The 111,799-nt window shown below is 72.9% G+C and carries 107 protein-coding genes and 1 pseudogene (1 of these 108 cut by a window edge); 44 read left to right on the top strand and 64 right to left on the bottom strand.

Annotated elements, in window-relative coordinates; genetic code table 11:
• A protein-coding gene (locus Asi03nite_RS06965; RefSeq protein ID WP_239102498.1) for an acyl-CoA dehydrogenase family protein crosses the window boundary here: on the bottom strand, window positions 1-552 show its 5' portion. Its footprint begins 351 nt before the window's first position; the window shows 552 of its 903 coding nt (coding positions 1-552); the start codon lies at window positions 550-552; its stop codon lies off the left edge, out of view.
• Between the two features lie 252 nt (window positions 553-804).
• On the opposite strand from Asi03nite_RS06965, the gene Asi03nite_RS06960 reads away from it, so the two are divergent.
• The 3 genes from Asi03nite_RS06960 (at window position 805) to Asi03nite_RS06950 (ending at window position 3,719) form a co-directional block, all read left to right on the top strand.
• Window positions 805-1,290 (top strand): hypothetical protein, encoded by a 486-nt coding sequence (locus tag Asi03nite_RS06960; RefSeq protein ID WP_203677583.1) that lies wholly within the window; start codon window positions 805-807, stop codon window positions 1,288-1,290.
• 204 nt (window positions 1,291-1,494) lie between these two features.
• Window positions 1,495-2,976, top strand: coding sequence for a gamma-glutamyltransferase (locus Asi03nite_RS06955; protein WP_203677582.1), 1,482 nt, complete (start codon window positions 1,495-1,497; stop codon window positions 2,974-2,976).
• A gap of 197 nt (window positions 2,977-3,173) precedes the next feature.
• The gene (locus Asi03nite_RS06950) at window positions 3,174-3,719 is read left to right on the top strand and encodes a type 1 glutamine amidotransferase domain-containing protein (RefSeq protein ID WP_203677581.1); all 546 of its coding nucleotides are present in this window, start codon (window positions 3,174-3,176) and stop codon (window positions 3,717-3,719) included.
• A 39-nt stretch (window positions 3,720-3,758) separates the two neighbouring features.
• On the opposite strand, the gene Asi03nite_RS06945 is transcribed toward Asi03nite_RS06950, so the two are convergent.
• Window positions 3,759-5,456: a methyl-accepting chemotaxis protein gene (locus Asi03nite_RS06945; protein WP_203677580.1), complete on the bottom strand. Its 1,698-nt coding sequence runs from the start codon at window positions 5,454-5,456 to the stop codon at window positions 3,759-3,761.
• A gap of 98 nt (window positions 5,457-5,554) precedes the next feature.
• Window positions 5,555-6,016 (bottom strand): hypothetical protein, encoded by a 462-nt coding sequence (locus Asi03nite_RS06940; protein ID WP_203677579.1) that lies wholly within the window; start codon window positions 6,014-6,016, stop codon window positions 5,555-5,557.
• 47 nt (window positions 6,017-6,063) lie between these two features.
• Here Asi03nite_RS06940 and Asi03nite_RS06935 point away from each other — a divergent pair, with 47 nt between their 5' ends.
• Together Asi03nite_RS06935 and Asi03nite_RS06930 are read left to right on the top strand one after the other, a co-directional pair.
• Window positions 6,064-6,837, top strand: coding sequence for a (2Fe-2S)-binding protein (locus Asi03nite_RS06935; protein ID WP_239102497.1), 774 nt, complete (start codon window positions 6,064-6,066; stop codon window positions 6,835-6,837).
• Between the two features lie 213 nt (window positions 6,838-7,050).
• Window positions 7,051-7,719: a hypothetical protein gene (locus tag Asi03nite_RS06930; protein WP_203677578.1), complete on the top strand. Its 669-nt coding sequence runs from the start codon at window positions 7,051-7,053 to the stop codon at window positions 7,717-7,719.
• A 232-nt stretch (window positions 7,720-7,951) separates the two neighbouring features.
• Here Asi03nite_RS06930 and Asi03nite_RS06925 read toward each other — a convergent pair whose 3' ends face one another.
• The 4 genes from Asi03nite_RS06925 to Asi03nite_RS06910 form a co-directional block, all read right to left on the bottom strand.
• Window positions 7,952-9,550 (bottom strand): methyl-accepting chemotaxis protein, encoded by a 1,599-nt coding sequence (locus Asi03nite_RS06925; protein WP_203677577.1) that lies wholly within the window; start codon window positions 9,548-9,550, stop codon window positions 7,952-7,954.
• 74 nt (window positions 9,551-9,624) lie between these two features.
• Window positions 9,625-10,212, bottom strand: coding sequence for a DivIVA domain-containing protein (locus tag Asi03nite_RS06920; protein WP_203677576.1), 588 nt, complete (start codon window positions 10,210-10,212; stop codon window positions 9,625-9,627).
• Window positions 10,213-10,345: 133 nt separating this feature from the next.
• A complete protein-coding gene (locus Asi03nite_RS06915; RefSeq protein ID WP_239102496.1) occupies window positions 10,346-12,172 on the bottom strand; it encodes a hybrid sensor histidine kinase/response regulator in 1,827 nt (608 codons plus the stop codon).
• 46 nt (window positions 12,173-12,218) lie between these two features.
• Window positions 12,219-12,512 carry a hypothetical protein gene (locus tag Asi03nite_RS06910; protein ID WP_203677575.1) on the bottom strand — a complete coding sequence of 98 codons (294 nt, stop codon included), beginning with the start codon at window positions 12,510-12,512 and terminating at the stop codon, window positions 12,219-12,221.
• Window positions 12,513-13,094: 582 nt separating this feature from the next.
• Between Asi03nite_RS06910 and Asi03nite_RS06905 the strand changes: the two genes are divergently transcribed.
• Genes Asi03nite_RS06905 through Asi03nite_RS06890 form a run of 4 tightly spaced genes read left to right on the top strand, consistent with a single transcriptional unit; the run spans window position 13,095 to window position 17,277 of the window.
• A complete protein-coding gene (locus Asi03nite_RS06905) occupies window positions 13,095-13,583 on the top strand; it encodes a 2Fe-2S iron-sulfur cluster-binding protein (RefSeq protein ID WP_203677574.1) in 489 nt (162 codons plus the stop codon).
• Window positions 13,580-14,554 (top strand): FAD binding domain-containing protein, encoded by a 975-nt coding sequence (locus Asi03nite_RS06900; RefSeq protein WP_203677573.1) that lies wholly within the window; start codon window positions 13,580-13,582, stop codon window positions 14,552-14,554. The genes Asi03nite_RS06905 and Asi03nite_RS06900 overlap by 4 nt, the downstream gene beginning before the upstream one ends.
• Entirely contained in the window at window positions 14,551-16,560 is a 2,010-nt protein-coding gene (locus tag Asi03nite_RS06895) for a xanthine dehydrogenase family protein molybdopterin-binding subunit (RefSeq protein ID WP_203677572.1), read from the top strand. Before Asi03nite_RS06900 ends, Asi03nite_RS06895 begins: the two co-directional genes overlap by 4 nt.
• 42 nt (window positions 16,561-16,602) lie before the next feature.
• On the top strand, window positions 16,603-17,277 hold the full coding sequence (locus tag Asi03nite_RS06890) for a SprT-like domain-containing protein (protein WP_239102495.1): 675 nt from the start codon (window positions 16,603-16,605) through the stop codon (window positions 17,275-17,277).
• Between the two features lie 77 nt (window positions 17,278-17,354).
• Here Asi03nite_RS06890 and Asi03nite_RS06885 read toward each other — a convergent pair whose 3' ends face one another.
• From Asi03nite_RS06885 to mmsA, 3 genes are read right to left on the bottom strand one after another with little or no spacing between them, the layout of a single operon-like run.
• Window positions 17,355-18,467: a substrate-binding domain-containing protein gene (locus Asi03nite_RS06885; RefSeq protein WP_203677571.1), complete on the bottom strand. Its 1,113-nt coding sequence runs from the start codon at window positions 18,465-18,467 to the stop codon at window positions 17,355-17,357.
• Window positions 18,468-18,484: 17 nt separating this feature from the next.
• The gene (mmsB, locus tag Asi03nite_RS06880) at window positions 18,485-19,774 is read right to left on the bottom strand and encodes a multiple monosaccharide ABC transporter permease (RefSeq protein ID WP_239102494.1); all 1,290 of its coding nucleotides are present in this window, start codon (window positions 19,772-19,774) and stop codon (window positions 18,485-18,487) included.
• A gap of 5 nt (window positions 19,775-19,779) precedes the next feature.
• Window positions 19,780-21,327, bottom strand: a complete 1,548-nt coding sequence (mmsA, locus tag Asi03nite_RS06875) for a multiple monosaccharide ABC transporter ATP-binding protein (protein ID WP_203677569.1) — start codon at window positions 21,325-21,327, stop codon at window positions 19,780-19,782.
• A gap of 199 nt (window positions 21,328-21,526) precedes the next feature.
• Here mmsA and Asi03nite_RS06870 point away from each other — a divergent pair, with 199 nt between their 5' ends.
• Window positions 21,527-22,648: an ROK family transcriptional regulator gene (locus tag Asi03nite_RS06870; RefSeq protein ID WP_239102493.1), complete on the top strand. Its 1,122-nt coding sequence runs from the start codon at window positions 21,527-21,529 to the stop codon at window positions 22,646-22,648.
• 231 nt (window positions 22,649-22,879) lie between these two features.
• Here Asi03nite_RS06870 and Asi03nite_RS06865 read toward each other — a convergent pair whose 3' ends face one another.
• The 3 genes from Asi03nite_RS06865 to Asi03nite_RS06855 form a co-directional block, all read right to left on the bottom strand.
• Window positions 22,880-23,248, bottom strand: coding sequence for a response regulator (locus Asi03nite_RS06865; protein WP_203677567.1), 369 nt, complete (start codon window positions 23,246-23,248; stop codon window positions 22,880-22,882).
• Window positions 23,249-23,367: 119 nt separating this feature from the next.
• Entirely contained in the window at window positions 23,368-24,495 is a 1,128-nt protein-coding gene (locus Asi03nite_RS06860; protein ID WP_203677566.1) for a serine hydrolase domain-containing protein, read from the bottom strand.
• Window positions 24,425-25,333: an LLM class oxidoreductase gene (locus tag Asi03nite_RS06855; RefSeq protein WP_203677565.1), complete on the bottom strand. Its 909-nt coding sequence runs from the start codon at window positions 25,331-25,333 to the stop codon at window positions 24,425-24,427. The genes Asi03nite_RS06860 and Asi03nite_RS06855 overlap by 71 nt, the downstream gene beginning before the upstream one ends.
• 113 nt (window positions 25,334-25,446) lie before the next feature.
• Between Asi03nite_RS06855 and Asi03nite_RS06850 the strand changes: the two genes are divergently transcribed.
• The gene (locus tag Asi03nite_RS06850) at window positions 25,447-27,060 is read left to right on the top strand and encodes a methyl-accepting chemotaxis protein (protein WP_203677564.1); all 1,614 of its coding nucleotides are present in this window, start codon (window positions 25,447-25,449) and stop codon (window positions 27,058-27,060) included.
• Here the strand turns inward: Asi03nite_RS06850 and Asi03nite_RS06845 are convergent.
• Complete coding sequence (locus Asi03nite_RS06845; protein ID WP_239102492.1) at window positions 27,050-28,099, bottom strand: LLM class flavin-dependent oxidoreductase; 1,050 nt, start codon at window positions 28,097-28,099, stop codon at window positions 27,050-27,052. The two genes, Asi03nite_RS06850 and Asi03nite_RS06845, sit on opposite strands and share 11 nt — an antisense overlap.
• 33 nt (window positions 28,100-28,132) lie before the next feature.
• Here Asi03nite_RS06845 and Asi03nite_RS06840 point away from each other — a divergent pair, with 33 nt between their 5' ends.
• Window positions 28,133-28,936 carry a nitroreductase family protein gene (locus Asi03nite_RS06840; RefSeq protein WP_203677562.1) on the top strand — a complete coding sequence of 268 codons (804 nt, stop codon included), beginning with the start codon at window positions 28,133-28,135 and terminating at the stop codon, window positions 28,934-28,936.
• A gap of 113 nt (window positions 28,937-29,049) precedes the next feature.
• Here Asi03nite_RS06840 and Asi03nite_RS06835 read toward each other — a convergent pair whose 3' ends face one another.
• From Asi03nite_RS06835 to Asi03nite_RS06825, 3 genes are all read right to left on the bottom strand, one after another.
• Window positions 29,050-29,496 carry a VOC family protein gene (locus Asi03nite_RS06835; RefSeq protein ID WP_203677561.1) on the bottom strand — a complete coding sequence of 149 codons (447 nt, stop codon included), beginning with the start codon at window positions 29,494-29,496 and terminating at the stop codon, window positions 29,050-29,052.
• 227 nt (window positions 29,497-29,723) lie between these two features.
• The gene (locus tag Asi03nite_RS06830; RefSeq protein WP_203677560.1) at window positions 29,724-30,359 is read right to left on the bottom strand and encodes a DUF2461 domain-containing protein; all 636 of its coding nucleotides are present in this window, start codon (window positions 30,357-30,359) and stop codon (window positions 29,724-29,726) included.
• A 109-nt stretch (window positions 30,360-30,468) separates the two neighbouring features.
• Window positions 30,469-30,636 carry a hypothetical protein gene (locus Asi03nite_RS06825; protein WP_203677559.1) on the bottom strand — a complete coding sequence of 56 codons (168 nt, stop codon included), beginning with the start codon at window positions 30,634-30,636 and terminating at the stop codon, window positions 30,469-30,471.
• A 1,033-nt stretch (window positions 30,637-31,669) separates the two neighbouring features.
• Here Asi03nite_RS06825 and Asi03nite_RS06820 point away from each other — a divergent pair.
• The 3 genes from Asi03nite_RS06820 (at window position 31,670) to Asi03nite_RS06810 (ending at window position 33,976) form a co-directional block, all read left to right on the top strand.
• Entirely contained in the window at window positions 31,670-31,828 is a 159-nt protein-coding gene (locus Asi03nite_RS06820) for a hypothetical protein (protein WP_203677558.1), read from the top strand.
• Between the two features lie 204 nt (window positions 31,829-32,032).
• Window positions 32,033-33,325 (top strand): coiled-coil domain-containing protein, encoded by a 1,293-nt coding sequence (locus tag Asi03nite_RS06815; RefSeq protein WP_239102491.1) that lies wholly within the window; start codon window positions 32,033-32,035, stop codon window positions 33,323-33,325.
• Window positions 33,326-33,637: 312 nt separating this feature from the next.
• Window positions 33,638-33,976: an RNA polymerase-binding protein RbpA gene (locus Asi03nite_RS06810; protein WP_014689763.1), complete on the top strand. Its 339-nt coding sequence runs from the start codon at window positions 33,638-33,640 to the stop codon at window positions 33,974-33,976.
• Between the two features lie 284 nt (window positions 33,977-34,260).
• Here Asi03nite_RS06810 and Asi03nite_RS06805 read toward each other — a convergent pair whose 3' ends face one another.
• The 9 genes from Asi03nite_RS06805 to kdd form a co-directional block, all read right to left on the bottom strand.
• Window positions 34,261-34,785: an FxsA family protein gene (locus tag Asi03nite_RS06805; protein ID WP_203677557.1), complete on the bottom strand. Its 525-nt coding sequence runs from the start codon at window positions 34,783-34,785 to the stop codon at window positions 34,261-34,263.
• An 81-nt stretch (window positions 34,786-34,866) separates the two neighbouring features.
• The gene (locus tag Asi03nite_RS06800; RefSeq protein ID WP_203677556.1) at window positions 34,867-35,655 is read right to left on the bottom strand and encodes a polyprenol monophosphomannose synthase; all 789 of its coding nucleotides are present in this window, start codon (window positions 35,653-35,655) and stop codon (window positions 34,867-34,869) included.
• Window positions 35,652-37,268, bottom strand: a complete 1,617-nt coding sequence (lnt, locus tag Asi03nite_RS06795; RefSeq protein WP_239102512.1) for an apolipoprotein N-acyltransferase — start codon at window positions 37,266-37,268, stop codon at window positions 35,652-35,654. The genes Asi03nite_RS06800 and lnt overlap by 4 nt, the downstream gene beginning before the upstream one ends.
• A 513-nt stretch (window positions 37,269-37,781) precedes the next feature.
• Entirely contained in the window at window positions 37,782-39,029 is a 1,248-nt protein-coding gene (locus Asi03nite_RS06790) for a glutamate mutase L (protein ID WP_203677555.1), read from the bottom strand.
• Window positions 39,026-39,391 (bottom strand): 3-aminobutyryl-CoA ammonia lyase, encoded by a 366-nt coding sequence (kal, locus tag Asi03nite_RS06785; RefSeq protein ID WP_203677554.1) that lies wholly within the window; start codon window positions 39,389-39,391, stop codon window positions 39,026-39,028. Before kal ends, Asi03nite_RS06790 begins: the two co-directional genes overlap by 4 nt.
• Window positions 39,388-40,125 carry a lysine 5,6-aminomutase subunit beta gene (kamE, locus tag Asi03nite_RS06780; protein WP_203677553.1) on the bottom strand — a complete coding sequence of 246 codons (738 nt, stop codon included), beginning with the start codon at window positions 40,123-40,125 and terminating at the stop codon, window positions 39,388-39,390. The genes kal and kamE overlap by 4 nt, the downstream gene beginning before the upstream one ends.
• A complete protein-coding gene (kamD, locus tag Asi03nite_RS06775) occupies window positions 40,122-41,666 on the bottom strand; it encodes a lysine 5,6-aminomutase subunit alpha (RefSeq protein WP_203677552.1) in 1,545 nt (514 codons plus the stop codon). The genes kamE and kamD overlap by 4 nt, the downstream gene beginning before the upstream one ends.
• A 13-nt stretch (window positions 41,667-41,679) precedes the next feature.
• Complete coding sequence (locus tag Asi03nite_RS06770; RefSeq protein ID WP_203677551.1) at window positions 41,680-43,215, bottom strand: amidohydrolase; 1,536 nt, start codon at window positions 43,213-43,215, stop codon at window positions 41,680-41,682.
• A gap of 4 nt (window positions 43,216-43,219) precedes the next feature.
• Window positions 43,220-44,233: an L-erythro-3,5-diaminohexanoate dehydrogenase gene (gene kdd, locus Asi03nite_RS06765; RefSeq protein WP_203677550.1), complete on the bottom strand. Its 1,014-nt coding sequence runs from the start codon at window positions 44,231-44,233 to the stop codon at window positions 43,220-43,222.
• 181 nt (window positions 44,234-44,414) lie between these two features.
• Here kdd and Asi03nite_RS06760 point away from each other — a divergent pair, with 181 nt between their 5' ends.
• Window positions 44,415-45,800 (top strand): KamA family radical SAM protein, encoded by a 1,386-nt coding sequence (locus Asi03nite_RS06760; RefSeq protein WP_203677549.1) that lies wholly within the window; start codon window positions 44,415-44,417, stop codon window positions 45,798-45,800.
• Window positions 45,801-45,894: 94 nt separating this feature from the next.
• On the opposite strand, the gene Asi03nite_RS06755 is transcribed toward Asi03nite_RS06760, so the two are convergent.
• From Asi03nite_RS06755 to Asi03nite_RS06730, 6 genes are all read right to left on the bottom strand, one after another.
• The gene (locus Asi03nite_RS06755) at window positions 45,895-46,086 is read right to left on the bottom strand and encodes a CsbD family protein (RefSeq protein ID WP_203677548.1); all 192 of its coding nucleotides are present in this window, start codon (window positions 46,084-46,086) and stop codon (window positions 45,895-45,897) included.
• 727 nt (window positions 46,087-46,813) lie between these two features.
• The gene (locus tag Asi03nite_RS06750) at window positions 46,814-47,380 is read right to left on the bottom strand and encodes a maleylpyruvate isomerase N-terminal domain-containing protein (RefSeq protein WP_203677547.1); all 567 of its coding nucleotides are present in this window, start codon (window positions 47,378-47,380) and stop codon (window positions 46,814-46,816) included.
• A gap of 29 nt (window positions 47,381-47,409) precedes the next feature.
• Window positions 47,410-47,874 (bottom strand): Lrp/AsnC family transcriptional regulator, encoded by a 465-nt coding sequence (locus Asi03nite_RS06745; protein WP_203677546.1) that lies wholly within the window; start codon window positions 47,872-47,874, stop codon window positions 47,410-47,412.
• A gap of 34 nt (window positions 47,875-47,908) precedes the next feature.
• The gene (locus tag Asi03nite_RS06740) at window positions 47,909-49,048 is read right to left on the bottom strand and encodes an acyl-CoA dehydrogenase family protein (RefSeq protein WP_203677545.1); all 1,140 of its coding nucleotides are present in this window, start codon (window positions 49,046-49,048) and stop codon (window positions 47,909-47,911) included.
• A 46-nt stretch (window positions 49,049-49,094) separates the two neighbouring features.
• Window positions 49,095-49,745 (bottom strand): response regulator, encoded by a 651-nt coding sequence (locus Asi03nite_RS06735; protein ID WP_203677544.1) that lies wholly within the window; start codon window positions 49,743-49,745, stop codon window positions 49,095-49,097.
• Between the two features lie 206 nt (window positions 49,746-49,951).
• Entirely contained in the window at window positions 49,952-50,902 is a 951-nt protein-coding gene (locus Asi03nite_RS06730; protein ID WP_203677666.1) for a sensor histidine kinase, read from the bottom strand.
• A 147-nt stretch (window positions 50,903-51,049) separates the two neighbouring features.
• Between Asi03nite_RS06730 and Asi03nite_RS06725 the strand changes: the two genes are divergently transcribed.
• From Asi03nite_RS06725 to Asi03nite_RS06710, 4 genes are all read left to right on the top strand, one after another.
• Window positions 51,050-51,739 carry an ABC transporter ATP-binding protein gene (locus tag Asi03nite_RS06725; RefSeq protein WP_203677543.1) on the top strand — a complete coding sequence of 230 codons (690 nt, stop codon included), beginning with the start codon at window positions 51,050-51,052 and terminating at the stop codon, window positions 51,737-51,739.
• Window positions 51,736-54,072, top strand: a complete 2,337-nt coding sequence (locus Asi03nite_RS06720) for an ABC transporter permease (protein WP_239102488.1) — start codon at window positions 51,736-51,738, stop codon at window positions 54,070-54,072. The genes Asi03nite_RS06725 and Asi03nite_RS06720 overlap by 4 nt, the downstream gene beginning before the upstream one ends.
• A gap of 293 nt (window positions 54,073-54,365) precedes the next feature.
• The gene (locus Asi03nite_RS06715; protein WP_203677542.1) at window positions 54,366-55,274 is read left to right on the top strand and encodes a 5'-3' exonuclease; all 909 of its coding nucleotides are present in this window, start codon (window positions 54,366-54,368) and stop codon (window positions 55,272-55,274) included.
• A 503-nt stretch (window positions 55,275-55,777) separates the two neighbouring features.
• Window positions 55,778-56,716: a DUF2382 domain-containing protein gene (locus tag Asi03nite_RS06710; RefSeq protein WP_203677541.1), complete on the top strand. Its 939-nt coding sequence runs from the start codon at window positions 55,778-55,780 to the stop codon at window positions 56,714-56,716.
• A 115-nt stretch (window positions 56,717-56,831) separates the two neighbouring features.
• On the opposite strand, the gene Asi03nite_RS06705 is transcribed toward Asi03nite_RS06710, so the two are convergent.
• From Asi03nite_RS06705 to Asi03nite_RS37690, 6 genes are all read right to left on the bottom strand, one after another.
• Window positions 56,832-57,149 carry a DUF6401 family natural product biosynthesis protein gene (locus Asi03nite_RS06705; RefSeq protein ID WP_203677540.1) on the bottom strand — a complete coding sequence of 106 codons (318 nt, stop codon included), beginning with the start codon at window positions 57,147-57,149 and terminating at the stop codon, window positions 56,832-56,834.
• Window positions 57,150-57,247: 98 nt separating this feature from the next.
• On the bottom strand, window positions 57,248-57,604 hold the full coding sequence (locus Asi03nite_RS06700) for a PRC-barrel domain-containing protein (RefSeq protein WP_203677539.1): 357 nt from the start codon (window positions 57,602-57,604) through the stop codon (window positions 57,248-57,250).
• A gap of 90 nt (window positions 57,605-57,694) precedes the next feature.
• A complete protein-coding gene (locus Asi03nite_RS06695) occupies window positions 57,695-58,558 on the bottom strand; it encodes a TolB-like translocation protein (protein WP_239102487.1) in 864 nt (287 codons plus the stop codon).
• Complete coding sequence (locus tag Asi03nite_RS06690) at window positions 58,483-58,803, bottom strand: hypothetical protein (protein ID WP_373872093.1); 321 nt, start codon at window positions 58,801-58,803, stop codon at window positions 58,483-58,485. Before Asi03nite_RS06690 ends, Asi03nite_RS06695 begins: the two co-directional genes overlap by 76 nt.
• Before the next feature lie 3 nt (window positions 58,804-58,806).
• A complete protein-coding gene (locus tag Asi03nite_RS37695; protein WP_239102486.1) occupies window positions 58,807-59,001 on the bottom strand; it encodes a hypothetical protein in 195 nt (64 codons plus the stop codon).
• Window positions 59,002-59,003: 2 nt separating this feature from the next.
• The gene (locus tag Asi03nite_RS37690; protein ID WP_239102510.1) at window positions 59,004-59,390 is read right to left on the bottom strand and encodes an alkaline phosphatase family protein; all 387 of its coding nucleotides are present in this window, start codon (window positions 59,388-59,390) and stop codon (window positions 59,004-59,006) included.
• Between the two features lie 197 nt (window positions 59,391-59,587).
• On the opposite strand from Asi03nite_RS37690, the gene Asi03nite_RS06680 reads away from it, so the two are divergent.
• Together Asi03nite_RS06680 and Asi03nite_RS06675 are read left to right on the top strand one after the other, a co-directional pair.
• Window positions 59,588-62,638: a putative bifunctional diguanylate cyclase/phosphodiesterase gene (locus tag Asi03nite_RS06680; protein ID WP_203677538.1), complete on the top strand. Its 3,051-nt coding sequence runs from the start codon at window positions 59,588-59,590 to the stop codon at window positions 62,636-62,638.
• Window positions 62,639-62,731: 93 nt separating this feature from the next.
• The gene (locus Asi03nite_RS06675) at window positions 62,732-63,394 is read left to right on the top strand and encodes a GNAT family N-acetyltransferase (RefSeq protein ID WP_203677537.1); all 663 of its coding nucleotides are present in this window, start codon (window positions 62,732-62,734) and stop codon (window positions 63,392-63,394) included.
• A 111-nt stretch (window positions 63,395-63,505) separates the two neighbouring features.
• Here the strand turns inward: Asi03nite_RS06675 and Asi03nite_RS06670 are convergent, their stop codons facing one another.
• Complete coding sequence (locus Asi03nite_RS06670) at window positions 63,506-64,687, bottom strand: acyl-CoA dehydrogenase family protein (protein ID WP_203677536.1); 1,182 nt, start codon at window positions 64,685-64,687, stop codon at window positions 63,506-63,508.
• A gap of 116 nt (window positions 64,688-64,803) precedes the next feature.
• Here Asi03nite_RS06670 and Asi03nite_RS06665 point away from each other — a divergent pair, with 116 nt between their 5' ends.
• Window positions 64,804-66,246, top strand: a complete 1,443-nt coding sequence (locus Asi03nite_RS06665) for a GGDEF domain-containing protein (protein WP_239102485.1) — start codon at window positions 64,804-64,806, stop codon at window positions 66,244-66,246.
• 82 nt (window positions 66,247-66,328) lie between these two features.
• On the opposite strand, the gene Asi03nite_RS06660 is transcribed toward Asi03nite_RS06665, so the two are convergent.
• The 3 genes from Asi03nite_RS06660 to Asi03nite_RS06650 all read right to left on the bottom strand — a co-directional run bounded on the left by Asi03nite_RS06660 (window position 66,329) and on the right by Asi03nite_RS06650 (window position 68,363).
• Entirely contained in the window at window positions 66,329-67,054 is a 726-nt protein-coding gene (locus tag Asi03nite_RS06660) for a copper homeostasis protein CutC (protein ID WP_203677534.1), read from the bottom strand.
• A 146-nt stretch (window positions 67,055-67,200) separates the two neighbouring features.
• Entirely contained in the window at window positions 67,201-67,764 is a 564-nt protein-coding gene (locus Asi03nite_RS06655) for a TetR/AcrR family transcriptional regulator (RefSeq protein ID WP_239102484.1), read from the bottom strand.
• Between the two features lie 20 nt (window positions 67,765-67,784).
• On the bottom strand, window positions 67,785-68,363 hold the full coding sequence (locus Asi03nite_RS06650; RefSeq protein WP_239102483.1) for a sugar O-acetyltransferase: 579 nt from the start codon (window positions 68,361-68,363) through the stop codon (window positions 67,785-67,787).
• Window positions 68,364-68,670: 307 nt separating this feature from the next.
• On the opposite strand from Asi03nite_RS06650, the gene Asi03nite_RS06645 reads away from it, so the two are divergent.
• Window positions 68,671-70,317 carry a discoidin domain-containing protein gene (locus Asi03nite_RS06645; RefSeq protein WP_239102482.1) on the top strand — a complete coding sequence of 549 codons (1,647 nt, stop codon included), beginning with the start codon at window positions 68,671-68,673 and terminating at the stop codon, window positions 70,315-70,317.
• Between the two features lie 40 nt (window positions 70,318-70,357).
• Here Asi03nite_RS06645 and Asi03nite_RS06640 read toward each other — a convergent pair whose 3' ends face one another.
• From Asi03nite_RS06640 to Asi03nite_RS06630, 3 genes are all read right to left on the bottom strand, one after another.
• Complete coding sequence (locus tag Asi03nite_RS06640; RefSeq protein WP_203677532.1) at window positions 70,358-70,852, bottom strand: pyridoxamine 5'-phosphate oxidase family protein; 495 nt, start codon at window positions 70,850-70,852, stop codon at window positions 70,358-70,360.
• 1 nt (window position 70,853) lies between these two features.
• On the bottom strand, window positions 70,854-71,150 hold the full coding sequence (locus Asi03nite_RS06635) for a hypothetical protein (protein WP_203677531.1): 297 nt from the start codon (window positions 71,148-71,150) through the stop codon (window positions 70,854-70,856).
• A gap of 191 nt (window positions 71,151-71,341) precedes the next feature.
• Window positions 71,342-72,271, bottom strand: coding sequence for a CPBP family intramembrane glutamic endopeptidase (locus tag Asi03nite_RS06630; protein WP_239102481.1), 930 nt, complete (start codon window positions 72,269-72,271; stop codon window positions 71,342-71,344).
• 265 nt (window positions 72,272-72,536) lie between these two features.
• Here Asi03nite_RS06630 and Asi03nite_RS06625 point away from each other — a divergent pair, with 265 nt between their 5' ends.
• Together Asi03nite_RS06625 and Asi03nite_RS06620 are read left to right on the top strand one after the other, a co-directional pair.
• Complete coding sequence (locus Asi03nite_RS06625; RefSeq protein WP_203677530.1) at window positions 72,537-74,057, top strand: alkaline phosphatase D family protein; 1,521 nt, start codon at window positions 72,537-72,539, stop codon at window positions 74,055-74,057.
• Window positions 74,054-74,788: a discoidin domain-containing protein gene (locus tag Asi03nite_RS06620; RefSeq protein ID WP_203677529.1), complete on the top strand. Its 735-nt coding sequence runs from the start codon at window positions 74,054-74,056 to the stop codon at window positions 74,786-74,788. Before Asi03nite_RS06625 ends, Asi03nite_RS06620 begins: the two co-directional genes overlap by 4 nt.
• On the opposite strand, the gene cutA is transcribed toward Asi03nite_RS06620, so the two are convergent.
• Window positions 74,778-75,107, bottom strand: a complete 330-nt coding sequence (gene cutA / locus Asi03nite_RS06615; RefSeq protein WP_203677528.1) for a divalent-cation tolerance protein CutA — start codon at window positions 75,105-75,107, stop codon at window positions 74,778-74,780. The two genes, Asi03nite_RS06620 and cutA, sit on opposite strands and share 11 nt — an antisense overlap.
• Before the next feature lie 23 nt (window positions 75,108-75,130).
• Between cutA and Asi03nite_RS06610 the strand changes: the two genes are divergently transcribed.
• Window positions 75,131-75,499 (top strand): MmcQ/YjbR family DNA-binding protein, encoded by a 369-nt coding sequence (locus tag Asi03nite_RS06610; protein WP_203677527.1) that lies wholly within the window; start codon window positions 75,131-75,133, stop codon window positions 75,497-75,499.
• A 179-nt stretch (window positions 75,500-75,678) separates the two neighbouring features.
• On the opposite strand, the gene Asi03nite_RS06605 is transcribed toward Asi03nite_RS06610, so the two are convergent.
• Window positions 75,679-76,341, bottom strand: coding sequence for an aggregation-promoting factor C-terminal-like domain-containing protein (locus Asi03nite_RS06605; RefSeq protein ID WP_203677526.1), 663 nt, complete (start codon window positions 76,339-76,341; stop codon window positions 75,679-75,681).
• The gene (locus Asi03nite_RS06600) at window positions 76,338-76,715 is read right to left on the bottom strand and encodes a MerR family transcriptional regulator (RefSeq protein ID WP_203677525.1); all 378 of its coding nucleotides are present in this window, start codon (window positions 76,713-76,715) and stop codon (window positions 76,338-76,340) included. Before Asi03nite_RS06600 ends, Asi03nite_RS06605 begins: the two co-directional genes overlap by 4 nt.
• Window positions 76,716-76,768: 53 nt before the next feature.
• On the opposite strand from Asi03nite_RS06600, the gene Asi03nite_RS06595 reads away from it, so the two are divergent.
• The 3 genes from Asi03nite_RS06595 to Asi03nite_RS06585 all read left to right on the top strand — a co-directional run bounded on the left by Asi03nite_RS06595 (window position 76,769) and on the right by Asi03nite_RS06585 (window position 78,512).
• Window positions 76,769-77,623, top strand: coding sequence for a DUF72 domain-containing protein (locus tag Asi03nite_RS06595; protein ID WP_507762557.1), 855 nt, complete (start codon window positions 76,769-76,771; stop codon window positions 77,621-77,623).
• A gap of 103 nt (window positions 77,624-77,726) precedes the next feature.
• Window positions 77,727-77,948, top strand: coding sequence for a DUF397 domain-containing protein (locus Asi03nite_RS06590; RefSeq protein ID WP_203677524.1), 222 nt, complete (start codon window positions 77,727-77,729; stop codon window positions 77,946-77,948).
• Window positions 77,949-78,083: 135 nt separating this feature from the next.
• Window positions 78,084-78,512 carry a DUF1810 domain-containing protein gene (locus Asi03nite_RS06585; protein ID WP_203677523.1) on the top strand — a complete coding sequence of 143 codons (429 nt, stop codon included), beginning with the start codon at window positions 78,084-78,086 and terminating at the stop codon, window positions 78,510-78,512.
• A 235-nt stretch (window positions 78,513-78,747) separates the two neighbouring features.
• Here Asi03nite_RS06585 and glgX read toward each other — a convergent pair whose 3' ends face one another.
• A complete protein-coding gene (gene glgX, locus Asi03nite_RS06580; RefSeq protein ID WP_203677522.1) occupies window positions 78,748-80,856 on the bottom strand; it encodes a glycogen debranching protein GlgX in 2,109 nt (702 codons plus the stop codon).
• Window positions 80,857-80,924: 68 nt separating this feature from the next.
• A pseudogene (locus Asi03nite_RS06575) lies at window positions 80,925-81,962 on the bottom strand (polysaccharide biosynthesis protein); the annotation flags it as partial.
• Window positions 81,963-82,075: 113 nt separating this feature from the next.
• Here Asi03nite_RS06575 and Asi03nite_RS06570 point away from each other — a divergent pair.
• Window positions 82,076-83,515 carry a tyrosine-protein kinase domain-containing protein gene (locus Asi03nite_RS06570; protein ID WP_239102480.1) on the top strand — a complete coding sequence of 480 codons (1,440 nt, stop codon included), beginning with the start codon at window positions 82,076-82,078 and terminating at the stop codon, window positions 83,513-83,515.
• Here the strand turns inward: Asi03nite_RS06570 and Asi03nite_RS06565 are convergent.
• The gene (locus tag Asi03nite_RS06565; RefSeq protein ID WP_239102479.1) at window positions 83,469-84,071 is read right to left on the bottom strand and encodes an arsenate reductase/protein-tyrosine-phosphatase family protein; all 603 of its coding nucleotides are present in this window, start codon (window positions 84,069-84,071) and stop codon (window positions 83,469-83,471) included. The genes Asi03nite_RS06570 and Asi03nite_RS06565 overlap by 47 nt on opposite strands.
• Before the next feature lie 39 nt (window positions 84,072-84,110).
• On the opposite strand from Asi03nite_RS06565, the gene Asi03nite_RS06560 reads away from it, so the two are divergent.
• Window positions 84,111-84,773, top strand: a complete 663-nt coding sequence (locus tag Asi03nite_RS06560; RefSeq protein ID WP_203677519.1) for a NeuD/PglB/VioB family sugar acetyltransferase — start codon at window positions 84,111-84,113, stop codon at window positions 84,771-84,773.
• Window positions 84,770-86,056 (top strand): O-antigen ligase family protein, encoded by a 1,287-nt coding sequence (locus tag Asi03nite_RS06555; protein ID WP_203677518.1) that lies wholly within the window; start codon window positions 84,770-84,772, stop codon window positions 86,054-86,056. The genes Asi03nite_RS06560 and Asi03nite_RS06555 overlap by 4 nt, the downstream gene beginning before the upstream one ends.
• Here the strand turns inward: Asi03nite_RS06555 and murJ are convergent.
• From murJ to Asi03nite_RS06525, 6 genes are read right to left on the bottom strand one after another with little or no spacing between them, the layout of a single operon-like run.
• Window positions 85,981-87,570, bottom strand: coding sequence for a murein biosynthesis integral membrane protein MurJ (gene murJ, locus Asi03nite_RS06550; RefSeq protein ID WP_203677517.1), 1,590 nt, complete (start codon window positions 87,568-87,570; stop codon window positions 85,981-85,983). The two genes, Asi03nite_RS06555 and murJ, sit on opposite strands and share 76 nt — an antisense overlap.
• Window positions 87,567-88,700 (bottom strand): glycosyltransferase, encoded by a 1,134-nt coding sequence (locus tag Asi03nite_RS06545; RefSeq protein WP_203677516.1) that lies wholly within the window; start codon window positions 88,698-88,700, stop codon window positions 87,567-87,569. Before Asi03nite_RS06545 ends, murJ begins: the two co-directional genes overlap by 4 nt.
• Window positions 88,697-89,797, bottom strand: coding sequence for a non-hydrolyzing UDP-N-acetylglucosamine 2-epimerase (gene wecB, locus Asi03nite_RS06540; RefSeq protein WP_203677515.1), 1,101 nt, complete (start codon window positions 89,795-89,797; stop codon window positions 88,697-88,699). The genes Asi03nite_RS06545 and wecB overlap by 4 nt, the downstream gene beginning before the upstream one ends.
• Complete coding sequence (locus tag Asi03nite_RS06535) at window positions 89,794-91,017, bottom strand: glycosyltransferase family 4 protein (RefSeq protein WP_203677514.1); 1,224 nt, start codon at window positions 91,015-91,017, stop codon at window positions 89,794-89,796. Before Asi03nite_RS06535 ends, wecB begins: the two co-directional genes overlap by 4 nt.
• The gene (locus tag Asi03nite_RS06530; RefSeq protein ID WP_203677513.1) at window positions 91,014-92,078 is read right to left on the bottom strand and encodes a polysaccharide biosynthesis C-terminal domain-containing protein; all 1,065 of its coding nucleotides are present in this window, start codon (window positions 92,076-92,078) and stop codon (window positions 91,014-91,016) included. Before Asi03nite_RS06530 ends, Asi03nite_RS06535 begins: the two co-directional genes overlap by 4 nt.
• The gene (locus tag Asi03nite_RS06525) at window positions 92,078-93,103 is read right to left on the bottom strand and encodes a polysaccharide biosynthesis protein (RefSeq protein WP_275409334.1); all 1,026 of its coding nucleotides are present in this window, start codon (window positions 93,101-93,103) and stop codon (window positions 92,078-92,080) included. Before Asi03nite_RS06525 ends, Asi03nite_RS06530 begins: the two co-directional genes overlap by 1 nt.
• 79 nt (window positions 93,104-93,182) lie before the next feature.
• Between Asi03nite_RS06525 and Asi03nite_RS06520 the strand changes: the two genes are divergently transcribed.
• Genes Asi03nite_RS06520 through Asi03nite_RS06510 form a run of 3 tightly spaced genes read left to right on the top strand, consistent with a single transcriptional unit; the run spans window position 93,183 to window position 96,925 of the window.
• Window positions 93,183-94,931: a DUF4012 domain-containing protein gene (locus Asi03nite_RS06520; protein WP_203677512.1), complete on the top strand. Its 1,749-nt coding sequence runs from the start codon at window positions 93,183-93,185 to the stop codon at window positions 94,929-94,931.
• A gap of 28 nt (window positions 94,932-94,959) precedes the next feature.
• Complete coding sequence (locus Asi03nite_RS06515) at window positions 94,960-95,514, top strand: hypothetical protein (protein WP_203677511.1); 555 nt, start codon at window positions 94,960-94,962, stop codon at window positions 95,512-95,514.
• Between the two features lie 46 nt (window positions 95,515-95,560).
• On the top strand, window positions 95,561-96,925 hold the full coding sequence (locus tag Asi03nite_RS06510; protein ID WP_203677510.1) for an MFS transporter: 1,365 nt from the start codon (window positions 95,561-95,563) through the stop codon (window positions 96,923-96,925).
• A 120-nt stretch (window positions 96,926-97,045) separates the two neighbouring features.
• Here Asi03nite_RS06510 and Asi03nite_RS06505 read toward each other — a convergent pair whose 3' ends face one another.
• The 3 genes from Asi03nite_RS06505 to Asi03nite_RS06495 form a co-directional block, all read right to left on the bottom strand.
• On the bottom strand, window positions 97,046-98,149 hold the full coding sequence (locus Asi03nite_RS06505) for an alpha/beta fold hydrolase (protein WP_203677509.1): 1,104 nt from the start codon (window positions 98,147-98,149) through the stop codon (window positions 97,046-97,048).
• Window positions 98,150-98,341: 192 nt separating this feature from the next.
• Window positions 98,342-99,607 carry an erythromycin esterase family protein gene (locus Asi03nite_RS06500; RefSeq protein ID WP_203677508.1) on the bottom strand — a complete coding sequence of 422 codons (1,266 nt, stop codon included), beginning with the start codon at window positions 99,605-99,607 and terminating at the stop codon, window positions 98,342-98,344.
• Between the two features lie 107 nt (window positions 99,608-99,714).
• Entirely contained in the window at window positions 99,715-100,524 is an 810-nt protein-coding gene (locus Asi03nite_RS06495) for a hypothetical protein (RefSeq protein ID WP_203677507.1), read from the bottom strand.
• Window positions 100,525-100,710: 186 nt separating this feature from the next.
• Here Asi03nite_RS06495 and Asi03nite_RS06490 point away from each other — a divergent pair, with 186 nt between their 5' ends.
• From Asi03nite_RS06490 to Asi03nite_RS06470, 5 genes are read left to right on the top strand one after another with little or no spacing between them, the layout of a single operon-like run.
• The gene (locus Asi03nite_RS06490) at window positions 100,711-102,291 is read left to right on the top strand and encodes a Ycf46 family AAA ATPase (RefSeq protein ID WP_203677506.1); all 1,581 of its coding nucleotides are present in this window, start codon (window positions 100,711-100,713) and stop codon (window positions 102,289-102,291) included.
• Entirely contained in the window at window positions 102,288-102,728 is a 441-nt protein-coding gene (locus Asi03nite_RS06485) for a hypothetical protein (protein WP_203677505.1), read from the top strand. The genes Asi03nite_RS06490 and Asi03nite_RS06485 overlap by 4 nt, the downstream gene beginning before the upstream one ends.
• Window positions 102,725-102,952, top strand: coding sequence for a DUF2997 domain-containing protein (locus Asi03nite_RS06480; RefSeq protein ID WP_203677504.1), 228 nt, complete (start codon window positions 102,725-102,727; stop codon window positions 102,950-102,952). The genes Asi03nite_RS06485 and Asi03nite_RS06480 overlap by 4 nt, the downstream gene beginning before the upstream one ends.
• Window positions 102,933-103,775 carry a ComEA family DNA-binding protein gene (locus Asi03nite_RS06475; protein WP_203677503.1) on the top strand — a complete coding sequence of 281 codons (843 nt, stop codon included), beginning with the start codon at window positions 102,933-102,935 and terminating at the stop codon, window positions 103,773-103,775. Before Asi03nite_RS06480 ends, Asi03nite_RS06475 begins: the two co-directional genes overlap by 20 nt.
• Window positions 103,768-104,376: a 4Fe-4S single cluster domain-containing protein gene (locus tag Asi03nite_RS06470; protein ID WP_203677502.1), complete on the top strand. Its 609-nt coding sequence runs from the start codon at window positions 103,768-103,770 to the stop codon at window positions 104,374-104,376. The genes Asi03nite_RS06475 and Asi03nite_RS06470 overlap by 8 nt, the downstream gene beginning before the upstream one ends.
• Before the next feature lie 165 nt (window positions 104,377-104,541).
• On the opposite strand, the gene Asi03nite_RS06465 is transcribed toward Asi03nite_RS06470, so the two are convergent.
• The gene (locus tag Asi03nite_RS06465; protein WP_203677501.1) at window positions 104,542-104,937 is read right to left on the bottom strand and encodes an NUDIX hydrolase; all 396 of its coding nucleotides are present in this window, start codon (window positions 104,935-104,937) and stop codon (window positions 104,542-104,544) included.
• A gap of 46 nt (window positions 104,938-104,983) precedes the next feature.
• On the opposite strand from Asi03nite_RS06465, the gene Asi03nite_RS06460 reads away from it, so the two are divergent.
• The gene (locus tag Asi03nite_RS06460; protein ID WP_203677500.1) at window positions 104,984-105,448 is read left to right on the top strand and encodes a GNAT family N-acetyltransferase; all 465 of its coding nucleotides are present in this window, start codon (window positions 104,984-104,986) and stop codon (window positions 105,446-105,448) included.
• A gap of 110 nt (window positions 105,449-105,558) precedes the next feature.
• Here the strand turns inward: Asi03nite_RS06460 and Asi03nite_RS06455 are convergent, their stop codons facing one another.
• Complete coding sequence (locus tag Asi03nite_RS06455; protein ID WP_239102477.1) at window positions 105,559-106,977, bottom strand: PP2C family protein-serine/threonine phosphatase; 1,419 nt, start codon at window positions 106,975-106,977, stop codon at window positions 105,559-105,561.
• Between the two features lie 161 nt (window positions 106,978-107,138).
• On the bottom strand, window positions 107,139-107,453 hold the full coding sequence (locus Asi03nite_RS06450; protein ID WP_203677498.1) for a type II toxin-antitoxin system PemK/MazF family toxin: 315 nt from the start codon (window positions 107,451-107,453) through the stop codon (window positions 107,139-107,141).
• Between the two features lie 188 nt (window positions 107,454-107,641).
• Between Asi03nite_RS06450 and gnd the strand changes: the two genes are divergently transcribed.
• Window positions 107,642-109,081 (top strand): NADP-dependent phosphogluconate dehydrogenase, encoded by a 1,440-nt coding sequence (gnd, locus tag Asi03nite_RS06445; RefSeq protein ID WP_203677497.1) that lies wholly within the window; start codon window positions 107,642-107,644, stop codon window positions 109,079-109,081.
• A 122-nt stretch (window positions 109,082-109,203) separates the two neighbouring features.
• Window positions 109,204-110,220, top strand: coding sequence for a toast rack family protein (locus Asi03nite_RS06440; protein WP_203677496.1), 1,017 nt, complete (start codon window positions 109,204-109,206; stop codon window positions 110,218-110,220).
• On the opposite strand, the gene Asi03nite_RS06435 is transcribed toward Asi03nite_RS06440, so the two are convergent.
• Window positions 110,204-111,799 (bottom strand): putative bifunctional diguanylate cyclase/phosphodiesterase (locus tag Asi03nite_RS06435; RefSeq protein ID WP_203677495.1); only part of this gene is annotated, 1,596 nt, incomplete at its 5' end. The two genes, Asi03nite_RS06440 and Asi03nite_RS06435, sit on opposite strands and share 17 nt — an antisense overlap.

Here is a 111,799-nt window from a genome sequence, read left to right as displayed (position 1 = left end):
GAGCAGCGTGTCCGCGACCCCCAGGGCGCCACCGAACCAGCAGGCGGCGACCCCGATCCCGGCGTGCCAGAAGCCGGGGCGGCCGGCGTACTCGCCGGGACCGCCGACCGGACGGGCCGGGGCGCCGGTGAACCGGACCGTGCGGCTGTCGCTGCCGGCCATGCCGATCGCCGGCCAGGTGCCGTCCAGCGGCTGCACGAACGGCCCCTCGTTGCGCACCGCGAAGAGCCGGATGCCGTCCTCGGCGACGGCGGTCACCAGCGCGTCGGTGCACCAGGCCGCTCCCGGGCACCACGGGCGGTCGCCGGAGAGCCGCCACCCCTCGGGGCCGCGCTCGGCCCGTACCGACGAGGGAACCTCGGCCCAGACACCCCAGCGGCCCCCGCTCTGCCCGGCGTCGCCCAGCTCGGCCCGGATCGCGACCGCGTCGGCATGCCCCTCAGCGATTCGGCAGGCGACCAGATCGGCCCGGCCCAACGCGGTCAGGCTGCGGAAACGTTCAGCGGTGGCGCCGTGCCCGGGCAGGGGCAGGTCGGGCGGTTCGATCAGCACGGCCGAGCTTGTACCCGGAAGATCACCCACCAATCAGGCCGCTCCGCCGAGATCCGAAAAAGACTGGGACCACCACTCGCCCGCGGCGGGCAGCGGCACGGCGCCGAAGGTGTACCGGGCCGAATTCCAGACCACTCAGGACAGCGCCTTCCTTTGACTGACGTGTCAACCAGGCCAAGACGTAGTTGACATGTCAATCGACGACGGTGTGGTGCGGCTCTCCTAGAGTGGGGGCTCCGCGCAGGAGGTGTCGTGAACGATCGCAGGCGGTGGACGCGATACCTGGACGCCCGGGCGGAGATGCTGGCCGCACGCGACGAGTTCCACAGGCATCCGGCGGCGCGCCGGGAGATCCTGGCCGGGGCGCTGGACCAGGCGCGCGACGCGGACCCTTCCGAGGTCGGCGCGGCTCTCGAGTTCCTGCGGGAGCATCCCGAGGACGTTCCGGACCTGCTCCCGCTGCTCGTCGACCGGGCCATGTCGCTGCGCTTCGCCGGCCGCGCGCGCAAGGCGGTCGCGGCGGGCCGGCGCGACCAGGTCACCGTGCGGCTCCGGCGGATCGTGGCGGATCGCCTGGCGGACCCGGCGTGCGGCGCGTCCGAGTGCCGCCGCCTCGCCGAACTGCTCGACCACCTCGGGGACCACAGCTCGCGGGCCATGCTGGCACGGCTGACCAGCTGGGCCGGGGACAGCGGCGACCCGGACCTCCGCCGGGTCGCCGCGGACTACGCCACCTGACCGCAGGCGTCGTCACGACCATCGCCGGCGGTCGCTGGACCGGCATACCGGAACAGTCGTCGCCCGAAGGCACGGCACCCTGCCTGATCATGCGACGAGCATTGTCGGCAAGGCCCCCATGACGGCGCCCGCCCGGCAGATCGTGGGTGGCGTGACCCCGCCGGTACAGTTCCGATCCGTGCGCCCCACACCCGGAACCGACAGATGACGGCGGTCGCGCTCGCCGCTCCGCATCCGGCCGCCGCCGAGGCCGCGCGGGCCGTGGTGGCCGCCGGCGGCAACGCGCTGGACGCGGCGCTGGCGGCCGCGGCGGCGCTCACCGTGGTCTATCCGCACCAGTGCTCGGTCGGCGGCGACCTGGTCGCCGTCGTCCGGCCGGCCGGGCAGGCGCCACGGGCGGTGCTGTCCATCGGGGCGGCCGCCGCGGCGGCCGACATCGAGGCGCTGCGCGCCGCCGGCCCGCGCATGCCGTCCGGCGGGCCGCAGACGGTGACCGTGCCGGGCGTGGTCGCCGGGTGGGCCGCGATCGCCGGGCTCGGCGCCCGGCTGCCGCTGGCCGGCCTGTTCGCCCCGGCCCGGGAGGCCGCGGCGGGTGGGGCGCCGGTCAGCCGCGGCCTGCGGCGGGCCGTTCTCCGCCGGCTCGACGACATCCGCGCCGATCCGGGCCTGTCCGCCCTGCTGCTCGGCCGCGACGGCGAACCGGTCGGCACGCTGGTGCAGCCGGCGCTGGCGGCGACCTTCGACGCGCTGGCCGCCGACTGGCGGTCGTTCTACTCCGGACAGCTGGCGGACCGCCTGGTCGCCGGTCTCGCCGCGCTGGGCAGCCCGCTGTCCGCCGCGGACTTCGCGGCGCACCGGGCCGAGGTGGCCGAACCGCTGAGCCGGGTGGCCGGCGGGGTGACCTGGTACGCCGCACCGCCGCCGGTGCAGGGCGCGACGTTCCTGGCGATCGCCGGCTCGCCGGCCCTGCTGGCCGACGCGCACCGCGCCCGGCTGGTCCGGGACCGGCTGCTCGGCGACCCGCGAACCGGGCCGGTCGACCTGGACGGCCTGCTGCTGCGCGGCCCGGCCACCGGCCGGCCCGCCGGCGACGTCGCGACCGGGCCACGGCCGGCCGGTGACACCGTGGCGGTCGCCGCCGTGGACTCCGACGGCACCGCGGTCACGCTGATCCAGAGCGTCTTCCAGAGCTTCGGGTCCGGGCTGCTGGAGCCGCAAACCGGCATCGTCCTGCACAACCGGGGGTCCTCGTTCCGCCTCGACCCGGCGCACCCGGCCCGGCTGGCGCCGGGCGCGCGGCCCCCGCACACGCTCTGCCCCACTCTCGCGGTGGACGGCGGCACCGTGGTGGCGCTGGGCTGTCAGGGCGGGCGGTCGCAGCCGTGGATCCTCGCCCAGGTCGCCACCGACGTGCTCGCCGCGACGGATCTGGACGGGCTGCTGGCCAGGCCCCGGTGGGTGATCGGGGCCGAGGAGATCGACCGGGCGGCCCCGACGCTGCTGCTGGAGCCGGGCACGCCGGGCGCGGCCGGGTTGCGGTCCGTGGCGGGCGAGCTGGGCCTGGTCGTGGAGACGACCGCGGAGCGGCACGACGACGCCGGTCACGTGCAGGTGGCCCGCCTCCGCGACGGCATGCTGGCCGCGGCTAGCGACCCCCGCGCGGACGGCCACCCGGTCGTGCTGTGAAGCCCCGCCGGGTGCGCCGCCGTCACCCGGGTGCGTCCTCCCGGTCGCGCGCTCCGTGGCGGTGGCCGCGGGCGGCGATCACGTTGCCGACGAGCCGCTCCACATCACCGGGAAAGCGGCGGCGCCGGGAAAGGTCATGCCGGACGCATACCGGCACGGCCAGGTTTACCCGATCGCGCGCCGGGAACCCGACGCGCATGGCTGACGACATTCACGGCAAACGCATCGCCTTCCTCGCCACCGACGGCGTAGAGGAGGTCGAGTACACCGAACCCCGCAAGGCGGTCGAGAACGCCGGCGGGACCGCCGAACTGATCTCGATCAAGGACGGTGAGATCCAGGCCCTCAATCACCTCGACAAGGCCGGGACGTACGCGGTGGACAAGCTGGTCAAGGACGCGCACGTCGCCTCGTACGACGCCCTGGTCCTGCCCGGCGGCGTCGCGAACCCGGACTTCCTGCGCACCGACCCGACAGCGGTCCGGTTCGTCCGGGACTTCGTGGCCAGCGGCAAGCCGGTCGCCGCGATCTGCCACGGCCCGTGGACGCTGGTCGAGGCGGGCGCCGTCAAGGGCCGGACGCTGACCAGCTGGCCCAGCCTGCGCACCGACGTGACGAACGCCGGCGGCACCTGGGTCGACGAGCAGGTGCACGTCGACGGGACGCTGGTCACCAGCCGCAAGCCCGACGACCTGCCGGCCTTCTGCGAGCAGCTGCTGGCCCAGGTGGCCGGGCGGGCGTGACCGGTCCGGGTGCCGGCCGGCCCCGCCGGCCGGCACCTGTCACACCGCCAGGTCGTCGAGGCGGCGGATCGCCGCCGACACCTGCCCGGTCAGCGCACCGAGCGTGTTCGCCTGTTCGGCGGTCATGCTCTGCGCCCGCGCCGTCGTGACGTCGATGTCGGTGATCGCGTCGCTCATCTTCGTCATGATCTCGACGACCGCTGTGACGTGCTCGTTCAGCTCGTCCAGCGTGGTGCTGATGGTCTGGGTGGACTCCGCGGTGGTCAGCGCGAGGGTCTTCACCTCGTCGGCGACCACGCCGAAGCCCCTGCCGGCCTCCCCCGCCCGGGCCGCCTCGATGGTGGCGTTGAGGGCGAGCAGGTTCGTCTGCTTGGCGATGCCGCCGATGAACCGGGCCACCTCGTCGACCCGGCGCAGGCTGGCGTGCAGGGTACCGACCGCCTCGGTGGCGGCGGCGTTGCCGGTGAGCAGGCGACCGGCGACCGCCCGTACGTCCGCGACCTGCCCCTCGATCCTGGCGGCGACCGCGGAGACCGTCCCGGCCCGCTCGGAGACGTCCGCGAGTTGGCCGCTGACCACCGTCGACGTGCCGGTGACCAGTTCCCGGGCGGCCCGCTGGGCCTCCCGCTGGGCGGCGGTCTGCTCCTCGTGGGCCGCCTGCAGCTCGTGCTGCCGCTGCTCCTGCTCGGTGCGCAGTTGCTCCTCGTTCGCCGAGATCTTGTCGAGCATCCCGTCGACCGCCCGACCCAGCGCCGCGAGGTCGTCCGTGCCGGTCGCGTTGATCCGCAGGGTGTGGTCGCCGGAGGCGATGATCCGCTCGGTGGTCTCGCGCAGCGGCCGCACCCGGGTCCGCAGCGCGCGGCGGGTGGACCAGCGCATCAGCACGACCAGCAGCACCGTGGCGACCGCCATCAGGCCGAACAGCCGCCACGCCGTGCTGGTCGCGGCCGCGTAGATCGGCCGGGGCTGCACCGCCTCCAGGGTCAGGCCGCCGTCGTCGACGGTGGCGACTGTCGCGTCCACCGCCATCCGGTCCGCGCCGAGGACCGCGGTGTGCACCTCGACCGGGCCGATCGTGCTGCTCAGCGTGGGCTGCGCGATCGCCTTCGCCCGCACGCCGCCGACCAGGCCGATGCTCAGGTTGAGATCCTTGCCGAGCGCGCCGAGCCGGTCCCCGTTCAACTGCTTGAGCAGGATGAAGCCCCCGGACGGGGTGCCCTCGCCGCTGCTGGGAAACGCGCCGAGACCACAGAACAGGTAGCCGCCGCCCGCCGACAGCACCCCACAGGTCGGGGTCCCGGCCGGGGCGGACGGGTCGTAGAGCTTCTTGAGCAGGGCCGGGTCGTCGAGTCCGGCCGGGATCGGGCCGAAATTGTCGTCATCGGTGGTCAGGCCGCCGACGCGGACGCCGCCGTCGGGCCCGATGCCGAGGATGCCGTCGAGACCGTTCGTGCCATGCTGGGTGTCCGGGGGGAAGTCGGCCAGGAACATCTCGTCGTCGTCCCGGCCGATGGCGTAGTAGACGTCGTCCCAGATGCTGTTGGTCACACCGAACGCGGTCAGCAGCCGGGCCTGGCCGTCGAGTCCGATCCGGATCCGATCGGCGTCCTGCGCCACCTGGCGGGCCTCGAGGCCGTTGAAAGCGCTGGTGGCGACCTGCCGGAGCAGCAGGAAGCCGAGGACGCACGCGGTCAACGCGCCGAGGACCGGCCACAGCCGTCGTACCTGCGATTTCACGATGTTGTTATCGACATATCGCCGAAAAGTCTGAGCGTTGCCGTCCGGTTGCGGAGTGCCGCTGCTCACACGCTGACCGCCTGTCCCGCCACACGCGGCTACAGCGCGCACCAGACGTAGAGAGACTCGCCGTGCGCACGGGCCTCGGCGGCCAGCGCCACCACCCGGGCCAGGACCTCCCGCAGGTCCTCGGCGTCGACGCCGCCGTAGAACTCCTCGATCCGCGCCCAGCGACCGGCCAGTTCCGGCGCCTGCTCCGCCGGGATCGCGGCGAGCGCGTCGCGGGCCGCGTCGTCGAGCCGGGTGACCCACGGCCCTTCGTGGTCCAGGTTGTGCTGGGCGCCCGCCGGCCAGATCAATTGCTCGCCGACCAGGCCGGGAGCCCACTCCCGGCCGGTCGCGAAGCCGACCAGCTTGCCCAGCGCGATCGTGGGATCGATACCCTTGAGATCGGCTCCGGGGAATCCGCGGGGCACCGGGGAGCCGCCGTCCCGCTCGTCGAGGCGCCGGCGCACCGCGTCGTCACCGGCCGCCCGGAAGTAGTCGTACAGCACACCCATCCGGGCGACGGTAGCCGACCCCGGGGCGTCCCCCTAGGGTGAGTTCCGTGGGATCGGTGGAGGCGCTGGCGGCCGCGGCCCGGCTGGGGCCGTACTTCGCCTGGGAGCCGTGGGACGGGGACGCGGGCTGGCGGCCGTTGAGCGAGCTGCTCGACGAGCGGGTGGTCGGCGAGCGGGTGCGGGCGGCGCACGACACCCTGGTGCGGATGTCCGGGCTGGACCGGCGGGCCGTCGGCGAGCGGGCGGTCGCGTCGATCACGTTCCTCGGGCTGGCCTCCCGGCTGCTGTCCCCGCTGCTGGCGGCGGCCGCGGTCGGTGGGGCGCTGCCGCTGCCCGCGTTCGACCGGCTGTGGTGGCGGCCCGCGCCGGGCGGTCCGATGCCGATGGCGTACCGGGAGCTGGCGGCCGTGCCGTGCGCGGCGGAGCCGCCCGGCGTGGTCGCCGCGAGCCTGGCCGAGACCGCGACGGCGCGGCTGGTCGAGCCGGTGCTCGAGGTCTTCCGCAGGCGGTTCGGGCTGTCGCCGCTGGTGCTGCGGGGCAACGTGGCGTCCGCTCTGGGCGGGGCGTGCGGGATGATCGCCGACCAGGTGCCGGAGCACGCGGCGCGCGCCGCCGGGATCGTCGGGCAGGCGCTGCTCCAGGAGCCGCTGCTGGGCACCGCGGAGCTGGTCCGGCCCGATCCGGGGCGGGACCGGTGGTTCCTGGTGCGCCGCAACTGTTGTCTCTACTACCGCATCCCGGGCGGCGGCACCTGCGGCGACTGCGTGCTGACCGGGCCGCAGGAGCGGCGGCGTCACTGGGATGCGGTCCTCGCCCGCTGATCAACGGATGCCGGCGGGGATGGCTGCTCGGGGTGGACCGGGCGTGGCTGCCGCACCTCGAGCGCCAGGGGTGGCGGCGGGACGGTCCCCTGTGGAGTCGTGACCGATCGAGATCACTCGGCGAGTGGCCCGCCGCAGCCGAGCCGGCGGCGCATACCGTTACCGGATCGATAGGGTACGGTGCCTGATCGAAGCTCATCGGGAGGGCGGCGCATGGTCGACATCGGTTGGGTACGGCGGATGGACGCGATCACCGGCGGAGCCGTCGTGCTGACCGTCGACGCGGTCGTCTTCCTGATGACCGCGCTGTTCGGGGCGCCGTTCCTGCTGTTCTTCCTGGCCGACGGGGACGACCCGGGCGCGCCGATCTGGCCGATCGCGACGGTCTGGGTGGTGTCCGCGATCCTCGGTTCGGCGTCGGCGGCCGCGGCGTACCTGATCGGTGACCGCGGCACCCGGCGGATCCGGCAGGCCGGCGGCGTGACCGCGCTGACCACCGCCGCGGCCACGGCGGTGCTGGTGGCCACGTCGGTCAGCGCGTCGCCGGTGCTGGCCGCGGTCAGCGCGCTGTTCGCCGCCGCCAACCTCGGCGCGGTGAAGCTGCTGCTCACGCCGGAGCCGGAGCCGGCGCCGGCCGCGCTGCCGGAGGCGTTCCTGCTGGCGGCGCCGCTCGCGGAGGCCGAGGTGCGGACCCGCGAGACGATCGAGATCCAGGTCCGCCGGGAGCTGCCGGAGACCGGCGACGCGGAAGAGCCGGTGGAGGCGCAGGAGAAGCCCGCCGCCGAGTACGCCCGCCCGCGGCGCCCGCGCGGCCCGGCGGCCCTGCACACGCTGGGCGGGGTGCGCCTCCCACCACGCGCCCGGCGCCACACCCGCCGCTGACCCCGCCGGCCGGGGGCCGGACCCACTCACCGAGGACCGCGACGGCGCGCGCCGGCTGATGCGCCGCCCGCGCATCGACGACGCTTGGTACCTCGGCGACCCGAAGGCCGTCTTCGGCTGAAGCCGAGAGACGGCGGGCCGAAAGCCGGCGACCATGAGCCGGGGCCGCGAGCCTGCGGCCGAAAGCCGGCGGCCGAGAGCCGGGGCCGGGTGAGACGCCGGGGCCACGCGCTCAGTACTGGAAGCGAGCCACCAGTTCGCGGAAGTCCGCGGAGATCCGGGCCAGGCTCGCCGCCGCCTGGCGGTTGTGGGCCACCTCCTCCGCGGTCTGCTCGGCGGCCGTCGCGGCCTGCGCGATGTTCGTGGCGATGTCGCTGCTGCCGCCGGCCGCCTCGGAGACGCTGCGGTTCATCTCGCTGGTGGTGGCGGTCTGCTCGTCGACGGCCGCCGCGATCGAGCTCTGGTACTCGTTGATCTTCTGGATGATCTCGGTGATCTCGCCGATCGCCTCCACCGCGCCCTGCGTGTCGCTCTGGATGGCGCGGACCCGCTCGGAGATCTCCTCGGTGGCCCGCGCGGTCTCCTGCGCCAGGTCCTTCACCTCGCCCGCCACCACGGCGAACCCCTTGCCGGCCTCGCCCGCCCGGGCCGCCTCGATCGTGGCGTTCAGGGCGAGCAGGTTGGTCTGCTCCGCGATCGAGGTGATCGTCTTGATCACCTCGCCGATCTCGGCGGACGATTCGCCCAGCTTGCTGATCACCCGGTTGGTGGCGATCGCCCGTTCGGTGGCCTGGCCGGCGACCGTGGCGCCGTCGCTGGCGTTGCGGGCGATCTCCTCGATCGCGCCGCTCATCTGCTGGGAGGCCGCGGCGACCGCGCCGACGTTCGAGGAGACCAGGTCCGCGGTGGCCGCGGCGCCGCGGGCCTGGTCGCTGGTGTGCTGGGCCCGGTCCATGATCTGGTGGCTGCTGGCGGAGAGCTGGGCGGCCTGGTCGGCCAGGGTGTCCGCGCTCGCCGCCATCGCGGCGACCGCCTCGCGGACGCCGGCGACCGCCTGGTTCAGGTCTCCGGACATGACGCCGAGCTCGTCGCGGGAGGTGACCGCTACCGTACGCGTGAGGTTGCCCCCTGCCATGGCCCGCAGCGCGTCGCCGACGGCCCGGACCGACCGCCGGATCGCGCGGGCCACCACCTCGGCGATCGCCGTGCCGCACAGCAGACCCACCAGCAACATCACGCCGATCTGCAGCATCCCGGTGCGGTACGCCGACCGCCCGGCCGCCGTGGCGGCCGCCGCCTCGGCGTCGGCGTTCGCGGCGAGTTGCGTGATCTGATCGCGCATGTTCGCCACCAACGTGATCATGCTGTCGGTCGAGACGGCGGTGACGCCGGCGAGGGGCTCCAGGCCGAACTGGCTGGACCGGGCGCTGCTGTCGTAGGTCTGCCAGTTGGTCTTCAGCGCGTCGTAGAGCTTCCGGTCGGCGTCGGTGGTGACATAGCGGCCGAGCAGCGTCATCGCGGCCCTCATGTCCGACTCGCCGGCCTGGAAGGTGGCCTTGGCGCTGCTGGCGAGCGTGGACGACTTCTGCAGCCGCGAGGCGAGCATCTGCGCCGCGGCGTCGTTCATCGCGGCCTGCGCGCCGCGCACGTCGGCGACGGCCTTCAGCCGGGGCACGGTCACCCCGGTGATCGCGTTCATCCGGTCGTTGGCGTCGCTGAGCCGCAGCAGCGCCTGCAGGCCGACCGCGCAGGCGACCAGCGCCACGACCGCCACGGCGAGATGCACCTTCGTCCGGACGCCGCGGTCGGCGAACCAGCGTTGAACCGCCACCCCGTGATTCTTGCGCACCTCCGCGGCAGTTCCGGACGGATCGGGGATTGTCCGACCGGGTCCGGGCCGGCCGATCAGCCGGTGAACTCGCTCAGGCGACCGGAGATCTCATCGGCGACCTCCACTCGCCGGCGCTCGGCCAGCTCGATCAGCTCGGCGATCTCGTCCAGCGCGGCCACCCGCTGGGCCTCGATGCCGGCGAGCGCCTCGGCGTGGGCGTGCCGGGCGTCGGCGACGATCGTCGAGGCGCGTAGCTGCGCGTCGCTGATCAGGTGGGCGGCCTTCGCGGTGGCCTGCTCGATCAGGGCCTCGGCCTCCCGGCGCGCCTGCGCGACGTGTTCGTCGGCGTTGCGCCGGGCCAGCTCCAGCATGTGCGGGTCGTCGAGCCGGACCGGGACGTGCCGCGCCCGGTCCAGTTCGGCCCGTAAGGCCCGGGCGTGCTCCTGGGCGCGCAGGCAGTCCAGCTCGGCGCGCCGCACCCGCTCCGCGAGATCGTCCGGGGCGAGCCGCTCGCTCAACGCCCGGTTCTCCGCCTCCAGCCGGCGCATCTCCCCGGCCACGTCCAGCAGGAACGCGTCGACCTGGTCCTCGTGGTAGCCGATCGCGCCCGGGCGCGGCCGCGGGAACGCCATGCTGCCGATCTCGGCCGGAGTCAGCCCCACGGCGATACCTGCCTTCCTGAGCATGTGCACGTTCCCACGTGGAGCGCGGAACGCCGGTCATCGGATTCAGCCAGGTCAACGTCGTCAGGCAGTACACCCGCCGCCACATGCCAATGTCAACGTCAGGTGGCCGTCAAGTCCCCTTCGCGTGAGCCGCCGACAGCGCCTCGCCCACCGCCGCGAGCAGCTCGACGGCCGTGAACGGTTTCCGCACGATCGGTGTCTCCGGAGCGATGCCGTACTCGCGGCGCACCTCGGCGTCGTTGTAGCCGGACATGTACAGCACCCGCAGGTCCGGCCGCCGGGCGCGGAGCCAGCCGGCGAGCGCCGGGCCGGAGCGGCCGTGCATCACGATGTCGGTGACCACCAGTGCGACGTCGTGCAGGTCCAGGGCGTCCAGGGAATCCGGGTCCCGGTGGGTGGCCCGGTAGCCGTTGTCGCGCAGGATGCGGATCACCAGGTCCCGGACGAAGTCGTCGTCCTCCACCACCATGATCAGCTCCCCGTGGCCGTGCGCCAGCTCGCCGGCGGACCGGCCGGCCCGTCCGCCGGCGGGCGCCACGGCCGAGGGCAGCAGGATGCGGAACGTGGTGCCGGCCCCGGGCGCCGACTCCACGCCGATCGTGCCGCCCGCGTCGCCCACGATGCCGTAGACGGTGGCCAGGCCCAGCCCCGTACCGCGATCGGCGGGTTTGGTGGTGAAGAACGGCTCGAAGAGCCGGTCGCGGACCTCAGGCGTCATGCCGCAGCCGGTGTCGCTCACCGTCAGCTGCGCGTAGCGGCCGGCCGGGAGCCCCGCGGCCGCGCCCTCGGCCAGCTCCACGTAGTCGGTCTCGACCACCACCACGCCGCCCTCGGACATCGCGTCACGCGCGTTGATCACCAGGTTGAACAGGATCTGATCGAGGCGCCCGCGGTTGGCGCGCACCGGCAGGCCATCGGGGCCGGGGCGGCAGACCAGCCGGATGTTCTCCCCGATGGTGCGGCTCAGCAGCTCACCGGCCTCGGTGACCACCTGGTTCAGGTCGATGATCTCCACCCGGGTGGGCTCCCGCTTGGCGAACAGCAGCAGCTGCGTGGTCAGCGACTTGGCGCGCTCGGCGGCGTTGCGGATCCGCGACAGGTCGGCGGCGGCGTCGCCGGAGACCTCGTCGGCGATGAAGTCCGCGTAGTTCAGGATGATCGCGAGCAGATTGTTGAAGTCGTGGGCGACCCCGCCGGCGAGCTGGCCCAGGCTCTCCAGCCGGTCGGCCCGGGCGGAGCGTTCCCGCGCCAGCTTCTCGTCGGTGATGTCGCGTTCGGTGGCGGCCGCCGCCACCACGATGCCGTCGTCGTCGCGGACCGGCCAGACGTCGACACTGACCACGAACGGCGTGCCGTCCTTGCCGGCCCGGTGCGACTCGTCCAGATGGATCCGCCGGCCGGCGGACAGCTCGGCGAGCGCCTCGTCCAGGTCGACGTCGCCGTCCTCGGCCAGGACCTCGCCGAACGAACGGCCGATCATCTCCGACGCCGGCCGCCCGTAGAGCCGCTCGGCGGCGCCGTTCCAGACCATCACGACGCCGTTCAGGTCGCTCGCGATGATCGCGTCGGCGGACTGCTCGGCGACCGCGGCCAGCATCTCCCGCTCCCGGGCCGTGCCGGCCGAGGAGCGCGTCAGGTTGCGGTGGTGGCGCGCGACGCCCCAGCCGACAACGGTCATGCCGGTCAGCACCGCCAGCCGGGTGAGCTGCTCGGCGCTGCCGAGGAACCCCTGCCAGGTGGAGACGGCGAAGGCGGCGGCGAACGCGTAGCCGCCGACCGCGAGCACCGCCGGCGGGTTCGCCGAGGCCGCGGCGAGCGCCGGGCCGACCGCGACCAGGCCGAACAGCAGCATCCGGGCCGGGGCGGCGGCGGAGATCGCGGCGAGAGCGGTCACGATCGCGATCGACACCAGGACGTACGACGACCGACTGCCCACAGACCCCAAGCGTAGACCGCCGGGCGGCGAGCACCCGCGGATCCGGTCAGTCCGGCGAAAGCCGGGCCCGGCCGGGAAAGCGGGACGCGAGAATGCGATCCGGACCCGTTACCAGGAGTGGCTCGAGCGCTGAGCCCTGATCCGGTGGACGGCCCGCCACCTGGGCGGCCAGCCGTCCACGAACCGCCCGAACGCCGAGCCGCCGGACGGCTCCGGCGGCATCACCGGCTGCGGCGGGTTCAGGGCCAAACCGTACTCCGATCAGTCCGAGCCGGCCGAACACCGTGGACAGCCGCGCCTCGGCGGCGAGCAAGCGCACGTCGGACAGGAGGGCGAGCACCAGGCGGGGTGCAGCAGATCTGCGACGGCGAGCCGGCCGCCGTGGGGCTGGCCGCGGGCGGCTGATCGCCGAGCCCACGGGACCAGAGCCGTTGCGGCGCCGGGTTCAAGGACGACTCAAGAATCCCAGAGGTTGCCCGGGCGCGGCGCTGGGGTCGCACGCGCCCGGACATTCCTACCAACGGATCTCCGCCGGAAAAGTTCAATCCATTCCACAGGCCAGCACCACCCCGGACATCTCCCTGCTCCTCCCCGGCCGGCCCCCGAGGTCTCCCACACCCGCCGACACACCTCCCGATGCCGTCGGGCCCCCGCCGCTGGTAGTCAGCGGTCTCTCGGGTTGCGGCTCCGGCTTACCGGCCACCGGGGCTTCCGCCGGGCCGATATGTGGTCAGACCGCGACAGTGGCCGGACAGCCGGGCCGCCGGACAGTCGCCGGGACCGGACAGCGGAGTGGTCGGGCCGGGGAAGGGTCGGACTGGCCCGGCGGGCGCCCGCCCCGGCCGGACAGCGGCTGGGACGACCACTGCCAACGGGATCCCGCCAGATGGTTGATCCGCGCGGACACGGGTAAGGGCCCGGCATGCGTCTCACCGTCAACGGTGCCCAGCACCATCTCGTCGGGCTGGACCCGCGGACCACGCTGCTCGACGCGCTGCGCGAGCACCTGCACCTGACCGGCGCCAAGAAGGGCTGCGACCACGGCCAGTGCGGCGCCTGCACGGTGCTGCTCGACGGCCGCCGGGTGAACAGCTGCCTGATCCTGGCGATCACCCAGCAGGACGCCGAGGTCACCACGGTCGAGGGCCTGGGTCGCCGGGGCGAGCCGCACCCGGTGCAGCAGGGGTTCCTGGATCACGACGGCTTCCAGTGTGGGTACTGCACGCCCGGCCAGATCTGCTCGGCGATCGGCATGCTGGACGAGGCCGGCAAGGGCTGGCCGAGCGCCGTGACCGAGGACGACGACCTGCTCAGTGACCGGGAGATCCGCGAGCGGATGAGCGGCAACCTGTGCCGCTGCGGCGCCTACCCGGCCATGGTCCCGGCGATCCGGCAGGCGGCGGGCCGATGAAGACGTTCGAGTACCGCACGGCAGCCGGCCTCGCCGCCGGTCTGGAGCCGGGGGCGGTGTTCCTGGCCGGCGGCACGAACCTGGTCGACCTGATGAAGCTCGGCGTCGCCACCCCGGACGTGCTCGTCGACGTGAACCGGCTGCCCCTGCACGAGGTGTCCGGCCTGCCGGACGGCGGGATCCGGATCGGCTCCGCCGTACGCAACAGTGATCTTGCCGCGGACCACCGGGTCCGGACCGCCTACCCGGTGCTCAGCCAGGCCCTTCTCGCCGGCGCCTCCGGGCAGCTGCGGAACATGGCGACCACCGGCGGCAACCTGCTGCAGCGCACCCGCTGCCGGTACTTCATGGACGCCACCATGCCGTGCAACAAGCACCGGCCCGGCTCGGGCTGCCCGGCTCGCGACGGCGACCACCGCAACCTGGCGATCCTCGGCGGCTCGCCGGCGTGCGTCGCGACCCATCCGTCCGACATGGCGGTCGCCCTGGCGGCCGTGGACGCGGTGGTCCAGGTCGATGGGCCGGCCGGTCAGCGGTCGATCCCGGTGACCGGTCTGTACCGGCTGCCGGAGGACACCCCGGAACGCGACACGGTCCTGGAGCACGGCGAGCTGATCACCGCGGTGGACCTGCCGGCGCTGCCGGTCGCGGCCCGCTCCACCTACCGGAAGGCACGCGACCGCGCCTCCTACGCGTTCGCGGCCGGGTCGGTGGCGGCCGCGCTGCGGGTGGCGGACGGGCTGGTCGCCGACGTGCGACTGGCGTTCGGCGCGGTGGCCCCGAAACCCTGGCGGGCATACGTCGCCGAGGAGGCGCTGCGCGGGCAGCCGGCGACCGAGGAGCGGTTCCGGGCCGCGGCGGACGCCGAACTCGCGGCCGCGCGACCGCTGCGCGACAACGCGTACAAGATCGCTCTGATCCGCAATCTGACCGCGGCGGTCCTGACCGCCCTCGCGGAGGATGTCCGATGACGAGCATGCTGACCCGGGCCGTCGGCGCGCCGCTGCCGCGCCTGGAGGGTCCGGCCAAGGTCTCCGGCGCGGCCCGCTACGCCGCGGAATACCCGCAGGACCGGATGGCGTACGGATGGATCGTCCAGTCTCCGGTTGCCCGGGGCCGCCTCGACGCCGTCCTGACCGATCCGGCCGAGGAGGACGTCCTGGTCGTCCTCTGGCACGGCAACGCACCGCACCTGGAGCAGACGGACGACCCGGAGCTGGCGGTGTTCCAGTCCGACCGGATCGGTTACCGCGGCCAGCCGGTCGCCCTGGTCGTCGCCACCTCGCTGGAGGCCGCCCGCCGCGCCGCGCAGGTGATCCACCTGGACATCGCTGCCGAGGAGCACGACGTCGAGCTGCGCGCCGACCACCCGGACCGCTACACCCCGGAGTCGGTCGTCCCGGACGTGCCGGCGGTGTCCGGGACCGGCGATGCCGAGACGGCTCTGGCCAGCGCCGCGGTCACGGTAGACGTCACCTATGTGACGCCGCCGCTGCACAACAACCCGATGGAGCCGCACGCCACGATCGCCCGCTGGGATGGTCAGGACCTGATCCTGTACGACTCCAACCAGCACCCGTCCGGCATCGCCGAGACCCTGGGCACCGTCTTCGGGCTCCCGGCCGAGCGGGTGCACGTGGTGACCGAGCACGTCGGCGGCGGTTTCGGGTCGAAGGGCTCGGCCCGCCCGAACGCCGTCCTGGCCGCCCTCGGCTCATGGGTCACCGGCCGCCCGGTCCAGATGGCGCTCCCCCGCCAGGCGATGTTCAGCATGGTCGGGCACCGCGCCCCGACCGTCCAGCACATCCGCATCGGCGCCTCGCAGGACGGCGTCCTGACCGCGATCGATCACCAGACGCACACCCAGTCGAGCCGCCTGTTCGAGTTCGTCGAGTCCGCCTCGGTGGTCACCCGCGACGTCTACCCGGTGCCCCACCTCCGGACCGGCCACCAGGTCGTACGCCTGGACATGCCGACGCCGCGCTGGATGCGCGCCCCCGGCGAGGCGCCCGGGATGATCGCGCTGGAGTGCGCGATGGACGAGCTCGCCGAGCGGCTCGGCGCCGACCCGCTCGATCTGCGGCTGCGCAACGCGCCGCGTCATGAGCGGGTGCTGCGCGCCGGCGCGGAACGTTTCGGCTGGTCCGGTCGGGACCCGCGGCCTCGGCGGCGCCGCAGCGGGGAATGGTGGACCGGCACCGGGATGGCCCTGGCGACGTATCCCGCCACCGCGATGCCGTCCACGGCGCGGGTCCGGGCGCTCGCCGACGACGAGTACGAGGTGGCGATCGCGGCGACCGACCTCGGCACCGGCGCCCGCACGATCCTGGCCCAGATCGCCGCCGACGAGTTGGACGTCCCGGTCGGCCGGATCCACATCCGGATCGGTGACAGCACCCTGCCGCGGGCGTCGGTGGCCGGCGGCTCGTCGGGCAGCGCGTCGTGGGGCTGGGCGGTCACCGGCGCCTGCCGTGAGCTGCGCTCCCGCGGCGGGCGGGAGGCGGTCTTCGACACCACCGAGCTGGTGCGGGAGCAGAAGGAAGGACAGCACGCCTGCGGCGCGCACTTCGCGGAGGTACGGGTGAGCGCCGTCACCGGCGAGATCCGGGTGTCCCGCCTGTTCGGCATGTACGACGCCGGCCGCATCCTGAACCCGCGCACCGCCCGCGCCCAGTTCCTCGGTGGCATGATCATGGGAATGGGGATGGCCCTGCACGAGGAGTCGGTGCTCGATCCGGCGCAGGGCACCTGGGTCAACCACGACCTGGCCGAGTACCACATCCCCACGCACGCCGACGTCGAGTGGATCGACGCGGCCTGGCTGGACGAGCCGGAGACCGGCCTCAACCCGATGGGTAGCAAGGGAATCGGCGAGATCGGCATCGTCGGCTCCCCCGCCGCGATCCTCAACGCGGTGCACCACGCCACCGGCGTCCGGATCCGGGATCTACCGGCCCGCCTCGACAAGCTGCTCTGAGCGACCCGTCATCATGGGAGGTGACGAGGAGGAGCAGCACGGTTGGACCTGACAGAAGCAGAGCGGCTCGCCACGGCCCTGATGGCCCGGCACGAGCTCACCGGATGGCGGCTGACCTTCGACGACGCCAAGACCAGAGCCGGCGTCTGCCGCCCGGACCGCAGGGAGATCGGCCTCTCCCGCCCGCTGATCGCGCTGTACTCCCCGGCGCAGGTCACCGAGACGGTCCTGCACGAGATCGCGCACGCGCTGGCCGGCGCGGCTCACGGCCACGACGCGGTGTGGCGGGCCACGGCGATCCGGATCGGCTGCTCCGGCCGGCGGTGTGTCCCGGAGGAGGCGCCCAAGGTGGAGGGCGCCTGGGTCGGCGTCTGCCGGGCCGGGCACCGCACGTCGGCCCATCGCCGGCCGATCCGGGTGAAGTCCTGCCGCCGGTGCTCGCCGCGTTTCGCCAGGTTCGCGGTCTTCGCCTGGACCTACCGCGGCCAGCCGGCTGCGCTGCACCCGGCTTTCGCCGCCGAGCTGGTCCGTCTGCAGGGCTCCGACGGCGCGCCGGCGCGGGCCCGGCCGCGGGTCGGCGACCGGGTCCGGCTCAAGGGCACCGGGAAGTACGCCGGCCTCACCGGCACCATCGTCAAGCAGGGCCGCACCCGCTACCAGGTGGAGACCGGGCTGGGCACGCTCGGCGCTCCGTTCACCCTGGTCGAACCGCTGTGACGCCGCCCGGAATTCCTGGACGAAGCGAAGCGGGTGCCCCCGGAGATCCGGGGGCACCCGCGTTCAGCTGATGTCGCTTACTTGGTGAGCGCCGACAGCTTCGGGTCGTTGGCGTAGGCCTCGGCGGCGGTCGCCTTGGTGACGATGACCGGCGGGAGCAGGTACGCCGGGACGACCTTGCTGCCGTTGTTGTACGACTTGGTGTCGTTGACCTGCGGCTCGGTGCCGGCCTGCAGGGACTTCACCATGGTGATGGTCTCGGCCACCAGCTTGCGGGTGTCCTTGTTGATCGTCGAGTACTGCTCGCCGGCCATGATCGACTTGACCGACTCGACCTCGGAGTCCTGGCCGGTGACGACCGGGATCGGCTTGCCGGCGCCCTTGACCGAGGTGATGATGGCCCGGGCCAGGGTGTCGTTCGGGGACAGCACGCCGTCCAGGGTCTTGCCACCGTTGTAGGTGGAGTTCAGCAGCGAGTCCATGCGGCTCTGCGCGCCCTCGGCCTTCCAGCCCTGGATCGCGGTCTGCTTGACGTCCTTCTGGCCGGAGCCGACGACGACGTCACCCTTGTCGATGGCGGGCTTGAGCACGTCCATCGCGCCGTTGAAGAACACACCGGCGTTGTTGTCGTCCGGCGAGCCGGAGAACAGCTCGACGGTCCACGGGCCGGTCGGCTTCTTCGCCTTCATGCCGTCCAGCAGGGCCTGGCCCTGCATCTGGCCGACCTTGAAGTTGTCGAACGCGATGTAGTAGTCCACGTCCGGGGTGTTGGTGATCAGGCGGTCGTACGCGATGACCTTCGCGCCGGCCTGGTGGGCCGCGGCGACCTGGGTCGACAGCTGCGCGGCGTCGGTCGCGCCGATGACGATCACCTTGGCGCCCTTGGTCACCATCGCGGTGATCTGGGCCTGCTGGTCGGCCACCGTGGTGGACGCGCCGGCGTACTGCACGTCGGACTTGAAGCCGGCCTCCTTGAGGCCGTTGGTGAACAGGTCACCCGCGAGCACCCAGTTCTCCGAGGTCTTCGACGGCAGGGCGACCCCGATCAGGCCGTCCTTGGCGAAGCCCTTGGCGTCGCCGGAACCGGAGTCGCCGGAGGAGGTGCCCTCACGGTCGTTCGAGCAGCCGGTAAGCGCGAGCGCAACGGCCGCACCGACGGCCACGCTCTTGATCAGAAAACTACGTCGCATGGAGGTTCAAACCCTTCTCAGGAGCGGGCCGCAGGCTGCTTCACGACGTTCGCCTCGACTGACTCGCCGGCCGCCGCCTCATGCCTGGAGCGGTTGGAGCGCGTCAGAGAACCGATGATCGAGAAACGACCCTGCTTCTTGTTGTACACATCGAGGGCGACGGCGCCGAGCAGGAACAGACCCTTGATGATCTGGACCATGTCGGAGCCGGTGCCGGTGAGTTGCAGACCGTTGTTGAGCACGGCCATGACGAGACCGCCGACGATGGAGCCGCCGATCGTTCCCAGACCGCCGGAGACCGCCGCGCCGCCGATGAAGACCGCGGCGATCGCATCGAGTTCCCAGCTGAGTCCGTCCTGCGGACCGGAGGCCGCGGAGCGGGCCACGAAGATCATGCCGGCCAGCGCAGCCAGGATCGACATGTTCATCATGACGAAGAAGTTCACCCGGCGCAGTTTCACGCCGGACAGCTCGGCGGCCCGGGCGTTGCCGCCGACCGCGTAGATGTGCCGGCCGCCGGCGGTGTTCCGGGTGTAGAACGAGTACGCCAGGACCAGCACGGCGAGGATGATGCCGGAGATCGGGAAGCTGGTGCCGACCCGGCCGCCGGCGAAGCGCAGCGTGACGAAGACGATCACCGCGATCATCACGACCATGCGCAGGACCGCGATCCACAGTGGCGCGGGCTCGGCGCCCTCCATCTGGGTACGCACCTGTCGGGCGCGCAGCTCCCGCCAGACCACGGCGGCGCAGGCCAGCAGGCCGAGCAGCAGCGTCAGGTTGTTGTACCCGGTGCTCGGCCCGACCTCGGGCAGGTACCCGGCGCCGATGTCACGGAAGCCCTCCGGCACCGGCACCGTGTCGGCGTTGCCGATGTACTGGTTGCCGCCACGGAACAGCAGCATGCCGGCGAGCGTGACGATGAAGGCCGGGATCCCGACGTACGCCACCCAGAAGCCCTGCCACGCGCCGATCAGCGCGCCGACGACCAGGCCGAGCAGGATGCCGAGCGGCCACGGCAGGTCGTGCTCGGTGACCGCCTTGGCCACCACGATGCCGACGAACGCGGCGACCGAGCCGACCGACAGGTCGATGTGGCCGGCCACGATCACCATCAGCATGCCGATGGACAGGACCGAGATGTACGCGTACTGCTGGGTCAGGGCGATCAGGTTGCCCGACTGCAGGGTGAGCCCGCCGGTCTGGATCTGGAAGAACACGATGATCGCCACCAGCGTGAAGATCATCCCGAACTGGCGGGCGTTCGAGGTCGTACCCCCGAACAGGTTTTTCTGTAGTTCTTTCATCCGACTCATGACGTGGCCAGCTTCTTCGTGGAGGTCATCTGCTTCATGAGGGTTTCCGGGTTGGCGTCACGCCGCGAGATCTCGCCGGTGATCGCGCCTTCGAAGACCGTGTAGATCCGGTCGCAGAGCCCGATCAGCTCGGGCAGCTCGGAGGAGATCACCACGACCCCGCGGCCCTCGGACGCGAGCTCCTGGATGATCCCGTAGATCTCGTACTTCGCACCGACGTCGATACCGCGCGTCGGCTCGTCCAGAATCAGCAGGTCCGGGTCGGTGAACATCCACTTCGCCAGGACGACCTTCTGCTGATTGCCGCCGGAGAGCTTGGTGACGCCCTCGTCGACGGTGGGCGTCTTGATCCGCAGGCTCTTGCGGTACGCCTCGGCCTGGCGGTACTCGGCCGCCTCGTCGAGCACGCCGTGCCGGGTGATCTTCGAGAGCTTCGCCGCGACGACAGAGGTCTTGATGTCGTCGAGCAGGTTCAGGCCGACCGCCTTGCGGTCCTCGCTCACGTACGCCAGGCCGTTCGCGATCGCGTCGGTGACGGACTTGAGCTGGATCTCCTTGCCGTCCTTGAAGATCTGCCCGCTCTCGTAGACGCCGTAGGAGCGGCCGAACAGGCTCATCGCCAGCTCGGTGCGCCCGGCGCCCATCAGGCCGGCGAACCCGACGATCTCCCCGCGCCGCACGGTGAAGCTCGAGTTCTTGCAGACCAGACGCTCGGCGGAGATCGGGTGCCGGATCGTCCAGTTCCGCACCTCGAAGAACACCTCACCGATGTCCGGCACGTGGTCCGGGAACCGGCTGCCCAGGTCACGGCCGACCATCCCGCGCACGATCCGGTCCTCGTCGGCGCCCTCACCCTTGACGTCGATCGTCTCGATCGTCCGGCCGTCGCGCAGGATGGTGATCGAGTCCGCGATCGCCTCGATCTCGTTCAGCTTGTGCGAGATCATGATCGAGGTGATGCCGCGCTCCTTGAAGCCACGCAGCAGGTCCAGCAGGTGCTGCGAGTCGTTCTCGTTGAGCGCCGCGGTCGGCTCGTCGAGGATCAGCAGCCGCACGTCCTTCGCGAACGCCTTGGCGATCTCGACGAGCTGCTGCTTGCCCACCCCGATGTCCTTGATCAGGGTGTCCGGGTCCTCCTTGAGCCCGACCATGGCCATCAGTTCCAGGGCCTTGCTGTTCGCGGCCTTCCAGTCGATGCGACCGAACCGCCGCGGCTCGTTGCCCAGGAAGATGTTCTCCGTGATCGACATCCCGGGAACCAGTGCCAGTTCCTGGTGAATGATCACGATTCCGGCGTTCTCACTGGCCCGGATGTCGGCGAACTTCGCCTCGGCGCCCCGATAGATGATCGAGCCGTCGTACGACCCGTACGGGTAGACGCCGCTGAGCACCTTCATCAAGGTCGACTTCCCAGCGCCGTTCTCCCCGCAGATCGCGTGGATCTCTCCGTCGCGTACCGTCAGCTGCACTTCGGAGAGGGCCTTGACGCCGGGGAAGGTCTTGGTGATCGACCGCATCTCCAGCAGTGGCGGAGCAGTGCTCATACCGCCTCCCAACAGGTCTTTTACAGAGATCTTCATGCATGACGCCAGCGTTTCCAGACTGTAAATCTTATTTATTTACTAAGTCAACCGGGGGTGGCATCATGGTCGGCATCGATCAGGTAACGACCGGGAGGGCACTTCTCCGGTGCGGCGAACAGGAACAAACCTGCCCAAAGTTGGCCAATACAACCGAGCTGTCGTGCTCGACCAGATACAGCTGGCCAACGGCATCAGCCGGGTGGAGATCGCGGAGCTGACGGGTCTCACCCCGCAGACCGTGTCCAGCATCGTGCGCCGGTTGATCACCGAGGGCATCGTCCGGGAGGACGGCGCCACGGTGTCGAACGGTGGAAAGCCGCGCACCCTGCTACGGGTCAACGCCCAGGCCGGCCTGGCCGTCGGCGTGCACTTCGACCCGGTCCAGCTCTCCTGCGTGGTGGCCGACCTGCTGGGGCACCCGCTGGCCAGGCTGCAGCAGCCGGTCCGGCCGGGCGCCTCCCCGGCCGCCATCGCCACGGCGGTCGCCGGGCTGGTCGACGAGGTGCTGGCCATCGCCGGGGTGAGCCGGAAACGGGTGCTCGGTCTGGGCCTGGCCACCCCCGGCCCGATAGATCAGACGCTCGGCACGCTGGTCGGCCCGCCACAGCTGATGGGCTGGACCCGGGTGCCGCTCAAGGACATGCTGGCCGAGGCCACCGGCCTGCCGGTGACCCTGGACAACGACGCCACGGCGGCGGCGATCGGCGAGTGCTGGGCCGGCGCCGGCCGCGGCGTGGCCGACTTCGCCTACTTCTTCTTCGGCGCCGGCGTCGGTGGCGGCCTGTTCCTCAACCAGCAGGTCTATCGCGGTGGCTCGATGAACGCCGCCGAGTTCGGCCACCAGTCGGTGCAGTTCGACGGCCCGGAGTGCTATTGCGGCAACCGCGGCTGCCTGGAGAGCCTGATCAGCCCGAAGGCGCTGGTCACGGCCACCGGGCTGGAGAGCTACGACGCCGTGCGGCAGGCCGCGGTCGCCGGCGACCCCGAGGTGGTCGAGGTGATCGAGACGGCCGCCGGCCACCTGGCCACCGCGGTGGTCAACGTCGCCAACATCCTCGACATCGACCTGGTCGTGCTCGGCGGCCACGGCCTGCGCCACTTCGAGGAGCGGTTCCGCGACGCCGCCGCGCACGCGCTGGAGAGCCGACCGCTGGCCCGCAACATCCGGACCGTCCGGGTCGAGGTCTCCCCGCTGGGCGCGGACGCCGCGGTGGTCGGCGCGGCGGCGCTGGTGCTGCACACGACGTACGCCCCGCAGGTCTCCGAACTGCTGTCGCTGTGACCCGTCGGCCGAAGACGCGCCGCGCACCACTGTGGACGGGCGATCAGCGGCGGGCGTCCGCCCGCTTCTGCCGCTGGTCGCGCCCCCGGGAGCACCGCCTGCCCGCGCCGGCCGGGGCCTGACGATCAGCCGGGCCGTCGTCGAGCGCCACCACGGGACGATCCGTTTCGAGCCTGCCCAGCGCCGGGGACGACGGTGCCCGTACGCCTGCCGGCGCGGCCGTTGCCGACCCTATCCGTGCCGCGCCAGAACCTCCCGCACGCACTCCACCAGCCGCTGCGGGGTGAACGGCTTGGTGACGACCGCCGTCGCGCCGGCGCGGGCCGGGCGCTCGTCCCCCGGGGTGAGGCTGCCGCTCACGAAGATCACCGGGAGCTGGCTGGTCGCCGGGTCGGAGCGGATCGCCAGGCACAGGTCGACGCCCGAGATCACCGGCATGTCGATGTCGCTGACCACCGCGGCGGGCGCGTGCTCCCGGACCGCCGCCAGGGCCGCCGCCCCGTCCCCGGCCTCGACCACCGTGTACCCGGCGCGGCTCAGCACCCGTGCCATGACCATCCGAATGTCGTCGTGATCCTCGGCCACCACCAGCAGTGTCATGAAGCCCCCGAGCGTTGCCCGCCGACCGCCATCAGCGTAGGCCGCGGCCCGCACCCGCGCCGGCCACTCGGCGAACCGGCACCAGGTCGTCAGGCCCTGGCGCTCCCCTCCCGCCGGCCTCACCGGCCGGAGCCGGCCCGGCCCGTGACCGCGCCGCACAGCGCCCCTTCGACCAGGGCGTCGGCCGCGCGCTGCTGGCGGAGCGGATCGTCGCCGGCCACCCCGCTGGCCGACACCACCACGCCGCGCCGGCCGTCGGCCGTGACGCCGTTGTCGGTGAGGTAGCCGCCCCAGCCGCCGGGGTGGCTGTAGTACATGCCGCCGCAGGGCAGCGGGCGCTGGAAGATGCCCAGGCCGTACCGGGCGCCCGGCAGGAGCGCGTCCAGCTCCGGCGCGACCGGGACGGTGCGGGTCATCTCGGCGAGCTGCGCCGGGCGCAGCAGCCGGCCGCCGAACAGCGCCCGGAAGAACGTGGTGACGTCCCGGGTGGTGGAGACGATCGCCGAGCCGGTGTCGGCGACCACCTGCTCGGTGACGTCGACCGGCGCGCCGCCCTCGAACGGCTGGTAGGCGCGGGCGTGCGGCTCCGGAAGCGCCGGCGAGTACCCCGACCAGGAGGTCGCGGTCAGGCCCAGCGGCCGGACGATCCGGCGCTCGACCTCGTCGTACCAGGCCCGGCCGGTGACCCGCTCGACGATCAGGTCGAGCAGGAGATAGCCGGTGTTGGCGTAGTGCCACCCCGCGACCGGCGGGTGGGCCATCGCGCGGGCGACCAGTTGCCGGGGCGTCCAGACGTCGTACCGGTGCAGCTCGAAGCCGGCGGCGGTCGTCTGGTCCGGGATGTCGTCCTGGATGCCGCTGGTGTGCTGCAGCAGCTGGCGTACGGTGATCCGGCGTCCGTCGTTGCCGTTGCCGCGCACGACGCCGGGCAGCCAGCGCTCCACCGGGTCGCCCAGGCCCAGCCGACCCTCGCCGGCCAGCTGCAGCACGACGACAGCGGTGAACGCCTTGCCGGTGCTGGCGATGCGGAACCGGCCGTCCGGCGGCACCGGCCGTCCGGTGCGCAGGTCGGCCACGCCGCTGGTGACGACCCGGTCCGGGCCGGCGCCGGTGACGAGACGGGCCTGCACCCCGGGGACGCCGAGGGCGTGCAGGGCGTCGGCATCGCGCTGCAGCTCATCGGAGGGCGCCGAGGCTCCGGTGGCCAGGGCGATCAACAAGGCGCCCAGAGATCGAAGGATTCGCATGTCGAGACGTTAGGCCGGACCGGACGCCGGATCCGATACCGCGAACCCCCGGAACGGGGGTGGGGCTGGCCGCAGCACGCAGCTCGAACGCGGCCCGCAGATCGGGGGCCACCGGCCGCGCCGCCAGCGCCCGCAACGCCGCGAGGATCTCGTCCACGCCACCGTCGACCGCCAGCTCCACCCCGTCCAGCAGGTGCTCGTCGACCCAGGCGCGCAGCCGGGCGGCGAATCCGGCCCCGGCGCCGTTGCGGGCCACCCTGACCCGGCCCAGCAGCGCCACCTCGCCGCGCGCCCGGCCGGCCAGCCGCAGCGCCTGGGTCAGCACCGCGTCGGCGCCGGCGGCGTGGGTCAGGTCGACCACCACCACGTCGGCCACCGGGGCCAGCGCGCTCACCCCGAGCGGGCCGAGGTCGGCGACCAGGACCGGGCCGTCCGGGCGGCCGTCGCCCGGGAACGCCGCCCACAGGCCGCTCAACACCCGGGCGTACTCGATCCAGCGCGTCTCCGGGTCGGCGCCGCCCTGGTCCGCGGGCCGTAACACCGCCCCGGACCGCCCGCCGGTCGCGGTGTCCAACGACAACAGCCGCCGGGCGGCGGTGAACGGCGGATTCCCGCGGGTCGGCAGCACCGGCAGGTACCCGACGCCGGAGGTGCGCCCGGCCAGGTAGGCGGCCACCACGGCCGGGTCGAGCGCGGTCCCGTGCGGGGACCTGTCGGCGAGCCGGATCGCGGCGACACCGGCCCGCTCGGCGGCTTCGGCGACCACCCCCGCCTCGGCGAGAGAGATCAGCCCGGGGCCGCCGACGGCGAGAGCGAGCTGGACGGGAACACTGCGCATCGGGACCACCTTCGGACGACCACGGTCCGCAAATCCTATCGGAAAGATAGGATTAAAGCCAGATCACAGCAGAAAGCTTCATCCCGCTACGCGGTCGGCCGACTGAGGGGGTCATGCGTATCAGTGACGTAAGTGTCGGCAAGCGCCTCGGCACCTCATACCTGGTTCTGACCGCGCTGATCGTCACGTCGGCCGGCGTCGGCTGGTGGGGACTGCGGCAGCAGGCCTCCGCCGAGTCGGAGCTGGCCGCCCTGGAGCAGATGCGTGACGACATCCAAGCGGTCAGGTACGACGCCGCTGACGTGTCCGGCTGGCAGGGTCTGGTGGTCGCGGACGCGGGCGCGTTCGGGTACGACTACGCCATCGGCCCGAAAGGCTTCAACCGTGACGGCGAGCTGAAGGCCAAGGACACCGTCTACGCCAACCTGGCGGCGGCACACACCGAAACCCTGAACGACGCCGAGCGGGCCATGTTCGACCAGCTCGAACCGGCCTGGAACGACTTCTTCCGCTGGGACGCGAAGGTCATGGAGTGGCTGTCAGCGGACACCACGGCGGGCCGCGCCACGGCGATGACCAGCATCAACGGCGGCGAGGCGGGCGAGGCCTATGGCAAGATCCTGGACATCGCGGCCAGCCTGGACCAGTCGGTCAACACCCGGGCCGCGGCGCTGCGTGCCGAGGTGGAGCACACCCGCACCGAGGCCGTACGGATGCTCGCCGTCGCCCTCGGTCTCGCCGTGACCCTGGCGGTGCTGATGAGCGTCTGGGTCACCCGCTCGGTGACCGGCCCGCTGGCGCAGGTGGTGGCCGCCCTGAAGCGCCTCGCCGGCCAGGACCTGACCGTCCGCGTCGGCCTGGACCGCCGCGACGAGCTGGGCACCCTCGCCGCCGCGGTGGACCAGACCACCGAGTCGCTGCGCGACACCCTGACCGCGATCGCCGGGCACGCCGGCACGGTCTCCGCCGCGTCCGACGAGCTGTCCGAGGTGTCCGCGCGGATCGCCTCGGCGAGCGCCGAGGTCGACACCCAGGCCGGCGCCGTCGCGAAGGCCGCCGGCCAGGTCTCCGGCAACGTGCGCACGCTGCAGGCCGGCAGCACCGAGATGACCCTGGCGATCGACGAGATCGCCCGCAACGCCGGCGAGGCGGCCCAGGTGGCCGGCGAGGCGGTGGGCGCGGTGCAGCACACCAACGAGACGGTCGGCAAGCTGGGCGCGTCGTCCGAGGAGATCGGCAAGGTGGTCGCCATGATCACGTCGATCGCGGAGCAGACCAACCTGCTCGCGCTGAACGCCACCATCGAGGCGGCCCGGGCCGGCGAGCTCGGCAAGGGCTTCGCGGTGGTGGCCGGCGAGGTGAAGGAGCTGTCGCTGGAGACCGCGAAGGCGACCGAGGAGATCGGCCGGCTGGTGCAGGCCATCCAGACCGACTCGTCGGACGCCGCCGGCGCGATCGACCGGATCGGTGACGTGGTGTCCCGGATCAGCGACTTCCAGACGCTGATCGCGGCGGCCGTCGAGGAGCAGACCGCCACCACCGGCGAGATGGGCCGCAACGTGGCCGAGGTGGCGGAGAGCAGCACGGCGATCGCCGGCAACATCGCCGGGGTGGCCCAGGCGGTCGGCACCACCACGGCGGTGGCCGGCCAGGCCCGGGAGAACGCCGCGAACCTCGCCCGGACCAGCGGCCAGCTGCGCGAACTGGTAGCCGGCTTCAAGCTCTGAGCAACGGGAGCAACCGCTCGCCCTGCCTCTCGATCTCGGAGAGGTAGGGCGTGTCGGAGAGCACGAAGTGGGTGATCCCCAGCTCCTGGTACTTCCGCAGCGAGCGGGCCACGTCCTGCGCCGAGCCGACCAGCCAGGTCGTCCCGGCGCCGCCTCCGCCGTACCGGCCCGGCGCGGTGTAGAGGTTGTCGTCCAGCACGTCGCCGCGCTCGGCGAGCGCGAGCAGCCGCCGCTGCCCGGCCGCCGCGGCCCACAGCGGGTCCAGCCGGGTGCCGCCGGCCATCGCCGCGACCTTGGCCTCCGCGTCCGCCCAGGCCTGCTCGGTGGTGTCGCGGACCAGCGTGGTCACCCGCAGGCCGAATTCCAGTGGCCGATGTTCGCGGCCCAGCTCGGCGCCGAGCGCCCGCAGGCGTTCGATCCGTTCCCGTACGCCGCTCAGCGGCTCCCCCCAGAACAGTTGCACGTCCGCCTCGGTGGCGGCGACCCGCTCGGCGGCCTCCGAGGCGCCCCCGAAGTACAGCCGTGGCGGCTCGGCCAGCCGCGGCACCACAGTCGCGTCGTCCACCCGGAAATGCCGGCCCTGGTGGGTGACGTGCTCCTCGGCCCACAGCTTGCGGACGATCCGGAGGAACTCGGCGGTCCGCGCGTACCGCTGGCTCTGATCCCCCTCGCTGTCGCCGTAGGCGGCGAGGTTGTCTTTTCCGGACACGATGTTGATCAGAACCCGGCCCCCGCTGAGGTGCTGCAGGGTCGCCGCCGCCGAGGCGAACTGGGCCGGCCGCCAGTACCCGGGCCGCGCCGCGATCAGCGGCCGGAACGTCGTGGTCCGGGCCGTCAGCGCGGTCGCCACGGTGAACGTGTCCGGGCGGCCCCAGCCGGTGCCGATCAGCGCGCCGCTCCAGCCGTGCTCCTCGCAGGCCCGCGCCTGCGCGGTCAGCGCGTCCAGGCTGTTGTGACCCGCCACCACGGTGTCGCCGCGGTGGCCGGGACGATCCTCGTTGGGGATGTACCAGAGGAACTCCGTAGTATCTCCTATCACGCCTATAGATATTAGACACATTGGGGAGAGCGCATGACCGACCCGCTGGCCGCCCGGTACGGCGACCCGGACGCCCGCCTCGGCGTCCTCACCGACGTGCTCCAGCTGCAGCTGGCCCGCCGCTCGGTGCGCCGCTTCACCGCCCGCGACGTCACCGAGGACGAACTGGCCGCTCTGGTCGCCGCCGCCCAGTCCGCCCCCACCTCGTCGAACCTGCAGGCGTGGAGCGTGATCGCGGTCCGCGACCCGCGGCGCCGCGCCCGGCTCGCCGCGCTCGCCGGCGACCAGGCGTTCGTCGCCCAGGCGCCGTTGTTCCTGGTCTGGGTCGCCGACCTGTCCCGGGCCCGCCGCCTGGCCCGCCGCGCCGGCTCCCCGCTGGACGCCACCGACTATCTGGAGACCTCGGTGATCGGCTTCGTGGACACCGCGCTCGCCGCGCAGAACGCGGTGGTCGCGGCGGCGTCGCTGGGGCTGGGCTCGGTCTTCGTCGGCGCGGTCCGCAACCACCCGGAGGAGATCGCGGCCGAGCTCGGGCTGCCGCCGCACGCCGTCGCGGCGTTCGGCCTCGCCGTCGGCGAACCCGACCCGGCCGAGCGGGCCGGGATCAAACCGCGGCTGCCGCAGCGGGCGGTACTGCACCGGGAGGTGTACGACGCGGAGGCCGCGGACGCGCACATTCCGGTGTACGACGAGCGGCTCGCGGCGTACAACCGGCAGTTCGGGCTGGCCGGAGGGTGGAGCGATCGGGTGCTCGCCCGGTTGCGTGGTCCGGAGTCGATGGCCGGGCGGCACCGGCTGCGGGAGGTCCTCGATCGGCTCGGGCTGCCCTCCCGTTGAGCGCTCGCTGATCCCTTTCGGTCGGATCCTCTGCGGTGCGGCGTCCGAAGTCGGCTGTGCACCCCGGACGCCGCTGCGCGGCACCCGGACCCGGCTGCCGCGCAGCGTCCTGATCAGTCCAGGCAGAACTCGTTGCCCTCGGGATCGGCCATGATGACGTGCCCGGCGTTCGGCGGGACCGCCTCGTGCCGCTCCAGCCGGGTCGCCCCGTGCGCGACCAGCCGCGCCGCCTCGGCCTCCAGGGCGGCCATCCGCTCCTCGCCGACCAGGCCCACCGCCACCCGGATGTCCAGGTGCACCCGGTTCTTGCCGGTCTTGCCCTCGGGCACCTGCTGGAAGAACAACCGTGGCCCGACACCCCTCGGATCGACCACGGCCGAGGCGCTGTTGCGCTTCTCCGGCGGCACGCCGTACGCCTCGAGCGCCTGCTCCCAGGACTCGAACCCGGCCGGAGGCGGCTGCACCTGGTAGCCGAGGGCTTCGGCCCAGAACAGGGCGAGAGCGCCCGGGTCGGCGCTGTCGAAGGTGAACTGGACCTCGCGAGCGATCTCCGGAGTCATGCGTCCAGCCTGCCGCGGATTGCGGTCAGATACTGTCCTGATTCGATGCGGCCCCTGATTCGGGTGGCCCTGCTTGGGCCTCGCCTGCCGTTCTCGGGGCTGCCTCGCCACACACCGGCCCCGTCTCGCCGGGCGCGGGCCCTGCCTGTTCTCGGGTGGGCGTGCCGTCTGAGCACTGGCGCGGCTGGCGTCGTCTTGGCCTTCGCCCGGTCTCGTCTCGGTGGTCCCTAGTCTCGCGCGGGTGGCCCGACGTGATCGTCGAGCCAGTGCCGCAGCGGCCGGCTCCTGCGAAGGAACTCGACCACCCGGCCCTTCGCCGAAGCGGTGCCCAGCCACGCCGCCGGCGCCCACTCCCGCCAGGTGATCAGCCCTTTGTGGCGCAACAGCCCGATCCGCGGGTGGTCCTTGGGGTACCCACGCGGCGCGGTCTTCAGCGTGTCCCGGCCGGCCACCTCGATCCCGGCCTTCTCGATCTCCGCGATCACGCCGGTCAGCAGCGTCCCGCTGACATCGTTGGCGACCGCTCGCCGATACCGGTCCAGCTGACCCGAATCCATCTGATAGAAACCGGACCCGGCGGCCAGCCCGTCCGCGGAGAGCTGGATGTACCCGCCGCTCTCCAGCCACGCTCCGAGATGCGTCTTGTACGGCGTCTTGTCCTTGCTGAACCGCACGTCCCGGTACGGCCGGAAGATCTTCCCCGGCCCGAACTCCGGCTCGAGCGCGGCCAGAAGCTCCTGCATGGGCGCGCGGACCTCGCTCTCGTAGAAGGCGAGATGTTTGATCCAATAGGTCTTCGAGTTGTCGGCGGCGAGTCCTTCGTAGAACTCGAGCGCCTCCACCGGCCAGCCACGGAACGTCACCTGTTGATTCTGCCCCGCGGGTCCGCGGCTGCGAGGCGGGGTCGGGTCAGGTCGGGGCTGTCACACGGGCGTCCCCTTCACCGCTGCCCCGGCGGCGTCGGCCCACGCTCTATGCCCACCACCGTCGCGCCATCGCCCCGGGCCAGCCGGCCGCGCCCACCACCGTCGCGCTGTCGCCCCGGGCCAGCCGCGCCCACCACTCACCGCCCCGGCCGTCCACGCCCACCACCCACCGCCCGGTCAACCGCGCCGACCGCACCGCCGCGCCCACTGCCACCGCGGCCGCGTCTATGCGCGAAGCGCCGCCGCCGAGCCTGCCCCGGCCGCCGCACTCACCGCCCGCACCGGATCGCCCCTCGCTTCTCCGTCCTTCGGACGTAATTGATCAGGAATATCCAGGAGCATTGATGGGGTGGTGGTCACCACATTTTCTCGCATGATCGAATGCTTACACGGCGAGATGGGGGCGCGGGAGAATTTCTGCATGGGTCAGATGTCGTTGTTCGGCAGAGCCGAAATTGCCGCGATGCGGGACCGGACAGCGGCGCGCGATTATTCGGCCGAGCGCGAGGAGTTCCGCCGGGAGCACAAGCGCCACCGCGATTGGGGATTGGAGCGCAGGCATGCCGAAAAGCTGCGGCGCCTGCGGGAGCGCGGGACAGCATCGCCGTCCCGGCCCGCCATCCGGAGCGATCAGACAGGCCCAGCGCGGTCAGCCTCGCAGCCCGCGGCACTACGCCCGGCAATTCCGCCTGCCGCTTCAACCGCGCGGACTGCCACGTCAGCCCCGGAAGCCGCCGCTGCCGGCCGAAAGGCCGCGCCCGAAGCTCGGCAGCACACCGCCCCGCCGCCGCCAGCCTTGCCCCCACCTCGGCAACCCACGGTCCCGCCGCCGACAGCCGCGCCCCCACCTCGGCAACCCACCGCCTCGCCGCCGCCAGCCGCCGTGGTCCCGCAACGAGCCACCCCAGCTCCGCGAGTCGTCGCCACAGCGCCGAGGCTTACCACTCGATCGGGCGGTCCGCTTCGGGTCGGGTCGGGTCGGCGTGGATCTTCAATGGAAAAGGGGCGTTTCTGTTTCCGAGTGGGGAAGGTGGAACTCGGCCATATCATGCGCCGTCGGCTTTGTTGGCGGTCACCATTCTGTGGTTCAGGACGTCAAAAGCAGGTAAAACGCGGCAGCAAGGGGGTGAGAGGGTTTCCGTGCCCTTATATGGGCTCGAAAGATTCTTCGCTTCGGGTCTTCGCGAACTGTTGGCGGGTTTGTTTCTGCCCTTGTGAAGGGCGGCACTCCGCGGGGTGGCCACCCTGTGGGGCAGCCACCTGGACCGGTCGCCCAGCTCAGCACCTCGGCCGTCGCCATCTGCGCGGCGGGCGCCGCGACCACCCTGTGCGCCTTGCTGGTCGCCCGGCTCCGGGCCGCCGGTCGAGCGGACACCGGCGCGCACATCGACGCCCTCGAGCCTTGAGCCGCTGCCCCGTCGTGGGTCGGTCATCGCTCCCGGTGGCGGCTGACCCCGGGACCGCTGCTCGGCAAGCGGTCATGCACACCCCGGGCGGCGACCCGGCCAGCGCCCGACCGGCAGCTCGGACCGGAGCGGCGCACACCATTTTCGCGGCGCCGGTGTGGTGACGCCGGTAAGATCGTTGCGCCGCCTACGCTGGGCCCTGCTATGACGACGCAGGACCACCCCGCCGCCGAGGCGGCCGAGACCCGACCCTGCGCCCACTGCGGGCGCCCGGTGCCGCAGCGCAACTCCGCCGGCCGCCCGTTCCGCTACTGCCGGGACAACGACGGCGAGTGCCAGCGCGCTTCCCGCAACGTGCGGATGCGGCACCGTTCCTCTCCCGGCCTGGCCGGTTCGGTGGCCCGCACCTGGGAGGTGGTGGACCGCCTCGACCAGATGGTGGGCACGCTCACCGAGGCGCTGCACTCGGAGATGTCCCCGGCCGGCGTCGAGCGCCAGGTCGCCGAGGTGCGCGCGGAGACCTCGCGTGCGGTCGCGGCCGCGCACGCCGAGCGTGACGACGCCCGCCGCGACGCGGAGCAGGCGGCGACGGCCACCGCGGCGGCGCAGCAGATCGCGGCGGCGGCGACGGCCGAGCGGGACGAGGCGCGGCAGCGGGCGACCGAGGCCGAGCGGGCCGCGGAGGAGGCCGGCCGCCGCGAGCAGGAGGCGGCGCGGGCCCGCGACGAGGCGGTCAAGGCCGCGACGGCCGCCGCGGCGCTGCGCGAACGCGCCGAGGCGGAACGCGACGCCGCGGCCGGCGAGCTGTCCGCCGCGCGCCGCGAGATTCAGGATGTCAAGGCCGAGCGCGATGCCGCCGAACGCGACCTGGCCGCTGCGCTCAAGGACCACAACGATTTCCGCCGTACGGCAGAGGAAACGGCCGTACGAGCGGAAGCCGCGCTCACGGCCGTCCGAGCCGACGCGGACGCCCTGCGGGACGCGGCAGACCAGGCGGCCACCCGGGCGGAGGCCGCGGAGCGGGCGGCCGCGGAAGCCCTCGCCCGCGCCGAGCGGGCGGCCGCCGAGGCCGGCTCGCGCGCCGAGCGCGCCGAGACCGAGGTGGCCGAGGTCCGGCAGGAGCTGGCCACGGTGGCGGCCGACCGTGACGAGGCGCGCCGGACGGTGGCGGAGCTGGACCGCGTCCGCAAGGAGCTGGAGCGGGCCGCCGACGAGCGCACGGATCTGGAACGCCGCCTGGCCGCCGCCCGGGCGGACGCGGACGCCGCGCACCAGCGGGTGGCGCAGCTGACCGGCCAGGTCAGCGACCTCGCGTCGGCACTGGCCGCCCTCGGCACGGGCCGCCCCTCCGCGGCCGGTTTCTCGGCAGCCGGCCCCTCCCCCGCACCCGCTCACTCCCCGCCAGCCGGTCCCTCCCCGGCAGCCCCTCGCTCCGCGACCGGCCCTTCGGACGGCGCGGCCTCCGCTCCCGCACAGTCCGGCCCCGCCGAGCACTGACCTCGATCAACTTTGCGCCACCGCATGATCACTAGGGGAAGTTCCGGCCGGCACATCACTGGTTGGTGATCAGCCGAGTGACAGACATCGCACCACCCATAGATGCATCAAACCGCCCCAAACTGGACCAAGGTCCACTTCACGACCGTTCAAATTACGGGGTACGGTGGCAGGCCGGTTACGCTCATAGCGTTACAACGCCTTTACCAGGCGGGTAAGAGACCGATAGATACTAGGCGGGCGCAGGAATCCGGCGGCCGCCCCTTTCGTTACACCAACGAGAGCAGCACCACGAGCGAGGGGAAGCCGATCATGGGCGAACGCATGCTGCGCGGCAGCCGTCTTGGCGCAGTCAGCTACGAGTCCGACCGTAACACCGAGCTGGCGCCCCGACAGACCCGTGAGTACCTGTGCGTCAAGGGTCACCAGTTCGAGGTTCCGTTCGCCGTCGACGCCGAGGTGCCCACCACCTGGGAGTGCAAGTTCGACGGCAGCGTGGCCCGGCTGGTCGACGGCAGCGAGCCGGAGCAGAAGAAGGCGAAGCCGCCGCGCACGCACTGGGACATGCTCCTCGAGCGGCGCTCGATCGCCGAGCTCGAGGACATCCTCAACGAACGCCTCCAGGAAGTCCGCACCCGCCGCGGTCGCTGACCACCCGAACAACGCGAAAAGGGCCGTCTCCCTCGGGACGGCCCTTTCCGCATGCCCGGCCGCCGCTCCCCAGCGGGCCCCTGTACGAAGCCCGCAAAACAACAACCACTCCCCGCCGAACCCACCCGGCTGGGCCACACGATCCTCACCGCGCCTGTAGGGCAACCACCACGACCAGCCGGGGGCACGCGGCTGGGTCACCTGGTTCCAATCGCGGCCGTATGCCGACGACGACCACCAGCCGAGCGCGCTCGGCTGGTGGTCGTGGTGGTTCGGCGGCTGGGCTAGCGGACGATCTCGCCCTCGATGGCGGCGGCCGGCTGGCGCGCGGCCGCCGGGGCGTCCCCGTTGACCACAGTCGCGTCGACCACCGTCGGGTCGTCGACGCGGACCCGGACCTTACGCGGCCCGAACAGGTTCCCGGTGGCGGCGGAGCCCAGCCGGCGGGAGGCGAAACGCTCCACGCCACGGCGCGCCAGCGTCCGGCCCGGCGGCACGAGCAGCAGCACCCCGATCACGCCGGTGACCAGGCCGGGCAGTGCCAGCAGCAGAGCGCCGCCGAGCCCCACCAGCGAGTTGGTCACCTCGGCGCCCGGCGGGCGACCGGCCGCGGCGGCCTGCTGGAAGGCCCGCCAGCCCCGGATGCCCTCTCGGCGCAGCAGCGAGAACCCCGCCAGGCTCACCACGGCGAGCAGCAGGAACGCCCAGCCGCCACCGATCAGGTGGGCCACCGTCAGGAAGGCCGAGATCTCGGCGATCGCGAGCAGCGGGAAGACGAAGGGAAGGTATGCCATCCGGCTACGGCGCATTGGAGTCCTCCGGGTTCATGCGTGCCACTCCAGCATGACACCGGAACCTGCGACCTGCCTGAGTGCCCGCCGAGGGGGCCGTCACGGCCAGGTCTGCTCCTGCCGCGGTTTGCGCCCGAGCAGGTTGAGCAGCGACTCCTTGCGCGCCTGCGCCCCCCACAGCGTCACCCGCAGCAGCTGCTCCTTGAAGATGTTGCCGCTCATCTTGCTGACGCCGTGTTCCCGCTCGGTGAACGTGATCGGCACCTCGACCAGGGTAAAGCCGCCCCGGTACGCCCGCCAGGCCAGCTCGACCTGGAAGGAGTACCCGGTGGAGGCGACGGTCGGCACGTCGATGGCGTCGAGCACTGTCATCTTGTAGGCCCGGTAGCCGCCGGTGGCGTCCCGGAACGGCATGCCGAGCGCCATCCGGATGTAGATGTTGCCGCCGCGCGAGAGCAGCAGCCGGTGCATCGGCCAGTTGTGCACGCTGCCGCCCGGGATGTACCGGGTGCCGAGCACCGCGTCCGCGCCGGCCAGCGCGTCGAGCAGCTTGGGCAGCTCCTCGGGGGCGTGCGAGCCGTCCGCGTCCATCTCGACGACCGCGTCGTACCCCTTGTCCTTGGCCCAGGCGAAGCCGGCCTTGTAGGCGGCGCCGAGGCCCTCCTTGCCGGTGCGGTGCAGCACGAAGATGTGGTCGTCGGCGAGCGCCAGCTCGTCGGCGATGTCGCCGGTGCCGTCCGGCGAGTTGTCGTCGGCGACCAGGATGTCGACCTCGGGGACCGCGCGGCGGACCCGGCCGGTGATCAGGCGGACGTTGTCGGCCTCGTTGTACGTGGGGATGATCACGAGGACCCGCCCCACTCCCGGGTAGCCTTCCGCCTCGCTCAACGTTCCTCCACGCTCGTGTCGTCGCCGCTCTTGCCGTCCATCGCACGCCGACGACGCAGGGGCACGGCGCCGGCCAGGGCCACCACGGCCAGCCCGGCCGCGATCGCCTCGGGCCAGAGGCCCGAACGAGTCGCCAGCGTACGCGTTCCCCCGAGCGCCATTTTATGCACCACCACCTCAGCGGTGTTGAACGACGTCGCGCCGTGTACGCCCCCCTCGGTATCGACGAAGGCCGAGACACCCACCGTCGACACCATCAGCGAGTCGAGACCGTGCTCGACCGCGCGCAACCGCACCATGGCCAGCTGCTGACGGGCCTCGGCCTCGTCGAACGTGGCGTTGTTGGTCTGCACGGCGAGGATCTGCGCGCCACTGGTGACGGTGTCGCGCACGATCCCGTCGTAGGCCACCTCGAAGCAGATCACGTCACCCAGGGTGAGCGCGCCGGTGTCGATGACGCCGGCGTGGTCACCCGGGAGCATGTTCCTCACCAGGTCGACCTTGTCGCTGACCACCCGGGCGACCGATCGCAGCGGCATGTACTCGGCGAACGGGACGGGGTGCTGCTTCACGTACGTCTGGTCCAGGTCCGGCCCGGTGACCGGCATCCACAGCAGCCCGGCGTTCTTGATGTCGCCCGGGTTGTCGGTGCGCAGCACCGTGCCGACCAGGATCGGCACCCCGATCGCCTGGGCCGCCGCGGCGATCTCCCGCGCCGCGTCGTCGTTGCGCAGCGGGTCGATGTCGCTGGAGTTCTCCGGCCAGACCACCAGGTCGGGCCGGGGCTGCCGGCCGGCGGCCACGTCGGCTGCCAGCTGCCGGGTGGCGGTCACGTGGTTGTCCAGCACCGCCCGGCGCTGGGCGTTGAAGTCCAGGCCGAGCCGGGGCACGTTGCCCTGCACGATGGCGACCGTGCGGGCCGGACCGGCCGGCGCGGCGAGCGGCACCGCGGCCGGCGCGCCGATCAGCACGGCGGCCACGGCGGCGTACCCGGCGATCGGCGGCGCCGCGGGCCGGCGCCAGCGCCGCCAGGCGATCGCCAGCACCGCGCCGCCGGCGGCCGCCACCGCGAAGGTGACCAGCGGGGCGCCGCCCCAGGCGGCCAGGCGCAGCGAGGGGGCGTCGCCCTGGCTGAACGCGAGCCGCCCCCACGGGAACCCGCCGAACGGGGCCCGGTCGCGCAGCGCCTCGTCGGCGACCCAGAGCAGGCCGGTCAGCAGCGGCCACAGCGCCCGCCACCTGTCGATCAGCGGGGACAGCCAGGCCAGGGCGAGCCCGGTGAGCCCGAGCACGGCCGCCTCGGCGGTGGACAGCAGCGCCCAGGGCAGCCAGCCGGCCGCGATCCGGGTCCACTCCAGCAGCGGGTAGAACAACACGAGGCCGGTGACGAAGCCGAGGCCGAAGCCGGCCCGCGGCCGCCGCCGGTGCACGGCCGCGGCCAGCAGCGCGACACCGGCCGGGGCGAGCCACCACAGGTCGTACGGCGGCAGGGCGAGCAGCAGCGCCACGCCGGCGGCCACGGCCAGCGCGGCGGCCACCGGCAGCCGCAACGGCGCGGCGCGGCGCGGGCCGCCGGGACCGGGCTCGGCGAGATCCGGCGGCGGCATCGTCATTTCCACGCCAGGCAGGCTACCTGCCGGTCCGGGGCACTTCGGCCGGCTAGTCGGATGCGATCTCGTACCGGCCGGACGGGAACCGGCTGGGTGAACCGGCCGGGAGAACTGGCGGAGGGGCGCGGCGTCCAGCGGCCGCGCCCCTCGGGGTGCTTCTTTCCGTCCCACGGTCGGTGCGCCCGGCGAGCCTCGCGCTGACCTTCGGACCGACGCGTCACGGGCTGGCTGCCCGCGCCGTGCCGTTGTCTACTGGCCAGGCTCGGCTCGTCTCGGCTCCCGTGTGGCGACCCGGTCCGCGCCGCCCGCGCACCCGAACCCCCTGGACCTGGCTGAACGCACGACCCCGGCGCGGGGACGGCACTGCGGCCAGTGGGTAAGGGAACGAAGCGGATCACAGTCGCTTGCCGTGAGACAGGACCTGAAGACGGTACGTCCGGACGGGGGCGGTCTGTCAACCGCGGGGAACCCGTTCCGGCGTGTCGCGTCTTCCGGCGTGTCCGAAAATGTACTCCATCAGCCCAGCAGGGCGTCCAACAGCCCGCCTGCCGCACTCGGGTGGTCGGCGGCCAGCAGTCCGGCGGCGGCCAGGACGTATCGACCGTCGACGACGGTCCGGGCCCGGTCCGGCAGGGCCCACCCGCCGGCCGTGTCGCCCAGCACGGCGGCCAGGACGTGCTCGCCGCCACCGTGCCGCAGCACTCCCCCGGAGCCGACGACGAGGCGTACGTCACGCAGATGCCGGCCTCCCGTGCGGGGCAGTCCGGGCCCGGCCGAGTGACCCCGGGCGTGCCGCCGCAGCGCGATCATGGCCGCGGCCGCCGCCAGCTCACGGTCGGTGCCGGGCGCGGGCAGCTTCTCCGAGACCGCGGCGGCCCGGGTGGACGGGGCGCCCACCGCGACACCCAGGTCGCCCTCGACAGTGCGGGACCGCCACAGCGTCCCGGCCACGTCCCGGCGCGGCCCGGTGGACAGCTCCGCGTCGGGCAGCAGCGCCGAGTACACGTCCGTGGTCGCCCCGCCCACGTCCACCACCAGCACCCCGGCCGCCGCCCGGTCGGCGAGCAGCTCCACGCCGGCCAGCACCGCGTCCGGGGTGGCCGCCCGCACCAGCGACGCGAACCGGGGGCCCTTCGACAGCCGTTTGCCGCCGATCACGTGCCGCAGGAACACCTCCCGGATCGCGGCGCGGGCCGGCAGCGGGTCGAGCACCCCGATGCGCGGCAGGACGTTCCCGGTCGCGGTCACCGGGACGCCGCGCTCCACGAGCAGGGCGGCGGCCTCGTCCCGTACCTCCGCGTTGCCGGCCAGGACCACCGGCGACCGCAACCGGTTGGCGGCCAGCCTCCGCGCGTTGTGCAGCAGCACCTCGCCGTCGCCGCCGTCCGTGCCACCGACCAGCAGGACCACGTCCGGCCGCGACGCGCGCAGCGCGGAGACGGCCGCGCCGTCCAGCGGCCCGGCCGCGACGTGCACCACCTGGGCGCCGGCCGACAGGCCGACCCGGTGCCCGGCCTCCGCGGTGACCAGGCTCTCGTAGCCGGCGACGGCCAGCCGTAGCCCGCCACCGGCCGACGAGCAGACGTAGAGCTCGCCGTCCCGGGCGCCGCCGACAGCCGCGACGGCGGCGTGCAGACCCCGCAGGACGTCCGTTCCGGACGTGGTCGGCACCTCGGCCCGGCTGATCAGTTCAGCGCCGCCGAGGTCGATCTTGGCTGCTTTGGTGTACGTCGACCCGACGTCCACACAGACCGCGACCGTCACCCCCGGGCCGGCACGACGACCGTGCCCACCGCGGTGACCGCGACGATCGGCTCGTCGAGCACGGCCGCCGCCGATCCCCCGGTCCCCCGGCACACCACTGTGGAGGTGAACTCGATCCGGCGGCTGCGCGTGCCCATGTGCACCACCGTGGCGGTGACCTCCAGCACGTCCCCGGCCTGCACGGGCGCCGTGAACTGCACGTCGTCGTAGGACGCGAACAGCCCCTCGTCGCCGTCGAGCCGGATGCACACCTCGGTGGCGACGTCGCCGAACAACCCGAGCGAATAGGCCCCGTCGACCAGGTTCCCGGCGTAGTGGGCGTGCGAGTACGGAACATAGCGACGATGCGTGACAGTGATCATGATTTGCTCTTGCTCTCGATCAGCGCGTGGACCAGGTAGGAAGCGACCTCGCGGGGTGTGGTGCCGCGGCCGAAGATCCGGTCGACGCCCAGCTCACCGGTCATCAGCTCGTCGAAGCGGGGGCCGCCGACGATCAGCAGCGGCCGCCGCCCGGCCGGCAGCGCCTCGCGGAACGCCGCGGACATGGCGCGGGTGTTGTGCAGATGTGCGTCACGCTGGGTAACCACCTGGGAGACCAGGACCGCGTCGGCCTTCTTCTCCCGGGCGGTCTCCACCAGATCGGGCACGGAGACCTGGGCGCCCAGGTTGGTCACCGACAGCTCGGAGTAATACTCCAGGCCCTTCTCGCCGGCGATGCCCTTGAGGTTGAGGATCGCGTCGATGCCCACGGTGTGCGCGTCGGTGCCGATGCAGGCGCCCACCACGTTGAGCCGGCGCCGCAGCCTCCGCTTGATCACCGCGTTCACCTCCTTGGCGCTCAGCAGCGGGTAGTCACGCTCGACGACCTGCACCCGCTCGGTGTCGACGAGATGGCCGACCTTTCCGTAGACGACGAAGAAGGTGAAGCCGTCGCCCATCGGTTTGGCGTGCACCAGCATCGCCGGGTCCATGCCCATCTTGCCGGCGAGCTGCAGGGCGGCGCCCTCGGCGCGCTTGTCGTGCGGGATCGGCAGGGTGAAGGAGAGCTGCACCATGCCGTCGCCCGTGGTATCTCCGTAGGGGCGGACGATCACAGCAGCTCTCCCACCGGGTTGTAGTAGTCGTCTTCCTGCCTGGCCACCCCGTCGAGGCCCTTGCCGCGGTCCGCGGGCCGTTTCATCAGCCCGAAGGTGCCGTCCGCGATGGCCTCCATCAGCGTGTCGTCGACGATGCGTTCCAGCAGCTCGACGGCCTCGCCGAGCACCTGGCCGGCCCGGCCGCGGATGAACGCGCCAGGCACGAAGTCCTCGTGCAGGTTGCCGGCGCCGTTGAGCACGTACCGCACGTTCTGCAGGGCGATGTCGCGGTCGGACAGCCACGGGGTGACCACCGCCTCGGTCATCATCCCGACCAGCAGGATGCCCTGGCCGGTCAGCGCCCCGGCCAGGTTGAAGAACCCGTCGAGCAGGTTGCCGCGGAAGACGTCGCCGGTCATGTGCCTGGTCGGCGGCATCCACTTGAGCGGCGCGTCCGGGAACAGCTCCCGCGCCAGCAGCGCGTGCGCCAGCTCCAGCCGGAACGACTCCGGCAGGTCCGGGTTGATCTCGAAGGCGTGGCCCAGCCCGAGCTGCCAGTCCGCCAGGCCGGCCTCGTGCGCGAAGAACTCGTTGAGCAGCTGGGACACCGTCACCGTGTGCGCGGCCTCGACGGCGTCCGCGGTGGTGAGGTAGTTGTCCTCGCCGGTGTTGATGATGATCCCGGCGCGGGCGTGCACCTGCCTGCTGAATCGCTGGTCGACGAAGGTGCGGATGGGATTGATGTCACGGAACAGGATGCCGTACATCGAGTCGTTCAGCATCATGTCGAGCCGCTCCAGCCCGGCCAGCGCCGCGATCTCGGGCATGCACAGCCCGGACGCGTAGTTCGTCAGGCGGATGTATCGGCCCAGCTCACGGGAGGTCTCGTCGAGCGCCGCCCGCATCAGCCGGAAATTCTCCTGGGTGGCGTAGGTGCCCGCGAACCCCTCCCGGGTGGCCCCCTCGGGCACGTAGTCCAGCAGCGACTGTCCGGTGGACCGGATCACCGCGATGACGTCCGCGCCGGCCCGGGCCGCCGCCTGCGCCTGGGGGATGTCCTCGTGGATGTCCCCGGTGGCGACGATCAGGTAGATCCACGGGCGTTGCGCCGGATCGCCGTACCGCCTGATCAGTCTGTCCCGCTCGGCCCGGCGCCGATCGATGATCTTGAGGCCGCCGGCGGCGGCCTTCCGGGCCCGCCGCCGGGCCGCGGCGATCTCGGATTTCTTCTCCGGTACGGCGAACCGCACCGCCCCCGCCGCCGCCTTCTGCGCCAGCACGGTGAGGTCCTCCACGCCCGTGGTCAGCGCCGCGTGCAGCACCGGCACCGCCACCCCGTGCCCGAGTCCGACATCCGCGCGCACGGCGTCGACCAGGCGGTTCACCCAGGGGATGCCGTCCGCGTCGGCGCCGTGCACGCCGGCCAGGCGCAGCACCGCCCGCTCCACCGACACGGTGGTGTGCGACCGCGCGAGGTCGACGACGGGCTGCCCGGCCTTGGCGGCGAGCGCCCGCGCCCGCGCGACGATCCGCGGGTCCAGATCCAGCTTCCCGGCCACCTTCTCGTGTCTCCTAGCTCTCGTGAATCGTTTCGCCGTGCAGCACCGTGCGCCGGCAGACCGGCCGCGCGGGCACCGCGCCGTCGAGGTCCGGCAACAGCGCCGGCAGGCCCTCCACCACACCGCCCGGGGTCTCCCAGATCGCGAACGTCGCCGAGGCGCCGGGCGCCAGCACGCCCACCCCGTCGACGCCGGCGCCCCGCCAACCGCCGCGGCTGCCGGCCGCGAACGCCGCGCGCACCTTCATCCGGTGGACCGGGTTGCGCGGGGCCGCGGCGGCCACCACCATCGCCCAGGGATCCAGCGCGGTCACCGGGGAGTCGGAGCCGAACGCCAGCGCCACCCCGGTCGCGTGCATCGCGCCGATCGGGTTGCTGGCCAGCGCCCGCTCGACGCCGAGGCGCTGCGCGTACATCCGGTCGGCGCCACCCCACAGCGCGTCGAACACCGGCTGCACCGAGGCGACCACCCCGAACTCGACCATCCGGGCGATCATCGCCTTGTCGATCAGCTCGACGTGCTCGATGCGGTGGCTGCCCTCGCGGATCCGGTCGACGCCGACCTGCTTCGCGGCCAGCGCGAAGCCCTCCAGCACTGTCGCGATCGCGGCGTCGCCGATCGCGTGGAACCCGCCCTGGAAGCCGATCCGCACGCAGTCCAGCAGGTGCTCGGCGGCCTGCTCGGCGGTCAGGAACGCCTCGCCGCAGCCATGGTCGCCGTCCAGGTACGGCGAGCGCACCGACGCGGTCCGGGAGCCGAGCGCGCCGTCCGCGTACAGGTCGCCGGCGGCGCCGTGCGCGCCCAGTTCCCGGGCCCGCTCGGCGCCGCCCAGCTCGCCCCAGTAGCCGAAGACCTGCGGCAGGCCCTGGCCGGACAACGCCAGCACGGACTGGAAGTCGGCCTCGCTGGACGTGCCCGGGCCGCCGCACTCGTGCACCGCGGCGATGCCCATCGACGCCGCCCGACTCAGCGCGGTCCGCTGCGCCGCGGTCCGCTGCTCCGGCGTGAGCGAGCCGAGCGCCACCGCGCGGACCGCGTGGTGGGCGTGCTCGCGCACCCAGCCGGACGGGTGGTAGCCGTCCACGCCCACGGCCTCCGGCAGCAGCGCCGAGCTGGCCAGCGCGGAGTGCACGGAGGCCTGCGACAGGTACACCCTGCGGCCCTCGGCGGCCCGGTCCAGCTCCTGCGCGGTGGGCGGGGTCTGCTCGGCCCAGGTCGACTCGTCCCAGCCGTGCCCGTGCACGACGCCGCCGGCCGGACGGGTCCGCGCGAACGCGGCCACCGCGTCCAGCAGCTCACGCGCCGAGCGCACGCCGGACAGGTCCAGGCCGTCGAAGGCCAGCCCGGTGTCCGTGGCGTGCAGGTGCGCGTCGACGAAGGCCGGGGTGACCAGCGTGTTCTCCAGGTCGACGGTGTGGTCGGCGGCCGGCGCGTCGGCGGTGTCGCCGAGCCAGGCGATGACGCCGTCGCGGACCAGCATCGCGGTGGCACGCGGCTCGGCGGCGGAGTAGAAGCGACCGTTGGTGTAGCGGACCGAGGGTTGAGTCATGCGGTCAGTCTCCCGCGATCCGCGCCTCGAACAACGCGCGCACTGCGGGCGTCGTACGCAGCAGGTCGACGGCGAACTCGGCGTGCCCGGGCACGTACCCGTTGCCGACCAGCATGGTCACGTCCGCGGCGAGCCCCTCCGCGCCGAGGGCGGCCGCCGGGAAGCTGGTCGCCATCGAGAAGAAGATCACGGTGCCGCCGGGAGCGGTGGCCAGGATCGCGCCGTGCTCGCAACCCGGCACGTCCACGCAGACCACAGTGACGTCCGCCGTGCCGGCCCGGTCGGCGACCGCGACCGGGTCCCGCGCGTCGGCGATCGCGATCTCGTCCGCCACCGCCGCGGCGCGCAGCGCGTCCCGCTCCGCTGCGGAGACGACTACCGCCTTGGTACGGGCGCCGGCGCGCTTGGCGGCGGCCAGCGACAGGGAGCCGCTCTTGCCGGCCCCGCCGAGCACCAGCACGGTCGGGTCGCGGTATTTCCGGACGATCCGGTCCACCAGTGCCGGGGCACCACAGACGTCGTAGACCGCCAGCGCCAGCTCCGGCGGCAGATCGTCGGGCAGCACCCCGACGATCGAGCGGCCGAACAGGATCGCCGTCCCGTCGGCCGGCGCCTGCTCGGACAGCCCGTCCCAGCCGCGCAGTCCGTCGGTGATCCGCAGCGGGGTCAGCGTCAGGCTGACCAGTGTCGCGACCCGGTCCCCCGGCTTGACCGGCAGCGACGACTCCGGGCCGACCTGCTCGACCACGCCGATCAGCATGCCGCCGGAGCCGGTGACCGGGTTGTGCATCTTGCCGCGCGTGCCGACGATGTCCAGCACCTCGGCGCGGATCCGCGCGCCGTCCCCGGCGTGTTTCTCGGCGAGCTGCCGGTAGCTGGCGGCGTCCAGGTTGAGTCGCTGCACGCGAACGCGCACCTCGTCCGGGCCGATCTCCGGGGAGGCGTCCAGGCGCCAGGCCGCCTGGGGCAGCACGCCGGGCGGCTCGATCACCCGGTGCAGGCCCACTGATCCCGCCATCGACAGTCTCCTCACTTCACACCCACACCCCGGGCCACGGCCCGCACCCCGGGTGACACCCAGCAACCCTGGAAAGCTTCGCCCCTACGGGCCGCTCTACCGTAAATCTTTCGTAGCCTGGGTTTCTAGACCGAAGATTCTCAAGTAACTTGTTGATCCTGAACAGATCTTCAGGGAGGCTATGGTGTCCGAGGAGGCAACGGTGCCCGAGCGCGACACGGGACAGCCCTACGAGTACCAGCGACGCGAGCTGATCGAGCCGGACTGGACCCGCTTCCCCGGCTGGCGTGACGTGACCGCCGCCCAGTGGCAGTCCGCCCAGTGGCAGCGGGTCAACTGCGTGAAGAACGTGAAGCAGTTACGGGCGGTGCTCGGCGGCCTGGTGGACGAGTCGTTCTACGCCGACCTGGAAACCGACCAGCGGCGCCTGGCCACCATGTCGATGCTGATCCCGCCGCAGATGCTGAACACGATGGTGCCGCACGAGGCGCCCGACACAACCGCCTTCTACGCCGACCCGGTGCGCCGCTACATGCTGCCGGTCGCCACCGACCGGCACCTGGACTGGCCCTCGCACCCGAACGCGAGCCGCGACTCGCTGCACGAGCACGACATGTGGGTGGCCGAGGGGCTGACCCACCGCTACCCGACGAAGGTGCTGGCCGAGTTGGTCGCCACCTGCCCGCAGTACTGCGGGCACTGCACCCGGATGGACCTGGTCGGCAACAGCACGCCGGCGGTGCCGAAGCTCAAGCTGGTCCAGAAACCGGTGGACCGCTACGCGGCCCACCTGGATTACCTCAAGACCCATCCGGGGGTACGGGACGTGGTCGTCTCCGGCGGCGACGTGGCGAACGTGCCGTGGAAACAGCTCGAGGCGTACCTGATGGGCCTGCTCTCGGTGCCCACCGTGCGCGACGTCCGGCTGGCCACCAAGGCGCTGATGGGCCTGCCCCAGCACTGGCTGCAGGACGACGTGGTCGAGGGCATGCACCGGGTCGCGGTCACCGCCCGGCGCCGCGGCGTCAACCTGGCTGTGCACACCCACGTCAACCACGTGAACTCGCTGACCCCGATGGTCGCCCGGGCCGCGCGGACACTGCTCGAGCTGGGCGTGCGCGACGTGCGCAACCAGGGCGTGCTGATGCGCGGGGTCAACGCGACCTCGGCCGATCTGCTGGATCTGTGCTTCGCGCTGCAGGGCGAGGCCGGCATCCTGCCGTACTACTTCTACATGTGCGACATGATCCCGAACGCGGAGCACTGGCGGGTGCCGGTGTGGCACGCCCAGCGGCTGCAGCACGACCTGATGGGCTACCTGCCGGGGTACGCGACGCCGCGGATCGTCTGCGACGTGCCGTTCGTCGGCAAGCGCTGGGTGCACATGGTCGCCGAGTACGACCGGGAGCACGGCATCTCGTACTGGACGAAGAACTACCGCACGTCGATCGAGAAGGACGACAGCGAGGCGCTCTCCAAGCTGTACGCGTACTACGACCCGATCGACACGCTGCCGGAGTCCGGCCAGGAGTGGTGGCGCAAGCAGCAGACGCTGGCCATGGTCTGAGCGTTCACACAGCAAGGGGCCCCGCTGCGGGGCCCCTTGTCAGCTCTGTCCGGGTTCAGCTTTCCTGTTCGGCCGCACCCGTCGCTTCCCTGGTTCAGCTGAGCGCGTCGCGGACGTCGCGCCCGGCGTCCTTGACGTGCTCGCCCGCCTGCTTGGCGTGCGCGGAGGCCTCCTGGGCCTCGCCCTCGGCGTACAGGCGGGGATTGTCGGTCGCCTCGGCGATGCCCTGCTTCGCCTTGCCGGTCAGCTCCTCGGTCTTGTTCTTGACCTTGTCGGTGAAGCTCATCTGCCAACCCTCCGTGGTCTCGTCATGTCATGAGGTGCCTCGGTCCCGGGGTGCCCGATCGGCATTTTCTTGAAACGTGCCAGTGACAGCGTTCGATGTCCGCGTAAGATCGTCGAAGGGCCGCCTCGTTCGGCTCGGCCGCCGGTGCCTACGAGCGCGGCCGCCCGCCGTACCCGGGAACGTTCTTGACTTTCTCCTCCCCCCGGGCACTCGATGTGGGCTGTCCCGCACACCGGCATTTCGTCCCGGGCCGAAAGTACCGTTTCCGGAACCGGGCCGCGTAACTCGGCGGCCAGGAAGGCGAATGCGGCCGGAACCGCCGTGCTCCAATAGGCGAAATCGTGCCCGCCCGGACCGGACGTTCCGGCCGCCGGCCGCCCGGCGTCGAAACCCCGGGCCGCGCACCACGCCGGCAGCTCCTCGACCAGCATCCGCTGCGGGTCGTCCTCGTCGCCCGGCTGCCAGGCGAGCCGATCCCCGGTCGCCCCGGCCAGCACGAACGGCGGCGCGCCCCGGTTCACCGCGTCGGTCAGGAACCGTCCCAGCCCCAGCCCCGCGAAATCGGCCGGGCGCTTCGAACCGCCGTGCAGGATCAGACAGACCGGCAGGCCAGCTCCGTCGCCGTGACCGGCCGGCACCGCCGTGTAGAAGTCCACGGTGGTCCGCCCTTCGCTCGTCTCCGACAGGACAACGCGCGCCCGGCGGGGCCGACACGGCAGCCAGAGGCTCAGTCCACGGCCGCCCGGAGGGTCCACGAGGTGCGGCGTGGCCGGCCGGGGAGCGTGCCCCGGCCCGTACACCACAGCAGGGTCGGGATGGGATCTTGATCGGGATGGCCGGGGAAGAGCCGGGCCAGGACGGCCGCGCACAGTGCCGGCGGCGGGCGCCAGCCGGTGCGCAGCCCCTGGGTGACGTCGTAGGTGTGCAGAAGGATCTCGTTCACGCCGAGCGCGGCGAACCCGGACGTGTCGGTGGGCCCCCAGTGCCAGGCGCGGGCGCCGGGCCCCGCACAGCGCAACTGTGTGGCCAGCAGAGTTCCGGCCGCGGTGATGATCCGCACCAGATCGGCGGGCGTCGCGCCGGGGCGGACCTCCAGGTCGAGCGGCAGGTAGCCGTCCGGGGCCGCGGCGGCCAGCTGGGCGGCGTAGGCGAGCAGGTCGTGGGCGATGTGCGCGGCCGTCTCGTGGCAGGTCCAGTCGAGGTCGCCGGCCCGGACCGTCCAGTCGCCGCCCAGGTGCGGGGTCAGGGCTTTGCGCAGCTCGTCGAGCGCGGACTCGACATCGCTCGCGTCCATGTCACACCGTCTCACGTCGGCCTAGGAAGCTAGGTCAAAGGATCGGCGGGCGGAGCGATCCACGGCGGGCGGCTCTCGTAGGGCGTGGAGAGGACCACCGTGGTACGCGTCGTCACATTCGCCGCGGTGCGGATGTCCTGCAGCAGCCGCTCCAGGTCGGCCGGGCTCTTCACCCGGACCAGCAGCATGTAGAAGTCCTCGCCGGCCACCGAGTAGCAGGAGTCGATCTCGGAGAGATGCGCCAGCCGCTCGGGGGCGTCGTCGGGCTGCGACGGGTCGAACGGGCGGATCGCCACGAACGCGGTCAGCGGCAGGCCCAGCGCCTCGTAGGAGACCTTCGCCGTGTACCCGGAGATCACGCCGCGCTGCTCCAGCCGGCGGACCCGCTGATGCACGGCCGAGACGCTCAGGCCCACCCGCTCCGCCAGGTCGGTGTAGGACAACCGGCCGTCCACAGTGAGGGCCGTCACGATAGCCCGGTCGATCTCTTCCACGCGGTAAGACTAACGACCAGACGGGCTCGCGGCGTCAGCCGGTCAGCGAGCGGGCGATCACCATCCGCTGGATCTGATTGGTGCCCTCGACGATCTGCAGCACCTTCGCCTCGCGGAACCAGCGCTCGACCGGGTGGTCGGCGACATATCCGTAACCGCCGAGCACCTGCACGGCGTCCGTGGTCACGCGCATCGCGACATCGGTGGCGAACAATTTGGCCTTGGCCGCCTCGATCGAGAACGGCCGGCCGGCGTCCTTGAGCCGGGCCGCCGCCAGCAGCAGCGCCCGCGCCGCGGAAACCTGGGTGGCCATGTCGGCGAGCATGAAGCCGACGCCCTGGAATCGCCCGATGGGTTGGCCGAACTGGGCACGCTCCCGGGCGTACGCGACGGCGTAGTCGGTCGCGGCCTGGGCCAGGCCGACCGCGCAGGCGGCGATCCCGAGACGCCCCGCATCGAGCGCCCGCATGGCGATGGCGAAGCCCTCGCCCTCCGCCCCCACCAGGCGATCGTGCGGGATGCGCGCGTTGTCCAGCACGATCTGCGCCGGCGCGGAGGACCGCAGGCCCATCAGCCGCTCGCGCGCCTGCGGCAGCAGACCTGGCGTGTTCGCGTCCGCGATCAGACAGGAGACACCCTTCGCGCCGGGCCCGCCGGTGCGGACGAAGATGTTGTAGAAATCGGCCACGCCGCCGTGCGTGATCCACGCTTTCGTGCCGTTGACCAGCCAGTTCTCGCCGTCCGGCACCGCGCGGGTGGTCAGGTTCGCCGCGTCCGAGCCGCCCGCCGGCTCCGAGAGGCAGTAGGCGCCGAGGAGCTCGCCGCCGAGCATCTCCGGCAGCGCTTTGCGCTGCCGTTCGCTGCCGTAGGCGGCGACCGGGAAACAGGACAGGGTGTGCACGCTGACGGCCTCGGCGATCCCGAGCCAGGTTCCGGCGAGGATCTCCAAGACCTGCAGATAGATTTCGTACGGCTGTCCGGCGCCGCCGTCGCTTTCCGCATACGGCAACCCGAGCAGGCCGGCGCGCCCTACCGTACGCAGGACTTCTCGCGGGAACTCGCCGCGCGCCTCGTAGTCGTCGACCTTGCCGGCCAGCTCACGGGTGGCGAGCTCACGGGTGAGGTCGAGCAGGTCGTGTGCCTCAGGGGTGGGAAGCAGTCGATCCACGGTCACCCCCTGAGCTTAACGGTCGTTCAATCCCGGGGACACCCCGTACGCCTCACCCGCCCGGCGTGATCAGGCCGGTCTCGTAGGCCAGGACGACCGCCTGGGCGCGGTCGCGCAGCTCCAGCTTGGCGAAGATCCGGGCCACGTGCGTCTTCACGGTCGCCTCGCTCAAGGTCAGCGCCCCGGCCAGCTCGGTGTTGGACAGGCCGCGCCCGAGCAGGGTCAGGACCTCCCGCTCGCGCGGCGTCAGCGGCGCCAGATCGCGGTGGACGGTGGGCCGCTCGCCGGCGAACCGCTGCACCAGCCGCCGGGTGATCGACGGCGCGAGCAGCGCGTCGCCGGTGCCGACCAGGCGCACCGCGTTGGCCAGGTGGTCCGCGGTGACGTCCTTGAGCAGAAAGCCGCTGGCGCCCAGCGCGAGCGCGGAGTACACATACCGGTCGAGGTCGAACGTGGTGAGCATGAGGATCCGGCACTTCGGGTCGCGGGCCAGGATCCGCCGGGTCGCCTCGATGCCGTCCATGACCGGCATCCGGATGTCCATCAGCACGACGTCGGGCCGCAGCCGGCGTTCCGCGTCGACCGCCTCCGCGCCGTCGCCGGCCTCGCCGGCCACGTCGACGCCGCGGGCGGTCAGGATCAGCCGGAATCCGGCTCGGATCAGCTCCTGGTCGTCGACGATCAGGACCCGGGGCGCCGTCATGGCCCCGCCACCTGGTTGCGCCTGGGGACGCGGTGATGTCACGGCCTCTCCACTTCGGTGCGCCTCCGGACGGGCTGACGCCATGGTCGCTCCACCGGGATGCGCCCTTGGAGCCGGTGGTGTCATGGCCCCTCCACCGGGAGGCAGGGGTGAGGTCCGCGGTGTCATGGCAACTCCACCGGGAGGCACGGGTGAGGTCCGCGGTGTCATGGTCCCTCCACCGGGATGCGCGCCCGGACGCGGAAACCCCCGCCCAGCCGGCGGCGGGCGTCCAGGTCGCCGCCGTACACCGCGACGCGCTGCCGCAGGCCCAGCAGACCGCGACCGGCGCCGTCCGCGCTCTCGGCCGGCGGCTCGGAACTGCCGGCCGGACCTCTGGCCGGCGGCCCGGAACTGCCGGCCGCGCCCCCGGCCGACCGCCCAGGGGTGCCGGCCGGCGGCCCGGAACTGCCGGCCGCGCCCTCAGCCGACCGTCCGGAGCTGCTGGCCGCGGTCCCGCCCGGCGGCCCGGGACTGCCGGTCAGCACGCTCGGGCCGGTGGTCAGCACCTCGACGCGCAGCGCGCGCTCGGCATACCGGATGGTCACCTCGGCCTTGCCGCCGGCGCCGTGCCGCAGCGCGTTGGTGAGCGCTTCCTGGACGATGCGATACGCCGTCACGTCGATGCCGGACGGCAGGGGGCGGACCTCGCCGGAGACCCGCACCTCGACCGGCAACCCGGCGAACGCGACCCGGTCGACGAGCGAGCCGAGGCCGCGCAGGGTGGGCTGCGGGGTCAGCTCGGCGTCGGACCCGTGCGCGTCCGGCGCCAGCAGGCCCAGCAGGTGCCGCAGCTCGGTCATGGTGGTCCGCCCGGCCTTCTCCACCTCGGCCAGCGCGGCGTGCGCCGTCTCCGGCCGTGCGGTCAGCACCTCGCGCGCGGCCGCGGTTTGCACGATCATCACGCTCACGTTGTGGCTGACGATGTCGTGCAGCTCGCGGGCGATCCGGGCGCGCTCCTCACCGACGGCGGCCTGCGCGGCGCTCTCCCGCTCGCGCTCCAGCAGCCAGCCGCGCTCCCCCAGGGCCCGGACATGCGCGCGGCGGGCGCGGACCAGCGCGATCCACGGCACGACGGCGGCCAGGCCGGCCACCGCCAGCGCACCCGGCAGCCACATCGATCCCACGGATGACACCTTGGCAGACCGGGGCGCCCGGCACATCATCCCCGGCACGTAGCCGGCATACATCCCCAGGACTACGGCGAGAGGATGTCAGACCACGGTCCGATGCCGACGGCGGGCGGGCTCCGTAGCGTTCCGGCCATGACGAGGGAGACCATCGTGCGCCTCGGCGGCGTGCGCAAGGAGTACGGGGAGACCGTCGCGCTGGACGACGTGTCCCTGGAGATCCGCCCCGGTGAGGCGGTGGCCGTGATGGGCCCCTCCGGGTGCGGGAAGTCCACGCTGCTCAACATGATCGCCGGGCTGGACCGGCCGACCGGGGGCACCGTCGAGGTGCACGGCGAGCGCGTCGACGAGATGAGCGAGACGCGGCTGGCCTTGTTCCGCCGCCACCACCTGGGCATGATCTTCCAGTTCTTCAACCTGCTGGACGACCTGCCCGCACTGGACAACGTGGCCCTGGCCGCGCAGCTGACCGGCAGCAAGCCCGGCCCGGCCCGCAGGCGTGCGCTGGAACTGCTCGACGAGCTCGGCATCGCGGACCGGCGCAACGTCTACCCGGCCGCGCTCAGCGGCGGTGAGCGGCAGCGCGTCGCGGTGGCCCGGGCGCTGATCAACCGGCCGGCGCTGCTGCTGGCCGACGAGCCCACCGGCGCGCTCGACTCGCGGGCCGGCGAGCAGGTGATGGACCTGCTGCTGGACCTCAACCAGATCGGCCAGACGCTGCTGATCGTCACGCACGACGAGCGGCTGGCACACCGGTGCGCGAGCCGGCTGATCGAGATGAGCGACGGCCGGGTCGCCCGCGAGTCCACGCTGGAGCGGCTGTGAGAGCGGTGTGGCGCGCCGCGCGGGCCGCGGTCCGCCGGCGCAAGGTGCAGACGGCCGTGATCGCGCTGGTGGCGCTCTTCTGCACGGCCACCGGGGTGGTCTCGCTGGCGCTGCTGGACGCCGCCTCCGCGCCGTTCGACCGGGCCTTCGCGGCCCAGCAGGGGGCGCACGCGGTCGCGGCGTACGATCCGGTCCGGGTCACCGACGCGCAGCTGACCGGCGCGACCACCGGGGTGTCCGGGATGAGCGGGCCGTTCCCGCAGGTCGTGGTCGAAGCCGAGAACCCCGGCGACATCTTCCTGGCGGGCCGCCCGCTCACCGTGGTGGGACGCGCCGACCCGGGCGGCGCCGTCGACCGGCTGGACCTCTGGCGGGGGCGGTGGGCCACCGCCGCGGGCGAGGTCGTGCTCGCCTCCGAGCCGCACGTGGCCGACTTCGACTCCGGCCCGCAGAGCCGCACCACGACGCTGACCGTGAACGGCGTGACGCTGCGGGTCGTCGGATGGGCGTTCAGCATCAGCGGCTCGGCCGACGCGTGGGTGGCCCCGGCGCAGATCGCCGCGCTGCACCCGACCGCCACCCAGATGCTGTACCGGTTCACCGGCGACGTGACGACGCGGGAGGCGGTGACGGCGCGGCTGTCCGGGGTGACCACGGGGCTCCCCGGCGGCGCGCTCGTCGCCGCCCAGCAGTACCTGACGCTCAAGGAGAAGGCCGCCGCCGAACCCGGCACCTACCTGCCGTTCCTGAGCACTTTCGGCGTGCTCGGCCTGCTGGTCGCGATGATCATCGTGGGTAACGTGGTGAGCGGGGCGGTGGTCTCCGGCATCCGGCACATCGGCGTGCTCAAGGCGATCGGGTTCTCCCCCGGCCAGGTCGTGGCGGTCTACCTGACCATGGTCACCGTGCCCGCGGTGGCCGGCGCGGTGCCGGGCACGGTGCTCGGGGCGTTCGCGGCGCAGCCGATGCTCAGCGACACGTTCCGCGGGCTCGGGTTCGGGCAGGACGCCGGGGCCCGGCCGTGGGTGTGGGCGGCCGGGCTGATCGGTGTGCCGCTGATCGTCGTACTGGCGGCGCTGCTGCCCGCGCGTCGCGCCCACAGGCTCTCCGCGGCCGAGGCCATCTCCGCCGGCAGCACCCAGCGCCGGAGCCGCGGCCTGCGCGTCCAGCGTGCCCTGAGCGGCACCCGGCTGCCGCGGGCGGTCGGCCTCGGCCTCGGGCTGCCGTTCGCCCGGCCCGGCCGGACCGCGCTGACCCTGGCCACGTTGCTGCTCGGGGTCACGACGGTCACCTTCGCCGGCGGCCTGTCCGGCTCCGTCGTGCGGGTCGCCGAGATCGGTGACCGGTCCGGCGGCCAGATCGGGGTGCGGCCCCAGCCCCCCGCCCTCGGCGTGTCCAGCACCCGCACCGACACGGAGGTCGAGGCGCTGCTGCGCGGGCTGCCCGGCACGGCCCGGATCGGGGTGTTCTACACCCACGAGGCGTCGGTAGCCGGGATGAGCGAGCCCATCATGATCAATTTCGGTCGTGGTGATGTGGCGGCGCTGGGCTACGAGGCTCAGCTCCTGGACGGGCGCTGGATGACCGGGCCGGACGAGATCGTCGCGCCCACCCAACTGATGAACAGGCGCGGTTTCCGGCTCGGCGACCGGATCACCATCGAGCTCGGCGGCGGGCGCAGCACCTTCACCCTGGTCGGTGAGACGGTGCGGGGGGTGCCCGGCCCCGAGGGCCTGTTCGCCGAGCGGGCGGCGCTGGCCCGGCTCGACCCCGACCGCAAGCTCGCGCCGGCCGACTTCTTCTACCAGGTGCAGGTGACCGACGGGACGAGCCTGGACGGCTACGCCGGCGCGGTGCGGACCGCCGACCCGGGGCTGTACGCCTGGAACAACACCGGCGGCGATGAGTTCGCGACGATCGTGACCGGCTTCTCCACGGTGCTGTCGATCCTGCTCGCCGCGGTGACCGCGCTCGGTGTGCTGAACACGGTGGCGCTCAACGCCCTCGACCGCCGCCGGGACCTCGGCATGCTGAAGTCGATCGGGATGACCCCGCGGCAGGTGCTGACCATGATGGTGACCTCGGTGGCCGCGCTCGGGTTGGCCGCCGGTCTGCTCGGCATCCCGATCGGGATGCTGGCGCACCGGTTCATCGTGCCCCTGGCCGGGGAGGCCGCCAGCATGCGCCTGCCGGCCGAGGTGATGCAGGTCTGGCATCCGGGGATGCTGGGGCTGCTGGCCCTCAGCGGCGTGGCGATCGCGGTGGCCGGCGCGCTGCTGCCGGCCCGCTCGGCGGCGCGGCTGACCATCGCGCAGGTGCTGCACAACGAGTGAGCGCCGGAGCTGCTCGGGAATGCCGGGAACCGGGTCGGCGCCAGTTCGGGGGCCGCGTGCGCCCGAACTGGCGAAGAGCCGCCAGTTCCGGCGCTGCTGCAGTCGGTGCGGGGCCCGGCCGGCTGGCGCGCGGCCGGGTCGCTGGACGCTGGGGTCGGCAGTCTGGTCGGGGACGGGCGGGGACCGGTCCCGCCGGTGGGTCCACTCAGGGGACGAGAGGGATGAAGGGTGCGCGGAGCGACAGGCCGTGATCACGTGCCGGAGTTGTCGTACCCGTGTGGCAGGGTAGGCGCGTGACTCGACCACTGCTGGCCGTCGACGCTCCCAGCCTGTACTTCCGGGCGTTCCACGGCATTCCGGAGAAGGCGGCGCAGACCGGGGCCGGGGAGCCGGTCAACGCGATCCGCGGGTTCCTCGACATGATCGCTCAGCTGGTGCGGACCCGGCGGCCCGACCGGCTGGTCTGTGCGCTGGACGCGGACTGGCGGCCGGCCTGGCGGGTGGAGCTCGTCCCGTCGTACAAGGCGCACCGCGTGGCGCACGGTGACGTCGAGGAGGTGCCGGCGTCGCTGGAGCGGCAGGTGCCGATCCTGCTCGAGGTGCTCGCGGCAGTGGGTATCCCGGCGTTCGGCGTGCCGGGTTACGAGGCGGACGACGTGCTCGGGACGCTCGCCGCGACGCAGGCCGCGCCGGTCGAGGTGGTCTCCGGGGACCGCGACCTCTTCCAGCTGGTCGACGACTCGCGCGGGACCCGGCTGCTCTACTGCGGGCGGGGCGTGGCCAAACTGGAGGACGCCGATGAGGCTCTGGTCCAGGCGAAATACGGGGTGCCGGCCCGGTGGTACGCGGACTTCGCGGCGATGCGCGGCGATCCCAGTGACGGCCTGCCCGGCGTCGCCGGGGTCGGCGAGAAGACCGCTGCGCGACTGATCGAGAGGTATGGGGGAATCGCCGAGATCCTGGCCGCCCTGGACGAACCGGGGTCGGGGTTCGCGCCGGGTGTGCGGACGAAACTCGACGCGAGCCGGGAGTACCTGGCAAAGGCCCTGCCGGTGTGCCGGGTCGCGCTCGACGTGAAGCTGCCCGACTTCGACCCGGCGCTGCCGAGGGAGCCGCGCGATCCGGAGACGTTGCTGGCTCTCGCCGAGCGCTGGAATCTGGCCGGCTCGGCCCGGCGCCTGGTCGACGCCCTGGCCGGCTGACACGGGCGCGCAGCGTGCGGCGCGACACACAGCACGCAGCGCGACATGCGGCACGCGACGCGACACACAGCACGCAGCGCGACACACAGCACGCAGCGCGACACCCAGCACGCGGCAACGACGCAACACCCACCACGCGGCACGACACCCGGCACGCGACACGCACCATCCGGCGCCACACGCAGCACGCGGCGAGGTCCGGTGGAACTTGTGCGAGGGGCGGTGCCCGAGGTTCGGGCGGCGCGGTAAGGCGCGCGGGGCCGGGCGAAGGGCGCGGGCTGGCGTTGAGGTGAGCGCCACGTTTGGTGGGTGAGAAGCCGGGCGCTGAGCGCTGCCGCGACCGCGGATCATGCCACTGACGTGGTCGAGGAGTGAATGAGTCGCCTTGATTTGTTAGAAGGCCGCGACGCTGGGCATCTCAATGGTCGGGTGACCAAAACCCTACACATCGGAGCAAAAGGTGTGAAGAGCTAGCAGAACAATCAAGTGATGGGAGACCCCCCATGATCACGCAGGAGCACATTCACACGCTGCACGGCCGCGATGTCCACGACCGGGACGGGCACAAGATCGGCTCGGCCGGTCAGGTGTGGACCGACGCCGCCGGGCTGCCCACCTGGGTGAGCGTGCGCACCGGCCTCTTCGGACTGAACGAGTCGCTGGTCCCGCTGCAGAACGCCGACCTGCAGGACGACCGCCTGATCGTGCCGTTCGACAAGGCGACCGTCAAGGACGCGCCGAATGTGGACGCCGAGCACGACGAGCCGCTGTCGCAGGCCGAGGTGGACCAGCTCTACTCCTACTACGGTCTGAGCCAGCACGACAGCTACCGGTCGTACCAGGCCGGCGCGGAGGCCGGCGGCGAGTACCGGACCGGCGCCGAGACGGGCGGCGACTACCGGACCGGCACGGAGACCGGCGGCGAGTATCGGGCCGGCGACTCCGGCTACGGCCGCAACCTCGACACCACCCGCGACGCCGACTTCGACCGCAGCGCCGGCTTCGAGACCAACGAGGCCGACTACCGGGCCGGCGACTCCGGTTACGGCCGCGGCGACGACGCGATGACCCGTTCCGAGGAGCGGCTGAACGTCGGCACCGAGCGGGAGCGGACCGGCCGGGCGCGGCTGCGCAAGTATGTCACCACCGAGCCGCAGCAGGTCAGCGTCCCGGTCACCCGCGAGGAGGTGCGCCTGGAGCGTGAGCCGGTCACCGACGCGAACCGGGACCGGGCCTTCGCCGGGCCGGACCTGACCGAGTCCGAGCACGAGGTGACCCTGCACGAGGAGCGCCCGGTGGTGCAGACCGAGACCGTACCGGTCGAACGGGTGCGCCTGGGCAAGGAGACCGTCACCGAGGAGCAGACCGTGAGCGGCGACGTCCGCAAGGAGCGGATCGAGGCCGACCTGCCCGGCGAAGAGGGCCGGCGCCGGCTCGGCTGACCCGGGCGGCCGGCACAAGCGCCACGAGCCGGCGGAGAGGCGACAGGGAACGCCGGCCGGAACGAAGCTGGAAGACAGCGGAGAGGCCCTGGTCGCGGGAACGCGACCAGGGCCTTCAGCTGAACAGCGAACGCGCGATGAGGCACACCGCCAGCAGATGCACCGCCGGCCACGACGCCTGCCGCCAGTCCGGCACCGCGGACGGCGACCACCCCTTGGCGGACACGGCGTCGGCGAATCCGTCCGCATACGCCGCCAGGTTCACCGGCGTCACCGACCCGACCGCCGCCCTGATCCGGGCAGTGTGCCGATCCAGCAGGGCGACCAGGCCGGGCTCCGGCTCGGCCGGCATGCCGAGCCGGCGCTCCCACTGGTCGAGGGCGAGGCAGGCGCCGGCGGTGACGGCCTCGTGCTCGAGTTGATCCAACTCCATGGCGCTCTACCGTACAAAGCGCCGGAAGGGGCGACAACGATGACGAACCGGCTCGGGCCGTTCGTCCAGGGGGCACGGATCGTACGGACGACCCCGGTTCAGCGGCGGGCGAGCCGCCGCTCCCCGCCGGCGCCGGGTGTGTACGGGAGGCCGTAGTGCGCGAAGACCCGGGGCTCGTCGACGGCCACCAGCTCGCCGTCGAGGTCGATGGCGGGGGCCTCGCCTGCCAGTTTCTTGTCGTAACGCACCCGCACGGCGTCCGGTTTGACCGTCGCTCCGGCGAGCGGGACGAAGATCAGCCGGTGCCGGCCGATGAAGCCGACCCGCACGGTGACGAACGACGGCTCGTCGGTGGCCGTGTCGACGTACACCGCCTCGAGGTCGCCGATCTTGTCGCCGTCCGGGTCGATCACCTTCTGGCCACGCCAGTCACGCAAATTCTCCGCGGGGAACATGTGGCTGCTGTTCCCGGCGGAGAACGCGCCAAACGCCGGCGCCTGTCTCAGCGGATCACGCGAGTGCGAGGCGAGGTTGAGGTGGTCGCGCTAGTTCCACAGCGCCGCGGGAGACTCCGCGTCCGGGACGAGCAGACGCGGCGTGCCCGACCCGTCCGCGGGAACGGCCCACACGTCGGAGTCCCGGACGCCGCGCCGCACCCCGTACATGATCGTGTCGTTGCCGTACCACGCGGCCTGGTCGTCGACGCTCCGCGTCTCGGCCAGCGGCCGGCGCCGCAGCGTCGACAGATCAAGAACGGACAGCCGCCATCCGCGCGCCGGGTCTCCCCCGATCGCCTCCTTGAACGCGATCCGGGTGCCGTCCGGCGAAGGCGACGGGCACTCCACGTTCTCCGCGAGCGTCCGCGCCGACCGCGCGCCGATCTCCCCGGCGATCAGGTACCGCTTCCCACCGGTCGACAGGGTCGCGTAGAACCGCTGGTCGTCGGCGAACGTGACGCCCCAGAGGTTGACGTCCACGGCGTGCGGCGGCGCGGCGCCCCGGACGACCGGGAACAGCTCGAGCGAGTCGACAGTCTCCCCGGTGGCGAGGTCGAGCATGCCGGCACGGGTGGAGAACCGGCCGCCGGTGTACGAGTCGCCGGTCACGAACACGGTCCACGCCAGCACGTTCCCACTCGGCGACACCCGGGCCCGGTTCGGCACCCCGGCCAGCGGATAGGTGTCCCGGACCCGGAGCGCCGGGTCGAGCACCGCCAGCTGGTAGGTGGCCAGCGGCCCGTCCGGCCGCAGGCAGATCCCGCGCCCCGCGGCCGCGTACACCCACACGCGGTCAAGAGGGGACAGCTGCCGCGGGCCCGACTCGGCGCCACGGGTCACGGTGCCGACCCGCCCGTACCCCGTGGCGGCCGTGCTGCGGAACAGGATCCGGTCGCCCGGCGAGGCGTCCACCGCCGACACCGCGGGGACGCGCCGGCCGCGGCGGTGGCCCCGGTGTAGAGGCCGTCGATCAGCCCGTAGACGGCGGGGCTGAGCCCCAGCCCGGCGACCAGGTACAGCGGCAGGATCGCCGAAACCATCTCGCTGGACACGTCGGTGATCAGGCTGACCGTGCCGAGGGCGAGGACCGTGCCGGCGAGGTGTCCGGTGCGGCCGGCGCGGCTCACGGCCGGCCGTTCCACCGAGGCCAGGTACATCTGTTACCGCCAGACGTCGGTGATCGGCGCGACGCTCGCGGCGCCGCCCAGCGCGGGCAGGCCGTACGCGGCCTCGATGGTGCGCAGCACGGTGTAGTGGGTGATCTTCTCGGAGTACGAGCCGATCGTGACGTGCTCGCCGACGAAGGCGGTCCAGATGTGGTTCAGCGAGAGCGAGTTGTCCTCGTCGAACGTCACGATCAGCAGGCTGTTGTGGGTCTTGGCCCACTGGGCGTAGCCGTCGAGCCGCTCCTGAGGCAGGTGTCGCCGGTGGCGATCGAGCAGTCGTGCATGTCGTTGCACATGTCCGGGGTCACGAACGCGACAGTCGGAAGCTTGGTGTAGTCGGTGGGAAAACCGCTGAACCGGACCTTGCTGGCGGCCGGGACGGTGCCGAAGTCGACCCAGCTGTTGTGCTTGCGCCGGTAGGTGCCGCTGGAGCAGCCGGTGTAGCCGTCCGACGGCATGGCCTCGGAGTAGCCCTTGAACGTCCGGCCCGCGGAGATCAGCTGGGCGCCGAGGTTGCCGGCGGAGAACGTCTTCGGGCAGTCGTCGTTGGTGACGCCCTGGGTGGAGCCGGAGAACAGGGCGATGTAGTTGGGCTGGCTGGGGTGGGTTATCGCGGATCATCGACGGTTTTCGACACGGTACGTGGCCGAAAGGTTAACCAATGACATATGTCTATTGATTGCCAACCGGGTGCGACCCGGCCGGCGCCCCTAAGGTCCGTTCCCGGCCCCCCGATAACGCGGACGTCGGAACCATCATCACGAACGGAGCAGATATGACGACGCGGGCCGCTCGCCTGTGCTTCAGCGCCTGGTGGCTGGTACTGGTCGTCGCGTACTACGCCATCCCGGACGCGCAGCTCTACACCTGGGCGCTGCTGGGCTACTCCAGCGCCGTCGCGGTCCTGGCCGGGGTGCGTCTCTACCGGCCCTCCCAGCCCCTGCCCTGGTACCTGACCAGCGCCGCGCTGGCCTTCTTCACCACCGGGGACAGCTGGTACAACCTGGTTCTCGCGGTCGGACGCCAGCCCCGCTTCCCCGGCCTCACCGACGCGTTCTACCTGCCGGTCTACGCGCTGCTGACGGCCGCCTTCCTGCTGTTCATCCGGGCCCGGTGGGGCCGCGGGGACAACCGGGCGGCGCTGCTCGACGCGCTGGTGCCGACCGTCGGGATGGGCCTGCTGGCCTGGGTCTACTGGATCGCGCCGTTCACCCGCGCGCAGGACCTCTCGGTGCTGGAGAAGATCGTCTCGATCGGCTACCCGCTCGGCGACGTGCTGGTCCTGGCGATGATCCTGCGGATGCTGACCGCCACCGGCCGGCGCCCGCAGGTGCTCTCCAGCCTCGGTCTGGCCATGGTCGGCCTGCTGGTCTCGGACATCTTCTACGGCCAGTCGCAGCTGCGCAGCGAGTGGCAGCTGGGCGGCCCGGTCGACCTGGGCTGGATAGTCTTCTACACCGCGATGGGCTACACCGCGCTGCGGCCGTCGATGGGCCAGCTCACCGAGCCGGCCGAGCGGTTCCGCCCGGGGATCGGCCGGCACCGGCTGCTCTGGCTGGCCGCGGCCGCGCTGATCGCCCCCGCCGTGCTCTGCCTGGAGTACGTGCAGGGCCGCCCGGCCGAGATCGCGCGCGGCGGGATCGTCGACGCGCCGGTCATCGCGGCCGCCGCCGCGGTGATGTTCGTGCTGGTCCTGACCCGGGTCGCGGACCTGGCGCTGGCCCAGCGACAGGCCGGTGTCCGGGAGCGGGCGCTGCGCGAGGCCGGCACCCTGCTGTTCGCCGCGAACACCGTGGCCGAGGTGCGCGAGGCGGTCCGCGACGCCATCGTCCACCTGATGCCCGCCGGCGCGGCCTACCACCTGGAGCTGAGCCCCCCGCTGCCGGGCGCGGGAGAGAGGGCCGTCGAGTGGCGGGCCGCCGCCGAGCTGCCCGCGGGCGCCGGCGGGTTCCCGCTGGCCCTGCTGGTCACCCAGCCGCTGCCGGACAGCGACCAGCACGGCGAGACGGTCCTGGGCGCCGCCGAGGACGTGCTGCACGCGGTGCGGCCGTCGCTGCAGACGCTGGCCGCACAGGTCGCGGTGGTGCTGGAGCGGATCTCGCTGACCGCGGAGATAAACCAGCGGGACAGCGAGGCGTACTTCCGCGCCCTGATCCAGAACGCCGCCGACGTGATCATGATCGTCAGCGACGACGACACCATCCGGTACGCCAGCCCGTCCGCGGACAAGCTGTTCGGCGCCGCGATCGGGGTCGGCACACCGCTCGCCCTGCTGATCGCCGACGAGGGCCAGGACGCGCTGCGTGACGTGCTCGCCCGGATCCGGCGCGGGCACGGCGAGTTGGACGGCATCGAGCTGACCGCGAAGGGCACCGGCCGCCGCACCATGATCGTCGAGTGCGATCTGCGCGACCTGCGCCACGAGCCGACGGTCGACGGCCTGGTCGTCACCATGCGTGACGTCACCGAGCAGCGCCGCCTCGAGGACGACCTGGCCCATCAGGCGTTCCACGACTCGCTGACCGGCCTGGCCAACCGGGTGCTGTTCCGTAACCGGCTGGAGCAGGCTTACCTGGTCGCCGAGCGCGACGGCGCGACGCTCGGCGTGCTCTTCGTCGACCTGGACGACTTCAAGGAGGTCAACGACACGCTCGGGCACGCTGTCGGGGACCAGCTGCTGGTCGCCGTGGCCCAGCGGATCTCCTCGATCATCGGGGCCGGCAGCACCGCGGCCCGGATGGGCGGCGACGAGTTCGCCATCCTGGTCGAGCAGAGCGACAGCGCGGCCGCCACCGAGGACGTGGCGGCCCGGATCGTCGCGGAGCTCTCGGCGCCCCTGGAGGTGCCCGACGGCGAGGGCGGCCTGCACCTGGTCAGCGGCAAGGTCAGCGTCGGCGTCGCGCTCAACCGCGACGCGGAGAACGCCACCGAGCTGCTGCGCCACGCCGACCTGGCGCTCTACCTGGCCAAGGGCATGGGCAAGGGCGGCTGGCAGCGCTACCAGAGCGACCTGGCCAGCTCCATGGTGCAGCGGCTGGAGCTGCGCACCCAGCTGTACGAGGCGGTCGAGGACGAGCAGTTCATCCTGCAGTTCCAGCCCATCGTCGAGCTCGCCGACCAGCGGGTCACCGGCGTCGAGGCGCTGGTCCGCTGGCAGCACCCGACCCGGGGACTGCTCAGCCCGTTCCACTTCGTGGAGGCCGCCGAGGAGAACGGGGCCATCGTCGGCATCGGCAACTGGGTGCTGCGCGAGGCGCTGCGGCAGATCGCCGCGTGGAAGGCCGGGGACCCGGGCACCACGCTGCGGTACGTCAGCGTCAACGTGTCGCCGCTGCAGTTCCGGACGTCGGACTTCGTGGCGCAGGTACGCGAGGCGCTCGAGGACGCCGGGGCGCGGCCCGAGTGGCTGCTGCTGGAGATCACCGAGAGCCTGGTGCTCAAGGACGCCGAGAAGGTGATCCGGGACCTGCGCGCCTTGCGCGCGATGGGGGTCCGGGTCGCGATCGACGATTTCGGTACGGGGTACAGCTCGCTGAGCTACTTGCGGCAGATGCCGGTGGATGTGCTGAAGCTGGACAAGTCGTTCATCGACGACATTCTGACCAGCCGGCAGCAGCACGCGCTCGTCGACGCGATCGTCACGCTGGCCGAGAACCTGGACCTCGCCGTGGTCGCCGAGGGCATCGAGGAGGCCGGGCAGTGGCACGCCCTGGACACCATGGGCTGCCGATACGGCCAGGGATACCACTTCGCGAAGCCGCTGTGGCCGGCCGACATCCCGGCGCTGACCGCCGGCCTGGCCGAACCCGCCGCACTGAGCGCCTGAAAGGGAACTGTCGGTAACCGAACACTCACTCACAAGGTGAGGCGAGCGGTTATCGGCTGGCGCGACCGGCCGGTAGAGGGCAGGGTCACAGGGGTGTTGAACAACCCCGTGTGGGCCGCCCTCTCCGGGCCACAGGCCGGCTACGCCGAGGCCGCCGGAGACGCCGCCCGATACCTGCCCGAGATCGCCCCGTTCTGCGCGCTGAGCGACCCGGCCGACCCGGCCGCCTGGCGTGACCTGACCACGCTGACCCACCACGCGGTGCTCACCGGCCCCTCGCTGACCCCGCCGCCGGGCTGGGTGGAGGAGTCCCGGATGCGCGGCGTGCAGATGGTCGGCACGGCGATGTCCGCGGCCGGCGACCCGGAGGCCGTCCCGCTGACCGAGCACGACGTGCCGGAGATGCTCGAGCTGGTCGCCCGCGCGCAACCCGGGCCGTTCCGCAAGCGCACCCTCGACCTCGGCCGGTACCTGGGCATCCGCGCGAAAGACGGCCGGCTCGTCTCGATGGCCGGCGAGCGCTTCCGGATGCCCGGGTGGACCGAGGTGTCAGCGGTCTGCACCGACCCGGAGTTCCGCGGCCAGGGCCTGGGCGCCCGGCTCACGCTCGCCGTCGCGGCCGGCATCCTGACCCGCGGTGAGCTGCCGTTCCTGCACGCCGTGCACGACAACGAGAACGCGATCCGGCTGTACGGGCGGCTCGGCTTCGAGCACAGCGCGGACGTGGTGTTCGCGTCCTTCCGCTACACCGGCTGAGCTCCCCGCGCCACCGGGCGCAACATCTCCGGCGCCGCCCCGCGTCCCCGGGAACGCCCGTGGACGCGCACTCCTCCTGCGCTGGCCTCGCGGTCGCCGCCCGGCGCGCCGTCAGAGCTGCCCGTGGTTCGGCGGCAGCACGTCAGCGAGCTCGTACGCGGCGAGGTGGGCGTACTTCCAGTCGAGCGGGTCGTACACGCTGTGCGTGCGGGCGTTGCGCCAGTGCCGGTCCAGGTCGTACTTCGCGGCGGCGGAGCTCGTGCCGCACATCTGGAACAGCTCCGAGCCGGCCTCCACCGCGATCTCGCTGCCGAAGGCCTTCGCGGCCGCGACGGCGAGCGAGCCCTCGGCCGCGGCCCGCGCGTCCGCCGGGGTCAGGGTGATCGATGCGAGGGTACGGGCGGCGGAGTCCAGCAGCGCCTCGGCGGCCCGGACCCGGGTGGCGAGCCGGCCGTACCGGTGCCGCACGTGCGGGTCGTCCGCAGCGGTCTCGGCGCCGGCCCGGACCGCTTCGGTGGACGGGCGCGCCTTCGTCCGCAGATAGGTCCGCGCGTCCCGCAGGGCCGCGCCGGCGATGCCCACCTCGATCGCGGCGTGATAGAGCTGCGCCCGCGCGCCCAGCTGCTGCGGCTGCTCGTAGGCGTGCGCGTAGTCCAGCCGCAGTCCCGGCTCGACCGGCACCTCGGTGAACGTGGCGGTGCCGCTGATCGTCGCGCGCTGGCCGACCATGTCCCAGTCGGTGTCGACGGCCACCCCGTCGGCGTCGCGGGCGACGAACGCCAGCACCAGCCGGCCCTGCTCGTCGAGCGCGCTGACCGCGATCCAGGCGCTGGTCAGCGCCCCTGTGGTGTAGTACTTCACGCCGCTGAGCCGGCCGCCGGCGATCCTCGTGCGCAGATCCTGGGCGTGTTTCCCGCCTCGCTCGGCGAGCGCGTTGCCGAGCCGGCGGCCGGCGAGCACCTCGCCGAAGAGCCGTTTGCGCGCCTCCGGGCCGCCGTGCACGGCGAGCACGTCGACCAGCAGGAAGTGCGCCTGCGGGACCTGGGCGATCGACGGGTCGGCGGCGGCGACGATCCGGGCCACCTCGGCCAGCGTGCGCGGGCCGAGACCCGGGCCGCCGTCGGCGGCCGGGACCGTGATGGCCAGCAGGCCGGAGGAGTCGAGCGCGGCGAGCGCGGCGGAGGGGATCACCGTCGCGCCGTCGCGGTCACGCTGGATGGCGCCGGGGGCGATCTCGGCGGCGAGCCGGTGGGCGGCAGCTACGGCGTCGTCGTGGGTCTGCGGAACTGGCATCCACCGATGCTAGGGAGCCGCCGGCTCCTCAAGTGGCCCGCTCCCCGTCCGATCAAAGGCTGGTCGACGCGGCGGAGGAGAGACACTTGCACACCTGGTCGAGACGTGTGCCACAGGTGCACCTGGCACTCGGTCTGCTGTACGTCGCCGTGCTGGTGCTGTCCACCGTCGGGCACGAGGCCGTCGCCGAGGGCGCCCGGGTGCTGTTCGGGGTGATCGGCATGGCCGCCGCGATCCGCGCGGCCCGGTCACCGGCGATGCTGCCCCGGCTCCGGCAGGCCTGGCGGGCGGTCACCGTCAGCCTCGCCGTGCTGATCATCTCCCCGCTGCTGTTCGCCGGGCTGCGCGCGGCCGGGATCACCGCCGCCGACGACGTCACGCACGTCGTGTTCGTACTCACCCTGCTGGTCGCGCTGCAGCGGTTCCCGCTGGCGCCGACCACCGGCCGGGAGCGCTGGAAGGCCGCGCTGGACGCCGGCACGGTGCTGGCCGGCGGCATGGTGCTGCTCTGGTACGTGTCGTTCGGCCCGTACGTCGACGCGCACGGCCTGTCCCTGGCCGTGGTGGTGGCGGCCGGGGTCTACCCGATCGCCGACCTGGCGCTGCTGTTCGTGGTGGCCCGCGCGCTGCTGCGCGGCTCGGACCCGTCCGCGCTGCGCCCGCTGCGCCTGCTCGCGGCCGGCACCCTGGTGCTGTTGGCCGGCGACGGGGTGCACGGATACCTGCACGGGCACGGGCAGATCGAGATGCACTCGCCGTGGCAGCTCGTCTGCTGGATCACCGCCGACGCGCTGCTGGCGGCGGCCGCCGCCGAGCAGTGCCGGACCAACGCGGCCGGCCCGCGCGAGATCCGCGGCACCCCCCGGCACAGTCAGTACCTGCCGTTCGCGGCGGTCGCGATGGCGCACGCGCTGATGCTGACCGCCGCGTGGCAGGAGCAGTCGCTCTACCCGTGGGGCGGCCTGGCGATCGGCGGGACGGTGCTGAGCACGCTCGTGCTGTTCCGCCAGAAGCTGGTCCAGCGGGAGAGCGACGAGCAGGCGCTGACCGACGGCCTGACCGGGCTGGCCAACCGGGCCCGGTTCCGCGCCACCTCACATCGCAACCTGGCCCGCAACGCGCGGACCGGCCTGTACTGCGCCGTGCTGGTGATCGACATGAACAGGTTCAAGGAGGTCAACGACACCCTGGGCCACAACTCCGGCGATCTGGTGCTGGTCGAGTTCGCGCAGGTGCTGCGCCGCTGCGTCCCCGCCCCGGGCCTGCCGTGCCGGATGGGCGGTGACGAGTTCTCGGTGGTGCTGACCGATCTCGAATACCCGGAGCAGGCGTACGACGTGGCCGGCCGGATCGCGGCGGCGATGGGTCCGGTGGCGGTCGACAACCAGCTGGTCCCGCTGGCCGCGAGCATCGGGGTGGCGGTGTCGGCGCCGGGCGAGCTGACCCACGACGAGATCGTCCACCGTGCCGACCTGGCCATGTACCGCGCGAAGGCGCTCGGCCCGCAGACGCGCTGGGCGGTCTGGCAGGAGAGCCTGGAAGCCCAGCCGGCCGCCTGAGGCCCGCGCCCCGGCGCGACTCACCCCTGACGCCCAGCCGCGCGCGGCTGGCCGGACGCCAGAGGTCTCTGGCCGGGCTCGGTCAGAGGTGGGTGCGGAGGGCGGCGAGAATGCGGGAGGCCTCCTGCTCGTCGGTGGTCTCGCGGGCCGCGTCCGGCGGCGCCGCCGTGCCCAGCGTCAGGTCCACCGTTTCGGTGACGGCACGCTTGGCCGAGGCGTGGATCGCCGGCACGCCGGTCCGGACCAGCGCGCCGACCAGATCCGCCCGGACCCCGCCGCCGGCCATGATCTCCAGGCGGTCCGCGGCGGCGGCGACCAGCCGTGCCAGCGCCGGCAGGGAGTCGCCGACAGTGGTTGGCCCGCCACCGGTCAGCACGCGGCGAACCCCCAGAGCGAGCAGCGTCTCGATGGCCTCCACCGGCTCGGGCAGCAGATCGAACGCCCGGTGGAACGTCACGGTCGCCGGCCCGGCGGCATCGACCACGCTCGTCACCAGGCCGGTGTCGATCCGCCCGGCCCGGACACCGCCGATCACCACACCGGCGGCGCCAGCGGCGAGGGCGTGCCGCACGTCGCGGACAGTGGTGGCCACCTCGGCGGGCTCGTAGGCGAAGTCGCCCGGCCGGGGGCGGACCAGCACGTGGACGGGCACGGCGCCGGGCATCGACACGGCGGCCTCGATCAGGCCGAGTGACGGGGTGACGCCGCCGAGGGCCAGCGCGGAGCACAACTCGATCCGGTCGACGCCGAGCCGGGTCGCCACGGTGAGGCCGTGCGCATCCTGAACCGCGAGTTCAAAGGCGATCATTAAAGTATCTTTGCAGTAACCGCCCCGCCGGCAGTAGTCGCCCCGCGCACGGAAACCGCCGCGCTCAGTGACAATCGCCGCACGCAACGGCGAAGCCGCGCCGCAGCCGGGCGTTCAGCGGCGACGTGACACCGGTGGGCACCGCGTCAGCGGAGGTACCGCTCGACGGCGTGCCGGATCTGGTCCGGGGTCATCGGGTCGGTGGAGAGCACGCTGTGCAGCACCAGCCCCTCGATCAGCGCGTCCAGCTCGCGGGCGGTCGTCGGGTCGAAGTGCCGCTCCAGCGCGTCCCGGCTGCGCTGCATCCAGCCCTGCGTGACGGCCCGCAACGCCGGCTTGCGGGCCGCCGCGACATACAACTCGACGGCCATCACCAAGTCGTTCGGCGAGCCGATCAGGTCGTCGCGGATCAGCGTGATAACCGCCTCGATCGCGCTGTCCCGGTCGGTGGCGGCGCCCAGCCGCTCGTCGAAGACCTCGGCCGCCGCCGCGGCGTGCCGGGTGAACGCCTCCGCCAGCACCTCGTCCAGCGAGCTGAAGTGATAGGTCATCGACCCGAGCGGCACGTCGGCCACCCGGGCGATCTCCCGGTGCGTGGTGCCGGCGACGCCGCGCTCCGCGATGACGTGCAGCGCCGCGTCGATCAGCCGGTCCCGGCGGCCCGGGTCGTGCCGCCGGGCCCGCCGGGCCGTCCGCGGGTCATCTGTCACACCGGCCTCCTGGGACACGATCAAGAAGGATCGATGGTACGGACCACGCGCGCCGGGTTGCCCACCGCCACGACATCGGCCGGCAGATCGCGGGTCACCACGGAGCCCGCCCCCACCACCGTGTTCTCCCCGATCGTGACGCCGGGCAGCACGATCGTTCCGGAGCCGAGCCAGACGTTGTCGCCGATGACTATCGGCTTCGCGGCCTCCCACCTGTCCCGGCGGGGGCCCGCCTCGATCGGGTGGGTGGGCGTGAGCAGCTGGACGTTCGTGCCGATCTGCACGTCCGCGCCGATGGTGATCGGAGCGACGTCGAGCGCGACCAGGCCGAAGTTGGCGAACGTGCGCGCGCCCACCCGGATGTGCCGGCCGTAGTCGACCCGCAGCGGTGGCCGGATCTCCACCCCCTCGCCCACCTCGCCGAACAGGTCGGCAAGCAGGCGGCGGCGCTCGTCGAAGTTGCGGATCGGCGTCGCGTTGAACTCGTCCATCAGGTCGAACGCGCGCAGCGCCGCCTCGGCCAGCTCCGGGTCGTCGGCGATGTACAGGTCGCCGGCGAGCATGCGCTCGCGCATGGACCGTGCGTCAGGAGAGGTCATGTGTACGAGCGTACATAGCTATGGACCGGCGCCGCGGCCGTACCCCGCAATGGTCTTTTCCGGGCGGCGGACGGTTCCGGAACCTCCCACCCCGGCCACCGCCCACGTCGCGGTTGACCTGCGGCAACGCCGGAACCGCTGCCGGAACCGGTTCCGGCCACCCATTGACACCGGTTCACCGCGGCGACACAGTGTCCGGCAAGAGCGGTTTCACAACGTGTTCCTCAGGTGGAAACAGCTTCGACACATCCTCCAGGGAGTACCCATGTCGATGTCCCCTGCCCGGAAAATCCCCCGAAGATGGTCCATGGCGGCTGTCGCCGGCCTGCTGGGCGCCCTGTGCGTCGCCCCCAGCGGCGCGCAGGCCGCGGAAACACTCGTCTCGCAGAACAAGCCGGTCACCGCATCCTCGTCGGAGTGGGCCGGCACGCCGGCGACCGCAGCGGTCGACGGCGACAACGGCACCCGCTGGTCGAGCGCGTTCGCCGCGAGCCAGTGGTTCCAGGTCGACCTGGGCGCGTCCACCTCGGTCAGCCGGATCGCGATCAACTGGGAGGGCGCCTACGCCAAGGCGTTCACGATCCAGTTCTCCACCGACGGCGCCACCTACACGCAGGCCTACGCCACCACCACGGCGACCGGCGGCCAGCAGAGCGTCACGGTCTCCGGGACCGCGCGCTACGTCCGGATCAACCTGACGCAGCGCGCCCTGGAGGCGTACGGCTACTCGTTCTGGGAATTCCAGGTCTTCTCCGGCAGCGTCGTGACAAACCCAACGAACCGCTTGCTGTCGTACGGCAAACCGGCGCGCGCCTCCTCCGAGCAGAACGACGTCAACTGCAACCCGTGCACCGCCGACAGGGCGTTCGACAACGACCCGGCCAGCCGCTGGGCCACCAGCTCCACGAACGGCTGGGTGGACCCGGGCTGGATCTACGTCGACCTCGGCGCGACCGCGCAGGTCACCCAGGTGGTGCTGCAGTGGGACCCGGCGTACGGCAAGGCCTACCAGATCCAGGTCTCGCCGGACGCCACGAACTGGACCACCATCTACTCCACCACCACCGGTGACGGCCTCAAGGACGTCATCAACGCCACCGGCAGCGGGCGCTACGTGCGGATGTACGGCACGGCGCGCGGCGGCCCGTACGGATACTCGCTCTGGGAGTTCAGCGTGTACGGCACCGGCGGCAACCCGGTCGACCCGCCCGCGAAGCCGGCCGACCCCGCCTTCCCGGCCACCCGGCTGGTCTTCTCCGACGAGTTCAACGGCGCGAACGGAGCCAAGCCGGACACCTCGAAGTGGACGTACGACCCGGGCGTCCCGCAGAACGGCGAGATCCAGTACTACACGCCGAACAGCGAGAACGCGTCGATGAACGGCGCCGGGCAGCTCGTCGTCGAGGCCCGCAAGCAGGACTACCAGGGCCGGCAGTACACCTCGGCGCGGATGAACACCAGCAACAAGTTCCACGTCCAGTACGGCCGGATCGAGGCACGGATCAAGGTGCCGAAGGGCAACGGGCTGTGGCCGGCCTTCTGGATGATGGGGTCGGACTTCCTGCAGGGACGGCCGTGGCCGTACAACGGGGAGATCGACATCATGGAGGTGCTGGGGCGCAACACCAGCGAGGCGTACTCGACGCTGCACGCGCCGGCGTACAACGGGGCCGGCGGGTACGGCCAGAAGTACTCGACGGTGGACCTCTCGCAGGACTTCCACGTCTGGGCGGTCGAGTGGGACAGCAAGGGGATGCGGTTCTTCCTCGACAACACGCTGGTCTTCACCGCGGCGAAGGACACCGTGGAGAACACCCGCGGGCCGTGGATCTACGACCACCAGTTCTACCTGATCCTGAACCTGGCCGTCGGTGGCGACTTCCCCGGTCCGATCGACGCCAGCACCCCGTTCCCCAGCCGGATGCTGGTCGACTACGTGCGCGTCTACCAGTGAGATGATCCGTGGTGGGGCCCTCCCCCAGGCCCCACCACGGTCACCGGAGTTTCGTCAGGTCCGGCGCGTAGACGGTCATGAAGTGCGGACGCAAGCGGAAGTAGACGACGTCGTTCTCCCAGTCGAAGGCGTCGTCCCCATAGAATTCCCGGACATACGCCGAGATCTCGGCCTCTTCGGTGAGATCGAGGATCTCGGTCCGGCCGTGGACGAAGACGCCCAGGTCCTCTCCGCGCAGGTGGGAGACGCTGGCGGCCGGGCGGGTGACCAGGTGCCGGGCCTTCGCGGCGGTCCGCGCGGTCCCGAAGATCCACTTGCCGTGCAGGAAGTGGCCGTCGACCGCGCTGATCCTCGGCTCACCCTTCGCCGTCACGGTGGAGACCGACAGCACGCACATGCCGGTCAGCACCCCGGCGAGCTGCTCGGCGGTGATGGTGCGCCCGGCGACTACGGACTTCAGGTGGGTGGTGGCCCCGCCGAGCGAGGCGTCCAGCAGGCGCTGCAGATCGGCCAGTTCCTCAGGTGTCTCGCGCATGTCAGCGCCGGTCCGCGGCGGCGTAGGAGATCGCCGCGGTGACCGCGGAGACCGTGAGGACCGCCGGCCAGGAGCCGATCTTCCTGGCCAGGGGATGGGACAGGCCGAAGGCTCCGAGATACGTCGCGGCCAGCGCGCCGGTGACGGCGGGACTGGTGCGGCGGGCCCATTCGCGGCCGGCCAGCAGCCCGCCGGCGGCCAGGACCGCCCCGCCGAGCGGCCGCACCCCGGTGCGGCGGGCGACCTGCCACCCGCCGATGAGCGATCCGGCAGTGATCACAGCAGTGGGAACACGCATGCGCCGACCCTACCGGCCGCGGCCCGCCCGAGCCGCCCACCCGAGACGGCCGGCCGCCACATTCCCCGCAACCCGCCCCGGACACCGGCCAGGCGAAGCCGGCTGGCAGCCAGAGGTGGCTCCGCCGGGCGCGGCCGGCGGGCGGCTGGCCGCTGGAGTCGTTCGCGCTGCTCGGGCGCGGCCGACGAGGGTCAGGTGAGGCGGGTGGTGGCGAGGACCGTGGCCACCAGGAGGCCGAGGCCGTTGGTGGCCCAGTGCAGGGCGGCGGCCGCGAGGAGGCTGCCGGAGCGGCGACGGAGTTCGCAGAGCAGCAGGCCGGCCAGGGCGGTGAAGGCGACCGCGCCCAGGATCGCCAGGATCTGGCCGGTGGCGCCGATCCCCAGGGCACCGCCGACGGCCTTGTTGACCTGGGCCAGGCGCAGCGACGGGAGGATGTGCCAGAGGCCGAAGAGGACGGAGGACGTGATGCTCGCCCAGGTGGCGCCGCGGTGCCGGTGGACCAGGCCGAGCAGGACGCCGCGGAAGGCCACCTCCTCCAGCAGGACGGTGCCGAGCGGGACCACGACGAACGCGGTGAGCAGGGCGGCGCCGGGGTGCAGGTGGTAGCGGACGTCGTGGAACGCGACCCGGGTGGCCGGGATCGCGGCGCCGAGCGTGTAGATCGCCGCGACGATGCCGACGGCGCCGAGGGCGTACCTCAGGCCGGGGACCAGGGTGCGCCGGGAGAGACCGAGGTCGTGCCAGGACAGGCCGGCGCGGCGGGCGATCAGCACCAGGGTCAGGGCGACCAGCGGGCCGGCGACCAAACCGGTGTGGCGCGGGCCGTACTTGTCGGCGACGTTCACCGCGGCGAGGATCGCGAGGACCGCCCCGAGGATCACGCCGAGCCGCCGGCCGGAGGGGTGGACCGGGACCTCCGGGGACACCACCGGACGGGCGGGCGCCGACGAGGAGACGGGGGCGCCGGTCGCGGCCGGCGCGCTGCCCGGGGCGGCGACCGTGGCCGGCCGGAATGCGGGGGCCGGCGCAGGCGCGGAAGCGGCGACCGCGGCCGCCCGGGAGACGGGGCCGGAGGCGGGGGCCGGTGGGGAGAGCCGGGCGTGGCCGCTGGAGTCTGGCATGGTGCGGCCGACGGTACCCGCCCTCACCCCGGGTAACCAAAAGGGTCGGCGCCGGTCGATGGACGTACCGGAATGACGGAATCCGCCGCCGCGAGCGGAGCGATGCGGCGAACGGCACACCACAGATCCGCCGGAACTCCACGTCCACGGATGGCTTCCGGCATGAACATTTTGCGTCGGTACGTGGACAGGCGGCCAACATGGCGACCCGGCACGGCCAGCGATGGTTAGCATTGCCCGGAAATATCCGGACATAGGAGTTGTCATGGTCGGCATTCCCCGCCGTCGGCTGCTCGCCCTGGCGATGGCCGGAGCGCTTCCCGCGGCGCCCCGGATCGACGACCCGTTCACTCTCGGTGTCGCCTCCGGGGACCCACTGCCGGACGGCGTGCTGCTCTGGACCCGGCTGGCGCCCCGCCCGCTGGAGCCCTCCGGCGGGCTGCCGCCGGTGCGATACCCGGTGCAGTGGCAGGTAGCCGAGGACAGCCGGTTCACCCGGGTGGTGCGCGACGGCACGTACACCGCGACGCCGGAGTACGGCCACTCGGTGCACGTGGACGTGCGCGGGCTGCGGCCGGACCGGGAGTACCACTACCGGTTCCGCTGCCGGGGGCACGTCAGCCCGCCGGGCCGGACCCGGACCGCGCCGGCCAGGACGGCGTCGCCAGCCGCGCTGCGCTTCGCGATCGCCTCCTGCCAGGCGTACGGCGACGGCTACTACGACGCGTGGCGGCACCTGGCGACGGAGGACCTCGACGTCGTCCTCTTCCTCGGCGACTACATCTACGAGGGCGCGATCACCAGCGTGGGCGGGGACCGGATGGACTCCTCGCTCCGGCTGCCGGACACGTTCGAGCTGGAAACCGACACGCTCGACCTGTACCGGATGCGGTACGCGCTCTACCGCACCGATCCCGATCTGCAGGCCGCCCACGCCGCCTTCCCGTGGGTGCTCACCTGGGACGACCACGAGGTGCAGGACAACTACGCGGACGGGGCGTCCCGGTCCACCGCCGTCGCGGCGCGTGACTTCCTGGTGCGGCGGGCGAACGCCTACCGCGCCTACTGGGAGAACCAGCCGCTGCGACGCCCACGGCAGCCGGCCGGGCCGGACATGTCGCTCTACCGGCGGTTCCGGTTCGGGGACCTGGCCCACGCCTTCGTGCTGGACACCCGGCAGCACCGCTCGGACCAGGCCTGCGGGGACAACCTGCGGGCCGGGTGCGACGCGCGCGACGATCCCCGGCGCACACTGCTCGGCGCGGAACAGCGTGACTGGCTGCTCGGCCGGATGCAGCGGTCGCCGGCCCGGTGGAACGTCCTGGCCCAGCAGGTCATGATGGCCGAGTGCCGGTACGGCGGGGCGGCCGGCCGGCTCGACATGGACAAGTGGGACGGTTACGCCGCCGACCGGGCGCGGATCCTGGAGCTGGCCGCGCGGATGCCCGGGACCGTGGTGGTCTCCGGGGACATCCACTACAACTACGCGGCCGACCTGCGCCCCCGGGCGGATGCCCCGGTGGTCGCCGTCGAGCTCGTCGGCACCTCGATCTCCAGCGGCGGGGACGGCAGCGACAGCACTCCGCAGCTGGACCTGCAGCTGCGGTACAACCCGCACCTGCGGCTGGCCAACGCCCAGCGCGGCTATGTGCGGTGCGAACTGGGCCGGGACTCGATGCGAGCCGACTTCCGGGTGATGTCGCACGTGACCCGGCGGGGCGGGACGATCGCGACCCGCGCCTCGTTCGTCTCCGACCGGGTGCGGCCCGGGCTGGTCACGGCGTGATCCGGCTGCTGACGGCGGCGCTGCTGACGGTTCCCCCGGTCGCTGTCGACCCGGGGACGCTGGCGATCACCACCGGGCAGTGCAACGGGGGTGACCTGACCGTGCGCCTCACGAACACGTCCGACGAGCCGGTCTACGCGGACGCCACGCTGGACGCGCCGGCCGCGCTGCACCTCCCCCGCTCGCTGATCTCCACCTGGCTGCCGCCGGGCTACACCAGCGACGTCCCGGTCGCGGTCACCGCCGCCACCGGCACCCCACCGGGGACCTATCACGTGCGCGTGCGCGGCCGGGGACGGGCCGTCGACGTACCGGTCGAGGTCACCGCCCCACCGCCCGGCGCCGGCCTGCTGGCGCTCGCTTCACGCGTCACCGCCTCGTCGGCCCGGGCCGGCAGCCCGGCGTGCGCCGCGATCGACGGCCGGCTGGACACCATGTGGAACGACACCACGGGCAGGCGCTGGCCGGACCGGTGGCAGCTGGACTGGCAGTCGCCGCACCGGATCGGCGAGGTCGAAGTCACCACCACCGCGGACCGGGGGCTGCGGGACTGGGACGTCCAGGTGGCCGCCGCGGCGGGCTGGGTGACGGTGGCCTCGGTGCGCGGGAACAGCGCGACCCGGACGGTCTCGGCGTTCACCCCCAGAACCACTGACGCGGTACGGGTCGTCACGCTCGCCGCCAACGGCGTGAACGATCAGTCCCGCCTGGTCGAGGTGGTCATCCGGTAACCGAGGTCTGCTCCAGCACCCAGCGCAGATAGTCCGGGTTGCCGCCGGTCACCGGCAGGGCGAGCACGCACGGCACCTGGTACGGATGCTCGGCCGCCGCGGCCGCCACGATCCGGTCGACCAGCGACACCCGGGTGTGCAGCGCCACCCGCGCCTCGGCCTCGTCCTGCACCGCGCCCTGCCACCGGTAGATCGACCGGACCTCCGCGGTGATCTGCCCGCACGCCGCGAGCCGCCGCTCCACCAGGCCACGGGTGAACCCGGCCAGCCACTCCGCCGAACCCGCTGTGATCACCACTTCGCAGATCTGTTCTGTCACAGGCACACACTAGTGTCGGCAGCATGGCTGACGCGGACGACGTACGCCGGCTTGCCCTGGCCTTGCCCCAGGTGGCCGAGATCGACAGTGACGGATTCGACTTCCGGGTGGCGAACAAGGGCTTCGTCTGGTCCTACCCGGAGCGCCGGCCCGGGAAGCCGCGCACGATCCGCACCGACGTCGCGGTGCTGTTCGTCGGCGACGAGGCGGAGAAACAGGCGCTGCTGCTCGGCGAGCCGGACCTGTTCTTCACCACCCCGGGGTACGACGGCCTGCCGCTGGTCATGCTGCGCCTGCCCCTGGTCACCGCCGGTCGCCTCGCCGAGCTGATCACCGACGCGTGGCGGATGCGCGCGCCCGCGGAGATCGAGAGCGAGCTCACCGGCGGCTGAGCGGGGCCGTGCGCAGCCGCAGCTCGATCTTCGGGCGTCCGGCGCCGCTCGCGCAGCACCGTGTTGGTGATCCGCTCGGAGTCGACGAGCACCCGTCCCAGTCGAACAGTCCGGCCTCGAACCAGCGGGCACCGACCGCACAGCATGCGCCGCCCCTGACGGCGCCCACGCCAGCGGCCCTAATAGTTGTTGAACTGCACCGAGTGGTTCCACGCGCCGCACGGGGTGGTGTAGCGCTTCTTGATGTAGTCCAGACCCCATTTGATCTGGGTGGCCGGATTGGTCCGCCAGTCCGCGCCGAACGACGCCATCTTGGAGCCGGGCAGCGACTGCGGAATGCCGTAGGCGCCGGAACTGCGGTTCTCGGCGCGGTAGTTCCAGCCGCTCTCCTTGTTCCACAGCTTGTTCAGGCAGGCGAACTGGTCGAGGCCGAACCCGGCGGACAGGGTGAGCGCGCAACCGATCGCCCGGCTGCCGCTGAACTCGCCGCACGAGCTGGGAATCGACCCGCCGAAGGCGACCGGCCCGCTGTTCTTCCTCTGCTGGGCCGCCTTCTTCTGCGCGACGACCTTCTTGTCCAGCTCCTTGGCGTAGCCGGAGGCGGTCCGGGCCGCCGAGGCCGCCTTCGCCGCGGCGGCGCCCTCGGCCTCGGTGTAGCGCGCGCGGGCCGCGGCGTGCTGGTTCTGCCGGTCCTTGACCAACTGCATGTCGATGGCCTCGGCCTGCACCGGGTCCATCGCCGCGCCGGTCGCGGGCGGCCGCTGCTGTCCGACGTAGACGCCGGCGGCCAGACCGGCGAGCAGCAGCGCCACAGCTGCGACGCGGATGACGATCCGGGTCACTGAGCCTCCTGAGTACGCGCGGTCTCGGCACGGTACCAGGCGATCTTCTCGCGCACACGTTCCTGTTCCCGCCGCAGCCGCGCGACCTTCTCGTCGATCTCCCGGTCGTGCTCGGCGAGCAGTTGGACGCGCTGCTCGGCAGCGTCCGGGCCGTCGTGCAGCAGCTCCGCGAAGCGGCGCAGCCGGGCGATCGGCATGCCGGAGTCGCGCAGGCACCGCAGCAGACCGATCCGGCCCAGGTCGTCGTCGGAGAACATCCGCTGCCCGGCCGTGTTCCGCTCGATGCCGTGCAGCAGTCCGATGCGCTCGTAGTAGCGCAGCGTGTCGATGCTGACCCCGAGTTTCCCGGCCACCTCGCCCGGCGAATACGGCATCGATCGTCCCCTCCCCCGTCGGAAGGCCTGACCGTACTGGATACCGTGGCAGCGTGCACTCCGGAGTCCGAGCCCTGCACGTGGGCTGCGCAATGTGGTCGCTCAAGGCCTGGCAGAGCCGGTTCGCGGCCGGGGACCGGCTGCGGGCGTACGCGCAGTGGTGCAACGCCGTCGAGGGCAACACCACGTTCTACGCCACGCCCGCCCGCGAGACCGTCGCCACCTGGGCCGCGCAGACCGCCGCGGACTTCCGGCTGATCCCCAAGCTGCCGAGACGGATCACCCACGAACTGCGTCTCTCCGGCTTCGAGGCGGAGCTGCGGACCTTCCTGGACGCCGTCGAGCCGCTCGGACCGCGCGCCCCGGCCCTGTGGATCCAGCTTCCGGGGTCCTTCGGACCTGGAGATCTCGCTGTTCTCGCACGCTTCCTGCGGTCCATGCCGAGTGCTTTCCGGTACGCCGTGGAGGTGCGCCACCCCGAGTTCTTCACCGCCCCGCGCGGTCTCGAAGAGGTCCTGGCGAACGCCGGCGCGGAGTGGATCCCGTTCGACACCACCGCGTTCTTCGCCACCCCGCCGACCAGTGACGCCGAGCGTGACGCGTGGCTCAAGAAGCCGCGCATGCCCCGCCGCGACACCGCGCTCACCGACCGCCCGATCGTGCGCTACCTGGGCCGCGACGACCCGGCCCGGACGGTCGCCGGCTGGCAGCCGTGGGTCGCGACGGTGGCCGGCTGGCTGCGGGAGGGCCGCTCGCCGACGTTCTTCGTGCACACCCCGGACAACGCCGACGCCCCGGAGCTGGCCCGCCGCTTCCACGCCGAGGTCCGCGCCCGGGTTCCCGGCCTGCCGGCGCTGCCCGAGCCCACGCCGCCGCCGGTGGCGGACGAGCCGCTCACCCTGTTCTGATTTTTCACATGCACGTGCATCATCGTGCCGTTTGTCGTATTGAGACGGATCTCGGACAGTTTCCGGCGAACGGGAATGCCGAGAATTGCCCCGGAGGTGCGAGATGACAGAGAAGACCTACGCTGCGAGTTTTGACCGGAGGGCGGCGGCCTGGCGCCGGAGCACCCGCAGCTATTCGGACAACTGCGTGGAGGTGGCCGAGCTGCCCGACGGCGGCCGGGCGGTCCGCGACTCGAAGAACCCGGAGGGACCGGTCCTGTTCTTCACCCCGTCCGAGTGGACGGCGTTCGTGGGCGGCGCCAAGGACGGCGAGTTCGACAACTGATCGGCACCGTCCGGTGTGCCGCCGGCCGCTGGGCGACCAGGGTGCTCGCCGGCCCGGACCTCGCCGGGGTCACGGTCGAGGGGTGCGCGACCCGGGTGGCGCGCGTTCCCGGGGCCACCTCGCTAGGCTCGCGGCATGGCTGACCTGCAACGGTTCGTCCACGCCCAGGGCGGCGTGCACGAGCAGGCCCGTGCCGAGCTGGCCGCCGGCCACAAGCGCTCGCACTGGATGTGGTTCGTCTTCCCGCAGCTGGCCGGGCTGGGATCGAGCCCGACGGCGCGGGCCTACGCGATCCGCGACCTGGACGAGGCGCGCGCCTACCTGGCCCACCCGGTGCTCGGGCCACGCCTGGTGGAGTGCGCGCGGACGCTGCTCGGCGTGCGGGGGCGGACGGCGTCGCAGATCCTCGGTCATCCGGACGACCTGAAGCTGCGCTCGTCGATGACGCTGTTCGCCGAGGCCGCGGACGATCCGGCGGTGTTCCGGCAGGTCCTGGAACGCTACTACGACGGGCCCGACGCGCGTACCCTCGAACTTCTCGGTGTTCCCCCAGCGGACCGCTGACGCTGCCGCCAGGGACGGCGTGACCGGGACCGGCCACGGCGATCTCTACGCCTCCACCTTCGCGCTCGCCTCCGCGGAGCGGAGGGCCGGCATCCGCCGCCCGCGCCTCCCGCAGGAGCGGCAACGCCGGACCCCCGAGCACCGGCCGGCGGCTGGCGCTCAGGGGTCTCCCGCACGCCGGGAGACAGTCCTTGAGGACCAGCCGGCGGGCCGGTGGCTGCGAGTGAGGGGTGGGTCAGATGCGGCAGCGCAGAACCACCAGGGCGTGGCGGATGACGTCGACGTTGCTGCCGGCCCGGGTGGTCCGGCGCTTACGGGCCAGCAACGGGTCGCCCGTGTGGGCGACGATCTCCCAGGTCGGGCCGTACTCGCCGGGCGGCAGCGTGAACGACACGTCCTCGTTGAGCGGGTTGAACAGCAGCAGGAACGAGTCGTCGGTGATCTCCTCGCCGAGCGCGTCACGTTCCGGGATGCCGTGCCCGTTCAGGAACACCGTCATGGTCATGCCGCTGCGCGTGTTCCAGTCCGCCTCGGTCATCACCTCGCCGTCCCGGCGCAGCCAGGCGATGTCCGGCAGCTTGTTGTCGCCGGCGATCTCGCCGGTGAAGAAGCGCCGGCGGCGGAAGATCGGGTGCTCGGCGCGCAGCCTGGTGATGGCCCGGACGAAGTGGGTGAGCGGGTCCTCCTCGCGCGCGGCCTGCCAGTCCACCCAGCTGAGCTCGTTGTCCTGGCAGTAGACGTTGTTGTTGCCCTGCTGGGTGCGGCCCAGCTCGTCGCCGTGCAGGATCATCGGCACGCCCTGGCTGAGCAGCAGCGTGGCCAGGAAGTTCCGCTTCTGCCGCTCGCGCAGCACGATGATCTCGGGATCTTCGGTGGGGCCCTCGACCCCGCAGTTCCAGGACCGGTTGTGGCTCTCGCCGTCCCGGTTTCCCTCGCCGTTCGCGTCGTTGTGCTTCTCGTTGTACGACACCAGGTCGTGCATCGTGAAGCCGTCGTGCGCGGTGACGAAGTTGATCGACGCGATCGGGCGGCGGCCGTCGATCTCGTACAGGTCGGAGCTGCCGGTGAAGCGGGACGCGAACTCGCCGAGGCTGGACGGCTCGCCGCGCCAGAAGTCGCGGACCGAGTCGCGGTACTTGCCGTTCCACTCGGTCCAGTTCGGCGGGAAGCCGCCGACCTGGTAGCCGCCGTCGCCGACGTCCCACGGCTCGGCGATCAGCTTCACCTGGGAGACCACCGGGTCCTGGTTGACCAGGTCGAAGAACGCGGCCAGCCGGTCCACCTCGTGGAACTCCCGGGCCAGCGAGGCGGCCAGGTCGAAGCGGAAGCCGTCGACGTGCATCTCGGTCACCCAGTACCGCAGCGAGTCCATGAGCAGCCGCAGCGACTCGTGGTGCCGGACATTCAGGCTGTTCCCGGTGCCGGTGGTGTCGTAGTAGTACTGCTTGTCGCTGTCGACCAGCCGGTAGTACGCCGGGTTGTCGATGCCGCGGAACGACAGCGTCGGGCCCAGATGGTTGCCCTCCGCGGTGTGGTTGTAGACGACGTCCAGGATCACCTCGATGCCGGCCTGGTGCAGCGCCTTGACCATCGACTTGAACTCCTGGACCTGGCCGCCGCGGCCGCCGAACGAGGCGTAGCCGTTGTGCGGGGCGAAGAACCCGATGGTGTTGTACCCCCAGTAGTTCGACAGTCCGCGCTCGACCAGGCCGCTGTCGTGCACGAACTGGTGCACCGGCATCAGCTCGACGGCGGTGATGCCGAGGTTCCTGAGGTACGTGATCATCGCCGGATGGGCGAGCCCGGAGTAGGTGCCGCGGACGTCCTCGGGGATGGCCGGATGGTTGACGGTCATCGCCTTGACGTGCGCCTCGTAGATCACCGTCTGGTGGAACGGCACCTTGAGCGGCCGGTCGTTGCCCCAGTCGAAGAACGGGTTGATCACCACCGACTTCGGGGCGAACGGCGCCGAGTCGGCGTCGTTGAACGACAGCGGGTCACCGAAGTTGTACGAGAACAGCGCCTGGTCCCACCGGTAGTCGCCGTCGATCGCCTTGGCGTACGGGTCGAGCAGCAGCTTGCTCGGGTTGCAGCGCAGCCCCCGGGCCGGATCGTACGGGCCGTGCACGCGGAAGCCGTACCGCTGGCCGGGGGTGACCCGCGGCAGGTAGCCGTGCCACACCAGCGCCTCACGCTCGGGCAGGTCGACCCGCGTCTCGTTGCCCTCGTCGTCGAACAGGCACAGCTCCACCCGGTCCGCGACCTCGCTGAAGATGGCGAAGTTGGTGCCGCCCCCGTCGTACGTCGCACCCAGCGGATACGGATTCCCCGGCCAGATTTGCATGCCGCCCACCATGCCCACATGGCGTCCATCCGGAAACACGCTGTCGATGTGACCAACGTCCCGTCCGCTCAGCCGGACGCCTGGACCGGCGCGGGCATGTCGCAGAGCCGGGCCAGCTGGGTGATCAGGGTGCCGGCGTCGCCGTGGCCGTCCAGGAAGCGGATCGCCGTGGGATCGAGCGGCGGCACCTGGACGTGCGAGATCAGCGGATGCCGGGGCCGCCGGTCCACCTCACCGGCGCCGAACAGCTCCTCCCGCAGCTTCTCGCCGGGCCGCAGGCCGGAGTACACGATCTCGATCGGGACCGGGGCGTGCCGGGCCAGCCGCCGGGCCAGCTCGGCGATCCGCACCGGTTCGCCCATCTGGAGCACCAGCGCCTCACCGCCGCCGCCGATCGCCGCGGCCTGGATCACCAGGTGCACCGCCTCCCGCGTGGTCATCAGGTACCGGGTCACGTCCGGGTGCGTGACCACCAGCGGGCCGCCGGCCGCGATCTGCGCCCGGAACGTGGTGAGCACGGACCCGCGGCTGCCCAGCACGTTGCCGAACCGCACGCTGAGGAACGTGCCGGCGCCGGCCGCGGCGGTGTGCGCGGTGAGCCGCTCGGTGATGCGCTTGGTGTAGCCGAGCACGCAGCACGGGTTGGCGGCCTTGTCGGTGGAGATGTTCACGAACCGCTCGACCCCGGCGGACGCCTCCAGCACGGTCAGCGTCCCGCGGATGTTGACCGCCACCGCCTCGCCGGGGAACCGTTCCAGCAGCGGCAGGTGCTTGAGCGCGGCCGCGTGGAACACCACCTGCGGCCGCCGGTCGCGGAAGACCGCCCGCACGGCGGTGGCGTCGCGCAGGTCCGCCAGCAGCACCGACGGGTCGTCGAGCAGCCCGCGGCCGTCCAGCGAGAGCTGCACGGCGTGCAGGGCGGACTCGTCGCGGTCCAGCATGATCAACTCGGCCGGGGCGGCGCGGTGGATCTGGCGGCACAGCTCCGAGCCGATCGAGCCGCCCGCGCCGGTGACCAGGACCCGTTTGCCGGTCAGGTGACCGGCGATCGCCGACAGGCCGGTGTCGATCTGCCGGCGGCCGAGCAGGTCGGTGAGCTGCACCTCCACCGGGTTGAGCTTAGGGGGCGCCCGTCCCCGATCGTACAGAACAAGCAATTTTTTCTTTTTTGCGGTTTGCTCTCGATATCGTGGCCTTATTCATGATTTGGGAGGGTCGCGTGGATCTGCGGGATTACATCCGGGTCGCCCGTAAGCGCTGGTGGCTGCTGCTCGCCGCGGTGCTGGCGTCGGCCGGCATCGCGACGCTGGTCACCCTGCGCGCCACGCCGCTGTACGCGACGTCCGTGACGTTCTTCATCACCACGCCGAACACCGGGGTGTCCGACGCCTACCAGGGCGGTCTCTTCTCCCAGCAGCGGGTCCGCTCCTACCAGAGCCTGCTCACCAGCGACCGCCTGGCCCGGCTGGTGGCGCAGGACCGGCGCCTGGGGCTGACCGCCGACCAGGTCCGCACCCGGATCTCCGCGCAGGCGATGCCGGAGACCGTGCTGCTGCGCGCCACGGTCACCGACAGCTCGCGCGAGCGGTCCCAGCTCGTCGCGTCCGCGCTCGCCCACCGCTTCAAAATCCGGGTGGAGCAGCTGGAGACGCCACCCGGCCGGGAGATCCCCTCGGTCAAGGTCGAGGTGGTGGCCGGGCCGGAGACCGCCGACGACCCGGTCTCGCCGCGCCCGGTGCGCAATCTGGGGATCGCCACCCTGCTCGGGCTGCTCGCCGGGCTGGGCGCGGCGGTCCTGCGCGACCTGCTGGACACCACCGTCAAGACCCCCGAGGGCTTGCAGGAGGTGGCCGGGGCGCCGGTCATCGCCGGGCTGCCCTACGACGCCGAGGTCAGGTCCGGGCCGCTCAACGTGGCCGGCACCGGGCACTCCGCACGCACCGAGGCGCTGCGGCAACTGCGCACCAACCTGCGGTACGTGGACGTCGACAAACCGGTCACGATGCTGGTGGTGACGAGCGCGATGCCCGGCGAGGGCAAGTCCTCCACGGCGTGCGGGCTGGCCATGCTCTGCGCCGAGAACGGCCAGCGCGTCCTGATCATGGACGCCGACCTGCGCCGGCCGCGGGTCGCCGACTACCTCGGCCTGGAGGGCTCGGTCGGGCTGACCACCGTGCTGGCCGGCCAGGCGTCCGTCGACGACGTCGTGCAGCAGTACGGCGAGCGCCTGTTCGTACTGCCCAGCGGCTTCCTCCCGCCGAACCCGAGCGAGCTGCTCGGCTCGCACCTGATGGCCGAGCTGCTGACCGACCTGCGCGGCCGGTTCGACACGATCGTGGTGGACTGTCCGCCGCTGCTGCCGGTCACCGACGCGGCGGTGGTCGCCGCCCGCGCCGACGGCGCCCTGCTACTGGCCCGGGCCGGAAAAACCACGAGCGCCCAGGTGGCCACCGCGGTCAAGGCGCTGCGGGCGGTAGACGCGCGACTGCTCGGTTGCGTGCTGAACATGCTCGCCACCAAGGGCGCCGACGCCTGTTACTACTACGACGAGTACGCCGCGAAGGACGGTGGCAGCCACCGGCCGCGCGCCGGCGACGAGCCGCCGCGCGAGGTCACGGTTCCGGCGCACTCACGGCGGCGGGTGGGCTCGCCGCGATGAGCCCGGCCAGCGTCCCGGCGACCGGCTCGATCGCGTCGCGGCACCGCCGGAACGCCGCGATCGGCTCGTGCACCGGGTCGGCCAGGTCCTCCTGCTCCCCCGGCACGACCGGCACGCCGCCGCGGACCAGCCCGAGCCGCTCGACCAGCGCGCCCAGCCGCTGCCGTGGGGTGCCGGTGGCCGGCGCGCCGGGCGGGGGCAGCGCCGCGGCGTACCTGCCGAACTGCGCGATCGTGAACACCCGGCGTACCGCGGCCGGCTCGAACGCGACGCAGGCCGCGCGCTGCCGCCGGGTCGCGGTCAGCACCAGATCCGCGCCGGCGACCAGATCCGCGGTGAGCCGCCGGGCGCGGAAGCCGGTGGTGTCGATCCCGGCCTCGGCCAGCACCCGCGCCGCGAACGGGTGGATCGAGCGACCGGCCGACGCGTGGGTGCCCGCGCTGCCCGCCCGGAGCGGGTCCGGCTCCGGGCCGAGCCGGTCGAGCAGGGCGCGGCGGATCAGATGCTCGGCCATCGGGGAGCGGCACAGGTTGGCGTGGCAGACGAGGAGGATCACGCCGGGCACCGTACCGCGCGCCTCGCTGCGAGTGATCATATGATCACACCAGGTCACCGGATCCAGGCGCCGGAGCCGATCGTCATCGTCGGGTGCGGCGGTCACGGCCGGGAGGTGTTCGGCGTCATCACGGCGGTCAACGAGGCCAGCGGCGGACCGTGGCGGGTCCTCGGATTCCTCGACGACGCGCCGGGCGCGCCGGACCTGCGCGGGGTGGCCCGGCTCGGGTCCGGCTGCCTGGGGCCGAGCGGGATGCTGGGCGACCTCGACGCGTACTACGTCATCGGGATCGGCGATCCGCGGGTCCGGGCCTCGGTGGCCGGCGGGCTGGACCGGCTGGGGCGGCCGGCGGCCCGGATCGTTCACCCGGCGGCGACTGTGGGACTGGACAACTCGCTGGCCGAGGGGCTGGTGCTGTTCGCCGGGGCACGGATCACGACGAACGTGACGGCGGGACGGCACGTGCACCTGAACCAGAACGCGACGGTCGGGCACGACGCGGTGCTCGGGGACTGCGTGCAGGTCAACCCGTCGGCGGCGGTCTCCGGCGGTTGCCGGATCGGCAGCCGGGCGCTGATCGGGACGAACGCCTCGGTCCTGCAGGGGCGGGTGGTCGGCGAGGGCGCAACCGTCGGCGCCAACGGGTGCGTGGTCCGCGACGTGCCACCGGCCGCTGTGGTGAAAGGTGTCCCGGCCCGATGAGGGCGGTCCCGCGGGCCGACCTGGCGGTCGGCGCGCTCGCCGCCCTGCCGGTGACCTCGCTGCTGCTCACCGGCGGCAACGGTGAGATCCAGCTGCTCGTGGCGGGGTACGCGGCGGTCCTCGTGCTGTCCTTCCTGCACTCCGTCGTCGGCCTGGCCTTCACTCTGCTGATGCTCTTCGCGCAGATGAGCGTGTTCGGCGAGACGCTGCGGCTGCACTGGTTCGACCCCCGGGCGCTGGTGCCGCCGGTGATCGCCGCGGTCGCGATCCGAGCGCTCCGGCGGCGGCGCCACCCGGCGGACCGGCGGACCCCGGCGCCGGCCCTCCACCTCGCCCTGCCGCTGGTCGCGCTGCTGGCCCTGGCCAGCCTCTGGTGGAGCGTCAACCCGGCCGGCACGGTCTTCCGCGCGGTCGGGCTGCTCGCCGTCGCGGCGCTCTGCACGGCGACGGCCCGCACCGTGGACATCGCCGCGCTGACCCGCGTGCTCGCCGCGTTCGGCTGGGCGCTGGTCGGCGCCTGCGTGGCGGCCCGGCTGCTCGTCCCGGCCGTCGCGATCGAGCAGCACCGCCTGCGCGGCGTGTTCGAGAACGCCAACGGGCTCGCCGCGTTCCTCGTCGTGGTGACCCCGCTGCTGCTGGTCCGCCTGCGCCGGCTGCGCTGGCCGGCCGCGGCGCTGCTGGCCGCCGTCTGCGTGGCGACCGGCTCCCGTGCCGGCTGCACCGCGCTCGGACTGGAGCTGCTGGTGCTGGCCATGGCGGCGCGGCCGGCGAAAACCCGGATCGCCGGGCTGGTGGTCACCTCGGCCGGCGGGCTCTGGCTGCTGGTGTGGGGCCTGCGGACCGGCTTCTTCCTGGACTCGCCGATCCTGTTGCTGCGCGACACCGACTCGCGCAGCGAGCAGTGGGCGTACGGCCTGAGCATCTTCCACGCGCACCCGTGGACCGGCGTGGGGATGGGGTCGCTGCCACCCGGGGACATCGCCGGGTTCGTGCCGGAGGCGCTGGCCACCGTGGGCCTCGCCGGCGCCGCCATCCTCGCCGTCCCGGTCCTGGTCCTGGCCGTTCTCGCGGCGCGCGCCCAGGCGATGTTCATGGCGCTGGTGGTGGGTGCGGTGACCGACGTCTTCTTCGAGCCGTGGCTGTTCTCCGGCGGGTCGATGGTCTGCCTGCTGTTCTGGGCGGTCGTGCTGCACCCGGACGCCACCGGCTACACCGGCCTGGTCCGCCCCCGACCGGCCAGCAGCGCCAGGACCCGGCGCCGGTTCCCGGCCGCGCACAGGTAGACCGCCGCGCCGGCGGCCGCGGCCAGCGTGACGGAGAGCAGCGGCCGGGCCGGGGCGGCTCCGGCGACGGCCAGCTCGGCGCCCCCGGCGGCCAGCGCGGCGGCCAGCGGGCGCAGGTGGCCGCGGGCCAGCGGGCCGGGACGGGCCCCGGGCAGCCGGCGGTACAGCAGGAGCCCAGCGGCCGCGCACCCGCAGGAGTACGCCACCGCGTACGTCCCGGCTACCCCGGACAGGGCCAGGCCGGCCGGCAGGACCGCGACCGAGGCGGTGAAGCCGGCCACGGCCAGCCCGCCGACCAGCAGGTTCAGCAGCGCCACCGCCCGGGTGTCCTGCAGGGCGTGCAAGCCGGCGAGCAACGCGGCGTACGCGGCGAACGGCACGACCGCCGGGCCGAACGCGCGCGCCGCCGAGCCGGCCAGCCCGACCGCCGCCGCCGTGCTGTTGCCGTGCGCGAACAGCAGCTCGCTGAGCACCGGGCCGAGCGCGAACAGCGTGACACCCGCCGGGGCGGTGACGAAGAAGATCACACGCAGGCTCCGGGACAGCTGGGCGGCCAGGCCGGCGGTGTCGCGCACGGCCGCCGCGCGGCTCATCCTGGGCAGCGCCGCGGTGTTCACCGAGACCGCGGCGACCGCGTACGGGACGTGGAAGATGGCGTAACCGGCCTGGTACGCGCTCACCCCGCCGGCCCCCAGGTGCGACGCCGACCGCACGGCCATCGTGTACGCGGCCTGGTTCGCCGCCACCGACAGCAGCACCCAGACGCCGAGCCGGGCGGTCCGGCGCAGCCCGATGCCGGTCAGGTCCCACCGCAACCGCAGCGGCACGCCCTGGCGGCGCAGCGCCCCGAGCACGACGAGGACCTGGCCGGCCACGCCCGCGGTGGTCCCGGCGCCCAGGAACAGCACATGCGCTCCGGACAGCTGGCTCAGCTCGGTGCTGCCGCCGGCCGCGATGTAGGCGAGCCCGACCGCGATCACGATGACGTTGTTGGCCGCCGGCGCCCACATCGGGGCCGGGTGCGGGCTGAACGCGTTGAGCACGGCGGCCGCTGTGGCGCCGAGCCCGTAGAGCACGATCTGCGGCAGGAAGAACCAGCTCAGCACGACCGCCAGGTGGTGCTGAGCCGGGGTCAGCCCGGGTGAGTAGATCCGCACCAGCACCGGCGCGGCCAGCACGGCGAGCACCGCGACCGCGGCCAGGCCGCCGGTGACCGCGGAGATCAGCCGCCGCGCGTAGTCGGCCGCGGCCGCCCGGCCGCGGAGCACCTCCCGGCTGACCAGGGGCACGATCAGGCTCGCCGCCACGCCGCCGAAGACCAGCTCGTAGGCGACGTTCGGCAGCGTGTTCGCCACGTTGTAGCTGTCGAACAGCTCGGTGCCCAGCCCCAGGGCGGCGGCCAGCACCACCATCCGGCCGAAGCCGGTCACCCGCGACACCACCGTGCCGATCGCCAGGCCGCGGCCGGCCCGCAGCAGGGCGGCGGACTCGTCCGAGGTGGTCGGCGTGCTCACCGGGCGAGCGTCGCCAGGAAGTTCTCGTTGCTCGTGCCGGCCCGCCAGAGAGCGTAGGCGGCGCCGGCGGCCCGCCGCGCGGCGAGGCGCTCGGCGGCCGGCCGGGCCGCCACCCGCGCGATCTCGGCGCGCAGCCGGGCCGGGCTCGGCTCCGGGATCACCGTGCCTCCCCCGGCCCGCAGCACCGGCGTCCACGACGTGCGGTCCGAGCAGATCACCGGGCACGACGCGGACAGGCTCTCCGCGATGACGTGCCCGAAGTTCTCGCCGCGGGTCGGGAACAGGAACGCGTCGTAGTGCCGGAAGGTGTCCCGGACCGTGGCCGGCGCCAGCTCGCCCCGGTAGCGGACCCGGGCGGCCAGGCCGCCGTCCTCGATCGCCTGCCGGCAGCGCCGCCAGTACCCGGCGTCCTCCACCGGCCCGAAGATGTCCAGCTCGGCGTCGCCGGGCAGGCCGGCGAGCGCCTCGATCACCAGCAGCAGGTTCTTCTCCGGCACGATCCGGCTGACGAAGACGAAGCGGGCCGGCCCCCGGCCCGGGATCGGGGCCAGCGGCTCCGGCGGCATCGGCACCTGGTTCAGGCTGACCTGCACCCGGGCCCACGGGTAGACCCGCCGGATGTCGGCCGCCTCCCGCCCGGTGGACGCGTGCCAGGTCACGTCCAGGCTGCGCAGGACGCCGCCCCACGGCCCGAGCACCGGGCGCTTCTTCCAGGCCTTGCGGGACAGCGCCCCGGCGGACAGCTCGCCGCGGGGCGCCACCACCACCCGGCGGGCGCGCAGCACCCCGAGCCGGCGGGCCAGCACCGGCAGCACGGTGAACACCGGCGACCAGACGCTGTTGACGTAGAGGACGTCGTACCGCACGCCGCGTACCCGCCGCCACAGGGCCGCCCACGCGCGCGGGTCCCGCACGGCCAGGTAGAACACCTCGGCCCGGCCCCGCCGGATCCACCGACCGGAGAGTCCCGGATACGGCGCGCCGGCCCGCACGTCCCGGTCCCGGGTCACCAGGGTCAGGTCGACGTCCACCGGCGCGGTGTCCACCAGCAGCGCCAACGAGCGCACCGGCCCACCGCCGCGGAACCCCGGCTCGAACACCCCACAGGTGGTCAGCACCCGGAACGTCATGACCGCAGGCCGGCCCAGGCGTGATGCTGCCGGACGGTGGACAGGAGGAAGGCCACCACCCGTGCCGAGGTGTCGGTGATCTCGTAGTCGGCCGGGCAGGACGCCCGCCGCGTGGTGGCCAGGTGGATCGCCTCGTGCACGGCCTCCGGGCGCAGCCCGGCCAGCAGCGTCACCCCGGTCTCCAGGGCCTCCGGCCGCTCGATCGCCTCGCGCAGGCAGACCGCCGGGAAGCCGAGGATGGCCGCCTCCTCGCTGATCGTGCCGCTGTCCGAGAGCGTGCAGCGGGCGTGCGCCTGCAGGTGGACGTAGTCGAAGAAGCCGAACGGCGGATGGAACGTGACGCCGTCCAGCGTGTCCACCCCGGAGCGGGCCAGGCGCGCCCGGGTGCGCGGGTGGGTGGACATCACCACCGGCAGCCGCCACCGGGCGCGCACCGCGCGCAGGCAGTCGAGCAGCGCGTCCAGCCGGGTGTCGACGTTCTCCTCGCGGTGCGCGCTGACCAGGAAGTAGCCGCCGGGCCGCAGGCCGAGCCGGGCCAGCACCCGGCTGGCCGCGATGCCGGGGCGGTAGTGGTCCAGGACCTCGCGCAGCGGGGAGCCGGTGTGCGTGATCCGGCGCGGATGCAGGCCCTCGGCGAGCAGGTTGCGCCGGGCGTGCTCGGTGTAGACCAGGTTGAAGTCGCTGACGTGGTCGACCAGGCGCCGGTTGGTCTCCTCCGGCACGTTCTGGTCGAAGCAGCGGTTGCCGGCCTCCATGTGGTAAACGGGGACCTTCATCCGGCGGGCGATCAGCGCGGCGATGCTGCTGTTCGTGTCGCCCAGCACGAGCAGCGCGTCCGGCCGTACCTCGGTGATCGCCTTCTCCACACCGACCAGCACGCCGGCCAGGACCGCGCCCAGCGACCCGGTGTCGACGGCCAGGTCGCGGTCCGGTTTGGGCAGTTCCAGCTCGTCGAAGAAGACGTCGCGCAGGGCCGGGTCCCAGTTCTGGCCGGTGTGCACCAGGACGTGATCGACGGTGCGGTCCAGGCGGGCGATCACCCGGGACAGCCGGATGATCTCCGGGCGGGTGCCGGCGACGGTCATCACCCGGGTCATCGGGCCGCCGCCACGAGCAGCCCGGCGAGCCGGTCCAGCCCGGCCCGCTGGGACATCAGGGAGCGGTAGCAGTCCAGCGCCCGCCGGCCCATCCCGGCGCGCTCGGCGCTGGAGAGCGCTGCCGCCCGGCGGAAGCAGCCGGCCAGCGAGCGCCAGTCCCCCGGCGGGCAGGCGAGCCCGGCGGCGTGGTCCTCGACCAGCGCGGCGCTGTCGCCGGGCGCGGCGACCAGCACCGGCGAGCCGCAGGAGAGCGCGGCCGGCAGCTTGGACGGGATGACGCCGCGGAACACCGGCAGGTCCCGGAGCGTGACCAGCTGGTAGTCGGCGGCGGCGTAGAGCTCGGCCATCTCGGACATCTGCCGGCGGCCGACGAACCGGACGTTGTCCGCGCCGATCCGGCCGCTCAGCTCGCGCGCGGCGGCCTCGCCCAGGCCGGAGCCGACCAGCACGAGGTCGACGTCGTCGCGGGCCGCGGCCGCCGCCCGGACCGCGTCCTCGATGTTCTGGAACGGTCCCATGGTGCCGGCGTACATGATCGTGCACCGGTCCCGCCGGCCGATCCGGGCGCGGGCCGACGGGGTCGCCGCGACCGGCCGGAACAGCTGCTCGTCGGCCCAGTTGAGCACCACGTGCACCCGGGACGGATCGGCGCCCCGGCTCACCACGACGTCCCGCATGGCCGGGGTGATCACGGCGATCGACGAGGCCAGGCGGTAGATCGCGCGCATCGCGGCGTGCAGGGTCCCGGAGACGATCCGGCCGGCCGGGCCGCCCGGCACCATCGCCGACCCGGTCACCGCCTCCGGCCAGATGTCCTGGACGTGCACCACCGCCGGGGTCCCGTGCAGCGCCCGCAGCAGCGCCGGAGCGGCGAAGACGGTGGCCGGGGTCAGGTAGACGTAGAGCACGTCGGCCCCGCGCAGGTGGTCGACGGCGGCCACCGCGCTGGTGGCCGCGTAGGCCAGGTAGCTGGCCGCCCGGCGCAGTCCGTTCCGGTCGTGGCTGGGATACCCGGGGACCCGCCGCACCGGGACCCCGCCGATCACCGTGGTGTCCCGCCAGCGCTGCCGGTACCCGGGGTACAACCGGCCGGTGGGATAGTTCGGGAAACCTGTCACCACCCGCACCCGATGACCGCGTTCGACCAGTCCGCGGGCGACGTTCTCCGGGATGTGCACCGGCTCCGGCGGGTACCACTGGCTGATCACGCCGACCCTCATCGGCCCACCCGCTCCGGATAGGTGTCCGGCTGCCCGGCGTCGTGCACCTCGTTCGCCCAGAAGAGCGTGAGCAGCTCGGAGTCGCCGACGTTGATGATCTCGTGGGCCCACATGGCCGGCATGTCGACGAACGCCGGGCGGTCCCCGCGGACCCGGAACGTCCGCACCCCGGCGTGCAGCAGGCGCCGTACCCGGATCTCCGCCGTGCCGCGCAGCACCAGGAACCGTTCCACCTTGGCCAGGTGGAAGTGACCGCCCCGGGTCGCGCCGGGCCGGGTCGTGGAGACGAAGACCTGCCCGCCACCGCCGTGCGCCCGCACCGCCTCGACCAGGCGGCCACGGTCGTCGGCGTGCAGGGCCAGGGCGAACGGCATCCCGGCCGGGAAGTGGTGCGACCGGTAGGTGTTGAACAGCCGCACGTCGAGGCGATCGGCCGGCGCGGGGATCTCCCCGCCCGCGTAGCGCTGGGCGATCCCGGTCAGCCGATCCCGCAGGTGCGCGACGCCGCACCGCACCGGCCCGGCGGCCGGCCGGCCGAGCAGCAGCGCCGCCGCGTCGGTGGCGTGCAGCAGCCGCAGCTCGCGGTCCTCGTGCACCCGAGGCGCGACGCCGTCGACGAGCTGCCGGCAGAACGTCGCCACCACCGAGTTGTAGTGCGGGCGGCCGTGCTCGCCGAAGACGTTGGGCAACCGGACGTCCTCGAACGCCGATCCGGACCACCGGGTGGCCTCGGCGAGCACCTCGGCCGCCGCCGCCTTGCCGGTCCCGTAGGGCGTCCCGTCCCCGGCCCGGACCGAGTTGGCGAAGACCACCGTCCTGGGCGGCGTGGCGCACCGGCGCAGCCCGGTGGCGAGCCGCTCGGCGAGCTCCCGGTTCCCGCCGTCCACGTCACCCCGGTTGATCCCGGCCAGGTGCAGGACCCGATCGGCGCCGGCCAGCGCCCGGGGGCTCGACAGGTCGTCCACCACCACCGGATCGCCCAGCCCCAGCGCGCGGGCCAGCACCCGCACGTGCCAGCCGAGGAAGCCGCCCGCCCCGGTCACCGCCAGCGACGCGCCCATCAGGCCGCGACCATGACGCCGGACAGTTCCGCCCGGATCTCCGGCAGACCCCTCAGAAGATCCTCGATCTCCGGTACGGCCAGGCGCCGCGCGTTCGCCGAGTTGAAGTCGAACAGCGGTTCGGCGCCGGGGTCGCCGGCCAGCTCGTAGGGCGCGTAGTCGAGCCCGCGGCTGTCCAGCGGCACCCGGTAGAACTCCCCCAGGTCTTCGGCGTGCCGCAACTCCTCCCGGGTGGCCAGGGTCTCGTGGCTCTTCTCGCCGTGCCGGATCCCGAGGATCTGCAGTTTCGGCGTGACCCCGAACAGGTTGCCCAGCGCGGCCGCCAGGTCCCCGATGGTGCACGCGCTGGCCTTGCGGATGAAGACGTCACCCGGGGCGGCGTCGGCGAAGGCCCGCTCGACCAGCTCCACCGACTCGGCGAGCGACATCAGGAACCGGGTCATGCGCGGATCGGTGACGGTCAGGGGCCGGTCGCGGCGCAGCTGGTCGACGAAGAGCGGGACGACCGAGCCGCGCGAGTACATCACGTTGCCGTAGCGGACGACGCAGACCGTGGTGGCCGAGTCCGGCCGGGTCCGGGCGTGCGCCTGGGCGACCTTCTCCATCAGCGCCTTGGTCATCCCCATCGCGTTGATCGGGTGGACCGCCTTGTCGGTGCTGAGCAGCACCAGCGAGCCGACCTCGTTGCGGTCGCAGGCCTCCACGGTGTTCGCGCTGCCCAGCACGTTGGTGCGCAGCGCCTCGAGGGGGAAGAACTCGCAGGAGGGCACCTGCTTGAGCGCCGCCGCGTGGAACACGTGGTCGGCGCCGCGGGTCACCCGGAGCACCGCGTCCAGGTCGCGCACGTCGCCGATGTGGTAGCGGATCCGGTCGTCGTGCAGGCGGGCGCGCATCTGGTCCTGCTTGGCCTCGTCCCGGCTGAGCACGCGGACCTCGGCGGCGCCGGACCGGAGCAGGTGATCCACCATGGCCTGCCCGAACGAGCCGGTACCGCCGGTGATGGCGAACCGTCGACCAGAGAGCACGAGATCTCCCAATCACCAGAAAGCGTTCATCAACCGCATTATGCGGACTTAAATGTGCACAGGAGGAGGTTTCTGATTTATGACCGGAAAGCGCCTGGCCTTTGCCGCTTCCACCGTCGCGCTGGTCACGCTGCTCGCCGGCGCCGGCTCGGCGGGCTCCCGGGCGTTGTCCGCCCGCGACCACCTGCGAACCGCGCAGAGCCTGGTCCAGCAGCTGCAGCGGGAGCTGCTGGCGATGGACCCGGACGCGGCGGCGGGCACGCTCGGCCGGCTGCAACGCCAGACGCGGGCGGCCCGGGCGGATCTCTCCCACCCGGGGGTACGGATCGGCGCCCACCTGCCGATGGCCGGTGACGACCTGGCCGCCGCCCGGACCGTCACCGCGGTGCTGGACGATCTGGCGCACGACGGGCTCCCACAGGTCGTGGCGGCCGCCCGGCTCGTGCGGGAGCTGGGGATCGGCCGTGACCCCGGGCCGCTGCGCCGGGCGGCGCCCGGACTGGCCCGCGCGGAGCTGGCGTTCCGGCGGGCCCGGGCGACGATCGGGGCGATTCCCCGGGCCGGGCTGGCCGGTCCCGTACGCCAAGCGGTCCTCGACCTCGAGGATCGGCTACCGGACGCGGTGCGCCTGCTCGGCGTGGCCGCCCGGACGGCCGCGCTGCTGCCGGGCCTGCTCGGCGACAGCGGGCCGCGCACCTACCTGGTGCTGTTCCAGAACCTCGCCGAGGTGCGCGCCACCGGTGGGATGCCGGGGGCGTTCGTGGTGGTACGCGCCGACCACGGGCGGATCCGGATCGCCGATCAGGGCAGCGCCACCGGGCTGCGGCCGTTCGCGCGGCCGGTGCTGCCGCTGTCCGCCTCCGACCGGCAGCTCTGGACCGACAAACCGGCTGTCTACCCGGCCGACGTCAACCTCACCCCGCACTTCCCGACCGTCGCGCGGCTGGCCCGGGAGATGTACCGGCGGCGGTCCGGGACGACTGTGGACGGGGTGTTCGCGACCGATCCGGTGGCGCTCTCCTACCTGCTCGGGGCGCTCGGGCCGGTGCCGGTGCCGGGCGGGGCGACGCTCCGGGCGGACAACGCCGTACGGCTGCTGCTGTCCGAGATCTATGCCGCCCGCAATTCCGCGCGAGGGCAGGACGCCTACTTCGCCGCGGCGGCGCGGGCGGTGTTCCAGGCGGTGCTGCGCCGGCCGCCGGAACCGCTCACGCTCAAGGACGCGCTGGTCCGGGCGGCAGCCGAGCGGCGGATGCTGGTCTGGAGCGCGCACGAGCAGGAGAACCGGCTGCTGGACGGCACCACGCTGGACGGGGTGCTGCCGGAGCGCGACGGGGACCGGCCGGCCGTGGGGGTGTTCCTCAACGACGGCAGCGGCGCCAAGCTCGGGTACTACCTGACGCACAGCGCGCGGCTCGCGGTGACCCCGGCGTGCCGCCGCGACGGGCGGCGGGAGATGACGCTGCGGGTGGTGCTCGGCTCGACAGCGCCCCGGAGCGGGCTCTCCGCGTCCGTCCTGGGGCTGGGCCTGGCCGGCGACCCCTACACCACCCGGACCAACGTCTCGGTCTACAGCCCGGCGGGCGGCGCGGTGACGGGGATGCGGGTGGACGGCGCCGCGACGTCGTTCGGCTCGGGCCGGGACCGGCGGCGGGCGGTCGGGACGGTGACCCTGGACGTGCCGGCGGGCGGGCGGCGCGTGCTGGACGTGACGCTGCTCAGCGGATCGCCGGGCGCCCGGGTGCGGCCGCGGCTCTGGTTGACCCCCGGCGTCGCCCCGTGGGCGCAGTTGATCGATTCCGGGGACATCTGCCCGGCAAGCCGCTAATTTCGGGTTTGTGAGTTTTCTTCGGTCTGTGAGTCTTCTGGTCGCCTCGTTGACGGCGATCGTCATATCAGCTCCGGTCGCCCACGCCGCCCCTTATCCGGCCGAGCCGCCGGCCGCGGCGGTGTCCAGCGGAATCGTCGAGCCCGGTGGCAGCGTGACGTTCTCCGGTGGCGGCTTCCTGCCGCGTGAGCGCATCACGATCACCGTGAGCTACGGCGCCTCGGACAACGAGGCGGCGTACCGGCCGGCGGCCGGCGCCGGCGGCGGCTTCGTCCCCGTCGCGCGGCAACTGTCGCTCCACACCAACGCCGACGACAACGGCGACTTCCGCATCTCGGTCCCGCTGGCCGAGGCCGGCACGGCGACCCTGACGGCCACCGGCCAGACCTCCGGCGTGACCGCGACCAGCACGGTCGAGGTCACTCAGGAGGCCTCGGCGCCGGCCGAGCCGCCGGGGCAGGCCCTGCCGACCACCGGCCCCGCCGGCCACTCCGCGCTGATCACCATGGCCGGCGGCCTCGGCGCGGTGGCGGTCGGGGCCCTGCTGATCTGGGTCGCCCGCGCCCGGCGCCGCGAGGTGTGACGAAGCTCCCCGGCTGACCCGGCGGTGGCGCGGCTACAACTGACGGGTGCCCCGCCGCCACCTGGTCCTGGCGATCTGCTGCATGAGCCTGCTGATCATCAGCCTGGACGTCACCGTCATGAACATCGCGCTGCCGGCCGTCCGGGAGGATCTCGGCTCCTCGGTCTCCGGCCTGCAGTGGACCATCGACGCCTACACCCTGGTCTTGGCCAGCCTGCTGGTCCTGTCCGGCTCGACGGCGGACCGGGTGGGCCGCCGCCGGATCTTCCAGACCGGCCTGGCCCTGTTCACGGCGGCGTCCCTGCTCTGCAGCATCGCGCCCAGCCTGGGCTGGCTGATCGCGTTCCGGATCCTGCAGGCGATCGGCGGCTCGATGCTCAACCCGGTCGCCATGTCGATCATCACGAACACGTTCACCGAGCCGCGGGAGCGGGCCCGGGCGATCGGGGTGTGGGGCGCGGTGAACGGTTTCGGCCTGGCCATCGGCCCGGTGGTCGGCGGCTTCCTGGTGCACGGCCTGGGCTGGCGCTCGATCTTCTGGATCAACGTGCCGGTCGGCGTCGGCGCGCTGATCCTCACCGCGCTGTTCGTGCCGGAGTCCCGGGCGCCCCGGCCGCGCCGGCTCGACCCGGCCGGCCAGCTCCTGGTCCTCCTCCTGCTCGCCGGGATCACGTTCGGGATCATCGAGGGGCCGGACGTGGGATGGTCCGCGCCGGAGATCGCCGGGTGCTTCGCCGTCGCCGCGGCCGCGCTGACCGGCCTGCTGTGGTGGGAGCCGCGCCGGGCCGAGCCGCTGATCGAGATCGGGCTGTTCCGCCGGCCGCCGTTCTCCGGGGCGGTGCTGATCGCGATCTGCGCGTTCGCGGCGCTCGGCGGGTTCCTCTTCCTGAACACTCTCTACCTGCAGGAGACCCGCGGCCTGTCCGCGCTGCGGGCCGGGCTGTACACGCTGCCGCTGGCCGCGGCGTCGGCGCTGCTGTCGCCGCTGGCCGGGCGGCTGGTCGCGGCCCGCGGGACGCGGTTGCCGCTGGCCGTGGCCGGGACCGGGATGGCCCTCGGGATGCTGCCGCTGACCTGGTCCGGGCCGCACACCCCGGCGTGGCAGCTGCTGACCGGGTACCTGATCTTCGGGATCGGCTTCGCGATGGTGAACACGCCGATCACCAACACCGCGGTCTCCGGGATGCCGCGTGAGCGGGCCGGGGTGGCGGCGGCGATCGCCTCCACCAGCCGGCAGGTGGGCAGCGCGCTCGGGGTGGCCGTGATCGGGGCGGTGGTGGCCTCCGGCAGCCCGCGCGCGGGCTGGTGGATCCTGTTCGGCCTGGGGCTGGCGGTGCTGGTGCTGGGGCAGGTCAGCACCGGCGCGTGGGCGCGTGAGCGGGCTGTCGTGGTGACGGGCGTGAGCGCGTGAGGCCCGGGGCGCACGCCCGGCCCACGGCCCTCCCCGCCGCGCAACCGATCCGCGGCGGGCGGCCCGTGCGGCGACGGCTGCGACCCGGCGTGGGCAGACGCCGGGCCACAGTTGCCCACCTCAGGCGAAGCGGGCCGCGACCCAGTCGGCCACCGGGTCCGCGGACAGGGTCACCGAGGAGTCGTGGGTCGCGCCGTCGATCACCTCGAACTGCACCGGCTGGCTGTACGCCTGCAGCTGCGGAATGAGCAGCCCGGCGGTGATGTCGTAGGGCACCGCCTCGTCCGCCGTGCCCTGCACCACCAGGATCGGGGCGGTCGGCGCGGTCTGCGCCGGGTTGTCGTACTGGGCGAGCTTGGTCAGCACCTGGTCCGGCAGGACGCCGTTGACGACGAGCTCGGACGCCGTCAGGTTCTGGAACGCCGTGAGGATCTCGTTCAGGCAGCCGGTGGACAGCACGCCGATCTTCGCCTTGGCCGGTGCCGCCAGCACGGTCAACGGCTGCACGCCCGGGTCCACCGCGTTCAGCCCGTACAGCGCCATCACCAGATATCCCTGCACCGGCGTCCCGGGGATGTACGGCGCCAGATAGTCCGCGTTGGAGAGCGGCGCGATGCTGGCCGTCCCCTTGAGAACCAGGTTCCCGTCGTACGCCGTCGCGATCTGGCTGGCGAACAGCGCGCCCTGCCCGCCCTGCGAGTGGCCGTCGATGACGTACTGCGTGCTCAGCGCCGGATCCAGGTTGCGGGCCGCCTTGACGCTGTCGATGATGGCCCGCGCCTCGCTGTTGCCGATCAGGTACGGGTGCTGACCACCCGTACCCAGTCCCGGGTAGTCGGTGGCGGCCACGGTGAAGCCCCGGTGCAGCAGCGCGGCCACCGCGGCGCGGGCCTCCGGCCAGAAGACGTCCTGGTTGGTCGAGGGCGCGCACTGGTAGGCCAGCCCGGTGGTGCCGTGCGCCCAGGCGACGACCTTGTTCTTCTTCCCGGTCTTCGGGGTGAGCACGAGCCCGGTCGCGGTGACGGCGCTCCCGGAGATCGAGGTGGACAGGTACTGGACGCGCTTCCCGGTCGACAGTGCGGACAGCTCGGCCGGCAGGGTGGCGGCCGAACTGGTCAGCACGTACCCGGACGCCAGCGCCGCGGACGCCGGTGGGGCGGCCGCGACGGTCACCCCGCACACGCTCACCAACGCGGCGAGGAGCAGGCGGACGATCTTGTTCATGGGCACCCCGTTCTCAGGCTGGGAAGGCTCCGATGTGGATGATCGGATGAACGCACAGCGTAATGCGGGTCACATTGGTATGGACTGCATTCCCGGCCAGAGACTCATGGCCCTTCAGACATCAGCGCACGTCACTAGGCCGATGGAGGGACGCCATTGCAAAGATCGATTTAATCGTCGCTTCAAACGCGATTACACACCGCTCGGATACGTCTCCGGTTCGTGCGCGTTCACCCGGAGCGTGTGCAGCGGCCGCAGGGCCCGCGTCTCGTCGAACCAGAGGAAGGCGTCGTAGCGGTCGCCGAGCACGGTGGGCACATAGTTGGCCCACCGCTCCCGCTCCGGGCGGTAGACGACGCCGATCGCCCGGTGCGGCAGGACCGTGGTGAGCAGGTCGGGCTGGCCGTCGGCAGGGAAGACGAAGAGCGCGTCCCGCGGCGCGGTCAGGTGCAGGATTTCCTCCAGGGAGCCGGGCCGGGCCGGCGGCACCCGCATCGCCTCCATCGGCTGCCCCCACTGCGGCCCGGCCACCACGCTGCCGCGGTAGCAGCCCATGCCGACCAGCAGCACCTCGTCCCAGCCGAACCGCTCCCGGGCCAGCTGCCCGAGCGTTTCCTCGCCGTGGTCCGCCTGGTCGGTGCCCCGCGCGTCGCCGACGTGCGTGTTGTGCGCCCAGACCACCGCCCTCGCCCCGGGACCGTAATGGGTGAGCAGCCGGTCCAGCGTCTCGTCCATGTGCCGGTCGCGGCCGTTCCAGGCCTCCGGCCCGCCGCGCACCATGCTCCGGTAGTAGTTCTCCGCGCCCGCCACCACCGCGGCGTTCTGCCACACCCCGAAGTCGCTGCCGCGCAGCTCGGCGAGCATCGCGACGACCTTGTCCTCGCAGGTGGCGTTCACAAACTGGGTGGCCCAGCCGTAGGCGTTCGGATCCTCGCCGAACGGCTCGAAGCAGCGGTACGCGTCCAGGGCGACCGGCACCCGGTCCGGGTCGTGCTCGCGCAGCCAGGTGAGCACCTCCCGCATCGACTGCCAGAGCGAGTAGACGTCGAGCCCGTGGAAGCCGATCCGGCCGGCCGGCGGGCGCGGCCGGTTGAACCCGTGCAGCCAGCGGGTGAAGTCGACGAGCTCCTCGTTGGCCCACATCCAGGTCGGCCACCTGTCGTAGCGGACCAGCGCGGACCGCGGGTCGGCCGGCGCGCCCGGGCCGCCGCGGACCGCCTCGTTCACCCGCTCGCAGTCCGGCCAGTCGCCCTCCACCGCCACGAACGAGAAGCCGCGCTCCGCGATCAGGCGCCGGGTCAGCGCGGCGCGCCAGGTGTAGAACTCGTGCGTTCCGTGGGTGGCCTCGCCGATCATCACGACCCGCGCCGACTCCGCCCGGTCCAGCAGGATCTCCAGATCACCCGGATCCCGCAGTTCCCGCGCGATCGACGCCACCTCGTCCCCGTACCGGATCATTCCCGAACCAGTACCCGCCGCATTCGCCGCCATACATCCGATTTTTCGGATGTTTCCGATGGTCCGTTCTTCTCATTTTTCAAAAGACGCTCGGACAGTACGGCGGATCAATCGTCCGCGGCGCCCACGAGTGCCGGAGAACCGTTCCTCGGATGCGCCTTTCCCAGCTTCAGGGCGGCGAGGTCGATCGCCTGGCCGGGGGCCGGCGGCCGGATGCCCCGGAACGTCGCCCCGAAGCTGTCGAAGACCAGGCCCGCCGCCCCGGGCGACTCCAGCAGCAGCGGGTACGGCTCGCCGCGGGCCGCCACGTACAGCACGTTGTCCCCGTCGAGCAGCGCGATCGCCGGCACCCCGCCGATCACCCGGGTCCCGCCCTTGCGCACCGGCCCCTCCGGCTTCAGCAGCTCCCGGACCGTGACCGCCGGGTGGAAGAACCCGGCCAGAGCGGCGTTCGCGCCGGTGTCCGCCTTGATCCAGCGGTCGCCCAGCACCCGCCGCGCCCGGCCGGACGGGTCCGCCCGGTGCCAGAACTCGGCGCCCGGGCGCAGATAGCAGTGCCCGCCCACGGCGAGCAGTTGCCCACTCGACCCGGGCAGCAGCACCGTGCCGACCATGTCGTTCCCGGCGATCCGCAGGTCCAGCACGGCCTCGCCGGCCGGCGGCGGCGCCGGGACCACCAGGCCTGCGGCGACGCCGCCCTTGAGGTGGAACGAGCCGGCCCGCCGCAGCGCCTCCCCGGCCCGGGCCAGGATCGCGTCGGCGCCCAGGCCGGCGAGCTCGCCGCGCGACGGCGTCGGCGCGGGCGTCGCCGGCGACCGGACCGGCGGCGGCGCCGGGTTCGAGCGGTCGGTGCCGCAGCCGCCGAGCGCGGCGACGGCCAGCGCGGCCAGGACCACCCGTAGGACGGACTTGTTCACCAGACGTGATACCCCCGTGATCGGCGCGCCGGGACCGCTGCTTGATCGCCGGGTGCGCTCGGTGCGGCCGCGACGATATCCAACGGTGTCCAACCGTCCAAGATCGAGTAGCCGGGTGACGGTGCCGCTCCGTTGCCGCCCGACCATAAAATGTCCGGGATCACGCCACACGGACGGGGAAGCTCGATGTCGTTTCCGGAGACCTTGGCGCAGCTGCTCAAGGCCCGGTTCCCGGTGCTCTACGTGGAGACCTCCGAGGAGCAGCGCGCCCTGCACCAGATCGCCGCGGTGGCCGGCGACGAGGTGCTGGTCCGCAAGCCACGGGCGATCTGGACCTGGTCGGTCACCGGCGGCCTGATCGAGCCGGACGGCAGACCGCGTTCCGGCGGCCAGCGGGCCACCGAGGCGCTGCGCGCGGTCCAGCGCGTCGAGGAGCCGGCCGTCTTCGTCTTCCGCGACCTGCACCCGATGCACGTCGACGGGCAGTACCCGCAGAACATGGAGGTCGTCCGCCTGCTGCGGGACGTGGCCCAGACGTTCCGGTCCGGCGCCCACGCGCGCACCCTGATCCTGCTCTCCCCGGTGCTCCACATCCCGGCGGAGCTGGCCAAGGATGTCACGATCGTCGACTTCCCGCTGCCCGGCGCCCCGGCCCTGCGCACCCTGTTGGACGCGATGATCCAGGCGAACACCGCGACCGGGCGGCTGCGGGTGGCGCTGGACGAGAGCGGGCGGGAGCGGTTCGTCGCCGCGGCGGCCGGGCTGACCATGCAGGAGGCGGAGAACGCGTACGCCCGGGCGATGGTCGACGACCCGGTGCTCGACGACGCCGACCTGCACCTCGTGCACGACGAGAAGCGCCAGGTGGTACGCAAGAGCGGCGTCCTGGAGTTCGTCGACGCCGGCATCGGCCTGGCCGACGTCGGGGGCCTGGAGAACTTGAAGTCCTGGCTGGTCAAGCGCAACGGCTCGTGGCTGCCCGAGGCCGCCGAGTACGGCCTGCCGGCGCCCCGCGGCGTGCTGATCACCGGCGTCCCCGGCTGCGGCAAGTCGCTCACCGCCAAGGCGATGGCCACCGCGTGGCACCTGCCGCTGCTGCGGATGGACATCGGCCGGCTCTTCGCCGGCCTGGTCGGCTCCAGCGAGCACAACATGCGCTCGGCGCTGCGGGTGGCGGAGGCGGTGGCCCCGTGCGTGCTCTGGATCGACGAGATCGAGAAGGGGTTCGCCGGCGGGACCGGCGGCGACTCCGGCACCGGCGCCCGGGTCTTCGGCACCTTCCTCACCTGGATGCAGGAGAAAAAGCGGCCGGTGTTCGTGGTGGCGACCGCCAACGACTTCGAGGGGCTGCCGCCCGAGCTGCTCCGCAAGGGCCGGTTCGACGAGGCGTTCTTCGTCGACCTGCCGAGCCGGTCGGAGCGGGTCGCGATCTGGGGCCTGCACCTGGCCCGGGCGCTGCGGCACCCGCGCGCCGCCGGCGAGCTGACCGCCGGGGACGGGCTGCTCGGCGAGCTGGCCGGGCTGACCGAGGGGTATTCGGGCGCGGAGATCGAGCAGGCGGTGACCGTCGGGCTGTTCGACGCGTTCGCCGAGCGCCGGGCACTGCGCCGGGACGACCTGGTGCGCGCCGTGATGAGTATTGTGCCGCTCAGCGTCACCCAGGCCGAGCGGATCGACGGGTTGCGCGGCTGGGCCCGCAACCGGGCCGTGTCGGCGACCTCGACCGACGACTGGGATTTCCGCAACGAGACGGGGAGTCGAAGGTGAGTGTTTCACTGCTGCTGGTGCCGCTGGCACTGGCCGGGGCGGCGGCCGTGCAGGCCCGCGCCGAGCGCCTGCACGACGGCCGGTCGGTGGTCCGGGTCGGCACCCGGATGCGTGACGTCACACTGCTGGCGGACGCGCTGCGCGACACCGGCGCCACGGTGACCGCCGGCGCGGACGCGGTCACCGCGGTCTGGGGCGGGCAGGTGCTCGCGTTCAACCGCGGCGGCGACGGCATCTGGTCGGCGCACGCCACCGGGATGACCCAGGAGCGGGCCGTCGAGCTGGTCACCGAGGTGGACGCGGCGTACGGGCGGCGGGTCCAGCAGGCGGTCCTGGAACGGATCCGGGAGCAGGCGCCGGCCGCGGGCCTGCGGCTGGAGTCCGAGTCGGTGCGCGAGGACGCCAGCGTGCGCCTGGTCTTCGAGGTGCAACGGTGACGGGCGGCCCGGGCCGGCCGCGCATCGTCGTCACGGTCAGCGGGGACGGCCAGGTCAGCGCCGAGACCCTGGACATCCTGGGCGACGAGTGCCTGGACTACATTGCCGTACTCGAGGACCTGGTCGGCGGCGCCGTGCGGGACAGCTCGTACACCGCCGACTTCACCCGGGAGGCACAGCACGTGCAGGAACAACAGGTGAACCGTGACGTGGACCCCGCCTGACGGGAGTCACCCGGGCCATCCCGGCCGGCCGGTCGCGCCGCCGCCGGCCGGCCCGGCCAAGCTGTCCTGGCGGCTCGGCCACAGCGCCTGGGTACTCTTCCCGATCGCCGGTTTCGGCTGCCTGGGCGGGCTCGGCTTCCTCTACGTCGGCATCCGCGCCCAGCGGCCCGGGTGGTGGATCCCGGGCGTGCTGTACAGCGTGCTCTGCTGGACCGGCATCATGCTCGGCGGCCAGGTGAAGCCGGACAGCGTCGCGCAGGACCTGCTCTACACGTGCTGGATCATCGCCTGGTTCGCGAGCATCGTGCACGCGTTCGTGATCAACCCGGCGTGGCTGCGCTGGCGGGCCGGTTACCGGCCGTGGTATTCGCAGCCGCCGCAGACCGCGTGGGTGGGGCCGCCGCAGCCCGCCCCGCAGCAGCTGCCGCCGTACCTGCAGGGGGCGGCTCCGCAGCCCCAGGAGTACTACAACGCCCCGCCGCAGCCCTCTTACGGTGCTCCGCCGCAGGCGCCGTACACCGCCCCGCCGCAGGTTTCCCACGACGCCCCGCCGCCGGCCTACCAGCCGCCCGCCCAGGTGGACGTCAACACCGCGGCCGAGCAGGATCTCGCCATGCTCCCCGGTTTCACCCCGGCGCGGGCCGGCCAGGTCGTCCAGGTCCGGCGGAGCCGCCGCGGCTTCGTCAGCGTGCACGACTTCGCCGCCGCGGCCGCCCTCGCCCCGCACGAGTTCGCGGCCATCCGCGACCGGTTGACCTGCAGCCCACCGGTCCCGCCGGACGACACCCCGCCCGGCCCGTACGGCCGCATCGTCGATGTCTGAGCCGCCTGAGGTGCGGCTGGCCCGGTTCCTCGACCGCACCCGGGCGGAGGGACCCGGCGAGCGCACCGCGATCTGGGTGCAGGGCTGCTCGATCCGCTGCCCGGGCTGTTTCAACCCGCACCTGTTCACTGCCCGCGGCGGCGTACCCACCCGGCCCGCCGAACTGGTCGAGCGCATCCTCGCCACCGGCACCGGGGGCGTCACCCTGCTCGGCGGCGAGCCCTTCGACCAGGCCGAGGGTCTGGCCGCGGTGGCTGCCGGGGTGCGGTCCGCCGGCCGCTCGGTGATGACCTTCACCGGATTCGAGTACGACGACCTGCGGCGCCGCGACGACCACGGGGTGGCCGCCCTGCTGGCCGAGACGGACCTGCTGGTCGCCGGCCCGTTCCGCCGCGAGCTGCTGGACCACGACCGGCCCTGGGTCGGCTCCACGAACCAGCGGTTCCTGCACCTCACCGGCCGGCTGCGGGAGGACGCCGGACCGGACCGCCTGGAGGTGACCGTCTCGGCCGCCGGCGAGATCGCGGTCAACGGCTGGGCCGACACCGACACGCTCGACGCCCTGCTGGCCGACATCCCCCGCCGCCGGATCAAGCCCTGACGGCACCGGCGCCGCACGGAGCCGGAGCAACGCCGCCGCGGACCAAGCCCTGACAGCACCGGCGCCGCACGTTTCCGTGGCGTCCGAGCCGGCCGGCACACCTGATCGGCCCGGGTCGCGCACCCCCGCGAGCGGCGCCGGCTCCACCTCCGCCGGCGACGGCCGCTACCGCGGCGGCAGCAGGGCGAGTGTCGCGGCGAGCTGGGAGTGCCGGGGAGCCGGCAGGTCGTCCGGGGTGCACCAGGTGAGCTCGTCGAACTTGTGCGGCTCGCCGACGCGTACCCGCGAGGGGTCGACCCGGACCGCGAAGACGATCGCGACCCAGTGGTCCTCACGCACCACGTTCCGCACCCCGAGCTGGGTGATCTCCAGCGGGGGCGCCACGTACTCCTCGGTCACCTCACGGGTGACCGCCTCCTCGAACGTCTCGCCGAACTCCAGCGCGCCGGCACCGCAGTCCCAGGTGCCGGGCTCGTCGCGGGCCTGGGCGGAGCGCCTGGCCAGCAGGATCCGGCCGGCGCCGTCGTGGCAGACGAAGACACAGGAGACCGAGGGCCGCACCGCGACATCCTGTCATAGGCCGCGGAATCTCTGGGATCATGGGTCGGTGGACGAGATCGAGATCCACCCGGTGCAGCCGGCCGACACCGGGGAGATCCTCACCCTGCAGCTCGCGGCCTACGTCGCCGAGGCGCAGCTGTACGACGACCCGCACCTGCCGGCCCTGGTCCAGTCGTTCGACGAGCTGGCCGCGGAGCTGCGCGACAGCCTGGCCCTGAAGGCGGTCCTCGGGCACCGCATCGTCGGCGCGGTCCGCGGGCATCTGGACGGCTCGGTGCTGCGCATCGCCCGCCTGATCGTGGCCCCGGATCTGCGCGGCCGGGGCATCGGCACCCGCCTGCTCGCGGCGATCGAGGCGGCCGGGGATGGGCAGGCGGAGTGGTTCGCGCTGTTCACCGGGCATCTGAGCAGTGCGAACATCCGGCTCTACGAGCGGCACGGCTACGAGGAGACGCACCGGGAGCAGATCCGCCCCGACCTCACCCTCGTCCACCTCACCAAGGAATCCTGACCCACCCGGTCCGCGGCGGCAGCCGCGAAGCCGGCCGGTCCGCGGAGGTCCCTCGACCCCGCCGGACACCGCCCAGCGCCAGCCGCGGGACGGCGGCCGGGCGCCAGGCGTCAGTTGCGGCCGATCAGGCGCCGCAGGTCGCGCGTGCCGCCGGTGGACGGGCGCGCGGCCAGGATGCAGGTGTCGTCGTCCGGATTGGCCCGCCGCAGCCGACCGACCAGCTCGGGCAGCGGCCGGTACGGCGCGGCGCGGACCGCGTCGTCCACCGCGGCGATCACCGCGTCCAGCCCGGTGTCCAGACTCTGCCCGCGGTGCTCGACCAGCCCGTCGGTGTAGAGCAGCAGCACGTCGCCGGGGCGGAACTCGGCCACCGCGGCGGTGTACCGGGCGTCCTCCACGACGCCGAGCATCGGGCCGCCCGGGCGGGCCAACGGCGTGGTCCGGCCGTCCCGGCAGAGCAGCGGCGGCGGGTGGCCGGCCTGCGCCCAGACCAGCTGCTGCCGGCGCGGGTCGAAGCGGGCGAGCACCGCGGTCGCGGCCAGTTCCGGCGACTCGCGCTCCAGCTCGCAGGTGAGCCGGTTGAGGTGTCCGAGCAGGATACCCGGGTCACTGTCCACCACGGTCAGCGCGCGCAGGGCGTGCCGCAGCTGGGCCATGTTGCTGGCGGCCTGGGTGCCGTGGCCGGCCACGTCGCCGACGGCGAGCAGCACGGTCCCGTCGCGCAGCGCGGCCGCGTGGAACCAGTCGCCGCCGACCATGGTCTCCTGCCCGGCCGGCAGGTACCGGACCGCGGCCTTGAGACCGGGCAGCTCGATCGGCTCGTCCGGGATCGGCAGGATGATCTGCTGCAGGCGCAGCGTCAGGTCGTGCTCGGCGCTGGTGGCCCGGCGCTGCTCGTCGAGCTTGCGCTCCACCTCGGCCAGTCGCTGCGCGCTGACCGGCTGCTCGGTGACGTCCTGGACGATGCCGAAGAGGCGTACCGGGCGGCCGTCGGCGTCCCGGACGGTGTCCGCGACCGTACGCAGTCTCCGGATCCGGCCCTTGATCCGGACCCGCTGGACCAGCTCGACCCGGTCCCGGCCCTGTGCCGCCGCGAGCGCCGCCTCGCGCAGCGAGAGGCCGTCGCCGGCCGCGGCGTGCCGCCCCTCGGCGCGGGTGAGCGGCCCGAGCGCCGGGTCGCGCTGGTAGATCCGGTAGAGCTGGGGCGACCAGTAGACCTCGCCGGTGACCAGGTCCCACTCGCCCCAGCCGAGGCCGGCCAGCTCCTCCACCGCGGCGAGCCGGTCGACGAGGAGGTCGCCGGCGGGGTGCGGCGCAGGGCCGTCCGCGGCGTCGAGCAGCCGGATCACCCGGCCGGCCACGTCGGCCGGGTCGCGGCGCTGCTCGGCGGCGATCCGCAACAGGTGGTGGTACGCGTCGGCGATCCGGCAGCGGGCCCGGCCAGCCAGCAGCCCGACCGCCCGCTCGATCGCGGCGCGGTCGCCGGCCCGCCGATCACCGATCGTCTCCACGAACGCCCGACCACCCACCCGACGACCTCCCCGCGCCACCTTCCGGTTCCTGCTTACGCCAGCGCGCGGCGCGGTCGCATCCCCCGATCATCCGGGCCCGGCCGCTGCCTGCGGCCCTGATGGGACAGTCACCCGGTCGGGCGTAAGGCTTTCGGGGATCCTCCCGGGCAGAGCGGGACTCAGATCTCGAACAGGTCCCGCATGGCCTCGGTCAGGCGGGCCATGCTGGCGCCGGTGACCATGCCGATCCGCTCGGCGCCGACCGAGGCGGGCAGCCGGCGCATCCGGTTGACCACCACGACGCCGGTGATCGGGTCCTGTTCGGTGAGGGCGACCGCGAACGGGGGGAGCTCGGTGACGCCGCGCTGGCGCACTATCGGCGCGCAGTACGGTGACGCGTTGTCCCGCTCGTTGTAGCTGTCGGCGGAGAGCACGAGAACGCGGTAACGCAGGTCGGAGCGGTCGCCGATGGTCCAGATCTCGCCCCGGCGCATGTCAGCACCGAGCGGATGACGGCACGGCCCGCAACGACATGGCAGGAAGCGTACCGCCGCGCGGATCTCTGCCGCGTTCACCCCGCCCCGGCATGTTCATTACTTGGACGTGATCGAACCGCGGCCCGCCCGATCCCGTAGAAAGGACTGCGGGGCCCGTGACGGGCCGGCTACGAGAGGACGCAGGAATGTCGCAGAAGGCGCAGATCGGAGTCACCGGCCTTGCGGTGATGGGCCGCAACCTGGCCCGCAACTTCGCCCGGCACGGGCACACCGTGGCGGTGCACAACCGGTCCTACGGGCGCACCAAGGAACTGGTCGACCAGTTCGGCCACGAGGGCACCTTCATTCCGGCGGAGAGCGCCGAGGACTTCGTGGCGGCCCTGGAGCGCCCCCGCCGCGTGGTGATCATGGTGAAGGCCGGCCCGGCCACCGACGCCGTGATCGAGGAGTTCGCCCCCCTGCTGGAGGAGGGCGACATGCTGATCGACGCGGGCAACGCGCACTACGCGGACACCCGGCGCCGGGAGGCCGCGCTCAAGGCCAAGGGCCTGCACTTCGTGGGCATGGGCGTGTCCGGCGGCGAGGAGGGCGCGCTGCACGGGCCGAGCATCATGCCGGGCGGCCCGCGGGAGTCGTACGACGCGCTCGGCCCGCTGCTCGAGGACATCGCGGCCAAGGTGGACGGCGAGCCGTGCTGCACGCACGTCGGACCGGACGGCGCCGGGCACTTCGTGAAGATGGTCCACAACGGCATCGAGTACGCCGACATGCAGCTCATCGCCGAGGCGTACGACCTGCTGCGCCAGGTGGGCGGGCTGTCCCCGCAGGAGATCGCCACCACGTTCGGCGAGTGGAACTCCGGCCGGCTCGGGTCGTACCTCATCGAGATCACCGCCGAGGTGCTCAAGCAGACCGACGCGTCCACCGGCCGGCCGTTCGTGGACATCGTGCTGGACCAGGCGGAGCAGAAGGGCACCGGCCGCTGGACCGTACAGGCCGCCCTGGACCTGGGCGTGCCGGTCAGCGGCATCGCCGAGTCGGTCTTCGCCCGCGCGCTGTCCGGCGGCGCGGACGTGCGCAAGGCGGCCGCCGACGCCGGCCTGCCGGGTCCGTCGGCCGGGGCCGAGCACGCCGGTGGGGACCTGCGGGCGGACGTCGAGCAGGCGCTGTTCGCTTCCAAGATCGTGGCGTACGCCCAGGGCTTCCAGCAGATCCAGGCCGCCAGCAAGGAGTACGGCTGGGAGATCGACCCGGGCGCGATGGCCAAGATCTGGCGGGCCGGCTGCATCATCCGGGCCAAGTTCCTGGACTTCATCAAGCAGGCGTACGACAAGCAGCCGTCGTTGACCACGCTGCTGGTCGACGACTACTTCCTGGACGCGGTCAGCGGCGCCCAGGACGCCTGGCGGCGCGTCGTGGTGACCGCGGCCCAGCAGGGCATCCCGGCGCCGGGCTTCGCCTCCGCGCTGGCGTACTACGACGGCCTGCGCGCCAAGCGCCTGCCGGCCGCCCTGATCCAGGGCCAGCGTGACTTCTTCGGCGCGCACACCTACCACCGGGTGGACAAGGAGGGCTCCTTCCACACCCTGTGGGCCACCGACGACCGCACCGAGGTCGACGCCTGATCCCGCGCAGTCCGGTGACGCCCCGGCCGCCCGGCCGGGGCGTCACCCTTTTCGCCGCCGCACCGATCCGCGCCCGCCCGGCGTCCGTAGTCATGACCGAGGCGATGGGAGCGCGATCACCGATGAGCGACGACGATCCGGGGCTGGATTCCCGGCGGATCCTGATGCAGCCGATCCCGGCCGGGCCGCAGGAGGACCGGCTGGATCCGACCGCCGAGTGGCCGGCGCCGCGGGAGTTCCCGGAGGAGGACACCGATCCCCACGGGTTCACCCCGATCGACCCCGCCGCCCGTCCGCCAGCCGGCGACCCGTTCGACGACCCGGCCCTCACCTCGGCCTGTCCCCTGCCCGGCTGGACCGCGCCACCGGACCTCGCGCCCCTGTCCGGCAGGGGCAGCCGCCGGAGACCGCTGCTGATCGTCGCCGCGGCGGCGCTGCTGGCCGCCCTGGCCACCGCGTTCGTCCTGGTCCCCCGCTCAGCGCCGGACACCCGGCCATTCGCGGGCGGCGCCCGGCCGGCCACCGGCGACCAGGCTCTGACCGGTCCCCGCAACGGCCTGACGGCCGCCTCCTTCGCCGTGCTGGACAGCGCCACCCGGATCGAGCTGACCGCCGCCGATCTCGGCGGTGACCTGTTCCGGATCACCTCCCCGGAGAGCGGCGGCCTCACCCCGTCGGTGGAGCAGGACGGCGACGCCCTGCGGCTGCGCCTGCGCCCCGGCGGCAGCAGCAGCGGCGGCGGCGCCACCGTGGCCATCCAGCTCAGCTCGCGGGTCCGCTGGACCCTACGGCTGGACGGCGGCACCGCCCGGAGCACTCTGGACCTGACCGGCGCGGACCTCGCCGCGCTGGACCTCAACGGCGGCGCCGGCCGGATCGACCTCACCCTGCCGGAGCCGCACGGCATCGTCGGGGTCCGGATGACCGGCGGCGTCGACCAGTTCCGGGTGCGTCTGGCGAAAGCCACCCCGATCCGGGTACGCGTCGACTCCGGCGCCGGTCAGGTCACTCTGGACGGTGCCACCCACCAGGGTGTCGCCCCGGGCCGGTCGTTCACCGCCAACGGCTGGGGCCGCGACGGGACCGGCATCGACCTGCGCGCCGCCGCCGGCCTCGCCGCCCTCACCGTGACGAGCTGAGCTCTGCCCCGGACACCCCGGCCCGGACCGGCGCGGCGGCCAGCAGCCCAGCGAACTCCTCCGCGGGCAGCGGCCTGGCCAGGTGGAAACCCTGCCCGTACCGGTAGCCCATCTCCCGCAGCCGGGCCTGCTGCTCGGCGTTCTCGATGCCCTCGGCCACCGCTTTGAGCTGCAGATGCTCGGCGAGCTGGGCGACCGCCGCGGCCACCGCGAGGCGGCCCCGGTCGGCGCCGTCGGCGATCCCGTCGACGAACGACTTGTCCAGCTTGAGGACGTCCACCGGGAACGCCCGCAGCAGGCTGAGCGACGACTGCCCGGTGCCGAAGTCGTCCAGCGCCAGCCGGACGCCCAGGTCGTGCAGCGCCTGCAGCGTCTCCCGCACCTGCCACCCGTCCACCACCGACGACTCGGTGACCTCCAGGATCAGGTGCCGCGGGGTCAGCCCGGTCTCGCTGAGCACCGCGGCCACCTCGTCGACGAAGCAGGCCCCGCGCAGCTGGCGCACCGCCACGTTGACGTTGATCGCCTCGACCGCCGCGTCGCCGAACTCGGCACGCCACCGGGCCAGCTGCTCGCACGCCTCGCGCAGCACCCAGGAGCCGAGCGGGACGATCAGGCCGGACCGCTCGGCGACCGGGATGAAATCGCCGGGCGAGACGAAGCCGCGCTCCGGGTGCTGCCAGCGGACCAGCGCCTCGGCCCCGGCCAGCAGGCCGGTGCTCAGGTCGAACACGGGTTGGTAGACCAGCCGCAGCTCGCCGCGGAGGATCCCGTTGTGCAGCTCGCTGGCCAGGCGTGCGTGGTGCACCATGTCCTGGCGCATCCGCGGCTCGAACCGTACCCAGGAGGCCTTGCCCGCCTCCTTGGCGGCGTACATCGCGATGTCGGCGTTGCGCTGCACCTCGTCGGCGGTCTCACCGGCGGCCGCGATCGCGATGCCGGCGCTGGCGTGCAGCAGCAGCTGCTGGTCGTTGATCCGGAACGGCCGGCCGATGCCGGCCAGCAGGCGCGCCGCGGCCGTCTCGGCCTCGGCCGGCTCGTCGACCGGCAGCAGCACGGCGAACTCGTCGCCGCCCAGCCGGGCCGGCAGCTCGCCGGGCCGGCAGTGCTCGCGCAGCCGCTGCGCGACCTGGACGAGGAGCTGGTCGCCGGCCGCCGGGCCGAGCGTGTCGTTGATCATCTTGAAGTCGTCGACGTCGATCAGCAGCGCGGTGGCCGGCTCGTGCGCCTCGATCCGCTCGTCCAGGTCCACCGCGAAGCGGGTGCGGTTGGGCAGGCCGGTCAGCTTGTCGCTGAGCGCAAGCCGTTCCAGCTCGGCCTGCTGCCGGCGGATGCCGCGCAGGGCGACGTTGTTCTCCCGCAGGCTGAGCAGCTGGCGGGCGACGACGAACCCGGCGATCAGCACCGCGCCGATGATCACGGTGCGCTGCCGGGAGCTCATGTCCTGGGCGCTGACGCTGATCACCAGGATCGCGGTGGCGGTGACAGCGACGAACGGCAGCAGGTTGAACATCGAGTGCCCGGCGAACGCGACGGCCCGCCGCGGCGGGGTGGCGGGCGCCCGCCGCTGCAGGTACGC

The sequence above is a fragment of the Actinoplanes siamensis genome (genome assembly GCF_016862395.1).
Classification (GTDB): Bacteria; Actinomycetota; Actinomycetes; order Mycobacteriales; family Micromonosporaceae; genus Actinoplanes; species Actinoplanes siamensis.
This window is presented reverse-complemented; position numbering and strand designations above follow the sequence as displayed.

What these genes read in the sequence shown, in the direction of transcription:
- Asi03nite_RS06955 (WP_203677582.1), top strand. Translation starts at nt 1,495, where the DNA reads ATGACGGCGGTCGCGCTCGCCGCTCCGCATCCGGCCGCCGCCGAGGCC.
- Asi03nite_RS06950 (WP_203677581.1), top strand. Translation starts at nt 3,174, where the DNA reads ATGGCTGACGACATTCACGGCAAACGCATCGCCTTCCTCGCCACCGAC.
- Asi03nite_RS06940 (WP_203677579.1), bottom strand. Translation starts at nt 6,016, where the DNA reads ATGGGTGTGCTGTACGACTACTTCCGGGCGGCCGGTGACGACGCGGTG.
- Asi03nite_RS06930 (WP_203677578.1), top strand. Translation starts at nt 7,051, where the DNA reads ATGGTCGACATCGGTTGGGTACGGCGGATGGACGCGATCACCGGCGGA.
- Asi03nite_RS06905 (WP_203677574.1), top strand. Translation starts at nt 13,095, where the DNA reads ATGCGTCTCACCGTCAACGGTGCCCAGCACCATCTCGTCGGGCTGGAC.
- Asi03nite_RS06900 (WP_203677573.1), top strand. Translation starts at nt 13,580, where the DNA reads ATGAAGACGTTCGAGTACCGCACGGCAGCCGGCCTCGCCGCCGGTCTG.
- Asi03nite_RS06895 (WP_203677572.1), top strand. Translation starts at nt 14,551, where the DNA reads ATGACGAGCATGCTGACCCGGGCCGTCGGCGCGCCGCTGCCGCGCCTG.
- Asi03nite_RS06885 (WP_203677571.1), bottom strand. Translation starts at nt 18,467, where the DNA reads ATGCGACGTAGTTTTCTGATCAAGAGCGTGGCCGTCGGTGCGGCCGTT.
- mmsB (WP_239102494.1), bottom strand. Translation starts at nt 19,774, where the DNA reads ATGAAAGAACTACAGAAAAACCTGTTCGGGGGTACGACCTCGAACGCC.
- mmsA (WP_203677569.1), bottom strand. Translation starts at nt 21,327, where the DNA reads ATGAGCACTGCTCCGCCACTGCTGGAGATGCGGTCGATCACCAAGACC.
- Asi03nite_RS06865 (WP_203677567.1), bottom strand. Translation starts at nt 23,248, where the DNA reads ATGACACTGCTGGTGGTGGCCGAGGATCACGACGACATTCGGATGGTC.
- Asi03nite_RS06860 (WP_203677566.1), bottom strand. Translation starts at nt 24,495, where the DNA reads ATGCGAATCCTTCGATCTCTGGGCGCCTTGTTGATCGCCCTGGCCACC.
- Asi03nite_RS06855 (WP_203677565.1), bottom strand. Translation starts at nt 25,333, where the DNA reads ATGCGCAGTGTTCCCGTCCAGCTCGCTCTCGCCGTCGGCGGCCCCGGG.
- Asi03nite_RS06850 (WP_203677564.1), top strand. Translation starts at nt 25,447, where the DNA reads ATGCGTATCAGTGACGTAAGTGTCGGCAAGCGCCTCGGCACCTCATAC.
- Asi03nite_RS06840 (WP_203677562.1), top strand. Translation starts at nt 28,133, where the DNA reads ATGACCGACCCGCTGGCCGCCCGGTACGGCGACCCGGACGCCCGCCTC.
- Asi03nite_RS06835 (WP_203677561.1), bottom strand. Translation starts at nt 29,496, where the DNA reads ATGACTCCGGAGATCGCTCGCGAGGTCCAGTTCACCTTCGACAGCGCC.
- Asi03nite_RS06815 (WP_239102491.1), top strand. Translation starts at nt 32,033, where the DNA reads ATGACGACGCAGGACCACCCCGCCGCCGAGGCGGCCGAGACCCGACCC.
- Asi03nite_RS06810 (WP_014689763.1), top strand. Translation starts at nt 33,638, where the DNA reads ATGGGCGAACGCATGCTGCGCGGCAGCCGTCTTGGCGCAGTCAGCTAC.
- Asi03nite_RS06805 (WP_203677557.1), bottom strand. Translation starts at nt 34,785, where the DNA reads ATGCGCCGTAGCCGGATGGCATACCTTCCCTTCGTCTTCCCGCTGCTC.
- lnt (WP_239102512.1), bottom strand. Translation starts at nt 37,268, where the DNA reads ATGACGATGCCGCCGCCGGATCTCGCCGAGCCCGGTCCCGGCGGCCCG.
- kal (WP_203677554.1), bottom strand. Translation starts at nt 39,391, where the DNA reads ATGATCACTGTCACGCATCGTCGCTATGTTCCGTACTCGCACGCCCAC.
- Asi03nite_RS06770 (WP_203677551.1), bottom strand. Translation starts at nt 43,215, where the DNA reads ATGACTCAACCCTCGGTCCGCTACACCAACGGTCGCTTCTACTCCGCC.
- kdd (WP_203677550.1), bottom strand. Translation starts at nt 44,233, where the DNA reads ATGGCGGGATCAGTGGGCCTGCACCGGGTGATCGAGCCGCCCGGCGTG.
- Asi03nite_RS06760 (WP_203677549.1), top strand. Translation starts at nt 44,415, where the DNA reads ATGGTGTCCGAGGAGGCAACGGTGCCCGAGCGCGACACGGGACAGCCC.
- Asi03nite_RS06755 (WP_203677548.1), bottom strand. Translation starts at nt 46,086, where the DNA reads ATGAGCTTCACCGACAAGGTCAAGAACAAGACCGAGGAGCTGACCGGC.
- Asi03nite_RS06750 (WP_203677547.1), bottom strand. Translation starts at nt 47,380, where the DNA reads ATGGACGCGAGCGATGTCGAGTCCGCGCTCGACGAGCTGCGCAAAGCC.
- Asi03nite_RS06735 (WP_203677544.1), bottom strand. Translation starts at nt 49,745, where the DNA reads ATGACGGCGCCCCGGGTCCTGATCGTCGACGACCAGGAGCTGATCCGA.
- Asi03nite_RS06730 (WP_203677666.1), bottom strand. Translation starts at nt 50,902, where the DNA reads ATGTGGCTGCCGGGTGCGCTGGCGGTGGCCGGCCTGGCCGCCGTCGTG.
- Asi03nite_RS06725 (WP_203677543.1), top strand. Translation starts at nt 51,050, where the DNA reads ATGACGAGGGAGACCATCGTGCGCCTCGGCGGCGTGCGCAAGGAGTAC.
- Asi03nite_RS06710 (WP_203677541.1), top strand. Translation starts at nt 55,778, where the DNA reads ATGATCACGCAGGAGCACATTCACACGCTGCACGGCCGCGATGTCCAC.
- Asi03nite_RS06705 (WP_203677540.1), bottom strand. Translation starts at nt 57,149, where the DNA reads ATGGAGTTGGATCAACTCGAGCACGAGGCCGTCACCGCCGGCGCCTGC.
- Asi03nite_RS06700 (WP_203677539.1), bottom strand. Translation starts at nt 57,604, where the DNA reads ATGTTCCCCGCGGAGAATTTGCGTGACTGGCGTGGCCAGAAGGTGATC.
- Asi03nite_RS06690 (WP_373872093.1), bottom strand. Translation starts at nt 58,803, where the DNA reads ATGTACCTGGCCTCGGTGGAACGGCCGGCCGTGAGCCGCGCCGGCCGC.
- Asi03nite_RS06680 (WP_203677538.1), top strand. Translation starts at nt 59,588, where the DNA reads ATGACGACGCGGGCCGCTCGCCTGTGCTTCAGCGCCTGGTGGCTGGTA.
- Asi03nite_RS06670 (WP_203677536.1), bottom strand. Translation starts at nt 64,687, where the DNA reads ATGCCAGTTCCGCAGACCCACGACGACGCCGTAGCTGCCGCCCACCGG.
- Asi03nite_RS06660 (WP_203677534.1), bottom strand. Translation starts at nt 67,054, where the DNA reads ATGATCGCCTTTGAACTCGCGGTTCAGGATGCGCACGGCCTCACCGTG.
- Asi03nite_RS06650 (WP_239102483.1), bottom strand. Translation starts at nt 68,363, where the DNA reads ATGACCTCTCCTGACGCACGGTCCATGCGCGAGCGCATGCTCGCCGGC.
- Asi03nite_RS06645 (WP_239102482.1), top strand. Translation starts at nt 68,671, where the DNA reads ATGGCGGCTGTCGCCGGCCTGCTGGGCGCCCTGTGCGTCGCCCCCAGC.
- Asi03nite_RS06640 (WP_203677532.1), bottom strand. Translation starts at nt 70,852, where the DNA reads ATGCGCGAGACACCTGAGGAACTGGCCGATCTGCAGCGCCTGCTGGAC.
- Asi03nite_RS06635 (WP_203677531.1), bottom strand. Translation starts at nt 71,150, where the DNA reads ATGCGTGTTCCCACTGCTGTGATCACTGCCGGATCGCTCATCGGCGGG.
- Asi03nite_RS06630 (WP_239102481.1), bottom strand. Translation starts at nt 72,271, where the DNA reads ATGCCAGACTCCAGCGGCCACGCCCGGCTCTCCCCACCGGCCCCCGCC.
- Asi03nite_RS06625 (WP_203677530.1), top strand. Translation starts at nt 72,537, where the DNA reads ATGGTCGGCATTCCCCGCCGTCGGCTGCTCGCCCTGGCGATGGCCGGA.
- Asi03nite_RS06610 (WP_203677527.1), top strand. Translation starts at nt 75,131, where the DNA reads ATGGCTGACGCGGACGACGTACGCCGGCTTGCCCTGGCCTTGCCCCAG.
- Asi03nite_RS06600 (WP_203677525.1), bottom strand. Translation starts at nt 76,715, where the DNA reads ATGCCGTATTCGCCGGGCGAGGTGGCCGGGAAACTCGGGGTCAGCATC.
- Asi03nite_RS06590 (WP_203677524.1), top strand. Translation starts at nt 77,727, where the DNA reads ATGACAGAGAAGACCTACGCTGCGAGTTTTGACCGGAGGGCGGCGGCC.
- Asi03nite_RS06585 (WP_203677523.1), top strand. Translation starts at nt 78,084, where the DNA reads ATGGCTGACCTGCAACGGTTCGTCCACGCCCAGGGCGGCGTGCACGAG.
- glgX (WP_203677522.1), bottom strand. Translation starts at nt 80,856, where the DNA reads ATGCAAATCTGGCCGGGGAATCCGTATCCGCTGGGTGCGACGTACGAC.
- Asi03nite_RS06560 (WP_203677519.1), top strand. Translation starts at nt 84,111, where the DNA reads ATGATCACACCAGGTCACCGGATCCAGGCGCCGGAGCCGATCGTCATC.
- Asi03nite_RS06555 (WP_203677518.1), top strand. Translation starts at nt 84,770, where the DNA reads ATGAGGGCGGTCCCGCGGGCCGACCTGGCGGTCGGCGCGCTCGCCGCC.
- Asi03nite_RS06545 (WP_203677516.1), bottom strand. Translation starts at nt 88,700, where the DNA reads ATGACGTTCCGGGTGCTGACCACCTGTGGGGTGTTCGAGCCGGGGTTC.
- wecB (WP_203677515.1), bottom strand. Translation starts at nt 89,797, where the DNA reads ATGACCCGGGTGATGACCGTCGCCGGCACCCGCCCGGAGATCATCCGG.
- Asi03nite_RS06535 (WP_203677514.1), bottom strand. Translation starts at nt 91,017, where the DNA reads ATGAGGGTCGGCGTGATCAGCCAGTGGTACCCGCCGGAGCCGGTGCAC.
- Asi03nite_RS06530 (WP_203677513.1), bottom strand. Translation starts at nt 92,078, where the DNA reads ATGGGCGCGTCGCTGGCGGTGACCGGGGCGGGCGGCTTCCTCGGCTGG.
- Asi03nite_RS06520 (WP_203677512.1), top strand. Translation starts at nt 93,183, where the DNA reads ATGACCGGAAAGCGCCTGGCCTTTGCCGCTTCCACCGTCGCGCTGGTC.
- Asi03nite_RS06505 (WP_203677509.1), bottom strand. Translation starts at nt 98,149, where the DNA reads ATGAACAAGATCGTCCGCCTGCTCCTCGCCGCGTTGGTGAGCGTGTGC.
- Asi03nite_RS06500 (WP_203677508.1), bottom strand. Translation starts at nt 99,607, where the DNA reads ATGATCCGGTACGGGGACGAGGTGGCGTCGATCGCGCGGGAACTGCGG.
- Asi03nite_RS06490 (WP_203677506.1), top strand. Translation starts at nt 100,711, where the DNA reads ATGTCGTTTCCGGAGACCTTGGCGCAGCTGCTCAAGGCCCGGTTCCCG.
- Asi03nite_RS06470 (WP_203677502.1), top strand. Translation starts at nt 103,768, where the DNA reads ATGTCTGAGCCGCCTGAGGTGCGGCTGGCCCGGTTCCTCGACCGCACC.
- Asi03nite_RS06450 (WP_203677498.1), bottom strand. Translation starts at nt 107,453, where the DNA reads ATGCGCCGGGGCGAGATCTGGACCATCGGCGACCGCTCCGACCTGCGT.
- gnd (WP_203677497.1), top strand. Translation starts at nt 107,642, where the DNA reads ATGTCGCAGAAGGCGCAGATCGGAGTCACCGGCCTTGCGGTGATGGGC.
- Asi03nite_RS06440 (WP_203677496.1), top strand. Translation starts at nt 109,204, where the DNA reads ATGAGCGACGACGATCCGGGGCTGGATTCCCGGCGGATCCTGATGCAG.